The organism is Clostridium sp., assembly GCF_051654825.1.
Classification (GTDB): domain Bacteria; phylum Bacillota; class Clostridia; order Clostridiales; family Clostridiaceae; genus Clostridium.
Map to the genome: position 1 here is coordinate 1 of NZ_JBOFYU010000035.1, position 91,539 is coordinate 91,539.

Annotated in this window: 84 protein-coding genes, 8 tRNA genes, 1 rRNA gene, 1 pseudogene and 2 riboswitches; of the genes and pseudogenes, 19 read left to right on the plus strand and 75 right to left on the minus strand. The window is 29.2% G+C overall.

The features are described 5' to 3' along the window. Positions 1-125: 125 nt before the first annotated feature. Positions 126-1,193, plus strand: a complete 1,068-nt coding sequence (locus ACRDBA_RS01610) for an NAD(P)H-dependent flavin oxidoreductase (protein WP_438571196.1) — start codon at positions 126-128, stop codon at positions 1,191-1,193. Between the two features lie 129 nt (positions 1,194-1,322). Next, positions 1,323-1,691, plus strand: coding sequence for a C40 family peptidase (locus ACRDBA_RS01615; RefSeq protein ID WP_438571197.1), 369 nt, complete (start codon positions 1,323-1,325; stop codon positions 1,689-1,691). Positions 1,692-1,723: 32 nt separating this feature from the next. Here ACRDBA_RS01615 and ACRDBA_RS01620 read toward each other — a convergent pair. Continuing rightward, positions 1,724-1,798: transfer RNA gene (locus ACRDBA_RS01620), tRNA-Trp, on the minus strand. A 149-nt stretch (positions 1,799-1,947) separates the two neighbouring features. Here ACRDBA_RS01620 and tsaE point away from each other — a divergent pair. The 3 genes from tsaE to rimI are packed head-to-tail and all read left to right on the plus strand — an operon-like array spanning position 1,948 to position 3,549. Then, positions 1,948-2,409, plus strand: coding sequence for a tRNA (adenosine(37)-N6)-threonylcarbamoyltransferase complex ATPase subunit type 1 TsaE (gene tsaE / locus ACRDBA_RS01625; protein WP_438571198.1), 462 nt, complete (start codon positions 1,948-1,950; stop codon positions 2,407-2,409). Further along, positions 2,406-3,122, plus strand: a complete 717-nt coding sequence (tsaB, locus tag ACRDBA_RS01630) for a tRNA (adenosine(37)-N6)-threonylcarbamoyltransferase complex dimerization subunit type 1 TsaB (protein ID WP_438571199.1) — start codon at positions 2,406-2,408, stop codon at positions 3,120-3,122. The genes tsaE and tsaB overlap by 4 nt, the downstream gene beginning before the upstream one ends. Continuing rightward, the gene (gene rimI / locus ACRDBA_RS01635; RefSeq protein WP_438571200.1) at positions 3,106-3,549 is read left to right on the plus strand and encodes a ribosomal protein S18-alanine N-acetyltransferase; all 444 of its coding nucleotides are present in this window, start codon (positions 3,106-3,108) and stop codon (positions 3,547-3,549) included. The genes tsaB and rimI overlap by 17 nt, the downstream gene beginning before the upstream one ends. A 26-nt stretch (positions 3,550-3,575) precedes the next feature. Here rimI and ACRDBA_RS01640 read toward each other — a convergent pair whose 3' ends face one another. After that, on the minus strand, positions 3,576-4,166 hold the full coding sequence (locus ACRDBA_RS01640) for an ECF transporter S component (protein WP_438571201.1): 591 nt from the start codon (positions 4,164-4,166) through the stop codon (positions 3,576-3,578). Between the two features lie 139 nt (positions 4,167-4,305). Next, positions 4,306-4,422: riboswitch (FMN riboswitch) on the minus strand. 55 nt (positions 4,423-4,477) lie between these two features. Continuing rightward, positions 4,478-6,640 carry a Tex family protein gene (locus ACRDBA_RS01645; protein ID WP_438571202.1) on the minus strand — a complete coding sequence of 721 codons (2,163 nt, stop codon included), beginning with the start codon at positions 6,638-6,640 and terminating at the stop codon, positions 4,478-4,480. A gap of 220 nt (positions 6,641-6,860) precedes the next feature. On the opposite strand from ACRDBA_RS01645, the gene ACRDBA_RS01650 reads away from it, so the two are divergent. Then, positions 6,861-7,202, plus strand: a complete 342-nt coding sequence (locus tag ACRDBA_RS01650) for a hypothetical protein (RefSeq protein WP_438571203.1) — start codon at positions 6,861-6,863, stop codon at positions 7,200-7,202. A gap of 86 nt (positions 7,203-7,288) precedes the next feature. Beyond that, on the plus strand, positions 7,289-8,641 hold the full coding sequence (locus ACRDBA_RS01655) for a M28 family metallopeptidase (RefSeq protein ID WP_438571204.1): 1,353 nt from the start codon (positions 7,289-7,291) through the stop codon (positions 8,639-8,641). Positions 8,642-8,792: 151 nt separating this feature from the next. On the opposite strand, the gene prfB is transcribed toward ACRDBA_RS01655, so the two are convergent. The 6 genes from prfB to recD2 all read right to left on the minus strand — a co-directional run bounded on the left by prfB (position 8,793) and on the right by recD2 (position 17,489). Next, a protein-coding gene (gene prfB / locus ACRDBA_RS01660; RefSeq protein ID WP_438571205.1) for a peptide chain release factor 2 occupies positions 8,793-9,891 on the minus strand; the annotation gives its coding sequence in 2 pieces (ribosomal slippage) (positions 8,793-9,812 and positions 9,814-9,891; 1,098 coding nt in all). 72 nt (positions 9,892-9,963) lie between these two features. Continuing rightward, positions 9,964-12,480, minus strand: coding sequence for a preprotein translocase subunit SecA (gene secA / locus ACRDBA_RS01665; protein ID WP_438571206.1), 2,517 nt, complete (start codon positions 12,478-12,480; stop codon positions 9,964-9,966). Between the two features lie 182 nt (positions 12,481-12,662). Further along, positions 12,663-13,193, minus strand: coding sequence for a ribosome hibernation-promoting factor, HPF/YfiA family (gene hpf / locus ACRDBA_RS01670; protein WP_438571207.1), 531 nt, complete (start codon positions 13,191-13,193; stop codon positions 12,663-12,665). Positions 13,194-13,608: 415 nt separating this feature from the next. Then, positions 13,609-14,256, minus strand: coding sequence for a ComF family protein (locus ACRDBA_RS01675; protein ID WP_438571208.1), 648 nt, complete (start codon positions 14,254-14,256; stop codon positions 13,609-13,611). Then, positions 14,232-15,245: a hypothetical protein gene (locus tag ACRDBA_RS01680; RefSeq protein ID WP_438571209.1), complete on the minus strand. Its 1,014-nt coding sequence runs from the start codon at positions 15,243-15,245 to the stop codon at positions 14,232-14,234. Before ACRDBA_RS01680 ends, ACRDBA_RS01675 begins: the two co-directional genes overlap by 25 nt. Positions 15,246-15,260: 15 nt before the next feature. Further along, positions 15,261-17,489 (minus strand): SF1B family DNA helicase RecD2, encoded by a 2,229-nt coding sequence (gene recD2 / locus ACRDBA_RS01685; protein ID WP_438571210.1) that lies wholly within the window; start codon positions 17,487-17,489, stop codon positions 15,261-15,263. Positions 17,490-17,619: 130 nt separating this feature from the next. Here recD2 and nagA point away from each other — a divergent pair, with 130 nt between their 5' ends. Further along, positions 17,620-18,756 carry an N-acetylglucosamine-6-phosphate deacetylase gene (gene nagA / locus ACRDBA_RS01690; protein WP_438571211.1) on the plus strand — a complete coding sequence of 379 codons (1,137 nt, stop codon included), beginning with the start codon at positions 17,620-17,622 and terminating at the stop codon, positions 18,754-18,756. A gap of 49 nt (positions 18,757-18,805) precedes the next feature. Here the strand turns inward: nagA and metK are convergent, their stop codons facing one another. From metK to ACRDBA_RS01730, 8 genes are all read right to left on the minus strand, one after another. Further along, positions 18,806-19,981, minus strand: coding sequence for a methionine adenosyltransferase (metK, locus tag ACRDBA_RS01695; RefSeq protein WP_438571212.1), 1,176 nt, complete (start codon positions 19,979-19,981; stop codon positions 18,806-18,808). A 122-nt stretch (positions 19,982-20,103) separates the two neighbouring features. Further along, positions 20,104-20,205, minus strand: a riboswitch (SAM riboswitch). Between the two features lie 231 nt (positions 20,206-20,436). Continuing rightward, positions 20,437-20,521, minus strand: a tRNA-Tyr gene (locus tag ACRDBA_RS01700). A gap of 5 nt (positions 20,522-20,526) precedes the next feature. Further along, positions 20,527-20,601 (minus strand) — tRNA-Thr (locus ACRDBA_RS01705). A 26-nt stretch (positions 20,602-20,627) separates the two neighbouring features. Further along, a tRNA-Val gene (locus ACRDBA_RS01710) sits at positions 20,628-20,703 on the minus strand. A gap of 14 nt (positions 20,704-20,717) precedes the next feature. Further along, a tRNA-Tyr gene (locus ACRDBA_RS01715) sits at positions 20,718-20,802 on the minus strand. 9 nt (positions 20,803-20,811) lie between these two features. Then, positions 20,812-20,886: transfer RNA gene (locus ACRDBA_RS01720), tRNA-Thr, on the minus strand. A gap of 17 nt (positions 20,887-20,903) precedes the next feature. Then, a tRNA-Tyr gene (locus tag ACRDBA_RS01725) sits at positions 20,904-20,988 on the minus strand. A gap of 182 nt (positions 20,989-21,170) precedes the next feature. Then, positions 21,171-21,608 (minus strand): hypothetical protein, encoded by a 438-nt coding sequence (locus tag ACRDBA_RS01730; protein ID WP_438571213.1) that lies wholly within the window; start codon positions 21,606-21,608, stop codon positions 21,171-21,173. 119 nt (positions 21,609-21,727) lie between these two features. Between ACRDBA_RS01730 and yyaC the strand changes: the two genes are divergently transcribed. Further along, positions 21,728-22,261, plus strand: a complete 534-nt coding sequence (gene yyaC / locus ACRDBA_RS01735) for a spore protease YyaC (protein ID WP_438571214.1) — start codon at positions 21,728-21,730, stop codon at positions 22,259-22,261. A gap of 61 nt (positions 22,262-22,322) precedes the next feature. Here yyaC and ACRDBA_RS01740 read toward each other — a convergent pair whose 3' ends face one another. The 25 genes and pseudogenes from ACRDBA_RS01740 to ACRDBA_RS01860 form a co-directional block, all read right to left on the minus strand. Then, positions 22,323-23,357, minus strand: a complete 1,035-nt coding sequence (locus ACRDBA_RS01740) for a rod shape-determining protein (protein ID WP_438571215.1) — start codon at positions 23,355-23,357, stop codon at positions 22,323-22,325. Positions 23,358-23,470: 113 nt separating this feature from the next. Then, positions 23,471-23,722, minus strand: a complete 252-nt coding sequence (gene spoIIID, locus ACRDBA_RS01745; RefSeq protein ID WP_438571216.1) for a sporulation transcriptional regulator SpoIIID — start codon at positions 23,720-23,722, stop codon at positions 23,471-23,473. Between the two features lie 103 nt (positions 23,723-23,825). Beyond that, entirely contained in the window at positions 23,826-24,596 is a 771-nt protein-coding gene (locus tag ACRDBA_RS01750; RefSeq protein WP_438571217.1) for a peptidoglycan DD-metalloendopeptidase family protein, read from the minus strand. A 170-nt stretch (positions 24,597-24,766) separates the two neighbouring features. Beyond that, positions 24,767-25,840: a stage II sporulation protein D gene (gene spoIID / locus ACRDBA_RS01755; RefSeq protein ID WP_438571218.1), complete on the minus strand. Its 1,074-nt coding sequence runs from the start codon at positions 25,838-25,840 to the stop codon at positions 24,767-24,769. 153 nt (positions 25,841-25,993) lie between these two features. Then, positions 25,994-27,253 carry a UDP-N-acetylglucosamine 1-carboxyvinyltransferase gene (gene murA, locus ACRDBA_RS01760; RefSeq protein ID WP_438571219.1) on the minus strand — a complete coding sequence of 420 codons (1,260 nt, stop codon included), beginning with the start codon at positions 27,251-27,253 and terminating at the stop codon, positions 25,994-25,996. Positions 27,254-27,274: 21 nt separating this feature from the next. Further along, complete coding sequence (locus ACRDBA_RS01765; RefSeq protein WP_438571220.1) at positions 27,275-27,916, minus strand: hypothetical protein; 642 nt, start codon at positions 27,914-27,916, stop codon at positions 27,275-27,277. Positions 27,917-28,096: 180 nt separating this feature from the next. Then, a complete protein-coding gene (atpC, locus tag ACRDBA_RS01770) occupies positions 28,097-28,504 on the minus strand; it encodes an ATP synthase F1 subunit epsilon (protein WP_438571221.1) in 408 nt (135 codons plus the stop codon). A gap of 18 nt (positions 28,505-28,522) precedes the next feature. Next, entirely contained in the window at positions 28,523-29,911 is a 1,389-nt protein-coding gene (atpD, locus tag ACRDBA_RS01775) for a F0F1 ATP synthase subunit beta (RefSeq protein ID WP_438571222.1), read from the minus strand. A 15-nt stretch (positions 29,912-29,926) separates the two neighbouring features. Then, positions 29,927-30,778: an ATP synthase F1 subunit gamma gene (gene atpG / locus ACRDBA_RS01780; protein ID WP_438571223.1), complete on the minus strand. Its 852-nt coding sequence runs from the start codon at positions 30,776-30,778 to the stop codon at positions 29,927-29,929. A gap of 39 nt (positions 30,779-30,817) precedes the next feature. After that, positions 30,818-32,332, minus strand: a complete 1,515-nt coding sequence (atpA, locus tag ACRDBA_RS01785; protein ID WP_438571224.1) for a F0F1 ATP synthase subunit alpha — start codon at positions 32,330-32,332, stop codon at positions 30,818-30,820. Positions 32,333-32,342: 10 nt separating this feature from the next. Continuing rightward, positions 32,343-32,882 (minus strand): F0F1 ATP synthase subunit delta, encoded by a 540-nt coding sequence (locus tag ACRDBA_RS01790; protein WP_438571225.1) that lies wholly within the window; start codon positions 32,880-32,882, stop codon positions 32,343-32,345. A 2-nt stretch (positions 32,883-32,884) separates the two neighbouring features. Then, positions 32,885-33,364 (minus strand): F0F1 ATP synthase subunit B, encoded by a 480-nt coding sequence (locus tag ACRDBA_RS01795; RefSeq protein ID WP_438571226.1) that lies wholly within the window; start codon positions 33,362-33,364, stop codon positions 32,885-32,887. A gap of 39 nt (positions 33,365-33,403) precedes the next feature. Then, on the minus strand, positions 33,404-33,637 hold the full coding sequence (gene atpE / locus ACRDBA_RS01800) for an ATP synthase F0 subunit C (protein WP_438571227.1): 234 nt from the start codon (positions 33,635-33,637) through the stop codon (positions 33,404-33,406). Positions 33,638-33,656: 19 nt separating this feature from the next. Next, complete coding sequence (locus ACRDBA_RS01805; RefSeq protein WP_438571228.1) at positions 33,657-34,337, minus strand: F0F1 ATP synthase subunit A; 681 nt, start codon at positions 34,335-34,337, stop codon at positions 33,657-33,659. After that, positions 34,338-34,703: an ATP synthase subunit I gene (locus ACRDBA_RS01810; protein ID WP_438571229.1), complete on the minus strand. Its 366-nt coding sequence runs from the start codon at positions 34,701-34,703 to the stop codon at positions 34,338-34,340. A 648-nt stretch (positions 34,704-35,351) separates the two neighbouring features. Further along, complete coding sequence (locus ACRDBA_RS01815) at positions 35,352-36,530, minus strand: acetyl-CoA C-acetyltransferase (RefSeq protein WP_438571230.1); 1,179 nt, start codon at positions 36,528-36,530, stop codon at positions 35,352-35,354. 118 nt (positions 36,531-36,648) lie between these two features. After that, on the minus strand, positions 36,649-37,800 hold the full coding sequence (gene wecB / locus ACRDBA_RS01820) for a non-hydrolyzing UDP-N-acetylglucosamine 2-epimerase (protein ID WP_438571231.1): 1,152 nt from the start codon (positions 37,798-37,800) through the stop codon (positions 36,649-36,651). Positions 37,801-37,817: 17 nt separating this feature from the next. Beyond that, the gene (locus tag ACRDBA_RS01825) at positions 37,818-38,312 is read right to left on the minus strand and encodes a deoxycytidylate deaminase (protein ID WP_438571232.1); all 495 of its coding nucleotides are present in this window, start codon (positions 38,310-38,312) and stop codon (positions 37,818-37,820) included. A 90-nt stretch (positions 38,313-38,402) separates the two neighbouring features. Continuing rightward, positions 38,403-39,032, minus strand: coding sequence for a uracil phosphoribosyltransferase (gene upp, locus ACRDBA_RS01830; RefSeq protein ID WP_438571233.1), 630 nt, complete (start codon positions 39,030-39,032; stop codon positions 38,403-38,405). Positions 39,033-39,055: 23 nt separating this feature from the next. Then, positions 39,056-39,505, minus strand: coding sequence for a ribose 5-phosphate isomerase B (gene rpiB / locus ACRDBA_RS01835; protein WP_438571234.1), 450 nt, complete (start codon positions 39,503-39,505; stop codon positions 39,056-39,058). A gap of 71 nt (positions 39,506-39,576) precedes the next feature. Further along, on the minus strand, positions 39,577-40,626 hold the full coding sequence (locus tag ACRDBA_RS01840) for an L-threonylcarbamoyladenylate synthase (RefSeq protein WP_438571235.1): 1,050 nt from the start codon (positions 40,624-40,626) through the stop codon (positions 39,577-39,579). Between the two features lie 19 nt (positions 40,627-40,645). Beyond that, on the minus strand, positions 40,646-41,233 hold the full coding sequence (locus ACRDBA_RS01845; RefSeq protein WP_438571236.1) for a hypothetical protein: 588 nt from the start codon (positions 41,231-41,233) through the stop codon (positions 40,646-40,648). 63 nt (positions 41,234-41,296) lie between these two features. Beyond that, complete coding sequence (prfA, locus tag ACRDBA_RS01850; RefSeq protein ID WP_438571237.1) at positions 41,297-42,382, minus strand: peptide chain release factor 1; 1,086 nt, start codon at positions 42,380-42,382, stop codon at positions 41,297-41,299. A 63-nt stretch (positions 42,383-42,445) separates the two neighbouring features. Beyond that, a pseudogene (gene prmC, locus ACRDBA_RS01855) lies at positions 42,446-44,203 on the minus strand (peptide chain release factor N(5)-glutamine methyltransferase). 24 nt (positions 44,204-44,227) lie between these two features. After that, positions 44,228-44,818 (minus strand): thymidine kinase, encoded by a 591-nt coding sequence (locus tag ACRDBA_RS01860; RefSeq protein WP_438571238.1) that lies wholly within the window; start codon positions 44,816-44,818, stop codon positions 44,228-44,230. A 152-nt stretch (positions 44,819-44,970) separates the two neighbouring features. Here ACRDBA_RS01860 and rpmE point away from each other — a divergent pair, with 152 nt between their 5' ends. Both rpmE and ACRDBA_RS01870 read left to right on the plus strand, forming a co-directional pair. Further along, positions 44,971-45,177: a 50S ribosomal protein L31 gene (rpmE, locus tag ACRDBA_RS01865; RefSeq protein WP_438571239.1), complete on the plus strand. Its 207-nt coding sequence runs from the start codon at positions 44,971-44,973 to the stop codon at positions 45,175-45,177. Positions 45,178-45,292: 115 nt separating this feature from the next. Continuing rightward, entirely contained in the window at positions 45,293-46,384 is a 1,092-nt protein-coding gene (locus ACRDBA_RS01870) for an MGDG synthase family glycosyltransferase (RefSeq protein ID WP_438571240.1), read from the plus strand. Positions 46,385-46,406: 22 nt separating this feature from the next. Here ACRDBA_RS01870 and rho read toward each other — a convergent pair whose 3' ends face one another. The 12 genes from rho to ACRDBA_RS01930 form a co-directional block, all read right to left on the minus strand. After that, complete coding sequence (gene rho, locus ACRDBA_RS01875) at positions 46,407-47,852, minus strand: transcription termination factor Rho (protein WP_438571279.1); 1,446 nt, start codon at positions 47,850-47,852, stop codon at positions 46,407-46,409. 388 nt (positions 47,853-48,240) lie between these two features. Further along, entirely contained in the window at positions 48,241-49,845 is a 1,605-nt protein-coding gene (locus ACRDBA_RS01880) for a CTP synthase (protein ID WP_438571241.1), read from the minus strand. 306 nt (positions 49,846-50,151) lie between these two features. After that, positions 50,152-50,571 carry a DUF1934 domain-containing protein gene (locus ACRDBA_RS01885; RefSeq protein ID WP_438571242.1) on the minus strand — a complete coding sequence of 140 codons (420 nt, stop codon included), beginning with the start codon at positions 50,569-50,571 and terminating at the stop codon, positions 50,152-50,154. A gap of 10 nt (positions 50,572-50,581) precedes the next feature. Further along, on the minus strand, positions 50,582-51,571 hold the full coding sequence (locus ACRDBA_RS01890; RefSeq protein WP_438571243.1) for a tRNA 4-thiouridine(8) synthase ThiI: 990 nt from the start codon (positions 51,569-51,571) through the stop codon (positions 50,582-50,584). 82 nt (positions 51,572-51,653) lie between these two features. Beyond that, a complete protein-coding gene (gene spoIIR, locus ACRDBA_RS01895; RefSeq protein WP_438571244.1) occupies positions 51,654-52,298 on the minus strand; it encodes a stage II sporulation protein R in 645 nt (214 codons plus the stop codon). A 59-nt stretch (positions 52,299-52,357) separates the two neighbouring features. After that, positions 52,358-53,203, minus strand: coding sequence for a 4-(cytidine 5'-diphospho)-2-C-methyl-D-erythritol kinase (gene ispE / locus ACRDBA_RS01900; RefSeq protein ID WP_438571245.1), 846 nt, complete (start codon positions 53,201-53,203; stop codon positions 52,358-52,360). Between the two features lie 95 nt (positions 53,204-53,298). Continuing rightward, entirely contained in the window at positions 53,299-55,923 is a 2,625-nt protein-coding gene (gene cphA / locus ACRDBA_RS01905; protein ID WP_438571246.1) for a cyanophycin synthetase, read from the minus strand. Continuing rightward, the gene (locus ACRDBA_RS01910) at positions 55,904-56,740 is read right to left on the minus strand and encodes a cyanophycinase (RefSeq protein WP_438571247.1); all 837 of its coding nucleotides are present in this window, start codon (positions 56,738-56,740) and stop codon (positions 55,904-55,906) included. The genes cphA and ACRDBA_RS01910 overlap by 20 nt, the downstream gene beginning before the upstream one ends. 140 nt (positions 56,741-56,880) lie before the next feature. Then, positions 56,881-58,461: a DUF3794 and LysM peptidoglycan-binding domain-containing protein gene (locus ACRDBA_RS01915; RefSeq protein ID WP_438571248.1), complete on the minus strand. Its 1,581-nt coding sequence runs from the start codon at positions 58,459-58,461 to the stop codon at positions 56,881-56,883. Positions 58,462-58,880: 419 nt separating this feature from the next. Continuing rightward, positions 58,881-59,117, minus strand: a complete 237-nt coding sequence (locus ACRDBA_RS01920) for a Veg family protein (protein ID WP_438571249.1) — start codon at positions 59,115-59,117, stop codon at positions 58,881-58,883. A 240-nt stretch (positions 59,118-59,357) separates the two neighbouring features. Further along, positions 59,358-60,242, minus strand: a complete 885-nt coding sequence (gene yabG / locus ACRDBA_RS01925; RefSeq protein WP_438571250.1) for a sporulation peptidase YabG — start codon at positions 60,240-60,242, stop codon at positions 59,358-59,360. An 89-nt stretch (positions 60,243-60,331) separates the two neighbouring features. Then, complete coding sequence (locus ACRDBA_RS01930; RefSeq protein ID WP_438571251.1) at positions 60,332-61,330, minus strand: CotS family spore coat protein; 999 nt, start codon at positions 61,328-61,330, stop codon at positions 60,332-60,334. A gap of 105 nt (positions 61,331-61,435) precedes the next feature. Here ACRDBA_RS01930 and ACRDBA_RS01935 point away from each other — a divergent pair, with 105 nt between their 5' ends. Continuing rightward, positions 61,436-62,557, plus strand: a complete 1,122-nt coding sequence (locus ACRDBA_RS01935; protein ID WP_438571252.1) for a glycosyltransferase family 4 protein — start codon at positions 61,436-61,438, stop codon at positions 62,555-62,557. Positions 62,558-62,594: 37 nt separating this feature from the next. Here the strand turns inward: ACRDBA_RS01935 and ACRDBA_RS01940 are convergent, their stop codons facing one another. From ACRDBA_RS01940 to ACRDBA_RS01950, 3 genes are all read right to left on the minus strand, one after another. After that, the gene (locus ACRDBA_RS01940) at positions 62,595-63,644 is read right to left on the minus strand and encodes a CotS family spore coat protein (RefSeq protein WP_438571253.1); all 1,050 of its coding nucleotides are present in this window, start codon (positions 63,642-63,644) and stop codon (positions 62,595-62,597) included. A 13-nt stretch (positions 63,645-63,657) separates the two neighbouring features. Continuing rightward, a complete protein-coding gene (locus ACRDBA_RS01945) occupies positions 63,658-64,176 on the minus strand; it encodes a hypothetical protein (protein WP_438571254.1) in 519 nt (172 codons plus the stop codon). A gap of 247 nt (positions 64,177-64,423) precedes the next feature. Beyond that, positions 64,424-65,419: a CotS family spore coat protein gene (locus ACRDBA_RS01950; RefSeq protein WP_438571255.1), complete on the minus strand. Its 996-nt coding sequence runs from the start codon at positions 65,417-65,419 to the stop codon at positions 64,424-64,426. A gap of 153 nt (positions 65,420-65,572) precedes the next feature. Here ACRDBA_RS01950 and ACRDBA_RS01955 point away from each other — a divergent pair, with 153 nt between their 5' ends. Together ACRDBA_RS01955 and ACRDBA_RS01960 are read left to right on the plus strand one after the other, a co-directional pair. Then, positions 65,573-66,700: a glycosyltransferase family 4 protein gene (locus ACRDBA_RS01955; protein WP_438571256.1), complete on the plus strand. Its 1,128-nt coding sequence runs from the start codon at positions 65,573-65,575 to the stop codon at positions 66,698-66,700. A gap of 139 nt (positions 66,701-66,839) precedes the next feature. After that, positions 66,840-67,730, plus strand: coding sequence for a LysR family transcriptional regulator (locus ACRDBA_RS01960; RefSeq protein WP_438571257.1), 891 nt, complete (start codon positions 66,840-66,842; stop codon positions 67,728-67,730). Positions 67,731-67,739: 9 nt separating this feature from the next. Here ACRDBA_RS01960 and ACRDBA_RS01965 read toward each other — a convergent pair whose 3' ends face one another. The 4 genes from ACRDBA_RS01965 to ACRDBA_RS01980 all read right to left on the minus strand — a co-directional run bounded on the left by ACRDBA_RS01965 (position 67,740) and on the right by ACRDBA_RS01980 (position 71,625). Beyond that, positions 67,740-68,705 carry a polyprenyl synthetase family protein gene (locus ACRDBA_RS01965; protein WP_438571258.1) on the minus strand — a complete coding sequence of 322 codons (966 nt, stop codon included), beginning with the start codon at positions 68,703-68,705 and terminating at the stop codon, positions 67,740-67,742. Positions 68,706-68,724: 19 nt separating this feature from the next. Then, positions 68,725-69,237: a Gx transporter family protein gene (locus ACRDBA_RS01970; RefSeq protein ID WP_438571259.1), complete on the minus strand. Its 513-nt coding sequence runs from the start codon at positions 69,235-69,237 to the stop codon at positions 68,725-68,727. 11 nt (positions 69,238-69,248) lie between these two features. Further along, positions 69,249-69,629, minus strand: coding sequence for a NusG domain II-containing protein (locus ACRDBA_RS01975; RefSeq protein WP_438571260.1), 381 nt, complete (start codon positions 69,627-69,629; stop codon positions 69,249-69,251). Positions 69,630-69,750: 121 nt separating this feature from the next. Next, complete coding sequence (locus ACRDBA_RS01980; protein WP_438571261.1) at positions 69,751-71,625, minus strand: FAD-dependent oxidoreductase; 1,875 nt, start codon at positions 71,623-71,625, stop codon at positions 69,751-69,753. A gap of 332 nt (positions 71,626-71,957) precedes the next feature. Between ACRDBA_RS01980 and ACRDBA_RS01985 the strand changes: the two genes are divergently transcribed. Both ACRDBA_RS01985 and ACRDBA_RS01990 read left to right on the plus strand, forming a co-directional pair. Next, complete coding sequence (locus tag ACRDBA_RS01985) at positions 71,958-72,374, plus strand: FMN-binding protein (protein WP_438571262.1); 417 nt, start codon at positions 71,958-71,960, stop codon at positions 72,372-72,374. 105 nt (positions 72,375-72,479) lie between these two features. After that, positions 72,480-73,529, plus strand: a complete 1,050-nt coding sequence (locus ACRDBA_RS01990; protein WP_438571263.1) for an FAD:protein FMN transferase — start codon at positions 72,480-72,482, stop codon at positions 73,527-73,529. A gap of 132 nt (positions 73,530-73,661) precedes the next feature. On the opposite strand, the gene eutH is transcribed toward ACRDBA_RS01990, so the two are convergent. The 4 genes from eutH to tsaD all read right to left on the minus strand — a co-directional run bounded on the left by eutH (position 73,662) and on the right by tsaD (position 78,351). Then, positions 73,662-74,747 (minus strand): ethanolamine utilization protein EutH, encoded by a 1,086-nt coding sequence (gene eutH, locus ACRDBA_RS01995; protein ID WP_438571264.1) that lies wholly within the window; start codon positions 74,745-74,747, stop codon positions 73,662-73,664. A gap of 96 nt (positions 74,748-74,843) precedes the next feature. Continuing rightward, the gene (locus ACRDBA_RS02000; RefSeq protein WP_438571265.1) at positions 74,844-76,076 is read right to left on the minus strand and encodes a S1C family serine protease; all 1,233 of its coding nucleotides are present in this window, start codon (positions 76,074-76,076) and stop codon (positions 74,844-74,846) included. A 220-nt stretch (positions 76,077-76,296) separates the two neighbouring features. Further along, positions 76,297-77,313, minus strand: a complete 1,017-nt coding sequence (locus ACRDBA_RS02005; protein ID WP_438571266.1) for an alpha/beta fold hydrolase — start codon at positions 77,311-77,313, stop codon at positions 76,297-76,299. A gap of 27 nt (positions 77,314-77,340) precedes the next feature. Then, on the minus strand, positions 77,341-78,351 hold the full coding sequence (gene tsaD, locus ACRDBA_RS02010; RefSeq protein ID WP_438571267.1) for a tRNA (adenosine(37)-N6)-threonylcarbamoyltransferase complex transferase subunit TsaD: 1,011 nt from the start codon (positions 78,349-78,351) through the stop codon (positions 77,341-77,343). Between the two features lie 238 nt (positions 78,352-78,589). Here tsaD and ACRDBA_RS02015 point away from each other — a divergent pair, with 238 nt between their 5' ends. Beyond that, on the plus strand, positions 78,590-79,207 hold the full coding sequence (locus ACRDBA_RS02015; RefSeq protein ID WP_438571268.1) for a RusA family crossover junction endodeoxyribonuclease: 618 nt from the start codon (positions 78,590-78,592) through the stop codon (positions 79,205-79,207). A 14-nt stretch (positions 79,208-79,221) separates the two neighbouring features. Continuing rightward, entirely contained in the window at positions 79,222-79,791 is a 570-nt protein-coding gene (locus tag ACRDBA_RS02020; RefSeq protein ID WP_438571269.1) for a GDSL-type esterase/lipase family protein, read from the plus strand. A gap of 46 nt (positions 79,792-79,837) precedes the next feature. On the opposite strand, the gene ACRDBA_RS02025 is transcribed toward ACRDBA_RS02020, so the two are convergent. Together ACRDBA_RS02025 and ACRDBA_RS02030 are read right to left on the minus strand one after the other, a co-directional pair. Then, the gene (locus ACRDBA_RS02025; protein ID WP_438571270.1) at positions 79,838-80,731 is read right to left on the minus strand and encodes a hypothetical protein; all 894 of its coding nucleotides are present in this window, start codon (positions 80,729-80,731) and stop codon (positions 79,838-79,840) included. Positions 80,732-80,810: 79 nt separating this feature from the next. Beyond that, a complete protein-coding gene (locus tag ACRDBA_RS02030; RefSeq protein WP_438571271.1) occupies positions 80,811-81,761 on the minus strand; it encodes an NAD(P)/FAD-dependent oxidoreductase in 951 nt (316 codons plus the stop codon). Positions 81,762-81,967: 206 nt separating this feature from the next. On the opposite strand from ACRDBA_RS02030, the gene ACRDBA_RS02035 reads away from it, so the two are divergent. Next, positions 81,968-83,827, plus strand: coding sequence for an LTA synthase family protein (locus ACRDBA_RS02035; protein ID WP_438571272.1), 1,860 nt, complete (start codon positions 81,968-81,970; stop codon positions 83,825-83,827). Between the two features lie 23 nt (positions 83,828-83,850). On the opposite strand, the gene ACRDBA_RS02040 is transcribed toward ACRDBA_RS02035, so the two are convergent. The 8 genes from ACRDBA_RS02040 to ACRDBA_RS02075 form a co-directional block, all read right to left on the minus strand. Beyond that, complete coding sequence (locus ACRDBA_RS02040; protein ID WP_438571273.1) at positions 83,851-85,194, minus strand: TldD/PmbA family protein; 1,344 nt, start codon at positions 85,192-85,194, stop codon at positions 83,851-83,853. A gap of 10 nt (positions 85,195-85,204) precedes the next feature. Then, positions 85,205-86,584, minus strand: coding sequence for a TldD/PmbA family protein (locus ACRDBA_RS02045; protein WP_438571274.1), 1,380 nt, complete (start codon positions 86,582-86,584; stop codon positions 85,205-85,207). A 10-nt stretch (positions 86,585-86,594) separates the two neighbouring features. Beyond that, positions 86,595-88,082 (minus strand): hypothetical protein, encoded by a 1,488-nt coding sequence (locus ACRDBA_RS02050; protein ID WP_438571275.1) that lies wholly within the window; start codon positions 88,080-88,082, stop codon positions 86,595-86,597. A 1-nt stretch (position 88,083) separates the two neighbouring features. Continuing rightward, positions 88,084-89,490 carry an ATP-binding protein gene (locus ACRDBA_RS02055; RefSeq protein WP_438571276.1) on the minus strand — a complete coding sequence of 469 codons (1,407 nt, stop codon included), beginning with the start codon at positions 89,488-89,490 and terminating at the stop codon, positions 88,084-88,086. After that, complete coding sequence (locus tag ACRDBA_RS02060) at positions 89,478-90,161, minus strand: response regulator transcription factor (RefSeq protein ID WP_438571277.1); 684 nt, start codon at positions 90,159-90,161, stop codon at positions 89,478-89,480. The genes ACRDBA_RS02055 and ACRDBA_RS02060 overlap by 13 nt, the downstream gene beginning before the upstream one ends. Positions 90,162-90,253: 92 nt before the next feature. Further along, the gene (locus ACRDBA_RS02065) at positions 90,254-91,135 is read right to left on the minus strand and encodes a polysaccharide deacetylase family protein (RefSeq protein WP_438571278.1); all 882 of its coding nucleotides are present in this window, start codon (positions 91,133-91,135) and stop codon (positions 90,254-90,256) included. A 181-nt stretch (positions 91,136-91,316) separates the two neighbouring features. Further along, positions 91,317-91,391: transfer RNA gene (locus tag ACRDBA_RS02070), tRNA-Asn, on the minus strand. Positions 91,392-91,441: 50 nt separating this feature from the next. Further along, a 23S ribosomal RNA gene (locus ACRDBA_RS02075) occupies positions 91,442-91,539 on the minus strand; the annotation flags it as partial.

Sequence of the window (91,539 nt, forward strand, 5' to 3'; positions counted from 1 at the left end):
AACTTATTTAATATTTTTCTATTTAATATTGTTAAATATTCAAAATTTGCTATAATGATTATAAAATACTTTGATAATAAAAGTATTTTATAATCAAAATATTTCTTTGAAAGGATGTTATTTTTATGAATATAAAACCATTAGTTATCGGAGATTTAATAGCTAAGCTACCTATAATACAAGGGGGTATGGGAATCGGAGTATCTTTATCTAACTTAGCTGGAGCTGTTGCTAAAGCAGGTGGAATTGGTGTTATCTCTGGTGCACAAACCGGATTTAAAGAACCTGATTTCAATACAAATACACTAGAAGCTAACTTAAGAGCTATTAAAAAACATATAAAAATTGCAAAAGAAAAATCAAATAACGGTATAATAGGAATCAATCTTATGGTTGCTATGAATAAATACAAAGAGCATGTTGAGGCTGCTATCCAAGGTGGTGTAGATTTAATTATATCTGGTGCTGGTTTACCAACTAAGCTGCCTAAATACACAAAAGGAAGCAACGTAAAAATTGCTCCAATTGTATCTTCTGTTAAAGCAACTAAAGTAATCTTAGGAGTTTGGGATAGACATAATTCTGTTACTGCTGATGCAGTTATAATAGAGGGTCCTAAAGCTGGAGGTCATCTTGGATTTGCAAAGGAATCTCTTAATGAAGAAATTGAAAACTTTGATACCAATATAAAAGAAATAATAGAAGTAGTTAAAACTTTTGAAGAAAAATATAATAAGTCTATTCCTGTGATTGTAGCAGGTGGAGTTTTTAACGGATATGACATTGCCAAATATCTAAAACTTGGAGCTAGCGGTGTGCAAATGGGAACACGTTTTGTAGGTACACATGAATGTGATGCCGATGATAAGTTTAAAGAAGCATATGTAAATTGTAGTAATGATGATATTTCTATTGTAAAAAGTCCTGTTGGTATGCCTGGAAGAGCTATAGCAAATAAATTTGTTGATTCTACTAAAGAAGGTAATTTAAAAGTTTCAAAATGTTATGATTGCTTAATCCCTTGTAATCCAGCTTCAACACCTTATTGCATTAGTGAAGCATTAATGAATGCTGTTAAAGGAAATCTTGATAATGGATTAATTTTCTGTGGCTCCAATGCTTGTAAAGTAAACAAATTAGTTTCTGTTCAAGACCTTATGGATGAACTTAGTAATGAATTAAACTTAGCTTAATAAAAAATTAAAATAAGTGTAGAAGATTTATAATATCTTCTATGCTTATTTTTATATTATTCAATATTATTTCAACTTATGTCCTTTATCCTCATATAATATCTATATAACACAAAAGAGGTAAAGCTTATGAACTCATATTATAATAACGTCAACCTAAATAGAAAAAAAATCGTTGATGAAGCAAAAAAACTCTTAGGAACACCTTACAAATTTGGAGATAATGGTCCAAACTCCTTTGACCAGACTGGGTTTATTCAATACGTATATAAAAAAGCTGTAGGAGTAAAATTACCTATAGATATAAAAAGCCTTTTAAACGTAGGTATTCAAGTAAATAAAGATCAACTTCTTCCTGGTGATTTAATTTTCACTTTTAACGGAAAGCACGTTGCTATATATATAGGTAATGATATGATCATTCATCCTCCATATGTAAAACAAAAAGTCAAAATCACTCAAATTTATAATTTTTTTACAGCAAGAAAATTATTATAAAAAAAAGACTAGCATTTTATTGCTAGTCTTTTTGGCAGGGGCAGTAGGATTTGAACCCACAACCAATGGTTTTGGAGACCACTACTCTACCGTTGAGCCATACCCCTTTGAACAATATTTATTATATATTATGTTAAGGATAAAATCAACTACTTTTTTGCAAAATTAATAATGTTTTTTATCTTATTCTTTTCTTTTTAGTCAAATTTGGATAGAATATATACATATACGATTTATATAAGAAAGGAGATACTTTATGCATTTTACTGTTAATAGTGTTGAAAGTACAACATCTCTAGGTTTAAAACTAGGAAAACTATTAAATCCTGGAGATATTATTTGCTTAACAGGTGATTTAGGAACTGGGAAAACTCACATAACTAAAGGAATTGCTCAAGGTTTAGATATACATGAACATATAACAAGTCCAACATTTACAATTGTTAATGAATATGATTCTGGAAGACTTAAACTATATCATTTTGATGTTTATCGCGTTAGCGATCCTGATGAAATATATGCAATTGGATTTGATGACTACATATTTTCAAATGGTGTTTCAATTATAGAATGGGCTAATTATATAGAAGAAATACTTCCTTCTGAATATTTACACATACTTATAGAAAAAGATTTAGAAAAAGGTGAAAACTTTAGAAAAATCACTATTACTCCTTATGGAGATAAATATAGTTATATAAAGGAGTTAAGCATATGATAGTTTTAAGTATTGATTCATCGTCTCAAGTTGCTACTGCTGCAATTTTAAGAGATGATTGCCTACTTAGTGAATATACAATTAATAACAAGCGAGAACATTCTGTTTTAGTTATGGATATGGTTCAAAACTTATTAAAAGATAATAATTTAGATATTGATGATATTGATGGATTTGTAGTTTCTAAAGGACCTGGTTCATTTACAGGACTTAGAATAGGTATGGCTACAGTTAAAGGTCTTAGCTTTGGATCTAATAAGCCTTATGTAAGTGTTTCAAGCTTAGATGCTCTTGCATATTCATTAATTAACTTCCAAGGTATTATCTGCCCTATAATGGATGCCTTAAGAGATAGTGTTTATACTTGTCTTTATAAAAATATAGATGGTAAGCTAACTCCTATTAGTGATTATTCTGCTTTAGAATTATCTGAGTTAGTAGAATTATTAAAAGAAAAAGGTGAAAATGTTATCTTTACTGGGGATGGTTTGACTAAGTATAAGGATTACTTAAAGAAAAACTTACCTAATTCGTATTTTGCGCCTAACCATTTAAGTATAGTAAGAGCCTCTTCCCTTGGAGAACTAGGATTAACTTTACTTTCTGAAGGTATTTCTGATGATGCTAATTCTTCTCCTTTATACTTAAAGAAACCTCAAGCAGAAAGAGAACTTGAAAAAAGGTTGGCATTAAAAAATGAAAATAGCTTATAATTTGTTAACAACAAATGATATAGATGGAATATTTGATGTTAGTACCAAATGTTCATTTACATCTTGGCTGAGATCATCTTACGAATCAGAACTTAATAATCCTATAGCTAAGTATATAGTCGCGAGAGACTTATCAACTAACACCGTTGTAGGATTTATAGGAATATGGATAATAGTTGGTGAAGGTGATATTACAAACATTGCTGTACTTCCTGAATATAGACGAAATAAAATTGCATCTAATTTAGTAGAAAAACTACTAGAAGTTTGTAATGAAAATAATTGCTATGTTATAAATTTAGAAGTTAGAAGCTCAAATATAGCTGCACAAAATTTATATCAATCTTTTGGTTTTAAAAAAATAGGATTAAGAAAAGCTTATTATTCTGATAATAAAGAAGATGCTATTCTTATGCAAAAAAACTAGCCACACAATAGTATGGCTAGTTTTTTTTACGCTATTTTAATCTTATCTTTTTTATTTTCAAAGTTTGAGTCAACTTTAAAAATTGCCTTAGAAACTTTTTTATATAGTATATATGTTATTAAACATACTAGTACTGCCTTTACTCCATTAAAAGGAATTAATCCAACTGCTACATAATTTAAAAGTTCTGCCTTTTCCATTTGCATTCCGTAAGCTGGTAGTAATAAATAAACATTTGCTAATATTCCTATTACCTCTATGCTTAATATACCTAATCCCATTCCTAATAAAGCAGATTTTCTACTTTTATTTCTATGATATATCCATGATGCTGGTACTACTAATGATATTCCTACTATAAAGTTTGCTAATTCTCCAACAAATCCTGATTGTGTTCCCTTAACTAACAATATTAAAATATTTTTAATTAATTCTACTACTATTCCAGTCATAGGACCAAATGCAAAAGCTCCCATAAGTGCTGGAATATCACTTAAATCAATTTTTAACCATGGAAATGGCGTAATAGGAAAATCAAAATACATTAGTACTACTGATATAGCTCCTAAAAGCGATATCTTTACAAATTTGTTTAAATTTTTGTTACTTGTGTTCATACACTATCCCTCCTAAAATTTATCTTCTAGGGTAATAGTTAGGAAATAAAAAAACTCTGATGCAACACAATTACATCAGAGCTAAAATTCACTTAAACAGATTTATTCTATACCTATAGCATATAATAAACCATTAAACTACTACCTTCTTTCATCCAGACTATACTGTCGGCTTCGGAATTTAACCGAATCATACTATTTCTAGCTCGCGGGCTTTACCGCCGGTGGGGAATCTCGCCCCGCCCTGAAGATATATTAAATTATAGTCCCATTATATGTTATAAATATGATTTGTACAAGCTTTTTTAAAATTATTCTTGAATATCTTTCATAGATAATGATATTCTATTTCTTTTTGCATCCACTTCCATTATTTTAACTTTAACTATGTCTCCTACTTTGACAATATCTAGTGGATGCTTTACAAATCTGTTAGCCATTTGACTTTTATGAACTAGCCCATCTTGATGCACTCCAATATCAACAAAAGCACCAAAATCCGATACATTTCTAACTGTTCCCATTAATATCATCCCTGAACTTAAATCTTTTAAATCTATAACTCCAGTTTTTAAAATAGGCTTAGGCATTTCTTCTCTTGGATCTCTTCCTGGTTTTTGTAATTCCTTAATTATATCCTTAAGTGTATGTTCTCCAACTTCTAATTCTTTAACCAAATTATTTAAACCTTTTTCTTTTACTCTTTCTTCTATATCTTTAAGGTTCTTATTTTTTAAATCTGCTTTTGTATAATTTAATATTTCAATTAATTTTTTTGCTACATCATATGACTCTGGATGCACTGATGTATTATCTAACTCTTCTTTACTTTCTGGAACTCTTAAGAATCCAGCACATTGCTCATAGGCCTTTTGCCCTAGTCTCTTAACCTTAAGTAATTCCTTTCTTGTCTTAAATGTTCCAGCTTCTTCTCTATATGCTACAATATTATTTGCTATGCTTTGATTTATACCTGCAATATGATTTAGTAATGCTGGTGTCGCAGTATTTAAGTCTACTCCCACTTTATTTACTGAATCTTCGACTACTCCTACTAATGATTCTTCTAACCTTTTTTGAGTTACATCATGCTGATATTGACCTACACCTATTGCCTTAGGATCAATTTTAACTAGCTCTGCCATTGGATCTTGAAGTCTTCTTCCTATTGAAATAGCTCCTCTTACAGTAACATCTAAGTCTGGATATTCCTTTGTTCCAAGCTCTGATGCTGAATATACAGAAGCTCCTGCTTCAGAAACTATTACATATGCAACTTCTCTTCCTGTTTCAGCTTTTATTTCTGATATCATCTCTGATATTACTTCTTCTGATTCTCTTGATGCAGTCCCATTTCCTAATGATATTACATCTACCTTATGTTTATTTATTAACTCTTTTAATATCTTTTTTGTTCCAGCTATATCACGCTTAGGGACTGTTGGATATACTGTAACATTTTCTAAAAACTTTCCTGTATCATCTAGTATAGCTATTTTACATCCTGTTCTAAACCCTGGATCATAACCCATAACAACCTTTCCTTTTATAGGTGGTTGCATTAATAGAGCCTTAAGATTCTCTTTAAATACCTTTATCGCTCCTTCTTCCCCTATATCTGTTAATTCACTTCTAACTTCTCTTTCTATTGAAGGATATATAAGTCTTTTTAAAGAATCTTTTATTGCTAATCTTAAATATTCATCAGTAATACTATTATTTTTTAATAAATTATTTTCTAAATAACTTATTATCTTTTCTTCATTTGCTATTATTTTTACAGAAAGTACTTTTTCCTTTTCTCCTCTATTTATAGCAAGTATTCTATGCGGTGGTATCTTAGATACATCTTCACTATACTCATAGTACATTTCATATGGAGTATCCTCACCCTTTCCTTTAGATTCTATCTTTCCTTCTCTTAATACTAATGCTCTTATCCATTTTCTATATTTAGCCTCATCAGAAATCATTTCTGCTATAATATCTAATGCTCCTGAAATAGCATCTTTTTCATCAGCTACTCCTTTTTCATCATTTATAAATCCTTTAGCTTCTAATGTTATATCACCTTTAAAATTTCCACTACAAATAATATCTGCTAATGGCTTTAACCCTTTTTCTAAGGCTATTGTTGCCCTTGTTCTTTTCTTTTGCTTATAAGGTCTATATATATCTTCAACCTCTGTTAACGTAGTTGCCTTTTCTAAAGATAAATTTATTTCCTTAGTTAATTTTCCTTGTTCATCTATTAATCTTAAAACATCTAATTTTCTATCTTTTAAATTTCTAAGATAAGTTAATCTTTCTTGAAACTTTCTTAAAACCTCATCAGTTAATGCACCTGTTTGTTCTTTTCTATATCTAGATATAAAAGGAACTGTATTCCCTTCGTCAAGTAATGCAATAACATTGTTTACTTGACTAAGCTTTAAGCCTAATTCTTCTTCTAAACGTTGTTCAATATTAACCATTTATTCCTCCTAAAACTCTCGTCAAATTTTACATAATGATACTATAATTATAATATTATTTACAAGTAATACAATGAAATATATTCTACATAATTTTTATTTTCTCTAATGCTGTAAAATATATTAAAATTGAATCTATTTAACACTAATGAACATTATTGATATTATGTCTATAAAGAAGTATAATCTATTTGTAAATATTTTACAGATAGGTGATTGTATGGATAAATTTATTTTTGTTATCAATAAAATAACTAGCATTTTACTTATATTTTTTATAGTTTTATTAGCTTTAAGCCAATATTCTATTATTCAAATATCAGATACTCTTAAAAGTATTTGTTATTTCTTATCTTTAGTTTTAATTATATTATCTTCTACACGGGAGCTTTTTACTACTAATTCAGGATTTTCAAAATTTATTAGTATTTCTATCCTATTATCCTCATTAATAGGTGGAATTTTTGCCATAATTAATAGCGAATTAAATATATTTATTTATATATGTATTTTATTTTCATTAATCTTTGGGTTAATTGATTTAGTTTATAAAAAAGCTTAACTTAATTAAACATATTTTAGATTATTTCTCATAATTCTATATCTCAAGTAATAGTATTAATTAAAACTATTATTTGAGGTATTTTTATGAAGAAAAAATTTCTTTACTATTTTACATTAATTTCATGTATTTTATTATTATGCTTATCTAGCTATTTTAATATTACATATTCATCCTTTAACCCTGAAAAGGTAAAGGAAAGTATTACTGTTTTATCATCGCAAACTTATAATGGTCGTTTACCTGGTAGTAATGAAAACACTCTAGTTAGTGAAGCTATTAGAAAATCTTTTGAAGATTCTAAGCTTTCTCCATTAAACGAATCATATAAGGAAGACTTTACTACAACATGCCCTGTTAAAACTAACACCGCACCTTATATAAAATTTTATGAAAATGGTGATATTGCTAAAGAATTAACCTATGGCAAAGATTTTAAAGAAGATATGCTTAACTTTAAAATTAATTCTATTACTTTTTCTAAAGAAAATACTATTAATATTTATACTAGATCCATAGACGTAACTACACCTGAAGGAACATGCTTATTTTACGTATCTGACAAAGATGATTTTTCCTTTAGGAGTTCTTTTATGAGCAACTGCCCTTATGATATGGTTATAATGATTACTACTAATACTTATAATGCTATTTTAGATTCTATTAGAAACGGGTTGGAAGTTGCTATTCATATTCCATTTTCAACTGAAGAAAAAAGCATATCAAATGTTGTTGGTGTTATAGAAGGTAAATCAAAAGACCTTCCTCCACTTGTTTTAACAGCTCATTACGATCACCTTGGAAGTGATGGTCTAGGAAATATATATTGGGGTGCTTTAGATAATGCTTCTGGAACTTCTTTTCTTTTAGAATTACAAAGAAGCCTATCAACTTATGCTAAACCTAATAGAGATATTATTTTTGTTGCTTTAAATGCTGAAGAATTTGGTTTATTAGGCTCTAAGGCATTTGCAGAAGGTAACTTAGAAATTTTAAAAGGTGCTGAAGTAATTAACTTCGATATGATTGGTGCTAAGGACTTTCCAATAACATTTATGCAAGGCGCAAACTTTAAAGATAAAGATTCAGATTTATTAAAATCTATTCAAGAAATATGTACTAAAAATAATGTTCCATTTGAAGTAACGTATCAAGATTCTAGTGATCATGCAAGCTTTAATAATTTAGGAATTGATTCATTAAGCTTTTGTCATAGTGATATGAGTAGAATTCATACCCCTAATGATAAAGTTGATGTAATAGACTTAGATGCTATTGAAAGCGTATATAATGTAGTTGAGGAAAAAATATTCGATTCCTCTTATAGCAAGATGTCTAATTTCTTATATAGTAAATATTCTATGATTACTTTTTCTTCTTTATTAGTAATCTTACTACTTGTAGGATTTATTAGTAGAAATAAGAAAAATAATCTTTAATAAATAGACTAATATCTAATTTTATAATTTAAAGAAAAGCACCTAGAAATATTAATGTATCTACGCTTTAGATACATTAATATTCGTCTAGATGCTTCTATAATATACTAGTATTAATTTAACTCTATAGTTCACTTTAATTAATCATAACTTAACTTTGCTTTAAAAATGCACTTATAAAATTATCTATTTCCCCATTCATTACAGAATTTAAGTTTGCAGTTTCTTCACCAGTTCTATGATCTTTAACCATATTATATGGATGGAAAACATATGACCTTATCTGGCTACCCCACCCCATATCTTTTAACTCACCTGTTAAATCTTCTATTTTTTCCTTATGAGCTCTATCCTTCAGCTCTATAAGCTTAGATTTTAACATATTCATAGCTGAATCCTTGTTTGAAAATTGACTTCTTTCATTTTGACATTGAACTACTATTCCAGTTGGAATATGAGTAATTCTTATAGCTGATTCAGTTTTATTAACATGCTGACCACCAGCTCCACTTGCTCTATATGTGTCAATTCTTAAGTCATCAGCCTTTATTTCTATATCTTGATCCTTAGTTAATTCAGGTAAAACTTCTAATGAAGCAAAAGATGTTTGCCTTTTACCATTTGCATTAAATGGTGATATTCTAACTAGTCTATGTACTCCCTTTTCTGCCTTAAGATAACCATATGCAAATTCACCCTTTACCTTTAATGTGACACTTTTAATTCCAGCTTCATCACCTTGTATTAAATCTAGTACGTCAACCTTAAAGCCTTTTTTTTCACACCATCTTGTGTACATTCTTAAAAGCATATCAGTCCAATCATTTGCATCTGAACCACCTACACCTGCATGTAACGTTAAAATAACATCATTTCTATCATATTCTCCAGAAAGTAATATCTCTATCTTATATTCATCTACTTCTTTTTCAATAGATTTTATTTCATTTATTATTTCTTCTGCAGATTCATTATCATCTTCTTCCATGATTTCTGCTAAAACTTCCACATCATCTACTCTTCTAATAAGTGAATCATATCTTTCTATTTTATCTTTTATCCTTTTACTTTCCTTAGTTACTTCCTCAGCTCTTTTTATATCATCCCAAAAGCCTTTTTCTTGCATTTGCAAATCTAATTCAGCTACTTGCTTTTCTAGTGCTCCCTTGTCAAAGAGAAGCCCCCATTTCTTCTATGTTATTTTTAATTGCACTAAGCTTTGATAGCTCATTTTCTAATTGAATTAACATTTATTCACATCCTAACTATATTAATTAAAAATATTCTTTGTAGTGAAAAAAGTGCCCTAAGGCACTTTTTTATTATACTTCCCTACCGCAGCAGTTCTTATACTTTTTACCGCTTCCACAACTACATAAGTCGTTTCTTCCAGCAGTTTCTTCTTTTCTTACAGGTTGCTTTTTAGCATCTGTTCCTTCACCGCCACCATGGCTAGCTCCAGTTTCTTCTGCAACTCTTTCTCTTTCAACTGGTCTTTCAGCTTTAAGATGGAATAAGAATTTAACGGTTTCAATTTTTATCCCTTCAATCATTTCCTCAAACATTGTACTACCTTCCATTTGGTATGCTTGAGTAGGATCTATTTGCTTGTATGCTCTTAATCCAATTCCTTGCTTTAAATGATCCATGTTATCTATATGAGCCATCCATTTTTGGTCAACAACTCTTAATAAAATAACTCTTTCAACTTCTCTAAATTGTTCTTCACCAAACTCTAATTCTTTACCTCTATATACTTCTAATAATAAATTAGATATCTTTTCTATCATTTCCTCGTTAGATAAATCAATTAAATCTTCAACTGTAAATCTTCCATGAGGTAAACATAAGTCTTCAAGATATTGAATCATCTTCTTTATTTCTTCTTCATAATTATCTTCAATTCCATCTAAATGAGCTTTAACTGCATCTGAAACTACTTCTATTATCATAGATTCAATTTGTTCTTTAAGGTTTTTACCTTCTAGAACTTCTGCTCTTTGTCTATAAATAACTTCTCTTTGCATATTCATAACATCATCATATCCGATAAGGTTCTTTCTTATATCAAAGTTGTTACCTTCAACTTTCTTTTGAGCATTTTCTAAAGCTCTACTTACCATTTTATGATCAATAGCTTCATCATCTTCTAATCCTAGTTTTTCCATAAGCCCTTGAATCTTTTCTGATCCAAATATTCTCATTAAATCATCTTCTAATGATATGAAGAATGTTGATGCTCCTGGATCACCTTGACGTCCTGCTCTACCTCTTAACTGATTATCTATTCTTCTTGATTCATGTCTTTCAGTACCAATAATTTTAAGTCCGCCAGCTTCTCTAACACCTTCACCTAGCTTTATATCCGTACCTCTACCAGCCATATTTGTAGCTATAGTAACCATTCCAAATTCACCAGCATGAGTAATTATCTCTGCTTCTTGTTCATGGTATTTAGCATTAAGCACTTGATGCTTAACCCCTCTTTTCTTTAATAAGCTTGAAATATATTCTGACTTTTCAATACTTACAGTACCAACTAAAACTGGTTGACCCTTTTTATTAGCTTCTATTATTTCTTCAACAATAGCATTGTACTTACCTTTTGCATTTTTATAAATTAAATCAGTATTATCTATTCTTGCTACTGGTCTATGTGTAGGCACAACTATAACGTCTAAAGAATAAATTTCTCTAAATTCATTTTCTTCTGTTAATGCTGTTCCTGTCATTCCTGATAACTTTTCATACATTCTGAAATAATTTTGGAATGTTATTGTTGCTAAAGTTTTAGATTCTCTTTCAATCTTAACTCCTTCTTTAGCTTCAATTGCTTGGTGAAGACCATCTGAATATCTTCTACCTTCCATAAGTCTACCTGTAAATTCATCAACTATAATAACTTGATCATCTTTTACCATGTAGTCTTTATCTAATTTCATAGTGTAGTTTGCTTTTAAAGCTTGTGTTATATAATGTTGTAATTCTAAATGTTCAGCATCTGCATAGTTATCTATTCCAAATGCTCTTTCTGCTCTAGCTATCCCATCTTCTGTTAGCATAACTGCATTAGCTTTTTCATCTATAGTGAAATCTCTTTCTGCTAACAGCTGTTTTACAAAGTTATCTGCAACATTGTAGAACTTAGTTGATTTTTCTCCAGCTCCTGAAATTATAAGTGGAGTTCTAGCTTCATCTATAAGGATTGAGTCAACTTCATCAACTACAGCAAAGTTTAATTCTCTTTGTACTCTTTCCTCTTTATAAATAACCATGTTATCTCTTAAATAATCAAAACCAAATTCATTATTAGTTCCATAAGTAATGTCTGAGCCATAAGCTGCTCTTCTTTCATCAGGAGTTAATCCATGAACTATACAACCTGATGTTAATCCTAAGAAACTATATAATCTTCCCATTTCTTCTTGGTCTCTTTTTGCAAGGTAATCATTAACAGTAATTAAATGAACCCCTTTACCAGTAAGAGCATTTAAATATAAAGGAAGTGTTGCAACTAATGTTTTACCTTCCCCTGTTTTCATTTCAGCTATTCTTCCTTGATGTAATACCATTCCACCAATTAATTGAACTCTGTAATGTCTCATTCCAAGAACTCTTTTGGAAGCTTCTCTACATACAGCAAAAGCTTCTGGTAATATGTGATCTAATGATTCACCTTCTGATATTCTCTTTTTAAACTCTTCCGTTTTTCCTCTTAGTTCATCATCAGAAAGCTTTTGCATATCTGCTTCTAATGCTTCAACTTTATCTGCCGTTTTTTGTAATCTTTTTACTTCTTTCTCACTATACGTCCCAAATATTTTTTCTAAGAATCCCATATTTCTTATCCTTCCAATCGTATCTTATTTTGCGTAAATTTTATACCTTTAAGAAACCATTTCTTTCTTTGTATAAATTATACCATTTTCACCCTTATAAGTTCAAGAAAATAACATAAATAACATTCTTAATAAAAAATGAAGTGCATAAACACTTCATTTTTTATTTATACTTATAAACTTTATATATATTCAGGTTCTAACAAACCATAATCTCCATCTTTTCTTTTATACATAACACATAATTTATTTTCATCTGAATCTTGATATACAAAGAAATTATGTCCTAATAATTCCATTTGTAAAACTGCTTCATCTGATGACATTGGCTTTATGCCAAATCTTTTTACCTTAACAAGCTTTCCATCATTTTTATCTTGTTCAATAGCAACTTCATCTAAACCATGGAATCTTAATGATTCATTATTTCTTCTTGATAGTTTAGTTCTTTGCTTTCTTATTTGTCTTTCTAGCTTTTGTTCCACTAAGTCAATAGATTTATACATATCATCAGTATGTTCTTCAGCTCGTAATATAACTCCATTAAAAGGTATTGTTACCTCTACTTTTTGTCTGTTCTTTTGTACTGATAGTGTAGCCTTAGCTTCAATTTCAGGTGAGAAGTATCTGCTAATTTTTGAAATCTTTTTTTCTACCATTTCTTTTATCGCTGGTGTTAAATCAATATTTTTTGCTATTACTGTGACTTTCATAATAAGGTCATCCCCTCTCTTTAAGTTCTAAGCCTAGCTTAGAAGATTTCAAATATATATCTATTCCTTACTTATATTATACTATTAGAAAACGATTAAATCAATATTATTAATTTAATTTTCTGAATATTATTTGTAATTTCTTCTATCTTTTTTCTTAAAAAGCAAGAAGACTATTAACTTACGTTAATAGTCTTCTTATAAAGCTAGCTGACCTGGATTTTGACCCCACACTCGCCTACTGGAGCTTTTGCTACCCGGACTTAACCTCTCACTACTCACACTCTCAACCTAAGTTGGTAGGACTAACATCTATACCGCACCGTGATCATTAGAATCTTTGCCTAACTTACGTGGATCGTTTCGCCTGCGACTGGCATCGACTTTCATCCACAGACCTAGCTTTATATAAATATTATATCTCACTTTTTGCAACTGTCAATACATTTATTGTACAACCTTCAATCTTTTCTAACATACTTTTACACTCTTTAACTGTATATCCAGTTGTAACCACATCATCTATTAATATTATTGATTTTCCTATCAAATATTTTTCATCTTTAACAGAAAATACCCCTTTTACATTTTCCGATCGCTCTTCTTTTGATAATGTTTTTTGTTCCTTTGTATCTTTTATTTTAATTATCCCGTTATAACATTTCATATTATATCTTTCTGCTATTATTTTACCCATAAATTCACATTGATTAAATCCTCTCTTTTTAAAGGACTTTTTACTTAATGGTACGTACATTACTAAATCTGCTTTAATATTATTTTCATTTATTAGCTCACATAAATACTCTCCAAGTATGCGTCCTGCTAAAAAGTTTTTTTCATACTTAAAGGATAAAATCAAACTTCTGATAGTTTTTCCGTAAAATGCGTATGATTTTATTTCACCATTACATTTAACTCTTTGTATTTTTCCTTTGCATCTATTGCATATTCCTATATTATCTCCCTCTAAGCAAGATATACACTTATCATCAGGAGGATAAATAATGTCTAATAATTGATTAATAACTAATTTAATTATTTTAATAATCCCTTTTCCCATACTTTTTTGTTAAAATCTCTAGCCATACCTTTTACCTTATCCATATTTTCAGATATGTCTTTTGATACCATCAGTACTTCTCCAGAGACTTTATTTCCTTTTCCAACCTCCGCACACATAAAAATCATCTTTTTATAAGAATAAGAAATATCATCTGCAAATAATATTACTATACTCATATCAGTAATGTATTCAATATAGTTTTCCACATAGTTACTCACAATAAATAATGATTTATCCTTTATCTTTAATAATCCATCTATATCTTTAGTGCATGAATCCCTATTTAATCTTACTACCTTGGTTCCAGAAATATTTAATTTTTCTGAATAGTAACTATAAATACTTTTTGATTTTTCTTCTGTTGGTGCTAATATTAATACAGTCTTTTTATTATCTCTAAACCATTTTAAATAATCATAAAGACTATACGGAATATCCTCATCTAATTTAATTCTAGTTGATATTATTCTTGGCTCTACAAACGGTCTATTGGATTGTAATTCTGAAACTTCTATACGTTCCCCTAATGTTACAACTTTTTCTATTGAGTATAATATTATCCTTTTGCTATATAAATACATAGCTTCTATAAGCTCTAATAATTCTTCTTTTCCTACATAAGAAAAACTACTAATATCATCAATTATGCACAAGTCATAATATCCTCTTATATTTATTGCATTTTTAAAGCTAGTAAATATTATTTGTACATCTTCTACTCCCTTTTCTAAATAAGAATATGTGACATTCTTGTTTGTTAATTTTATGTTGTTTATCAAATTAATATTTGATTTATTTTTTCCCCATATATATAATACTTTTCCACCATTTCTTAATAGTTCATTTATTATGCTAGAATAAATAATTGAACTATTATATGGAGTGCTTATTATAGTTAACATTTTTGATTTTCTTAAATACCATTTATTTATCTTAGTAACACATGTTGCAAATTCTTTATGATTAATTACATTCTCATATCTCATTAGCCCACTCCTTGTTTATTCGCTAAAAATATTATTCGATGTAATCTCTAATATTCTATCCTTTAAAGAAGAATATCTATCCATACTTCTAGTATTAGATACCATATATTTTAATGCCTTCGGAATTCCTACAACTACCACTAACTCTTTTGCTCTAGTTATTCCTGTGTATAACAAATTTTTATTCATTAAAAATGGTGAACCCATAAATGCAGGCATAATTATTACTTTAAATTCACTTCCTTGGCTTTTATGAATAGTTATTGCATAGGCTAATTCTAATTCATCTAAATATATATAATCATAAACAACCTTTCTTTCATCATCAAAGATTACTGTAAAGTTTTTTTCTGATTCATTTATACTTTCTATAAAGCCCATATCTCCATTAAATACACCTACACCTTCATTTTCTCCATTTCCCTTAATCCTTAACCACTTTAGCGAATAATTATTTTTAGTTTGCATAACCTTATCGCCTTCTCTAAAAATCATTTCCTTTAACTTCTTTTCTTTTTTAGTAGGAGATTCAGGGTTTAATATTTCTTGTAACCTATTATTTAAATTTTGTACTCCTAGATCACCTTTTCTAGTTGGAGTTAAAATTTGAATATCCTTTAGTTTATCCCATTTGCTATTAAATTTAGGAAGCCTTCTATTAATTAAATCTACTACAGTGTATATTATAGAATCATATTCTTCCTTTACCTCAAAGAAAAAATCACCTTGCTTTTTATTTAATTCAGGCATTTCCCCATTATTTATCTTATGCGCATTTGTTACAATCATACTCTCTTTTCCTTGCCTAAAAATATCCTTAAGCCTAACCACTTTAATAAAATTACTTTCTATTAAATCCTTAAGAACATTACCTGCTCCAACCGATGGAAGCTGATCAACATCTCCAACAATTATAACCCTAGTTCCAAGCTTTATTGCTTTTAAAAGGTTTTGCATAAGCATTATATCTATCATAGATGCTTCATCAATTATAACTACATCTCCTTCTAATGGTGATGACTCTCCCTTACCAAAAAATGAGTTTTCTTCTTCACTTACACCCATTTCTAATAATCTATGTATAGTTTTAGCTTCTCTTCCTGTGGATTCAGTCATTCTTTTAGCTGCTCTTCCTGTAGGTGCTGCTAAAAGCACTTTCATTCCATTATTTTCATATATTTCTATTATGGCTTTTATTATAGTTGTCTTTCCTGTCCCTGGACCACCGGTGATTATCTCTATTCCACTTTCAAAAGCACCTAAAATAGCTTCTCTTTGAGATGGCGCAAAATTTATTTTGTTTTTTTGTTCAAAAGCACCTATTTCAAATTCAACATCAGAATTTATAGTTCTAAAGTTTTCTATACTTAATGTAACTATCTTATTTGTCACACCTAACTCGCAGTAATAGTATGGTAATAAAAATACACCTTCTATTTCTCCTATCTTTTCAATTTTAATTTTTCCTTCTAACGCAGAATTATATATATTTTCCTCAACTAATTTAGCGCTTACCATTAAAACATCCGAAACTTCCACTATTAATTTTTCCTTAGGCATAAAGGTATTTCCTGATGATGAAAACTGATTTAATACATATCTTATTCCACTTTGAACTCTAAATTGAGAAGTATTTTCTATTCCTAAACTCTTTGCTATCCTATCTGCTGTTATAAATCCAATTCCTGATATATCATCACACAAAACATAAGGATTATCTTCAACTACTTTTCTAGCTTGAGCTCCATATTTTTTATATATTTTTATACACTGATTGGTTGTCATACCATGACCTTGAAAATATATCATTATATCTTTCAAATCTTTTTGCTCTATATATGATTCATATATTATAGCAAACTTCTTTTCTCCGATGCCCTCTATCTCTTGAAGTTTTTCTATATTGTTATCTAATATGTCTAATGTATTTTCCCCAAACTTTTCAACTATCTTTTTAGCTGTAACAGGTCCTATTCCATGAATTATACCTGTACTTAAATACTTCTCTATTCCCTCTATAGAATTAGGAAGAACTTCTTCATATTCTTCTATATTGAATTGACGTCCAAACTGTTTATGAAGAACCCATTGGCCCTTTAGCTTTACATGTTGCCCTTCTTTCAAAAACGGCACTACTCCCACTGCATTTATAACTTCTTTATTAACTATAATTTTAGATACTACATATCCTGTGTCATCACTTTTAAATACAATAGATTCTACTATCCCATTTATAGTTTCCATATTATCTCTCCAAATCTTCTAATAATATTTTAATCTTACGAGTTTTATTATATAATTATAGCATAATATAAATTTTAAAAATTATCTTAAAATAAAACTAAATTAGAAAATAAAATGGAGGACTAAATTTATGTTAATTAAAAACTGTAATATTATATTCCTTGATAAAATTGAAAACGGTTCTGTTTTAGTAGAAAACGGTAAGATAAAAGAAATTAATCCTACTGAAACATCTTCAGATTGTATTATAGACGGTGAAGGTCTTTACCTTTCTCCAGGATTTATAGATGTTCATATACATGGTGCTGGTGGACATGACACAATGGATGGAACTGTTGAAGCTATTAATGAAATATCTAAAGCTATAGTTAAACATGGAACTACATCATTTACACCAACTACAATGACAGTTTCAAAGGAAGCTATTAGAAAATCCATGGAAGCCATCAAAACTTGTAAAGAAAATGGTACTGATGGTGCAAACGTTCTTGGTGCTCACTTAGAAGGACCTTTTATCAGTCCTAGTGCTATTGGAGCTCAAAACCCAAATTATTTAATTCCACCAACTGTAGAAAACTACAACGAAATGGTTGGAGATGCTGAAGATGCTGTTGTTTCTATAACAGTTGCTCCTGAAGTACCTGGTGCAAAAGAATTAATATCATACCTTTCTAATAAAGGAGTTGTATGTTCAATGGGACATACTAAAGCTACTTATGAAGAAGCTATGGATGGTATTAAATGTGGATGTTCACATTCAACTCACTTATTTAATGCAATGACTCCATTTGCTCATAGAGAAGCTGGTGTTGTAGGAGCAATTTTTGATAGTGAAATAACTACTGAAACTATTTCTGATGGTATACATATATCATACCCATCATTAAGAATAGCTTATAATCAAAAAACTACTGATAAAGTGTTATTAGTAACAGATGCTATGATGGCTTGTGGAATGCCTGATGGTATGTATTCATTAGGTGGGCAAGATGTTGTTGTATCTGAAGGTGCTGCTAGATTAACTACTGGTAGCTTAGCTGGTTCAGTATTAACTTTAGATAAGGCAATCAGAAACGTCTTCAAAAATGTAGGATACCCATTACATGAAGTTGTTAAAATGGCTACATTCAACGGAGCTAGACACTGTAAGGTTGAAGATAGAAAAGGCCTTATTAAAGAAGGATATGATGCTGATTTAGTATTATTCGATGAAGACATTAATGTTAAAAAAGTAATTGTTAACGGTAAATTAGTTCACAATGCTTAATATTTAAAAATTAAAAGAGGCTAGCCTAATGCTAACCTCTTTATTTTAATTAAAGATACTTCTTAATTTCTTCTACTTTATTTAATTGTTCCCAAGGTAGATTTAAGTCATTTCTTCCAAAGTGACCATATGCAGCTGTTTGCTTGTATATTGGTCTTCTTAATTCTAAATCTCTTATTATAGCTCCCGGTCTTAAGTCGAAAGCTTTTTCAACTACTGATACTATTTCTTCTTCTGTAATTTTACCAGTACCAAAAGTTTCTACTTCTATTGATACAGGCTTAGCAACACCTATAGCATAAGCTAGTTGTATTTCTAACTTATCTGCAACTCCTGCTGCTACTAAGTTTTTAGCTACCCATCTAGCTGCATATGCTGCTGATCTATCTACTTTTGTTGGATCTTTTCCTGAGAAAGCACCACCACCGTGTCTTCCATATCCACCATAAGTATCAACTATTATCTTTCTTCCTGTTAATCCTGAATCTCCTTGTGGTCCCCCCACAACAAATCTTCCTGTTGGATTTATATAATACTTTGTTTGCTCATCTAATAATTCTGCTGGAACTACAGCCTTTATTACATGTTCCATTAAGTCTTCTCTTATTTGTTCTTGAGTAACTTCTTCACCATGTTGAGTTGATATTACTATAGCATCTATTCTAATTGCTTTATTATCTTCATATTCAACTGTAACTTGTGTTTTTCCATCTGGTCTTAAATATGGTAAAGTTCCATTTTTTCTAACTTCTGATAATCTTCTTGATAATCTATGAGCCATAGCTATTGGTAATGGCATAAATTCTTCTGTTTCATTAGTTGCAAAACCAAACATCATCCCTTGGTCCCCTGCCCCTACAGCTTCAACATCATCTTTTTGACCTTCTCTTGATTCTAAAGCTTCATCAACACCCATAGCAATATCTGATGATTGTTCATCTATTGATGTTAATACTGAACATGTGTCACAGTCAAATCCAAACTTTGCTCTATCATATCCAATGTTCTTTATTGTTTCTCTTACAACCTTTGGAATATCTACGTAACAGTTTGTTGATATTTCCCCCATTACTAATACCATTCCTGTTGTAACTGCTGTTTCACAAGCTACTCTTGCATTTGAATCCTTTGCTAAAATACTGTCTAAAACTGCATCTGAAATTTGGTCACAAATTTTATCTGGATGCCCTTCTGTAACTGATTCTGATGTAAATAATCTTCTCATACTATATAATCTCCTTTCAATTTATTTGATATTAATTCTATATTAATTTTTTTATTTTTCTAACTATTATGTAAATAAAAAAGGTCTCTTCGATAAGAAGAGACCTACTATAAGTCATACTTTTCTTATCTTGCAAATATAATTTGCTGGAATTGGCACCTTTGTGATATTCACAGGTTGCCGGGTTTCATAGGGCCCTTTCCCTCCACCTCTCTGGATAAGAACTAATATCAAATTTTACGTTTTGAATTATATCATCTTTTAAATATATGGTCAAGTATATTTTTATACTTTATATTAATAAATAATCATTTTTAATTATAATCTTCACCTTTAATGATTTATATTTTTCATCTAAAATTGCTTCTAATATTATATAATTACAATTTTTTACAAATTATTAAACTCAAAAAATTTTATAAAACAAAAAAGCAAGATATTATCTTGCTTTTTAATGGTGGGGGAGGACGGATTCGAACCATCGAAACGAAACGTAACAGATTTACAGTCTGCCCCCTTTGGCCACTCGGGAACTCCCCCATTATTGGAGCTGGCAATAGGAATCGAACCTACAACCTGCTGATTACAAGTCAGCTGCTCTACCGTTGAGCCATGCCAGCATATTATTTGCTTTTAATTATTTAAGTGGTGGGCACAACAGGGATCGAACCTGTGACCCTCTGCTTGTAAGGCAGATGCTCTCCCAGCTGAGCTATGCGCCCTTAAATTTATAAAATGGTGGGGGAGGACGGATTCGAACCATCGAAACGAAACGTAACAGATTTACAGTCTGCCCCCTTTGGCCACTCGGGAACTCCCCCATTTTATATTGGAGCTGGCAATAGGAATCGAACCTACAACCTGCTGATTACAAGTCAGCTGCTCTACCGTTGAGCCATGCCAGCATATTCTTAAGTTTTAATGGTGGGGGAGGACGGATTCGAACCATCGAAACGAAACGTAACAGATTTACAGTCTGCCCCCTTTGGCCACTCGGGAACTCCCCCATTTAAACTTAATTAACTTTTAATTTACCAACCGAAACTTATGTATCTGTCCGGCTGACAATGATTAGTATATATTTATACCAACTTTTTTTCAACTTCCAAATTCACTCATTTAGATAAATTACTTTTTATATTCTTTTATTTTCTCTTTTTTTCTAACTATTATTAAGCAATATGTTTTTTTAAACTTCTTCATTTAACAATGAAAAATCTATATATCTATCTAGTATTTTCTCGAAATTCTCATAATCACTATCACTTAATCTAGTTTTTACAGTTCTAATAACGAATTCTGTATGTGTTAATACATCATTTTTTTCTAAACTCTCATCTATTTTCATTATATCTATTGCAGAAAGCTTTTTTATTATTGATTTTAACTCTTCTATTTCTTCTTTAGTCATGGATTTATTTATTTCCTCTGGATTAACTTTAAAGAAGTTTACACTACTAATTACATCAACACTACTATCATCCACATCTATACTATATTCTTCTGCATAATCTCCCACTTCTTCTAACACTTCTAAATCATCATTAGGCTCCCAAAAAAACATTGCATATATAGGTAAACTTGCTCCAAAAATAAATCCTAATATAGTAACTAATATTCTTTTCATTTTTATTCACTCCTTAGGTCTAAAATAATTCCCTAAAATTTTTTTTTTATACATAAATAATATTTTTATTATATTTATTTATTTTTAATCATATATATCTATACTAGGAGGTGAATTGCTTGGAGAAATTGAAAACTTATTATAAATCTTCACTTGCGTACTATGAAATAGCTAATTTTATGAAAGACTACTTAAATAGTAGTACTGTTATAGTTTGTATTGGAACAGATAAATGTATTGGAGATTGTTTAGGTCCATTAGTTGGAACATACTTAAAAGAAAAACATTTCCCACTTCCCGTTTATGGAACTATTCAAGAACCCATTCATGCTTTAAATATAGAAAAAAAACTTGAAGAAATTAAAAATTCACATCCTAGTGCATCTATTATAGGTATAGATGCATGCCTTGGAGATCAAAAAGCTATAGGTGAAATTCATTCTAGAAACTATCCTATACATCCTGGAAAAGGAGTTGGTAAAACCCTTCCTGATGTTGGACTTGCTTCTATTATAGGAATAATAGATTCTAGTAATAACTCTGAACTCTTCACATCTAGGAGTATACGACTTGATTTAGTTATGCAAATGGCAAAAGTAATCACTGATAGTTTAATTCATACTTATTATTTGTATAGTTTAAATAATACTTAAATTTAACAACAAAAAGGTATAGACTATAATAGCCTATACCTTTTATCTATTTAATATAATATTAATCAATTAATGTTATTTCTTGTCCAATTAATACAGAATCTAATTTATCTAAATAACTTAACACATATCCTGTTCCTTCTGCTACTGCTTCTACAGAATTGTGCGCTATAGTTACAGATACTCCAGTTTCTTTCTCTATAAGCTTATCTAATCCAAATAATAAAGCTCCTCCTCCAGTCATAAGGATTCCCTTCTCTATTATATCAGCTGCTAATTCTGGTGGTGTTTTTTCAAGTATAGTTTTTACACTGTCCACAATTAGACTTACAGATTCCTTAAGAGCTTCGCTAATTTCATCACTAGTTACAGAAATTTGATCTGGTAAACCAGTTACTAGATTTCTTCCCTTCATTGTTGATGAAGTTTCTCTAGCTCCTGCAAATGCAGAACCAACTTCTATCTTTAAATCTTCTGCTGTTTTTTCACCAATCATTATCTTATATTGATTTCTTATGTACCTAATTATTGCTTCATCAAATGTATCTCCAGCAACCTTTATTGAGGATCTAACAACGATTCCTCCTAATGATATAACTGCTATGTCAGTAGTTCCTCCACCAATATCAACAACCATAGTTCCATTAGGTTTTGTAATGTCTAATCCTGATCCTATTGCTGCTGCTAAAGGCTCTTCTATAAGATGAACTTCCTTTGCACCAGAATTTTTTGTTGCATCCATTACAGCTCTTTTTTCAACTTCAGTAGCTTGTGATGGAACACATACCATTACCTTTGGTGCTGTTATCTTTCCTCTACCATATGCCTTTTTTATAAATTCTTTTAACATTTTTTCTGTTACATCATAATCTGATATAACTCCATCTCTTAATGGACGAACAGCTACAATATTTCCAGGTGTTCTTCCTATCATTTTTCTTGCTTCTTCACCTACTGCAAGTACCTTATTTGTACTTTTATTTATAGCAACAACTGAAGGTTCTTTTAATATTATTCCCTTCCCCTTAGCATAAACTAAAACAGTGGCTGTTCCTAAATCTATACCTAGGTCAGTTCCTTTTCTCCAAAACCACATTCCCTTCACTCCTACTTAATTATTAATACACTTACGAAATTTTACAAATTTCTTTATATTATTTAATTATATATGGAATATGATAATGATTCAATATTTACCATAACAAACTTTTAATCAACAGCCTTATATTTTAACTTGGTAGCTTTTCCACCTCTGATATGCCTTTCAGCCTTATTCAATTCTAATATTGAATGTGTTTGTTCTGCTATAACAGGGTTAATTTTAGGCAATCTTTCAGTCATGTCCTTATGAATTGTACTTTTACTTACACCAAATACCTTTGCAGTTTTTCTTATTGTATCTTGAGAATCTATTATGTATTGAGCTACCTCTAATACTCTCTCTTCAATATAATCTTTCAAAATACTCCCTCCTTAAATTACATATTAATTAATATTCCTAGTTTTTTATAAAATATACTTTTTTATTCACCAGCTATACTTATGTATAGCTGGTGAAATTAAATTATTCTTTTACTTTATAAGTAAAATAAGTTGTTGGATCTAAATCTTTACCATTAGAATCTTGAACTTGTAAATTCATATGTTCACCGAATTCTTTGTTAGAGAATATTTTTGAACTATTTCCTACAGCTCCTATAACAGTTTCCTCTGTTACTTTATCTCCAACCTTTACTAATATCTCATCACTTAAGTTACAATACTTTGTATTTATTCCATTAGCATGAGCTATTACTACGTAATTACCTTCTTCAGATTTGTTGGAAACTTCTTTTACTTCTCCAACAGCTGCTGCCTTTACTTCTGTTCCGACTTTAGCTCCAATATCTATTCCTCTAATATTCCTTCTTGTTCCATCTTTCATTTCTTTTGGTTGAGGATATGAATACACTCTGCTTATTTCACCGTCTACAGGGTTAATAAACTTAACTTCAGTAGTTGTTCCTGCTGCAACATTAACATCTTCTTCTACAGCCACCTCATCTTCAGTTGCTGTTTCTGTTGCCACTTCCTCTTCTACTTCTGCTTGTGCAACTTCTTCTTCTACTTCACCTTGAACTCTATCTGCATTTTGTTTTTGAGCCTCTGAAGTATTTTTTTCATCCACATTTAAAGTGAATTCCTTTTCTGGATTATTAGCTTGCTCCTTTGTGTTATTATTTTTTGTTGTTACAACTGCAATAGTTGCTACTACACATAAGCAAATGAATAGAATTAAATAAAAGCCCTCCTTTCTGAAAAAGTCTTTTACCTTGTTTTTCTTATTTTGGTCCATAATCAACACCTCCTTTTTGTATTCTTGCCCGTTCTTCTAAATTAATACATTTATGAAATTATTTATTTACCCTAAATTTCTACATATATTGCAATAATAGAAAAAGTCTATAGGTTTCCCTATAGACTTTTAATTTAAAACTTATTATATTCTCTCTATGTCTTACTTATTTAGTTATTACTACTAAACTTTAAATCCTTTATTTTTACTCCTGTATAATAATGAGTTAATATCTCCTCATAACCTTTTCCTTCTTTAGCCATAACATTAGCGCCCCATTGACTCATTCCAACACCATGTCCATACCCCTTACATTTAAAAATAATATCCGAATCAGTTATCGTATATTCAAAATTAGTTGAATTTAACTTTATTAAGTATCTAAAATCAGTTCCTTTAATTGTCTCTTTTCCTAATCTTATTTTCTTAACTCCACCTGATTCACTTCTTTCTACGATTTCAATGTTTGATGATAAACTATCCTTTGATAAATTTGCATTAGGATAACTTGAATTTACGCTATTAATAAATTCATCTATAGGTATAGGTAGCTCACTAGTATATTTAGGTGCAACTTCTTCCCCCTTGCTTTCCTTTGATACCAAGTATGGAACTTCATTCGAAAAAACATCTACAGCATTTTCAGTTTTACCTGAACTAGTTGAGAAAAATTGAGGATACATAACTAATTCCTTTTGATAAGTTAATACCTTTCCCTTTGTAGTATTAACAGCCTCTTCAATTTTACTCCAATTGCTATTTGCATCCTTCTCTGTCCACTTAGCTAATCGCTCTTCTTTACCTATATAAACTTGACAATGAGTTGTATCACATATTTCTGCTCCTTTTTCATTTGCAACATTACAAGGCTTTATCTTCTTACTAGATAAATACGTTCTTGCAGATATAGATTGTGCCTTTAATGCCTCTAATTCAAAGCTAACTGGCATTTCCCCTGATACAACACTCATTATATATTCTTCCATAGGTACTTCAACAACCTTATCTTCAGCTGTAATTAATACTTTCACTGTTTCATTTGATTTTATTTCAATAAATGTTTCTTCAGCTTCTTCTGAATCTTCTGTTGTTACCTCAGGCTCTTTTGCTACGTCAATACTCTCATTATTCTCTGTAGAAGAATTAATAATCATCATAGGTATTGATACCATAAAAAATAATACCAACACACTAATACTTAAAAGTAAACATAATTCTTCAAGTACATTCCTTCTTGCTTTCATAGTGCTCCTCCTTTTAAGCTTGTACATTTTAATATATGTTTACTTATTCAAAATATACTTTATTTTAGATTTTTTATGTTAACATTAATTTCAATAAAAGGCTTAGATAAAATCTAAGCCTTTTATTGAAATTAATACACAATATTATAAATATTAATTTTCAATTCTATATATATCAGCACCTAATTTTCTAAATTTATCTTCTATATTAGTATAGCCTCTATCTATATGATATAACTCACCTATTTCTGTTTCTCCTTTAGCTACTAATCCTGCTAAAATCATTGCTGCTCCTGCTCTTAAATCTGTTGCTTTTACATCGCATCCTGTTAAGTTTTTTACTCCATCTATTATCGCTGTTCTTCCGTCTATTTTAATATTTGCTCCCATTCTAACAAGCTCTGCAACATGCATAAATCTATTTTCAAACACAGTTTCTGTTATAACACTAGATCCCTCTATTAAAGATAATAAACTCATCATTTGAGGTTGCATATCTGTTGGAAATCCTGGGTATGGTAAAGTTTTTATATCTACAGGTTTCTTTATTCCTCTACCATCTACAATCATCTTTTCTCCATCTACATTAAACTTAACGCCACATTCCTTTAATTTTTCTATTGTAGGCCTTAAATGTTCTTCATTTACACCATTTATAGTAATTATGCTATTTGTTATTGCTGCAGCAACCATAAATGTCCCTGCTTCAATTCTATCATATATAGGTTTGTACTCTATACCTTTTAATGATTCAACTCCTTGTATAGTAATTCTCCCCATTCCAGCACCGTCTATTTGTGCTCCCATACTATTTAAAAAATTAGCTAAATCCCATATTTCTGGTTCTTCTGCTGCATTTTCAATTACAGTTGTGCCTTTAGCCAATACTGATGCCATTAATAAGTTTTCTGTAGCACCAACAGAAGGAAAATCTAAATATATCCTATTTCCTACTAAACCTTTTGACTTAGCTTCTACAAAACCATGTCCTATTTCTATATCAGCACCTAATAATTTAAATCCCTTTAAATGAAGATCTATAGGTCTGCTTCCTATATTACATCCTCCAGGTAATGATATCTTGCACTTTCCATATCTAGAAAGCATTGGCCCCATTATTAAAAATGATGCTCTCATCTTTCTAATTAATTCACTGTTAGCATCCATCTGCTTTAAATTTTGAGTATTAATTTGTAAATCTCCGCTTTCTTTACAAAAGCTAACATCACAATTTAATTCTCCAAGTAAATTTACTAATACTGTAACATCCTCAAGCAAAGGTGCATTTTTTATTGTCAATTTATTAGGATTCAAAATACTTGCCACAATAATAGGCAAAACAGAATTTTTTGCTAAACTAATATCCACTTCACCCTTTAAGCTTCTTCCACCTTTAACTATAATTTTTTCCATATTATCCTCCATAATGAATTATTAGTATGTTATGAATATCATTGGAGTTCCAACAATAAGATATTCTCCTGTATCGTATTTCATATATCCAATGTTAATTTTTTTATCATCACTTAAATTTGCCTTCGCTATATAGCCATTATGGATATTTAGAGAGGTTAATGTATTGTTCTTTAAATTCTTTTGTATTACGTCTTGTACATCTTTTGAGTTTTTGTTTATTACTTTTCCTTTAATAAAACTATAGTATAATAAATCCTTTGATCTTTTATTTTGTAATTTAGCTAAATCTTTTTTTAACTCTTTTGAAGTAATACCTGATTCATTATTTAAATATATAACTTGCACCTTAGTCTTATCTTTTTCATACCAAATAGATACATTTAACTCCATATTTGAATCCTTATACATTATTTTATTTTTAGAAATATCTAAATTAGCTAATCTATCATCTAATAGATTAACCAACCTATCTTGTTCATCTTCAAAAGAATTCTCACAATAATACTCCATCTTAACTCCATTTTGAACAAATTCATAACTTTTAGTTACTTCATTCTCTATTTCGTTAAAACATTTATCTGTATCCCCTAATAAATTTGGAGTTGCTCCAATAAACACTAAAGAAAAAATTGCTAGTATGATGAATATAATCCTTCTCATAAAACTCCCACCTTTCCTTTAGATTATTGTCCCATTATTCTAATATTATTCAAAAAAAATTAGCTACATAGTATACTATATAAATTTAGTAGAAATTTGTGATTCATTGTCATATATTTATGAATTATATAAATAAAAAAAGAAGCAATTCTAAATTAGATAGAATTACTTCTTTATACTTTATTGATTTATGCTTATTGTTTCAATTCTAGCATTTGCTCTTGCCAATGCCATCTTTGCTCTTTCCACATCTATATCCTTTGATTCTGAAAGTCTCTTTTCAGCTCTTTTTAAAGCATCTTCCGCTCTTGTTTTATCAATATCTGAAGAATTTTCCATTGCATCACAACAGAATTTCACTTCATTATTTTTAACATAAACTACTCCCGCTGAAGTAAAAACTCTTTCTTTACTTCCATCTTCATTAGTAATTATAGTTGGTGCTGGAATAGTGCTTATAATAATGGCAGTATGATTTGATCTAATTTCTACTTCACCATTAGTAGTTTTTATTCTTATAGCTTCAATTGACTTTTCTATTGGGTCTTTTCCTGGTGTAATTATTTCTAATTTTAAACTTTTACTCATAATAGGTTACACCCTCCATTATAAAGTCTTTGCTTTTTCTACAGCTTCTTCAACACTTCCTACAAATAAAAATGCTGATTCTGGTAAATCATCATATTTACCATCTAATATATCTTTAAATCCTTTTACTGTTTCTTTAATTGGAACATATTTACCCTTTATTCCTATAAATTGCTCTGCTACAGTAAATGGTTGTGATAAGAATCTTTGAACTCTTCTTGCTCTTGCTACAACTTTTTTATCTTCATCTGATAATTCATCTACACCAAGAATAGCGATAATATCTTGTAATTCTTTATATCTTTCTAAGATATTTTTAACATCTGTTGCAACTTGATAATGTTCTTTACCAACGATTCTAGGATCTAGTATTCTAGATGTAGATTCTAAAGGATCTACAGCTGGATATATACCTAATTCTGCAATTCCTCTTGATAATACAGTGGTAGCATCAAGATGTGTAAATGTAGTTGCTGGAGCTGGGTCAGTAAGGTCATCTGCTGGAACATATACTGCTTGAACAGATGTTATTGAACCATTTTTAGTAGAAGTAATTCTTTCTTGAAGTGCTCCCATTTCCGTTGCAAGTGTTGGCTGATAACCAACAGCTGATGGTATTCTTCCTAATAAAGCTGATACTTCTGATCCTGCTTGAGTAAATCTAAATATATTATCAATGAATAAAAGAACATCTTGACCTTGATCTCTGAAATATTCAGCCATAGTTAAGCCTGTTAATGATACTCTCATTCTAGCTCCTGGTGATTCATTCATTTGACCAAATACTAAAGCTGTTTTATCTATTACTCCAGATTCTTTCATTTCATAGTATAAATCATTACCTTCTCTTGATCTTTCTCCAACCCCTGTAAATACAGATAATCCTCCATGTTGTTTTGCTATGTTGTTAATAAGCTCTTGTATAAGAACCGTCTTTCCAACACCAGCTCCACCAAATAGACCTATTTTTCCACCTCTCTGATATGGTGCTAATAAATCTATTACCTTTATACCAGTTTCAAACATTTCCGGTTCTAATGATTGCTCTTTAAAACTTGGTGCAGGTCTATGAATTGGGTAAACCTGTTTTATATCAACATCACCTTCGTTATCTATAGGATTTCCAAGAACATTGAAAACTCTTCCTAGTACTTCTCTACCAACTGGCACAGAAATACATCTTTCCATGTCTATAGCTTTCATTCCTCTTTTTAATCCATCAGTAGATTCCATAGCAATTGTTCTTACAATATCATCTCCTAGATGTTGTTCTGCTTCAACTACTAATGTGTGTTTACCCATATCTATTCTAATTTCATTATAGATATTAGGCAATGCATCAGAATCAAATTTTATATCAACTACAGGTCCTATAACTTGAACTACTTTTCCTACTCTTTCAGGCATTGCGCTACCTCCTTGTTATTTTTGAGCTTCTGCTCCTCCTACAATTTCTGATATCTCTTGAGTTATCATACTTTGTCTAATTCTATTAAACTTAATGTTTAGGTCTTTTAATATATCATTCGCGTTTCTAGTAGCTCCATCCATAGCTGTCATTCTAGCATTTTGCTCACTAACCTTGGAATGTAAAATAGCTCTTCTTAGCTTACTTTTAAAATACACATCTAAACTTGAATTCAAAACTTCACTTACATTTGGTTCAATTAACATATCTGACTTAGGCGTATTACTCTTATCTATTGGAAATAGCCTTTCAATTTTCACCTCTTGTTTTATAGGAGAAATAAATTCAGTAAACACAACATTAACCTCACAAACTTCTCCTTTTTTAAACCTATATAAAGCATCTTGATATATTGACTTTACTTCTTTAACAGTAGGTATATCAGGTATTTCTATATACTCTCCTACTGTTGTGAATCCATATTTTTTCATATATGAAATTCCTTTAGCACCCGCTACTACAACCTTTGCAGTGCCTTTATTTTCTATCATAGTATTTAAACTACTCGCTATATTACCATTAAATCCACCACAAAGACCTGTATCTGATGCAATTACAATATAAAGTTTATCCGAAGTCTTAACCTCGTTGTTAAAAAATTGACTCTCAAAGTCATCTGGTATAACTGCCATCAATTCATCTATTATTTGCTGGCATACATCGAAATATCTTTCATTAGCAACAAGCTCTTTTCTTGCTTTTCTAAGTTTAGAAGTGGCTACAAGATTCATAGCTTTCGTTATTTTTCTTGTACTTTCAACTGACTTTATTCTTCTTTTTATTTCAATAAGTCCTGCTGAACCCATACTTCCACCTCCTAAAGAATTGCATAGCTTTTAAGTAAGCTATGCATCTTGTAAAAATACTTTCTTAAATTCTAATATAGTTTTATCTAATTCAGCTTTAATCTCATCTGTAAGAACTTTTCCTTCTACTATTTGTTTTAAAACATCTCTATGATGAGTATCTACATATTCTAGAAGTTCACTCTCAAATCTTCTTACATCTGATATTTTTATATCTGATAAAAAGTCATTAACAGTTGCATATAATATAACTATTTGTTTTTCTACAGGCATTGGATTATATTGATCTTGTTTTAAAACCTCAACTAATCTCTTTCCTTTATCTAATCTCTTCTTAGAGTCCTTATCTAAATCTGATCCGAATTGTGAGAATGCAGCTAATTCTCTATATTGCGCAAGTTCAAGTCTTAAAGTTCCTGATACTTGTTTCATAGCCTTAATCTGTGCATTACCTCCAACTCTTGATACAGATATCCCTGCATTAACTGCTGGTCTTTGACCTGAATGGAATAAATCTGCCTCTAAGAATATTTGTCCATCTGTAATAGAAATTACATTCGTTGGTATATATGCTGTAACATCGCCTGCAAGAGTTTCAATTATAGGTAAAGCAGTAAGTGACCCTCCACCATTTTCCTTTGAAAGCTTAGCCGCTCTTTCTAATAACCTTGAATGTATATAGAATACATCTCCAGGATATGCCTCTCTTCCTGGTGGTCTTCTTAAAAGTAATGACATAGTTCTATAAGCAACAGCATGCTTAGATAAATCATCATATATAATTAATACATCTTTACCTTGATGCATAAAATATTCTGCCATACTACATCCAGCATATGGTGCTAAATATTGTAATGGAGCTGATTCAGAAGCTGTACCACTAACTATGATTGAATAATCTAAAGCTCCCATTTCTTCAAGAGTATTAACTATATTTACAACAGTAGATTGCTTTTGTCCAATAGCTACATAAACACAAATAACATCTTTTCCTTTTTGGTTTAATATAGTATCTATCGTTAAAGCTGTTTTCCCTGTTTGTCTATCTCCTATAATAAGTTCTCTCTGACCCTTTCCTATTGGAATCATTGAGTCTATAGCCTTTATACCTGTTTGTAATGGTTCATTTACTGAACTTCTATCAATAATACTAGGTGCTGCAACCTCTATTGGTCTATACCCACTATAATTGATAGGCCCTTTACCATCTATAGGTTCCCCTAAAGAGTTTACTACTCTTCCTAATAAGTCTTCACCTACAGGCACTTCTACAATTTTATTTGTTCTTTTAACTATGTCACCTTCTTTTATTCCTTCTTCAGGTCCTAAAAGAACACATCCAACATTATCTTGCTCTAAATTTAAAGCCATACCATATACATCATTAGGGAATTCTAATAATTCCCCTTGCATACAATCATCTAAACCATAAACTCTAGCAATACCATCACCAATTTGTATTATTGTTCCTGAATCAACTGTTTTAATTTCTTTTTCATATCTTTCGATTTCCTTCTTTATTATGGAAGTTATTTCTTCAGGCTTAATATTCATGATTTCACCTCTATTCTGCGCTTAACATTAAATCTTTTAACTCATCTAATTTAGATTTTACAGTACCATCAATAACATCATTTCCAACTCTTACATATATTCCACCTAAAATACTCTGATCTATAATCTGATCTAAAATAATCTTTTTGTTATACTTATTTTCTAATTTAGTTACTAATTGATTAAATTCATCATCTGTAAGTTTTATGGTAGTTTTAACTACTCCTCTTACAGTATTCTTATGCTCTAAATCAATTTTCTTCATTTCATTTAGCTTTTCTCTTAAGTATAATATTCTATCTTTTTCAATAAGAATCAATAAAAATGATAATAATTCTTCATCTATATGACCCTTAAAAATATTTATAAAAGTTTTTTTCTTCTTTTTAGTACTTATTTGCGGATGTCTAATTACCTCATGGAATTCCTTATTGTTATCAATTATGCTGCAAATCTCCTCAAGGTCTTGTATATATTGATCTACCTTACCTTTTTCTTGAGCAACTTCATATAATGCTAAAGCATATCTCCTATCTAAGTATTCATACATGCTTAATTACCTACCTTAGTAATAAAATCACCAATTAACTCTCTATTTTTTTCTTCATCTATATTTTTTTCTATAACCTTTTTAGAAAGTTCAAGCGCTAATTCTATAGCTTGTTGTTTTAATTGGAATTCTACTTTTTCTTTTTCTCTAGCAATATCTATCTTAGCTCTTTCTAAAATAATTTTTGCTTCCTTATGTGCTTCACTAACTATTTCTTCGTAAGTAACTTCTGCTTTTCTCTTATGTTCCTCTATTATTTTTCTACCGTCTTCTTTTGCACTTTTTAATGATCTCTCATTTTCTATAGCTATTATTCTAGCTTTTTCAAATTCTTCATCGGCATTATCTAATTTTTCATTTATAATTTCTTCTCTTTCACTAATTATAGCTTTAACTTTATTAAAGAAAAAATGCTTTAATATAGCTAATAATATTATAAAGTTAATTATGGTAGCTATAATTACACTTGGATTCATTTCCATTATATATTTATACCTCCCTTCTGGAGTTAATAATTTCTATTATTTTACTCCAACAAATATTAGAAGTATTGAAATTAATAATCCGTAAATTGCAGTTGCTTCAGCAAACCCTGCTCCAATTATTAATGTAGTAGTAATTTTCCCGCTTGTTTCTGGATTTCTTGAAATACCTTCTACAGCCTTTCCTGTTGCGCTTCCTATTCCTATTCCTGCTCCTAATCCTACTAATACTGCAATGCTTGCTGCAATTGCTCTAATTCCTATATCTGTCATTTTAAAATCCTCCTAAAAATTAATGTTCTGAAACTATTTTAATATTTATCATTGTTAACATTACAAAAATAACCATTTGTATTACTCCATCAAATATGTCAAAATACGCATGGAGTGGTACAGGCAATCCTACCTGAGCTATAAAAGCTAATTTATGCAAGTTTTCATAAACTAGTTCTATTATGAAGGTTGCTGCTAATACATTACCAAATAATCTTAGTGATAAAGATACTGGCAACATTATTCTTTCTAATAGATTAATAGGTAACATTACTGGTATCGGTTGAGCATATCCCTTTATATATCCTCCCATACCATGCTTTCTTATTGCATATCCATTAACTGCTACAAAACTTATTATAGCCATTCCTAAAGTTACACTAAAGTTCTTTGTTGGGGGAATGACTCCAACTAACCCCACTAAGTTCATTAAAAGAATATAAATTCCTAAACAACCTACAAAAGGTATAATATCACTATATTCTTCACCAACATTATTATCTACAACACTTTTTATTGATGTGTATATAGTTTCTACTGCGGCTTGCTTTTTACCAGGTTTTACTTTTAAATCCCTAGTTGCCCACCATGCTAAAATAGCAATTAAGATAATAATTACCCATTGAACCACCATGTCTGGAGTTATATCCAAACTTACTGGACCTATAGCAAAAGATATTATAGGTTTCAATGGCTCCATCTAACCACTTCCCTTCTGACTTTTTATCCAATACAATGTTAAAAAAACAAAATGACTTACATATCCTAGAATAAAAGCTATCACTGTTTTTAAACTAAAAATTATAGGAATTGCTAGTACAACTGTAATTAAAATTCTTATAAAATAAGTCATTGGATAAAAAATCCCTTTTTTTTTCTTCTTTAATACATATTCAGTTATTAGTGAATTTGATACAAAATTTAAAAAACTAATTGCTAATCCATATACAGTTATTAGCGAAAAATTTATATCTACTAGTATTGATAATATAAGTGAAAAAATGATAGTTCCTACTAATTCATATTTTAACACTGCTATAATAAATTTATTCATTTCCTTACTCATATTATCTTACCTCCAACTAACTCTTGTAATTATAGTCCCGAAGAATAATTAATAAAAACATTATATAAATCCAAATTTTACTATGAGATACTAAATAGGCTCATTATTTTAATTTATATTTACTTTGCTCATATAATTAACATTATAATTTATATTTCTAAATTTATAGGTAAAATAGGACAAGCCTATTCATTTGATTGAATTTTCTGAATATTTAATATTTCCAATAACCTCTTGATAACATTTTCATTGCATGTTTAGTTATTATTATTGCTTTTTTTTATATTACCAAAATTAGTAATGAATAATTTTATTTTATATTATTCATTATTTTTTTGATTTTATTCAAGTATTTTATTTTTTTATTATTAATGAACTCTATTTTTCTAAATAATTCATATATATATGTTTTACGATATTATATTAGGTAATATTCATAGTATTTAATGCAATATTTCTTACCTTTTTATGTGTATATATCAACATCTTAATAAAAAAGACCTCTATTTTAAAATAGAGGTCTTTTTTGCTGACACATACTCACATTATTTATATATATATCAATTCTATATATAGTATTATTTTAACATATATTACAACAACCCACTATACTATATGAAAATAAACTATATATATTTATGATTAATATTATCTTTCAACTATAAGAGCTGTTCCCATTCCGCCACCTATACATAAAGTAGCTAATCCTGTTTTAGCATCTCTTCTTTTCATTTCATGTAATAATGTTACTAATATTCTTCCTCCTGAAGCTCCAACCGGATGTCCAAGTGCTATAGCTCCACCATTTACATTTACTTTGCTCATATCAAAGTTTAAATCTTTAGCTACAGCTAAACTTTGAGCTGCAAAAGCTTCATTAGCTTCTATTAAATCTAAGTTATCAATAGTTATGTTTGCAACTTCTAATGCCTTTTTAGTAGCATGGAATGGACCATATCCCATTATTGATGGTTCTAATCCTTTTTGTCCATATGAAAGGATCTTTGCTAAAGGAGTTAATCCTAATTCTGCTGCTTTTTCAGCACTCATAACTACAAATGCAGCTGCTCCATCATTAATTCCTGATGCATTACCAGCAGTTACAGTTCCATCTTTTGCGAAAGCAGGTCTTAATTTAGCCATACCTTCCATTGTAGCACCAAATCTTGGATACTCATCAGTATCAAATACTTTTGGTTCCCCTTTTCTTTGCGGAATAACTACAGGAACTATTTCATCTTTGAATTTTCCTTCTTTTATAGCCGCTTCAGCTTTTACTTGTGATTGAACAGCAAATTCATCTTGCTCTTCTCTAGTTAAATTCCATTCTTTTGCTATATTTTCAGCAGTAACTCCCATGTGATAGTTATTGAATGCATCCCATAAAGCATCATTTATCATTGAATCTACCATTTTTCCATCGCCCATTCTTTGACCCCATCTTGAAGTCTTTAATAGATATGGTGCTTGTGACATGTTTTCCATTCCACCTGCAACTACTACATCAGCATCACCAGCTTTAATCATTTGAGCTGCTAAAGCTACTGTTCTTAATCCTGATCCACAAACTTTATTTATTGTCATTGCTGGAACTTCAACAGGTAATCCTGCTTTAACACAAGCTTGTCTAGCAACATTTTGACCAAGTCCTGCTTGGATAACATTTCCCATAACTACTTCATCAACTAGTTCACCCTTAACACCAGCTCTAGTTATAGCTTCTTTAATTACAAGAGCACCTAAATCAGCTGCTGATACATCCTTTAATGATCCTCCAAACGCACCAATTGGTGTTCTTACTGCACTTACAATTACTACTTCTCTCATTCTCAAATACCCTCCTAATCTCATCGTTAGAATCGTCAGATTTGTTAAACAATTAACATAATTCAATTATACCACTTTTATTCCCATAATCAATAAATAATTAAATTTATTTCCATTTTTATCTGTCAAATTCCATTATTTCTTCTTCTCTTATACCAAAATATTTTTCAATAGCATCTACTATTCTTTGAGATGCTAAACCATCTCCATAAGGGTTAACAGCCTTGCTCATTTCATTGTAAGCTTCTTCATTCTTTAAAAGTGTGTTTGCTTCAGAAATAATTTTATTAACATCTGTTCCAACTAACTTTACTGTTCCATAAGCTACCGCTTCTGGTCTTTCAGTAACATCTCTAAGAACTAATACTGGTTTTCCTAAATGTGGTGCTTCCTCTTGTAATCCACCTGAATCTGTCATAACCATAAATGACTTATTCATTAAATTATGTGTTTCTTTAGTATCTAATGGAGGTAATAAATGAACTCTTTCCTTTCCTCCTAGCTTCTCCTCAACTACATCTTTAACTACAGGATTTAAGTGAACTAAATAAACTAATTCAACATCTGAATTTTCTTCAACAATTTTATTTAAAGCAGCACAAATATTATCTATTCCTTCTCCCCAGTTTTCTCTTCTATGAGCAGTTATCATTATTACTTTTTTATTTTCAAAATCTATATTATTTAACTTTTCATTTTCAAATACGTAATTTTCTTTTACCGTATGGAGCATTGCATCTATTACAGTGTTTCCTGTTATATATACATCACTTTCATTTATTCCTTCTCTTAATAAATTATTTTTTGATCCCTTCGTAGGTGCAAAATGTAAATCCGCTAACGCTCCAGTTAACTTTCTATTCATTTCCTCTGGGAATGGGAAATATTTATCAAATGTTCTTAACCCTGCTTCAACATGACCAACTCTTATTTGTTGATAGAATGCTGCTAATGCTCCTGAAAAAGTTGTTGTTGTATCTCCATGAACTAATATCATGTCTGGTTTTTCATTTATAAATACTTCTTCTAAACCTTCTAAAACTCTATTTGTTACACCAGTTAAAGTTTGTTTTGTTTTCATTATATTTAAGTCAAATTCAGGTTTTATTTCGAAAAATTCAAGAACTTGGTCTAACATCTCTCTATGTTGCGCTGTAACACATACCTTTGATTCAATTCCCTCTCTTTTTTCAAGTTCCTTTACTAATGGAGCCATTTTTATAGCTTCCGGTCTAGTTCCAAATATTGTTATTACCTTTTTCTTTTTCATATTTATTCCCTCCATGTTTAATATCCTAATTCTAATTTCATAGCCAAGCTATCATCTTCATCTATCCAATTCTCAACTAATATAGATCTATTTATATCCTTACTATCTCTTATAACTACTTCTTTTATTCCAGCATTTATTATCATTCTTTTACACATAGAACAAGAATTAGCATTTAATACATATTCTTTTGTTTTAGAATCTTTACCAACTAAATATAATGTAGCTCCTATCATATCTCTTCTTGATGCACTTATTATTGCATTAGCTTCACTATGAACACTTCTACATAATTCATAGTGAGTTCCCCTTGGTACATTTAATTTTTCTCTTATACATGTTTTTATATCAATACAGTTTTTTCTTCCCCTTGGTGCTCCTGTATATCCAGTTGATATTATTTCATCATTTTTTACAATTATTGATCCATAATTTCTTCTTAAACAAGTTCCTCTTTCTAAAACTGTTTCTGCAATATCTAGATAATAATTATGCTTATCTCTTCTTTCCACTTTAACACCCCAACATTATTAAAATATATTTACATTTCTATTTATTAAAACTTTAAATAATAAAAAAAGTGGCAAATGCCACTTTATTTATTACTTTGTTCCAAATAGTCTGTCTCCAGCATCTCCTAAACCTGGCACAATATATCCGTGTTCATTTAATTTTTCATCTATTCCTGCTACATATATGTCAACATCAGGATGTGCTTTTTGCACTAATTCAATTCCTTCTGGTGATGAAATTAAACACATAAGTTTTAAATTTTTAGCTCCTCTTTTCTTAAGCATAGTTATAGCATCTGCAGCTGATCCTCCAGTTGCTAGCATTGGATCTACTACTATTATATCTCTCTCAGCTATGTCTTGAGGCATTTTACAGAAATATTCTACTGGTTGTAAAGTTTCTTCATCTCTATATAACCCTATATGACCTACCTTAGCTGCTGGTATTAACTTAAGCATACCATCAACCATTCCTAAACCTGCTCTTAATATAGGAACTATAGCCATTTTCTTTCCTGCTAACATCTTGCACTTTGTTTTGCATATAGGTGTTTCTATTTCAACTTCTTCTGTGCTTAAATCTCTAGTTACTTCATAAGCCATAAGCATTGATACTTCTTCAACTAATTCTCTAAAATCCTTTGACCCTGTATCCTTACTTCTTATAAATGCTAGTTTATGTAATATTAACGGGTGATTGATTTGTGTAACTTTACTCATTATTATATTCCTCCTAAAAGATATTATTTGCTATATTTATTTTCAATTGCTGTTATCTTATCTAATCTTGCTTGATGTCTATCACCTTCAAAATTAGAATTTAAAAATGTTTTAACTATATCTAATGCTAATCCAGCTCCAACAACTCTTTGACCTAAAGCTAAAATGTTTGCATTATTATGCTCTCTTGTTGCATGTGCACTAAATGTATCTGAGCATAAAGCTGCTCTTACACCTGGAACTTTATTTGCTGCAATACTTATTCCTATTCCAGTTCCACAAACTAGTATCCCAAATTCAAATTCCTTTGATGCTACTGATTCTGCTACAGGTAACGCATAATCTGGATAGTCACAAGAATCCTTACTATATGTACCAAAATCTTTTACTTCATATCCTTCATTTTCTAGGTATGATTTAATTTCATTTTTTAAATCAATTCCCCCATGATCTGAACCTAAAGCTATTTTCATAATCTTCTTTCCTCCTACCTAGTTAATTTTTATAAAAAAAGAGAAAGAGTTACCCCCTTCCTCCCATTATGCTAAACTTCTATTATATCAAATCCAGCTGCCTTATTAAGTCTATTCATTATAGCAATACCTACTCCATTTTGCTCAAAACCTTGACATAATATTATATCAACATTTAAATCATCACATTTTCTTAATGATTCGAAAAGGTTTTGTGCAACTTCGTTTAGATTATCTTTACTCCCTAAAGATATAATCTTATTGCATTTAAAATTATTGCTATTTTCATCTGTAGATAAAATAGCAACATCTTTGCCACATTCTATATAATTGTGTACCATTTCATTAATTTTTTCAATAGTTTTTTCATTATTTCCATTTATTATTTTTAAAGTTGCTTTTGGTGCATAATGCCTATATTTCATTCCAGGCGCTTTCGGCTTTAACTTTTCACTAGGTTTTTCCATTATAGCCTTATCTATACTTATGCCTTGATGAATCTCTCTAAGCATCTCTAATGTTATTCCGCCAGGTCTTAATACTAATGGAGGATTAACAGTACAATCAACTATTGTTGATTCTACTCCAATATCACTTTTTTCTCCACCTATAATATAATCAACTTTTCCTGATAAATCCTCAACACATCTTTCTAATTCAGTGGGACTTGGTCTTCCTGATATATTTGCTGATGGTGCCGCTATAGGACAACCCGAACTTTCGATAAGCCTTAATGCTATTTCGTTATTAGGCATTCTTATTCCTATTGTATCTAATCCAGCACTAGTTGTATCTGGAATTATATCCTTTTTCTTTAATATTACTGTTAATGGCCCTGGCCAAAATTTGTTCATTAATTCTTTTGCAACATCTGATACATCATATACAAAATCATCAATTTCCATTGATGATACATGTATAATTAAAGGATTATCTTGTGGTCTTCCCTTTGCCTTAAATATTTTAGATACAGCCTCATCATTTAAAGCATTAGCTCCTAGTCCATATACAGTTTCTGTTGGAAATGCTACTATTCCTCCACTTTTTATTATCTCACCTGCATTTTTTATATGTACAATATCTTTTTCTAAATCATTAATAACAGCTACCTTTGTTTCCAAAAGTCCTACCTTCCTTCTTCTAGATTTCCTCATATCCTCTAGCTAACTTTATACTTTCTATAGCACTTGAGGTATATGTTGCCTTAACACAGTTTTTATAAATTAGATCTAATAGCTCGTATTTTTTCAAATCTCCATATCCAATAATTCTAAAATAGTACTGTCCTTCAGGGTTTACCCTCTTTAGTCTATAATAGTCCTCTGAAAGTTCATTATATCTACTTAAAAATCCCTTAGTTACAGGTTTTAAATTTCTACTTTTCTTTTTGCTTTCAGTAATAACTACTATCTGCACTTTTTGTTTTTTTCCTTCTGTATGTACTAATGCTACTCTTTCACAAAGGACAAAAATATTTTTTGAAAACAATCCACTTTTAACTGATAACTTACTATCAATAATTTTATAATTAAGTTTATATTCATTCGCTTTCTTTATACAAGCCATTACTATTAATAATTCAATAAAACCTAAATAACTCCATAAAAATATTGATTTAACGTTTGCTAATAGAGTAATTAAAGGAAGAATTATAAATAGTCCTAACATAATAAAGAAAAATCTCCTTTTCTGACTTTTTTCCTTTTTTAATGCCTTATCTATTTTCACTTCCCTTTCCCCCAATTGCTTTCAAAGCCTTACATTAAATTAAAATGTAAGGCTTTAAGCATATTAAATAGCGTCTGTATTTCCCATTTTCTTCATTTTTTCTGCTTGATCTGCTGTAATTAATGCATTAATTACTTCATCAATATCACCATTTAAATAAGTTTCTAATTTATATAAAGTTAATCCAATTCTATGGTCAGTAACTCTTCCTTGTGGGTAGTTGTATGTTCTTATTCTTTCACTTCTATCCCCTGAACCAACTTGGCTTTTTCTGTCTTCTGCTATTCCAGCCATTCTTTCTGCTTCTGCTGCTTCATATAGTCTTGATCTTAATACTTTCATAGCTTTTTCTTTATTCTTAAGCTGTGATTTTTCATCTTGACATGCAACTACCACACCACTAGGTATGTGAGTAATTCTTACAGCTGAATCTGTTGTATTAACACACTGTCCACCGTTACCTGATGATCTATAAACATCTATTCTTAAATCTTTTTCATGTATGTCTATTTCAACGTCATCAACTTCTGGTAAAACTGCAACTGTTGCTGTTGATGTATGTATTCTTCCACTTGACTCTGTATCTGGAACTCTTTGTACTCTATGAACCCCACTTTCATATTTAAGCTTTGAGTAAGCACCATTTCCTTTAATCATAAATACTACTTCTTTAAAGCCACCAATATCAGTTTCGTTTGAACTCATTAATTCAACACTCCACCTTTGGTTTTCAGCATATCTTGTGTACATTCTGAAAAGATTAGCTGCAAATAATGCTGCTTCATCTCCACCAGCTCCACCTCTAATTTCAACAAATACGTTTTTATCATCATTAGGGTCTTTTGGTAATAATAATATTTGAATTTCTTTTTCTAATTCTTCTTCTCTAGTTGAAAGCATTGATATTTCCTCTGAAAGCATTTCTCTCATTTCTCTATCACTTTCTTCTACTAACATTTCTTTGTTAGCTTGTAAGTCTTCAACTACACTCTTAAACTCTTTGTATGCTGTTACTATAATTTCTAAGTCAGCATGTTCCTTACATAATTTTCTCCATTCAACTTGGTTTGCCATTATTGATGGATCTGATATTTTTACTGATAATTCATCATATTTATTTTCTATAAAAGCTAATTTATCTAATAACATAAGTATCACTCCGTACTATAATTTTTCATATTTTTTTATTATATCATAACTGGTAGAAATTTATCAACTTTTTAACTTTCCAATTACTACCCTATCTAATGATGCTAAATCTTGTATTATTTTAATATCTTCAAAACCTGAAGCTTCCATTAACACCTTTAATTCTTCTCCTTGGTCGTGACCTATTTCAAAAGCTAAAATTCCATCTTTAACTAAAACATCCTTACTTTGATGAACTATTTTTCTATAGAAATAAAGTCCATCACTTCCACCTGATAAAGCTGTATAAGGCTCATAGTCCTTAACATCACTCATTAATGTTTCTATTACTTCATCTTTAATATATGGTGGATTTGAAACTATTACATCATAAATCTTTTGTTCTTCCATAGATTTACTTAGTAAATCACTCCTTGTAAAAGTAACTCTGCTATTTAAATTATATCTATTTATATTTTTTTTAGTCACTTTTTCAGGAATATCATAATAATCAATTGATTCTACTGTTATATTCTTTCTGTAATAAGCAAGTGCTACACCTATAGCACCACTTCCAGAACATAAATCACATATCCTTAATGTTGAATCTTCTGGAACTTCCCTTAAAACTTCTTCAACAAGAATCTCAGTATCTCCTCTTGGAATTAAAACACCTTCTTCAACCCATAAATCTAATCCCATAAATTCAGTTTCTCCTAAGATATATTTTATGGGCATTCTTTCTTCTCTTTTGCTTATTAAGCTTTTATATTCTTCCACAATATTTTCTTCTACTTCTTTATCTCTATTAATAATTAAATATAATCTATCTTTATTTAATACCTTACCTAGTAATAATTGTGAATCTAAAATATATGTTTCGATATTTTGATTTTTTAATTTTTCTATTCCGAAATCTAATAATTCACCAATTGTATTTTTCATTTACTTTAACCCTTCCGCATTTTTTAACGCTTCAATTGCAACTTCAATTTGGTCATCATCAGGCTCTCTTGTTGTTAACTCCTGAAGTTTTAAACCTGGATAAGATATAATCTTACCTAAAGTACTATCTGTTTTTCCAAGCCATTTTATTATTTCATATGTTATTCCTGAAATTAATGGAATTAGGACTACTCTTAATCCTAATCTTTGCACAAAACTTCCCCAGCCTGTTAAACTAAAAACTATTATACTTACAAACATAATTAAAAATAGAAAATTAGTTCCGCATCTTGGATGAAATCTGCTAAACTTTTTAACATTTTCTACTGTTAATTCTTCACCAGCTTCATAACAAAATATAGACTTATGTTCTGCCCCATGGTATTGGAACACTCTAAATATTTCATCCATTTTACTTATTGCAAATATATATATAACAAGTATGGTTATTCTTATTAAAGCTTCTATTAAATTAAGCAATATAGGAGATAGTCCTAAATTTTTAAATAAAGATGCTATTGCTGTAGGTATAGCTAAAAATAAACCCATAGCCATAAATAATGAAAATATCATTGTGAATCCTACAATAATATCATTACTCTTTTCACCAAACTTATTTTTAAGCCATTTTTCAAATTTTGAATCTTCTTCCTCTTCAAAAAATGATGCAGAATAATTTAACGTATTTATCCCTGTTATTAATGAATCAATTAATACAAATATTCCTCTTATAAATGGTATATTTATAACCTTAAATCTTTTAGTAATAGGTATTATATTTTCATGCTTTGTTTCTATCTTGCCTTTTGGAGTTCTCACTGATGTAGCTTGACCTTTAGTCCCCCTCATCATTACTCCTTCAATTACGGCTTGCCCTCCAACCTCACACTTTTTCATATACATCCCACTCTCACATATTATTTATTTAGTATTTTCCTTATATTTAAAATAACAATGTCCGCATAATGATTCATATTCAACGTTATCTATATTATCAATTGCTATTTGTTGACCTTCAAAAACAAAGTTCCCATTTATTTTTCTCCCATTAAATACAGCTTTTCTTCCACATTTGCATATAGTCTTCATTTCTTCAATACTATGTGCAAGTAATAGTAATCTAGAGCTTCCTTCAAATCCTTCTAATTTAAAGTCTGTTCTTAGCCCATAGCAAATTACTGGTATATCTAGAACCACTGCTACCTTAAATAATTCATCAATTTGATTTTTTCTTAAAAATTGAACCTCATCTACTAAGATACAATCAATATTTCCATTTTCTCTTGAGTACTCTTGAACTCTTTCAAATATATCATCATTTTCATATATTACTAAGTCTACTTTTCTTTCTACACCTAATCTAGAAACTAGCTTTTCGCCACCTTTTTTATCTGTAGAAGGCTTTATTAGAACTACATTCATTCCTCTTTCTTCATAATTATGTGCCACTTGCATTAAATGGGTTGATTTCCCTGAATTCATAGCTCCATATCTAAAGTACAATTTGCTCATTATTTCGCGCTCCTTCTCATGTTATATATAACGATTATAGCATTATAGCTATTCATTAAAAAGTTTTTTTTATTATGTCGCTCACCTTGACTGCTTTTACTTCATATGCTATACTCAAGAAGTTATTTTAGTAATCGAAAGAGGTGAAAAATATGAGAGAAGGCATACATCCAAATTACAACCACGAAGCTGTAGTAAAGTGTGCATGTGGAAATACTTTTACAACTGGTTCAGTTAAAGATGAACTTAAAGTAGAAATATGCTCTAAATGCCACCCATTCTTCACTGGTAAGCAAAAAATTATCGATGTTGGTGGAAGAGTTGACAAGTTCAACAAGAGATTCAACCTTAACAAATAGAAATTCTGGGAAAGATTATATCTTTCCCATTTTTCTTGCCTAAAATTATTAAATATCTTTTTGAAAACTTAAAATAATATATTTAATACTATAAAAAAGAGAGTGTTATTTTAAAATGAAAAAAATTCTTATTTTGACCGCCTCAACAGGTGAAGGTCACAATCAAGCAGCATTAGCTATTGCTAATTCCTTTGAAAATAATAATTATGAAGTTTTAGTTCATGATTTTTTACAAAACAATAGTAATGTCTTAGGAAAGATTTTTACTTCTGGTTATTCTCTATCTGCTTCTGTATTTCCCAATCTTTATGGTTTTTTATATAACATTACCGATAATAATCTTACTAATAAATTTTTATATTTTCTTTTTTTATTAACTAAAAAAAGACTTTCTAAAATTATATATGAATTTAATCCTGATGTAATTTTAACTACTCATCCTATTTCAGTAAGTATTATAGCTAATCTATCTACAATCCCTAAAATAGTAATTGTAACAGATTTTAAAGCTCATTTTACATATATCAACGAAAATATAGATGTTTATATAACAGCTAGTGAATATACAAAAAATGATTTAGCTATTAAAGGTATTTCAAAATCAAAAATATTTCCTCTAGGAATACCAGTAAAAAATGAATTTAGTTCCTTTAACCCATTAGTGTATTCAACAAAGGATGGCGAATACTTTAACATTTTACTTATGGGTGGAAGTATGGGACTTAAAAACATTTCTTATGTTCTTAAAGAACTCCTTAACAATACCCATAAACTAAGAATAACAGTTGTTTGTGGCAATAATGAAAATTTAAAAGATGACTTACTAAAAAGATATGGTACATCTATAAAGGATAAAAAGCTACATATCCTAGGATTTTCTAAAGATGTTGATTCCCTTATGGACTATTCTGATTTAATAATAAGTAAACCTGGAGGTTTGACTGTTTCAGAATCCATAAATAAAAAGTTACCCTTACTTATTCCATTTGCAATTCCAGGACAAGAAACTCAAAATACTGATTTTCTAACCTCTCATGGATATGCACTTTATGTTGATAATTTATTAGAGTTAAATTTAGTAATTGATAATCTAATCACTTGCCCTAATGAATTAAATGAAATCCGTAATAAATATTCCAACTTATCAAGTACTTATTCTAAAGATGGTATAGTATCAATAGCAAATTTCCTTATAAAAAATAATTAGATGTGGGAAATCCCACATCTAATTATTTTTTATCTATATCATTTTTATTAAATATGCTTATAAACTCTTTATTATCCTTAGTTTTAGTTAACATATTAATTAGCTTTTCAGTAACATTTTCGACATTTCCATCTCTATACATAACTCTTCTTATTGAATATGCTACTTCTTTTTCTTCTTCAGTTAATATTAAATCTTCTTTTCTTGTTCCTGATTTATAGATATCTATTGCTGGGAATATTCTTCTTTCTTGAAGCCTTCTATCTAAATGAACTTCCATGTTTCCCGTTCCCTTAAACTCCTCAAATATCATATCATCCATTCTTGATCCTGTATCAACTAATGCTGTAGCTAATATAGTTAAGCTTCCACCTTCTTCGATATTTCTAGCAGCTCCAAAGAATTTCTTAGGCATAATTAAAGCTCCTGGATCTAATCCTCCTGAAAGTGTTCTTCCTGTTGGAGTTATAGTTAAGTTGTAAGCTCTAGATAATCTAGTTAAACTATCTAATAATATTACAACATCCTTTCCTTGCTCAACCATTCTCTTAGCTCTTTCAAGAACCATTTGTGATACTTTTGCATGATTTTGTGGCTCTTCATCAAATGTAGAATAAATTACATCTCCATTAATAGATCTCTTCATATCTGTAACCTCTTCTGGTCTTTCATCTATAAGAAGAACTATTAACTTAACCTCTGGATAATTTCTTGATATATTTTGAGCTACCTTTTTTAATAAAGTAGTTTTACCAGCTTTAGGAGGTGCTACTATTATACCTCTTTGTCCCTTACCTATCGGACATACTATATCCATTAATCTTGATGATAAATCTTTTCCATCATTAGTTTCTAAATGCAATCTTTCTTGAGGATATATTGGCGTTAAAACCTCAAATGATTTTCTTCCTACTGCTCTCTCCGGATTTTCACCATTTACTCTTTCTACAAAAAGTAATGCTTTAAACTTTTCTCCATCCTTAGCTTCTCTAACTTTTCCTTCTACTTCATCCCCTGTTCTAAGATTAAATCTTCTTATTTGAGATGGTGAAACATATATATCGTTTTCTCCTGTTTGATAGTTATTACATCTTAAAAAGCCAAAGTTGTTGTTTTCCATGACTTCTAATACACCTTTAGCAGTATTAGATTCATTTATCATAACTTTTAATCTTTCTCTTTTTTCTTCTTTATTTTCCATATTATCATTTCTGTTATATGAATTAACAGTGTTTTCATTTCTACTATAAGAATTAACAACTGTAGTAGGTTCAACTTCACTCTTAACCTTAGGAGCTATTTTTTCCTTAAGTATAACACCATCTTTTTCTATTGCTTTTGGAGCACTTTCTATAATTGAATCTATAAGTTCACCCTTTTTCATTTTACTTATATTCTTTATACCTAATTCTTTAGCTATATCTTTTAGCTCTGCTAAAGTTTTCTTTTCGTAAATCTCTTTAGTCAACATGGCACCTCCACCTTATATCAAAATAATAAAGATAAATTACATTTATCTTCAATCTATTTTCTATCTATATATAATAAAATTTCTTTTTAATTACTAACAATTTTAACAAATAACTTTTGGGATTCTTATTAAGACTTAATTAAAAAAAGATATGTATGTTACAGACATTCTTATATTCTATTATGTGCTACTAGGAATATTTTTTCAAGTCAAATTTAGCTTATTAATTATTTAAATTATCCCCAACAATCTACAAATTTACTCACATCTAATTTAAATAAATCTAAAAACTGTTTATAACTTTATATATAAAAAACTCTCTAATTAATAAAGGTACTGAAAAATTTAAAATTTTTCAGTACCTTTATAATAACGAAGTCTTTTCTTATTTTTTTTGTTCTATTGCCGCTTTTATAAAGCCAACAAATAGAGGATGTGGATTATTTGGTCTTGATTTTAACTCTGGATGGAATTGTGCTGAAACATACCACGGGTGATTTTCTATTTCAACTATTTCTACTAGTTTGCTATCTGGACTTGTTCCTACAATTTTCATCCCTGCTTCAGAAACTTGGTTTCTAAATTCATTATTAAATTCATATCTATGTCTATGTCTTTCATATATTAATGAATCTTTATAGTCATTATATGCTGTACTATTTTCCTCTAATTTACAAGGATATAGTCCTAATCTCATAGTTCCACCTAAATCTTCAATATCCTGTTGCTCTAACATAATATCTATTACTGGGAATTTTGTATTAGGATCTATTTCTGAACTATTAGCTCCATCTAAACCTAATACATTCCTTGCAAATTCTATTACTGAACATTGCATACCTAAGCATATTCCGAAGAAAGGTTTTTTATTTTCTCTTGCCCATCTTATAGCTTCTATCTTTCCCTCTATTCCTCTATCCCCAAATCCACCTGGCACTAATACACCGTTACAATCAGATAATATTGAATCAACATTTTCTGCTGTTACATCTACAGAATTTATCCACTTTATTTCCACATTAGAATCATTAGCTAATCCCCCATGATTTAAAGCTTCTACTACTGATATATATGCATCATGAAGTTCAACATATTTTCCTACTAAAGCTATCTTAACATTATCCTTTAAATTTTTAACCTTATTCACCATATTGATCCATTCAGTATTATCAATATCTCTGCATCCTAATTCTAATTTTTCACAAACTAATCTATCTAAACCTTCTTTATGTAACATTAATGGCACTTCATATAAATGTTCTGCATCTAAATTTTGAATTACACATCTTCCTTCTAAGTTACAGAATAATCCTATCTTAGATTTTAAATCATCTGATATTTCTTTTTCAGATCTACAAACAATTATATCTGGCTGAATACCTATACTTCTTAATTCCTTTACTGAATGTTGTGTTGGCTTAGTTTTTAACTCACCAGCTTTTCCTAAGTAAGGCACTAATGTAACATGTATAAAGCATACATTTTCTCTTCCTACTTCATACTTAATTTGTCTTATAGCTTCTAAAAATGGTTGAGACTCTATATCTCCTACTGTTCCACCAATTTCAGTAATAACTACATCTACATCTTTTTCTTTTGCAACCTTATAAACTCTTTCTTTTATTGCATTAGTTATATGAGGTATAACTTGAACAGTTCCACCTAAGTATTCTCCGCGTCTTTCCTTTGAAATAACTGACCAATAAATTCTTCCTGTTGTTACATTATTGTTTTGACTTAAATTTTCATCTATAAATCTCTCATAGTGACCTAAATCCAAATCTGTTTCAGCTCCATCATCTGTTACAAAAACTTCACCATGTTGATAAGGACTCATAGTTCCTGGATCTACATTTAAATATGGATCAAATTTTTGAATAGAAACCTTTAACCCTCTATTTTTTAATAATCTACCTAAAGACGCTGCAGTTATCCCTTTTCCTAATGATGATACTACTCCACCTGTTACAAATACATATTTAGTCTTCATATTTTCCTCCTATGAAAGTTATTTTTTAAAAAAGGGTTGACACACCCCTTATCTATTAGTATAATCATAATTACCCCATAAAATAAACTGGGTAATTTATATCCAAAATCATAAAACATATACTATCACATTCTAGATTTAAAATCTAGTGTTTTTTGTGATGTTTTTTATTTATTTTTCAGTAAACGTTTAATTAAATTTTTAAAAAATCTAAAATATAAAGCAGCTAAAAGATTTATTATCTTATTAGCTGCTCTTTTAAAATGTATTAATATATATTTTTATAAAATCTATTGAATATTATCTTTATATTTTTATATTTACTGATATTTTAGTCATTATTGGCGGTTGCCCTGATAATGACATAGAATATTTAGCAATTATATCTCCGCCATCTTCTTTCATATCAATTTCTAAGTAATCAGTATATATTTGTAAGTCCATCATTCCATACGGAGTATTATATAAAGAAATTGATGTTTCTCCCTTTTCAAACTCCATTTTTGTTGTTGTTGTTCCTTCTCTTTCTAATGAAAATTTATTATTTTCCTTATTAATAGTTAAAGTAGTCTTCGTTCCAGCCATTCCTGAAATCTCTGTTTCATCATAAATAGCTATAAATTCTTCATCATTAACTATAAACTTACCTGGAGTAACAACTTCAATAACATCATTTTTATCTATTTCAGTAAAGCTTTTAACTGAAATTATTGCACTTTTTTCCATAACTTCTCCTTTATTTTGAAACAATTAAATATTTTTGTAATTCTTCATCTGATATAGGATCTACATTTACAAAGTTATCAAATTTAGTTCCAAAATTCCCATACTTAACTTCTACATTCTCTTCATCTCTACCCTTGCTATATCTTACAGCTGTTCTTGCTGCAAAATTAATAGCCTCTTCACTAGCTTCTCCTTGTAAAACAATTAAAGAACCAGTGTGTTTTGATGTGTGGAATGCTATGTAACTACCATCTATGTACTCTTTTATCTTTTCAACTTCGTCGTTAGTTCTAGCAGCTATTACTATGCTTTTTTCATTTAATCTAAATCTTCTACCATATCTTAATAACGATATTTCATTTTCCGTTAAATCACCCTTATGGTTTAGCATTTCTCTTAATCTTATAGCATAATTAGGCTCTGTTAATTTACATCCTCCAGCTGGTGATGGATATTCTGTAATTCCCCACTTTTCTGCTAATTCCATTTGTGGCTTTCTTGATCTTCCTGAGATTTTTAATAGTTTACTTCTATCTACTAATCCACTACGCTCCATTTCTGTTTCTTCAAGATTTAATGCACATAAAGGTCTAAGTATTTTATCTGCAAATCCTGATTCTTTTTTTACTGTATTTAATGCTTGCTTGTTTTGAGACATTGGTCTTTGGTTTAAAACCTCGCCAGTAATTATAAAATCAGCATTAAATTTTTCTAACATTTCACCTGCATATTTCATCATCATTGCATGACAATCAATACATGGATTCATATTTTTTCCCCATCCATGCTTTGGATTTTTAACCATATTCATATGTTCATGTGAAAAATCAATTACTTCTAAAGGTATATCAATTTGCTTTGTCATCTTTATAGCACTTTCTTCACTAAAAAAATATGATCTAAAACATATACCTATAACTTCTATTCCTTGTTCTTTTATTAATTTTGCTGCTAATATGCTATCTAATCCACCTGATACCATCGCTAATGCTCTTGTCATTTTTGTTCCCCCTAGTTTTTTTATATTTATAGTTTAATTTTGTTATTAAAATTAATCAAGAAATAAATTTTTACTCAAACTATTATTTATTGACTTTTTTGTCTTTTGATTTTATTTTTTCCATAATCTTTGATTTAAATTGAATTTTTTTCTCCCCTTTATCATCTCCATTTAAAGCTTGCTCTAAATTTTCCTCAGTTTTATTACTATCTACAGCATCCTTTGTTTCATCTACAAAACATAATGGTGGAAACATAACACACCACCAATTTTGTCCACTTGCAGAACCAATTAAAACTCTAAAAGCTTCATACTCACCTTGTGGAAATATTAAATCTCCATACATCTTGTCTGGAAAATTTTCTCTAGATAAAGTGCTTTCTACTGGATAGTCATATCCATTTTCTTTCACTACATTTTTTGCAATTTCATTTATTTCTTCTTGATTTTCCAGTATTATTTCTCTTGCATCTTCTAAGCTACTTGATTTACTAATCTTTTCTGATGTATATTTTATGATTTCATCTCTCACCTTTAACTTTAAAGCTTGATCCTCTTCACTATCACTATTTGCAATAACATGAAATCTTATTATTTCATCCACTATATCTTCATAAATTAACTCATTTTTATTTTCTAAGCCTTGTCCACTCTCACTATTAACACAACCTACTGTTGAACCTATTGTAACTATTATTAATAAAATAACCATTAAATACTTTTTCATAATTTAAACCCCCTTATAGCTAAAGTATTGCCACAATAAGGAGGTTTAAACATATATTTTTAAATTGTTCTTGTTAAAAATACATCATCATATTTATCTTTCATTTTTTCAAAGCACCTTTGAGCTTTTAACATATCATCAAAGAATGCAAATACTGTAGGGCCACTACCACTCATCATTGCTCCTAAAGCTCCTAACGTCTTCATTTCTTCTTTAATACCTATGATAAGCTTATGCTTTCTTAATGTAACATTTTCAAGTAAATTTTTCATATTATTTGCTACAAAATTTAAATCATCATTTTTCATTGCTTGGATTAATTCTTCATTTTTCGGATGATTTATAGCCTTGCTTAAATCAAATTCTTGATAAACAGCCTTAGTAGATACTCCAAAAGGTGGTTTAACTAAAACAACTATTTTATCTTTAAATGGCTCTAAAGAAGTAACTACTTCTCCTACACCCTCACACAATGCAGTTCCACCCTTTATACAATAAGGTATATCTGCTCCTAATTTTAATCCTAATGTCATTAATTCATCATCTGACGCATTAACATTAAACATATCATTCATAGCTTTTAAAACAGCTGCTCCATCAGTACTTCCACCTGCTAATCCAGCTGCAACAGGTATATTCTTCTTTATATTTATGTACACCCCCTCTTCTATGTTATAAGTATCCTTAAATAACTTTGCAGCTTTATAAGCTAAATTTCTTTCATCTGTAGGAACATATGCCTTATTGCATTTTATATCTATTCCCTTTTTTTGTTTTTCTATGTTAATTTCATCATACAAATCTATGTTTTGCATTATCATTCTTAGTAAATGATATCCATCTTCTTTTCTCTTCCCAACTATATCTAAGGATATATTAATTTTAGCATATGCCTTTATCTTCATATATTCCAATCCTTTCCTACTCTTACTAGGTTTCACCTTATTAAAACAATTATATATATTTTTTTTAATATAGTAAACCTATGAAAGGATAACTTTTATACTGATAGTTTATTATCTCTATCAAAATCATCTTTTTTATCATTAATATTATTCATAACCCTTATTAGAGGTTCTATCTCTTCAAAAAATACTATTACAGTATCATCCTTATTTGCTTTTAGTAATATCTCCTCTAACGCTTCTACCTCATCTAATATTACAGTAGCTTTATTTTCACCTCTTGCTTTTTTAATTCCTTCCAAAATCAAATTAGCAACTACTCCTTCTTTTCTTCCTCTCTTGTATCTGTCTTCTTTAATAACTACATAATCTAACAACTCTGAAGATAACTTTCCTATTTGAATAGCCATATCATCGCTTCTATCTCCCGGAATACCAATAATTCCATATAACGTTCCTTTATTTATCCTATTAACAGATGATAGTGCAGCTTTATATCCCTCTATGTTATGACCATAATCTAACACTACATTAACACCATTTACATTATAAATATTGAACCTTCCAATATTTTGAGTTGAATTCAACTCATAACTTTCTAATCCATTCTTTATCATACAGTAATCCACTTCTAAAGCTACTAATGCACCACATGCCGCAAGTATATTTTCTATATTAAATTCTAAATTTCCATCTAATGTTATAGGGATTTTATTTATATCTATAACATTATAATATTTTCCTCTATTAAATATAGTAATCCAATTTTCATCTGTATAAATAGCAATTTCTCCATTTGCTATATTATTTTTTATAAAAGTATTTTCCTTATCCTTACTAAAGTAAATCTTTCTTTTTTCTATTCTATCGATAATTTTCATACTCCATTTATCATCTGCATTTAAAACAACATATCCACTTTCCTTTACAGCTTCACCTACTAATGATTTAACATGACACAAGTCTTCCATTGTATTAATTTCATCTATACCTAAGTGATCTTCTGTTATATTAGTGATAACAGCTATATCAGCTAAATCATAAGCTAGGCCTTTTCTTATTAATCCCCCCCTAGCCGTTTCTAATACAGCAACATCTACGTCTTTATTAAGTAATACAGCCTTAGCGCTCTCTACACCAGTATCATCACCCTTATCTATACATCTTCCATTTATATAAATTCCCTCTGTACTTGTCATTCCAATACTATAGCCCATTTTAGATAATATATGACTTATAATTCTTGTTGTAGTTGTCTTACCATTGGTTCCCGTTATGGATATTACAGGAATGTTATCCGGTTTTCCATCATATAACATATCAATTATTTCTTTTCCAACAGGTCTTCTTATATTGTCATTTGAATTTTCATGCATTCTTAATCCTGGAGCTGCATTTACTTCCATAACTATTCCATTATCTTTTATAGGCATTGATATATCACTTGTGCATATATCAATTCCACAAATATTTAATCCTATTGCTTTAGCTGCCCTTATACATATATCCTTATTTTCTTCAGAAATAATATCTGTTACATCTATTGAATCTCCACCTGTAGAAAGATTTGCATTTTGCCTTAAATATACTTTTTTATCTTTCTCTAATATAGTTTGTAAGCTTGCACCTTGATTAAATAAATATTTTTCTACTTCACTATCAATTTTTACTTTAGTTAATGGTTTTTCATGATCAAATCCTCTTAACGGATTTGAATTCAATTTATTTATTAAAGACCTTACTGTATCTATACCATTTCCTATTATAAAAGGCGGTCTTCTTAAAGATGCAGCTACTACCTTATAATCAACTACACAAACTCTATAATCATTTCCTTGGTGATATTCTTCAAGTATTAAATCGTTAAAATTATTTCTTAGCTTTTCATATGCTGCTACTAATTCCTTTTCGTCTCTTATATTTACAATTACTCCATTTCCCTTACTACCATATTGAGGCTTTAAAACCAAAGGATAACCTATTTTTTCTCCAGCTTTTAATAAATTTATAATATTATAAACTTTTTCTCCTCTAGCAACTGGAATACTTTGTATTTCTAAAAGATTTTTAGTAAGTAGTTTGTCACAAGAAATATCTACAGCAACGCAACTAGTTCCTTCTACTATAGAAGCCTCTATTATCTTTGCTTTCTTACCATATCCTAATTGATAGAAATTGCTATCTCCTAACTTCATTATAGGAATATTAAACTCTCCTGCTGCATTACAAATAGCTTTTGTACTAGGTCCTATTTCTTCTTCTCTTAATACATCTATTATAAGTTCAATTCTCTCATCATAATTTATAGGTCTTTTTTCTATTAAAGCATTTATTATATCTATAGCTAACCTTGAGCATTCTAGCCCTGTTTTAGCATATTCGTATTGAAAAACTATATAGTATAAGTCATCTTTTATTTCTCTAGCTTTTCCATACACTACTTCTATTCCTAATTTATTTTGTAGTGCTATTATTATATGTTCACATATATGAGCTAAATAAGTTCCCTCGTTTAATCTTTTTACAAATCCACCTTCTTCATCTATTCCACATCTATGAGTATTTAATTCTGGAATCATGCTTACTAAGTTAAAATTAAAATCTTCAATATCTTTACTTGGTATTTCACAATATCCTTCTAAATCAACATCGATTCTAATGCATTTTTTATGTGAGTATATATTTCGCCCTTCATATACCCTACTTTTTATTGTTTTCATTTTTATTAATTTCCTCCTCAAAAGGTTCCTTAGTCAAAAGATTAAACTTATTTCCTTCTTTAAGAACATGTAATTTAACATTAAACATACTCAATAATTCATCAGAATATTGTTCTGAAACATTTGTATGAGTTATTCCAGTACCATCTATAAAATATACAGCACCAGTTCCTACAACTTCAGCAATCCCTTTATCAGAAACTATAATTGCAGTATCTTCATCTATACCTACACCTAAAGCTTCAGGATTTTGTGCTATTCCTGTTAATAATCTTCCTATTCTTCCTCTTTGAGCAAAATGCTGATCTATTATCACATTTTCTACAAGACCTAATCCTGAAGACATTTTTAATGTACATTTTCTTGGAGATTCTTCATCTTTACCTTCAACAATCATAGTGTCACTCATAACAGATGCACCAGCTGATGTACCAACAATAATACATCCATTCCCAGATGCTTCTATAAGTGAATCATAGATTGGGGTCCCCCCTAATAAGCTAGTTATACGTAATTGATCTCCTCCAGTGAAAAATATTAAATCAGCATCTTTCACTAGTTTTATATTGTCCTCATTAAATGAGTCCATCCTATTTACTATATCCAGACCTCTTATATTTTTAGCCCCTAAGCCCTTAAATACTTTTCTATACTTTTCTAGAGCTTCCTTAGGATATTCTGTTGCAACAGTTGCAACCAAAATACTATCCTTCTCTTTATCGATTGAATTGCATACTCTTTTTAAAATTTCTTTATCTCCCTCTTTATCTTCTGCTCCACCAATTATTATTAAGTTTCCATTTATTTTTTCACTCATAAATTCACCTCTAATCATGCATTTCTTATTTTATCCATGATTATTTATTATTATTCAATAACATTTAATTTACTATAAATAAAAAGCTATTTAGCATTATAAATGCTAAATAGCTTTCTTAAAATTTAGTTATTAACTTATTAAAATATAGCTCTTCCAGGAATTATTATCTTATTCCCTGCTTCTAATTCAGTTTGGCTTTCCATATCATTTATCTTCATTAATTCTTCAATTGTTGTCCCATACTTCTTAGCTATATCCCAAAGCTTATCGCCTTCACCTATTGAGTAAATAATTACTGAAGCATTTTTCTCTTTTTTACCTTCTGCTCCTTCAGTTATATCTACTACCCATTTCTTATTAACCTTATAACATACTTTAGATGTAACACATATAGTAGCTCTTATAGCTATTGTATTAGCTTCTATAGTTGCCTCAATATTTTCTAAGGTTGCTTTAGCGATGACATCCATTCCCTCTTTTGCATTCTTAATATCTATAGTAGCTCCAAATGGAACTTCTCCATTAATCATTCCATAGCAATTCTCTTCATCTGATGTTTTATATAATACGTTAACCTTTATTACACCCTCAACTTTTACCTTATCTTGTTCTACAATCTTATCTATTACTATTGGAGAACCTGATGTGCAAATTATTTGCTCAATCTTTTGGTTTTCATCCTTTAAGTACATATTATCTTTAACCATAACTTCCATTGAATTAGTTCCATGGATTATTCCAATTTCATTATTTGATTTAACTAAATCAATAGCCATACTTGGTGAGTATGCATCATCTAGCAATTCAATTTTTTCTTTTGAATATACTTTCGCTTCTCCATTTATTAAGAACTCTACATTTACAACTCTATTTTCACCTAAATCATCTGCTGAAACGCTACATTCACTATTTTTTATTCCTAAATTCATAGTGCTTATCATTTCATTACTTGCACCAACTAATTCCTCTTCCTTAGATAAATATACATCTTCATGTAAACTTACCACTTCCTTTGTTTCTTTTCCTTTATACAATACTTCTATCTTACAGTAACAACCAATATATACTTTATCTTGTCCTAATTTAAATTCTTTTTTATGAAGATACATTGAGCATTTTAGAATTTCATCTATTTCAGGCTTATCCATAGTAACCTTTATCATAGTTTTTCCCATAAGCTCTAAATCTTTTTTACCTTTTATACCATTAACTATTTCCTCTTTTTTAAGAACTTGAATGTCTTCTTTTCCTTCAATATCTTTTACATACTCAATATCACCTTTTTTATATAATTCCCACTTTAGTGAAAGTAAACCGTCTATTCCAACTTTTCTTTCATTCATCCAGCTTACTTCAATATGTTCTACTTCACATTCTACTTCGCATAACATTTTATGTTCATCATTATCCAACTCAAGATAATTTGCAAACTTTTCAGTAAATACTACTGAATGTATCTTACTTGATGGAGAATCTGAAGATACTTCTTCTTTTGGTAAATAAAAAACTGTATAGTTTAATTGCCCCTCTACCATTACTTTATCTCCAACTATTTCTTTGTTGGTTATATTTGCTTTAGTATCGACACCTAAAACTTCTTTCATATCTGGATGAGAATCTCTTATTAAATACTCACCTTTTAATACATGATTAGAAGAACTTTCCCTAAGTAATTGTTCATATTGAATATTTTCTTTGATTACATCTATTTGTGACATACTATCCCTCCCACAGAATACCTAATATTATTTATATTTGCACTGCTATATATTTATTCATATTTAACCTGAATGTTTCCACATTCTCTTTATCAAAAAAGTAAAACGTTCTTTTTTTTTCTTCAATATTTGCTTTCGGATTAAGACTTTTTGTCGAATTAAATTCTTTTTAATTGTTTTTATAATATATTTTAAAACTTAATGTTGACATCAGTAGAAATATGTCGTATTATAAAGATGGTTATTGACCATATAACCTCTCATAAATTCTCAATACCCTTTTATACCATAGTTGAAAGATGGAAACCCACCATCTTTCTTTTTTTTATAAATATTTATATATGTTATATATATTAAAATAAAATACTATTTATGCTTAATTACATAAAAAAAAGAATCTCGCTAAGCGAGATTCTTTTTTATATAGCAAAATATAATTGCACAGTCTTTGTCAATACATCTGAGTAACTGTATGTAACAGTTCTATCATTGTCAGTTTCTAATCTTACTACAAAAATACTTGGATAAGTACTTTCAATTACTCCGTTGTTTACTAGGATCTTCTTTCTTCCACCATTTGCTTTAAGAGTTACTTTTTCGCCTAAGTGATCCTCTATGTCTCTCTTTATAGTGGCAATAGTTTTTAACTTTTCCATATAAACACCTTCTTTCTGTATTTATTATACACTTATTTCCTTTTTATGTCAATCAAAATTTACATTTTACCACTTTTATAAGCATTTTGTCAATGTAAACTTTTAACTTACTATAAATAACTTTCCTCTATTATTATTTCTAATATATTTTTTTTTATTCAGATTATTAATATTTATTTGCAATACAAAAATTGACTGCACACATACTAAACTTTTGTTAGCAGCCAATATGATTATTACTTATATATATTTTGACTTAGGGTATCCTTCCCTGTACTTCCCTCTAGTTTGAAGCCCTCCTATTCCCTTTATGCCCGTAATTGTATTATCAATCACATCTGTTATAGATACAACTTTATCTATTCTTGTATATGCAATTTTTTCACATACAAATACAGGATCTAAACAATGAATCAAAACTCTATTTGGTGAACTAGCAAAATTTGCTCCTGCATCTAACATACATTCATAACAACTTTGGCAAGCTCCTGCAAAAATAACCAATTCATCATAGCTTGAATTATAATTTCTTAATAGTCTCACTGCTTCCATATAGTACTTTGAATTTCTATAATTATCTAAGTTTAAATAATCATCTGTTGTTTTAAGTACACCATCATGCCCAGTTAAAACAACTATATCTGGTTTTACTTCCTTTACTAGTTCTAAAATTTTTTCGGGCTGCTCTCTTTCCGATATCGATACACCAACTGCTTCTAGAGATAATTGTTTATATACCTTTAAACAAGTTTCTAAATATTGACTATCACCATCAACATGAAGAATTTTTCCTGGTCTCCCAAACATTAAATTTTTATCTGTAGATGCCTTGTGATTTTTATTGCCTCTATTTTCTATACATTTCATAGCCTCAGTATCCCCCCTAAGAGATATAGCTTTTTTTATAGCAGAGCTCACCCTAGTATTTAATATTTTTTCCTTTTTTCCAATAAAATTATCATCTACTTTTTCTAAATCATCCTTTTTTGAATCTGCAATAATCCTAATACTTATTCCTTTTAAAATATACACTGGATTACCATCTTCATCCTCTCTTATATCGATAATTTTAAAAGTAATATCCTTATCATATGATTTTCTAACAACTAAGTCACCTATAACCACATTATACCTCTTATGATTATTAATTATCTTTTATTATATGCAACTTATTTGAACATGTTCACAAAAAAAGTGCCTATGGCACTTTTTTATTATAAAGAGTATCTAGTTTTAAATTGTTCTAAGAAGTTTAACCAATGCTCTTGCTCATTTATTATTCCTTCTATTTTATTACTAAATGTATTTTGCCCCCAGTTAACCTCATTATAATAATATCTATTAGCTAACCTCCAATATCTTTGTGGAAATTGAAGATATGCATATAATACCTTGTACTCTTCTTCTCTTAGAGGAGATATTTCATTATATGAGTCTATTATTCCACTGGCAAAATTAATGTCCCAATTTACTCTTTTTAATACTTTAATCATAAAATTTGAAATATCAAAGGATCTTATTTCTCTTTTACAATAATCAAAATCAATAATATGGGTGTTTTCATTTTCCCCTAGTATTATATTATGATAGGTATAATCATGATGACAAAAGCTCTTATCTGTTTCTGCCATTTCACAAAGCTCATAATAATTTGATTCAACCAAAGTATCTAATGCTTTCTTTCCCATTTCTTTATAAAATTCCATTGATTTAAGATATAATAAATCGAAGTTATTTTTACTATTCTTTTTTCTTACCATGTCTCTCATTTTATCTAGAGACTTTATTCTTTTTGTCATAAGGTGAGGCCATCTACCTAAGTCACTTTTTAATTTTGAGTTTTCTGGTGGATCGTATCCCTTTGAGGCTTCGTGCATTCTCGCTAATGTTTTTGCTGCAAGCTTAACCTCATCTATGTTATGAAAGTCACATTCTCTTCCATCTAACCACTCTGATAAAGTATATAAATCTTCATTTACTAGAGCATATGGCTCTCCTTCTATGTTTAAAAAATATTTATCTACACCTTCAAATCCATTATTTATTAAGTGTTCCTTAGCACCATAAACAAACAATAATTTTTGAGGACCATAATTTATTTTCTTTAAACATCGCTCTCCCTTATTTGTCTTCAGATAGTACACCCCTTTGTTAGCCTTTATAACTTCGATTTTAATATCAAATTGTCTTTCTATTTCAAATTCTCTCATCATAGTGCTCACCCCCTCTATATTTATATGTATATAATCATTCTTTTATTAACATTTTTTAACTATATATAATATAATAAATTAAAACCAATGTGAAAGGATTAAATCATGATAATAGGTATAGATGGAAGAGCGGCCAAATGGTATAGAGGTACTGGTATAGGAACATATACCTATCAACTAATATCAAATTTAAATAAAGTTGATTCAAAAAATAATTATTCAATATTTCTACCTGAGGGCTCCGCTCTTAACTTAGGTGATAATTTTTCAGTGGAATCTGTAAAAGCTATGTCCAATAATAATTTTTGGGAGGAGGTACAAGTTCCTAACATCTTTAATAGTGATACTACGGATCTTTATCATGTGCCCCAAAACGGAGTAGGACTTTCATCTAAGATAAAATGCCCTACTGTTATTACTTTGCATGATATAATCCCCCTAAAGATGCCTAAAACAGTTAGTGATAGATATCTTAAAATTTTTAATGAAAAACTTCCTGAAATTATAAGTAACTGTAATGGAATAATAACAGTTTCAGAGTTTTCAAAAAAAGATATTGCCAAAGAATTTGGATTTCCAGAATCTAAAATATTTGTTACACATCTTGCAGCAGAAGAAATATATAAACCCCTAGATAAAGTGAGCTGCAAGAAAATAATTGAAACTGAATATGGTATAAAAGATAAGTTTATTCTTTATGTTGGAGGATTTAGCCCCCGAAAAAATATAATTGGTCTTATAGAATCATTTTCACTTTTGAACAATGAAATTAAAAATAACTTAAAGTTAATTATTACAGGCAAAAAAGGATTGTCCTATGATATATATAAAAAACGGGCAGAGGATTTAAAAATTTCTGATTCTGTAATTTTTACCGATTTTATTCCCCTTGAAAAACTTCCTATTTTCTATAATGCATCTGAATTACTAGTTTATCCTTCTTTTTATGAAGGATTTGGACTACCACCACTTGAAGCTATGGCTTGTGGTACTCCTGTAATATCTTCAAATATTACATCATTACCTGAAGTTTGTAACAATTCTGCACTTCTAGTTAACCCATATGATGTTGTAGAACTATCAATTTCTATAGAAAAAGTTATTAATGATAATATACTTAGAGAAAATATGATTAATAGTGGATTTATTACAAGTTCTTATTTTTCATGGGAAAAAACAGCTTTAAAAACTATTCACTCTTATAAAAAAATTATAAATACTCTCTGATTTAACAAAGGGCATCTAATAAGATGCCCTTTACTTTCTAATAAAAATATTTTTCAAATCTAAATATGAAATTCTCTAAAAATTCTTTTCTATATACTTCATTTGATAGCTTATTATTAAATCTACTTAAAAATACCTCTTGCTCCCATGTTTTTTGTTTATAATAGTAATCTCTAACTATAGTTACAAAGTCTTTTGGAAATGTCATTAACGCATATAAAACCTTTACTTCATCACTACTTATTTCAGATATGCTATTATATGCATTAAATATAATTTCTACTTTTTCACTATCGTAAGCTAAATTCTTTATTACTTTTATAATATAGTTGGTTATATCTACTATTCTCATATCAATATTACAATAATCAAAATCTATTATCTCAACATTCTCTCCATCAATAATAAAATTATGATGTGCCAAATCATTATGACATAATACTCTTTTTTCTTTATCATTTAATAACACATTATAATTTGATACTGACAAAAGCTCAATTGATCTTTTTATATACTCTATACTACTATCTACATTTTCTAAAAACAACTTATCAAATTTATTTTTATATTTAAATTTTTCTACAAATGCCTTTAAATCTAACATATCTTTTAATGATTTCTTAAATTCTTCTGGAACATAAGCTCCAACATTTCCCTTTATTATATTGCTATCTAACTCATCAAATATATATTTAGAAGCTTCATGCATATTAGCCATTGCTTTAGCACACATTTCAATTTCTATTGGATTGTTAAATCCTGCTTCTCTTCCATCTATCATATCTAACAGAACATAAGTTTCACCATTCCATTTTATATATATTTCTCCATGTTTATTTTTATAATATTTTAACACATGCGAATATTTATTCGATACATACTCTAATGCCGTATCTATAAATTTAAGCTTAGCTTCGGATGAGTTAACTAATTTTAAAATTTTTCTTCCTTCAGATGTTGTTAAAATAAATATTTTTCTTAATGGAATTACATCAGTTACCTCAATACCTAACTCACTAAAAAACTCTTCACTTAAGTCATATTTACACAATATATTTTTTTCAATATATCTTGTTTTATTAACCAACAAAATCCCTCCACTAAATTATTATACTTTTCCCATCTATAATCTTAGCCTTGCTAAAAAGATCAATATATTCATCTTCCGTTAGTAAGTCTCTTCCCCTTAAATACTTATCCCATACTTTTAAAGTTTCAAAAGGATATGACGCTAATCCTTTTAAATATTCAATACTATCATTATTTAATAATGATTTTTGAACATAACTAACTATTAAAGATTCTAAGTCAATATCACTATTTCTTCTTCTTATCCTCTTTATATAGCTATACAAATCATTTTCAATTAAATTGTAAGTTAAATATTTTATTGATCCTATATTTAATCCACTATCAGTCTTTTTCAAGTTTCCTTGGTCAACTCTTACTAGGCATACTTCATAATTCCTCATGCTTCTTTTTATTAAATCCATATAATTGCTTTTTAAAACATGATTTATTGATAGTTCACCCCTATTTATAAATTCCTTCCCATTTTTTATTATATATTCATCTACTATACTAGAACTTGCTATACTTTTTTTATAATTTAAATCCATATATAATTTTTTTAGTTGAACCTTATAGGATTCTATATCCTTTCCAATAGATGACCCAACTCTAGGAAGTAAATTTTCAACATAAGGGTTAACTAAATTATGAAACTCAACAATTAAGTCTAATTGTTTTGATATAGCTTCAGTAGTTGTTTTATCATCACCCTTAAAACTACTATCTAATATTTCTATATTTTTATTATAAAAATATGAATATATGTCTTCTCGCTTTATTTCAATCCCCTCCTAATCACCTAAAAAAAGTATCTACAAATTCTTCCCTCTTTTCTCTATCCTTTAGATACTTATTTATTTTATTTACCATAAATTCCTCTCCCCAAGGTTGTTGCTCCCAATAATATTGTAGACCTATTTGCCAAAATCCTTGTGGAAACCTTATAAACCCTTTAATTAACTTTAATTCCTCTTCATAAAGTGTATGTGTATTGCTATAACTATCTAATATAATATTTGCAATTTTATTATCCCAATTTCCACCCTTCATAGCTCTTATAAGTAATGATGATACGTCATGTAAATGTGAATCCAATATACAATAATCAAAATCTATTATATTTATGCAACTGTTCTCATCTATTAATATATTATGATGAGCAAAATCATGGTGGCAAAACCCTCTTTTAACTACTTCCTTATCCATTATTTCCTTATACTTATTTTCCTTTAATTCTAAAATTGAATGAGCTCCCCTCCGTAATTCATCCTCCATTGCTTTTAGGTATATATTATCGAATTCAGATTTATATGCCTTTTGACTAATTCTTCTTTTAAAATCTAATATTTCTTCACACCTTGTTTCAAATACCTTTATCCAAGAATACCATCCAATTCTAGGTTTCATTCCCTCATCTAATATAAATCCTTCACTGCATTTATGAAGTTCACCCAACTTCTCTGATACTCTTTTTAATTCATCTAAATCTTCATATCTACTACTTCTCGATGAAATCCACTTTGTTAAATATGCATAATTTCCACCTAATTGGATATATCCTCGATTATCCCGAGTATTAATTATTTCAGGTATTTTTTCAAATCCTTTATCTTGAAGATGTTTTATAGCTGAAAAAATAAAAGAAAAATGAGAGTACTGATACTTAACTATTTTTATACAGTAATCTCCCTCCTTAGTTTCTATCTTATATGTGTTTTTAACTTTTTCTATATTTACGATTTCTAATAAGTAGCTCTTTTCTAAGGTTTTTTTCAAATATAAAAGATCCATAAATATCTCCCCACTATTTCTAATTATTTATTATATGTTTCTTTTTATTTTAGTGTGTTTATTATCACATAATTAAAATTTCAATAATATCTTGTTATATATATTTAATTTATTAATATCTATAATATATATGAAATAAAAGGAGGATACTTTATGAAAATTTCTATAGACGCTAGAGGAATTAATCTATACAGAGGAACTGGAATTGGAACATACACTGAAAATGTAGTTCGAGAATTACTTAATATAGATAAAAAAAATAATTATACACTCTTTTGGACTGGTGAAAATTATTCAAATTACAAAACACAAAATAGTAAAATAGTCTTTTCCTCTAGAAAGCATGGGAGCTTTTATGAAAATTTCTATTTTCCTAACTATACCCTTAATAATAATATTGATTTACATCATATACCTCAAAATGGTATAGGCTTAAACTCTAATTACTCAACTAATTGCATAGTTACTCTTCACGATTTGATTCCATATGTATTACCACAAACAACTGGTAAGGGCTATCTTGCAAACTTTCTTAAAAATATGCCTACAATTATTGAATCTGCAAAAGGAATAATTACTGTATCTGAGTATTCAAAGCAAGATATATTAAAGTTTTTCAACGGATTTCCTGCTGATAAAATTTTTGTTACTCCTTTAGCTGCAAATAGTTCTTTTAAGCCATTAGACAAAGTATTTTGTAAAAATTTTGTAAAGGATACCTTTAAAATAGATAAGCCATATATATTGTACATAGGAGGATTTAGTTCAAGAAAAAATGTTCGTGAACTTATACTTGCCTTTAAAAAAATAAATAAAGATTTAACTATTCCTCATGTTCTTCTTTTAGGTGGTGCTGTAAAAGATGAAGGTCAAAAACTTGTTCAATTAGTAAGAGAGTTAAATATGGAGGATTTAGTATTTTTTACTGGTTATCTAAATGATGATATTTTACCTATTTTATATAACGGAGCTGAAGCTTTTGTCTATCCTTCATTATATGAGGGCTTTGGACTTCCACCACTTGAAGCTATGAGCTGTAAAACACCTGTAATAACATCAAACCTAACCTCCATTCCAGAGGTTACAGGTGATAACGCTATTTTAATTGATCCTTTTAATAATGATGAATTATGTGAATCTATTGTTTCACTACTTAACAATCAAGAATATAAAGACAAGTTATCTAATCGAGGCTATGAAAAAAGTTTAGAGTTTTCATGGAATAAAACAGCTGAAAAAACACTTAATGCATACAAAAATGTAATAAACAGCATAATTTAGCAAAATATGTTGCTAAATTGTAAAAATCTAAATGATTAATATAATCATTTAGATTTTTTTTGTTATTAAAGAATTTTTTTTGATTTTTATTAAAAAACTATCTATAATATACTATTATACAATAATAGAGGAGAATGTTATGAATAATATAGATAGTTTGGTATATTTGCATGAAGTTGCTAAATCTAAAAGCATATCAAGTGTTGCTAAAAACTTTCATATATCCCAATCCGCGTTAAGTCAACAGCTATCAAAACTTGAAACAAAATTAAATGTAAAGCTTCTTAACCGAAGTAATAAAGGAGTTACTTTAACACCTGAAGGTGAAATAGTATTTAAACATTCTGAAACAATGATTAACACCTATAATAAAATGATTGAGGAACTTCAAAATTCGTCTCAACAAAAACATTATATATCAATTGAGTCAATAGAATCCTTAAGTTCATCAATTATTCCTATAGCAATATCAAAAATCAAAAAGAACTTTAGTAATTTTACTATTAATTTAAATTCAATAAATTGTTGCTCTAGTTTAAATCTAATTAACAACATAAGCGATTTACATATATGTTATAACAAACCTAATGTTCAAGATGATATTATTAGTATAGAAATCGCTAAAGATGATTTAATATTTGTGGGGAACATTGATTTTCCTAAAAGTTCTATATCAAAAGCTGAGTTATTAACTACACCATTAATTATGGCTTCTAACAAAAAATGTATTGAAGAAGTATTATTATCAACTAGTTGCTCTGAACTTTCTAATATAGATAAATTAAACATAGTTTATACTACTAACTCTTATATATCAGCTATTATCGGTGTTAAATCTACTAACGCCTTAACTTTGATACCTAGAAGTATTTATAATAGTTCTCGTAATTCAACCCTTTTAAAAGAAATATCAGTTGAAGATTTAAATATAAGCTTACCTATATATTTGAGCTATCTTAATTCATTCTATAAATCTAATTCGTCTTTTATAAAAGATTTTAAACAAATATTAAAAGGCTTCTTTAAATAAAGAAACCTTTTAATATGTTCTTAATAACAGACCTTCTGCTATATCCTTCAATATGTACTTATATTCATTTTCTGGTAAAGAGTCTATTTGCTTAAAGCATTTTTTCATATATTTTTCTGCTAACCCTCTCGCTTCTACTATACCATTGTTTTCTTTAACTAAAGAAATTACTTCTTTAATATCTTGATTTGAATATAATTCTTTTCCTATATACTCTTTAAATACCTTTGGATTATTTTTATGTGCATAAATCAATGGTAATGTATAAATTCCTTGCTTTAAGTCATTTGCTGCTGACTTCTTTATGGATTCATCATTTCCTTCATAATCTAATATATCGTCAATTATTTGAAAAGCCATTCCTAAATTATGACCTATATTGCTAAGTGTATTAGCTATCTTTTTATCGGCTTCACATTCTGTTGCACCTAAATATAATGATATAGCAAATAACTCAGCAGTTTTACCTGATATTCTACTTAAATAATCTTTAACTGATAATTTCATTGAAAATCTTGAATTAAGTTGGTTTACTTCGCCCATACATATCTTAGACATAGCTCTAGAATCAACCTTGATTGTATTTAATGATGTGCTTGTAGCAAGTATTTTAAAACAAACACAAAATAAGTAATCTCCAATATATACAGCATAATCTTTACCGTACTTAGATTGCATAGTTTCTTTTCCTCTTCTAGTTTTAGAATCATCAATTACATCATCATGAACTAAAGTAGCCATATGTAATAATTCAATTACTGCTGCTGTTGGAACTGACTTACTTTTATCGTTATCTCCAAATTTTGATCCAATTAAAACAAAAGCAGGTCTTAATAATTTTCCACCTGATTCAATTAATTCTATTATAGAGTTTTCAATCTTTTTATCCTTACACTTTACGTTATTTTTCATTACCTTAATAACATCTAAAAGTTCTTTTTTTAATTGTGGATAGTTATCCCAAATCTTGTCCATTATTACTCACCTTCTTTTTTTATCTAAACATAGGCAGTTTAGATAAATGGTTTACTATATAATTAGCTGAAATTCCAATAAATATCCCTGTCACTATACCAACTGTTGATAATACGGGTAAATACAACATTATTCCTATATTATTTACTAATATTGATGCTACGATAAGTTGACCAACATTATGGAATATTGCTCCTGCAGCACTTACTCCAATTATACTTACCTTATCTTTAAAAGTTTCCTTTACTAATACCATAAAGCAGAAACTTAGTATTCCACCTACTGTACTATACATAAATGATGATAAATTACCACCAAACATAGTTCCTAAGGTTAACCTTAAAAATAATACTAAAAAAGCATCTTTTTTATTTTCTAGTGTATATAAAGCTATAACTGTAATTAAATTTGCTAGTCCTAATTTAGCTCCCGGTGTAACAAAAGGAACTGGAATCATTCTTTCAAAAATATGTAACACTAATGCTTGTGCCACTAATAATCCTATATATACAATTTTATTAGTCTTCTTCATATCTTAGCTCCTTAGTGAGATATAATTATATCTTCTTCAGTATTTCCCTTGATTTGAATCATAAGTCTATTTGGCAAACATACTAAGCTTTCACCAGGCTTGTGTATAAATCCCGGTTTCATACAAACCTTATCTGGACAATCTGCCTCTACTATAGATATTTTATCATCACTAACTTTAATAATATTAACACCTGTCTTACTCTTAACTTCTATTATCTCTTCACCTTTATGTTCTGATAAAGGTATATTCTTGTATAATTCTCCTGCAATTGTTACTTCTGCATAAGTATTATCATAACCTTTTCCCAAAATCATTACTAAGATTACTTCTGGCAAAAATGAAATGATCATAAGGACTACAATTATTATAATATCCCATTTTTTAAACATCTTAGTACCTCATTTCTATTATTTAAATTATACTATATTTAGTTTATCCGTGAAAAACCAAATAAATGCATTAAAGTTTTATAAGGTAGAGCAATGCTCTACCTCATATATACTATTATAATTATTTAGTTTTGTATATTGGTTGTTTTTTACCATGCCAGAAATTATCGGCTAACTTAGTTATCCAAGGCATTAAGTAATAATCTAAACCAAATGTTCTACCAGCACCACCCATTAAAGCGATTGATCCAAAGAAGAACCATAATATTTCCCAACCAGCCATAGCACATAATATGAAGTTAACTACCATACCAGCTGAAACACCACTACAAATGAATGTGAATAAACCAACTATTAAGCATAATCCCATTCCAATTTCCATTAAAACAACTATTCTTTGGAACCAAACAGCTACTTCTGGATTTGGCATCATTATTTGCATAATTGAAGCATACCAACCTGGAACTTCTTTAATAATAGGAGTAGCAAATTCTGCTGCTGCTTCTCCCGCTGCTGAAGCACCTGTTGTAGCATCATGTAACCATTCAAATGGCATATTTATATTTCCATCTTTAACCCAGCTATCAGCACCAATCTTAATTCTATCGAAGAATTGACTAACACTATTAGCATCCCACATTGATTTCCATGTAGATTCACCAAGTAATTTTTTTATACCTTCAACTAGCCATAAACATCCTATATAAACTCTTAAAGGAACTAACCATAATCTATTAGCTTTTGATGATAAATGACCTCTCATTATTGATCTTCTATCTTCCATATCAAAGAATTCATGTCTTAAGTAGCTATATATAGCATGTACATCATTTACTTCATATAAGTAATGAATGTTAACTAAATGCTTCATAACCATTGCTAAGAATCCTGATAATTTTAATCCCATTAAGTTAGCAACACAGTATCTTCCACCTATTGAAACCATAAATCCATGATAAGCTCCCTTGAACTTTTTCATTTCTTTATTTTCTATTGAAGCAACAATGTTCTTAACAACAGTATCTGCAGTTTGAACAGCAGCTTCAACTATTTGTGGAGTTCCTTTTCCTTCTTCTTCTTCGAAATAAGCCATATCTCCAACTACGAATACATCTTTCTTTCCTACAGCTTGCATATATTCATTTGCTTGTAATCTTCCTGCTCTAGCTGTTTCTAATCCATATTCTTTAGCTTCTTGATTCCCTTGTATTCCACAAGTCCAAATTAAAGTTTTTGTATTTATTTCTTCTCCACCCTTAAGAACTATCTTATTTGGAGTAACTTCTGTTATTGGAGAATTCTTTAATATTTCCATACCCTTTTTAAGCATGTACTTTTCAGCCTTATCAGCTTGTTTTCTATCTAACATATTTAAGATAGTTCCCATAGCTTCAACAACTTTTAAGCTTACTTCGCTTTCATCAACATTATATTCTCTAGCTAATCTTGACTTCCACTCTAAAAGCTCTCCAGCCATTTCTATTCCAGTAAATCCTGAACCTGCTACTACAAAAGTAAGCATTTCTTTTCTTTTAGCTGCATTTCTTTCTAAAGAAGCTTTAGCAAACATATCTTGTATATGCTTTCTTATTCTCATAGCATCTTCAAATGACCATAAAGTAAATCCATTTTCCTTAACGCCTGGCACACCGAAGAATGCTGGCTCACTACCTGTACCTACTACTAGATAGTCATATGAGTATTCACCTAATGTAGTCTTAACTTTTTTATTGTCAGTATCTACATTTTCTATTAAATCTGTAACTACATTTACTTTTGATTTTCCAAATATTTTACATAATTCTACTTGAACTGATTCTGGGTGAACTCTTCCCCCAGCAACTTCATGTAATTCTGTCATTAATGTATGATATGGATGCTTATCAATTAAAGTAATTTCCACATCACTGTTTTTCTTGTATTTCTTAGCTAGCTTTTTAGCAGTACGTACGCCACCATAACCAGCACCAAGAATAAGTATCTTATTAGTTGACATTCTAAACCTCATCCTTTCATTTCTTAAAATAATTCTAAAATAGCATAATTAATTGTATATATTTATTACATTAATGTCCATACACCAAAACTTGTTTTTTGTAGAATTTTTAACAAATTTTTAATGAAATTTTACTATTTTAAAAACATAATATGATTGCTTAATCGTTGGTATAACTATTCTAGCGTTTATTGTCATTTTTTTAACATTATTAGTATTACTTATACTGCATAAGTAATTTATATATCTGTTGTTAAAAAGATTGTGTATAATTATATTGCTGATATATTTATTCGGCAATATTTTTTAGTTAATTTAAGGGGGATTTTATTATGAAATCAAGAAGAATTTTAAGTTTAGTTGCAGTTGCAGTATTAGCTACTACAGTATTTGTAGGTTGTGGAAATAAAGAAGCAGGATTAAAAGATGGTTCTTACAGCAAAGAAGGCGCTGTAGATGAAAAAGGAAACAAAGCTAGCATAGAAATCGAAGTTAAAGATGGAAAAATAGCTACAGTTAAATATGACGAAGTTAACGCTGAAACTGGTGTTTCTAAGTTAGACAACGAAAGCTACAACACAAAAATGAAAGAAGTTTCAGGAAGTAACCCAATCGAAGCTTTCCCAGCTTTAGAAGCTTCATTAGTTGAAACTCAAGACGTTGAAGCTGTTGATACAGTAACTGGTGCTACTAGCACAACTGAAAGCTTTAAAGCTTTAGCTACTGAAGCATTAGCAGGCGCTCAATAATTATATTAAACAATAAGGCTTTAGGATTTATTTCCTAAAGTCTTTTTATTATTTATATTAATATTAGTTATACTAATACTAATAATTATTTTAGGAGGAAGTGCTATGTTTAAAAATTCACATAAACGTATAACAACTTTAGGATTGTTAATATTTTTTCTTTCTTTTATTACAGGTTGTTCAAAAAATAACGAACCTACATCCCCTATAAGTAAAAGCGAAGTTTTAATGGGAACTGTAGTTAAGGTCACCTTATATGATACAGATGATACATCTATATTAGATGCAGCTTTTGAAAGAGTAAAGGAACTTGAAAACATCTTGAGTATAAACACTACAGGAACTTTAATAGACAAGGTTAATGAGTCTGCTGGTATATCCCCAGTTAAAGTAGATGAAGATACTTTTTCTATTATAAAAAAAGGACTTGAATACTCAAATATATCAAATGGACTTTTTGATATAACTATAGGTCCATTAGTTAAGCTTTGGAGTATTGGTTTGCCTGAAGCTAAGGTTCCAACTATTGATGAGATATCTAATACATTGCCTCTGATAAATTACAAGGATGTTGTTTTAGATGAACAAGATAAAACAGTTTTCTTAAAAAATCCAGGTATGATGATTGATTTAGGCGGTATTGCTAAAGGCTATACAGCAGATGAGCTCTCTAAGCTTTTATATGATAAAGGTGTTGAAAGTGCAATAATTGACCTAGGTGGAAATATATTTACTCACGGAAAGAAAATTAGTGGTGATGAATGGAGAGTAGGAATTCAAAACCCATTTTCTGATAGAGGTGACATAATCGGAAGTATTTTATTAAGCAACAAATCTGTTGTAACTTCTGGAGTATATGAAAGATACCTAGAACAAGATGGGGTAAAATATCACCACATTCTTAGTCCAGTAACAGGATATCCTTATGAAAATGACCTAGCAGGAATAACTATAGTAAGTGATACTTCTATTGATGGGGATGCATTGTCTACATCTGTTTTTGCTATGGGACTTACTGAAGGATTTAAGTTTATTGAAAGCATGGATGGGATAGAAGCAATTTTTATAACAAAAGAAAATCAAATATATATAACTCCTGGTTTAGAAAGTATATTTAAACTTACTAACGAAGATTTTAAATTATCTAACTTTTAATAACTAATACATTCTATTTGATTAAATATTTAAATTACATATTTATAATTTAAGCCAGAAGAAAATTAAATTCTTCTGGCTTATTTATATCATAATTTTATACATTAACATTTAAAATTACTTATATAATTATTATGATAATTTTATATCCTTATTATCTCTTGTAACTATAAGTGATAATATTATTGCTAATATTCCACAAAATAATTTTACAAAAATGTATATAAGAACGACCTCTCTTGCTTCAGTTGCAACATATCCTAGTTGTCCTCCTAACACATATGCTCCAGCTACTGAAAAAGCTGAACAAACTACCTTCCCCCTATCATCTAATTCTTCAAACGTTGAAAAAACTACTATAGCAGATGCTAAACTGCCAATTAAAGCTGCAATAGATGTAGAATTTATTCCTATTTTATCCTTGATTTTATCTAAGTAATTTGCTAATACCTTTTTAACTATCTCTAACATTACATATGCTCCACCTAAAAATATAGAAATCTTTCCAACTATGCTTAAGGCCTCTTCTAAGGGCATTAATCTATTACTAATAACTATTCCAGTTATTGATGTAAATCCTTGTATTCCTAATCCAATTAAACTTATAATAACAATTACATTTCCTATGTATGTAAATCCTTTAACTACTTTATCTGGACACAATGTCAATCCTATTGCTATAAATATAGCTAGTATTATTATTGGCAGTAAATTCATAAAAACTAATTTTGCTGATAATCCTAATAATAATCCCCCAACAAATAGTCCTACTGGAATAGTTACTATTCCGCATAAAATTCCCTTACATAATAGCTTATGATATTTTTTATCTACTACTCCTAATGCTAATGGTAGTGTAAAGCTTATTGTACAACCTAATATTGATGCTATTAATACTCCTGAAAAATAAACTAATCCAGAACTACTAGCTGTTCCCTCTGCTATTTTATATGCTCCCATATCAATTGCTATAAAGCTAGATGATATAATAGATGAATCAATACCTATTTTATTAGTTATTGGAACTATATATTTTACTATTAAATCTGATAAAATTGGAGTTATTGACAATATACCTACCATAGATAAGGCTAATGATCCTATATTTTTAATTCCATCTTCAAAATATGTGCCTAATTTTAATTTATTTCCCAGGATATAATCGAATATTCCAATAACAAAGAATGCCCCAACAATATATAACACTATTTTCTCCATAATTCCCCCAATTAATATTTTATTTCCCTTAAAATTCTAACAAATTTTTATATAATAAAAAAGCCTTTATTTCTAAAGACTTTTCTATTACATATTTTATTGTTCTGCTTCTAATATAAGATCCACATTTATCTTCTCTTTATTTCTTTCAATTTCAAGCTTTATTAAATCGCCCTCTTGCTTTTGATTTTTTATTTCTTTTAACTCATCAAAGGTCTTTATTCTCTTTCCATCAGCTTTAGTAATTATGTCTCCACCCTTTACTCCTGATTTTTCTGCTGGTGAAAATGGTGATACTTCTACTACATATAAGCCTTCTGACATATCATATTGCTTTGCTAACTCTTCATCTACTTCTCTAATAGACACACCTAAGTTTAATATAGGTTTAGATAAAGATTCTATTCTTCCTTTTACTTCATTAATAGGAATTGCAAATCCTATTCCCTCCGCTTCTCCTGACATCTTTAATGTATTTATTCCAATTACTTCACCCTTTGTATTAACTAATGGTCCTCCACTATTTCCTGGGTTTATAGCCGTATCTGTTTGAATTAAGTTTAACGTTACTCCATTGCTAGTTTCTACATTTCTATTTATTCCACTAACTAATCCACCTGTAAGTGTTTGAGAAAAATCTTTTGAAAGTGGTGTTCCTATAGCTATAACTTGCTCTCCTGGCCTTAAAGCATCAGAATCACCTAACTCTACTACTGCTGGAACCTTTACTGTCTCATCTGTTATTTTTAACATAGCTATATCTTGTGCTTGATCATAGTTTATTATCTTAGCTTTTACTTCTTCCTTACTACTTAATGTTACTGTAACCTCTTGTGCTCCTTCTACTACATGGTAGTTAGTTAATATATATCCCTCTTCATTAATTATAAATCCTGAACCAATTCCTTCAACTTCCTTTGGTATAAATCCTCCGTAATTTACAGTTCCCTTTGCTGATACTATAACAACAGCTGGAGCTACCTTTTCAAAAGCTTGTGTTGGAGTTAATGCCGCATTTTCATCTCCTGCAAAGGTTGCTGGATTTGGTGTTATATTGTTTTGCGTACTACTATTTTTCATTGCAAAATATGTAGCTCCACCACCTACTGCACCTCCTAAAATTCCAACAATAAGAGCTAATGCTATAGTCTTTGACATTCCATTTCTATTACCTTTATTCTTTTTTTCAACAGCTAACTCTTCATCCCCATTAGCTTTGTCTTCAATAATATTTTCTTTTACGATAACATCTTTTTTTACTTCAATCACTTTATTTTCATTTACTTCTTCAAAGTTTTCAACATCTTGTATATTTTTATCATCATTCATAATATCTCAATCCTCCGCGAACTTTATTTGTTAAATATAATATACCCTGTTTTTGTGACAATTATATGACACAACATTTAACGATAAGTTCAAAATATTCTACTTAAATTTTTCCACAAGAAAAAGCTACCTAAATTAGGTAGCTCTTATAAACTATTGTAAAAAAATATAATCATGTATCAGTTAGTTGTTACTAATTCACTGTATTTTTACCTCTATCTTAATTTCCTTTTCTCTTTTCAATATCATTAGCTTGCTTTACAACAGTTCTTATTCCTGTTATTATTGCATCTTTTTCAGTTAGTGAAATAAAATCTCCTTGCTTGCTAGTCTTATAGATCTTTGTTAATTCTTGATCTCCTAGCCCTTCTAAGGATTCTTGTCCATCTTTCTCTATTAAATAATATGGAATTCCTGATAACATACCATTTACCTGATCATTTATACTTCCATCTCTTAATACTTTTAGTTCATTATACACTGCACTTGTATAATTACTCTTAGTTCTATGTACTTTAAATTCCTCTGTAGCATTTTCATTTAAGTTATCTTCAAAATCTCCTATTTCAGCATCTAAATCCAACTTGTCCAACAATGTTGTTAATCCAATAGATGCCCCAATTTTCTCTATTTTTCTTCTTAATAACTCTATTCTATTTTCACTTTTATATTCTTCAGTTTTAATGTTGCTCGCAATAATTGGATCAATTAAAACAACTCCTGATACTATATCTTTAAATTGTTCAGCAAAGCTTGTTAAAACTAAACTTCCATATTCTTCTCCAACTAATATGTATGGTCCTGATATCCCTGCTTTTCTAAGTAATATCTTTAAATCCTTGGCTTGCTGATCAGGAGTTCTAACAGATCCTCCATCACTAAATCCATAACCTCTTCTATTATATACGAATGTAGTTATATCATCATATTCATTAATTAATTCATCACAAATTTCACTCCATTGATTTAGGTTTCCACCTATATTTCCATCAAATATAACTGTATATTTTCCTTCACCCTTAACTATATAATCTAGCCTTTTGTCATCAACTCTTGTATAATCAACTCTTGCCTTAAGAGTTTCTTTTGCAATAAAATTACTTACTCTTTGATAAAGAAATCCTATAAGTAGCAATATGCCTAAAAATATCAATATTCTTTTAGCTATGTCCTTATTACTTAACTTCTTTCTCATATTTACTTTATATACGCCATTAGAATGTGGTAAAAGCTTCATCTTATTCCCATTCCCCCTATTTACTAACTATAACTTTAAATTAGGCTTTGCATTTAAGTCTAAAGAACTTGTTTTTCCGTTTATTAAATTGAAATAAGCTGCACTTCCTATCATTGCTGCATTATCTGTACATAATATAGGTGATGGGAATAGTACTTCTATTCCTTTCTTCTTAGCTTCATTAATTAATACATTTCTTAACGCTGAATTTGATGCAACCCCGCCTGCTATTGCAATTTTATTAATGTTTTTCTTTGCACAAGTTTTTAGTACATTTTCCTTTAACACATCAATTACAGCCTTTTGGAATGAGGCTGCTACATCTGCATTATTTATTTCAACATTTTGCATTTTACATTTATTTAAATAATTTAATACAGCTGACTTTACCCCACTAAATGAAAAATCTAAAGTATCATCATGGAAGTTTGCCTTAGGGAATTTAATTGCATTTTCATTTCCTTCTTTAGATAACTTATCTATCTTAGGCCCACCTGGGTACCCAAGTCCTAATGCTCTCGCAACCTTATCATAGGCTTCTCCTGCTGCATCATCTCTTGTTTGACCTATTACTTCATATTCTCCATAACCCTTTACATGTACTATAAAGGTATGACCTCCTGATACTACTAATGATACAAAAGGTGGCTTTAAATCTTTGTGTTCTATGTAATTTGCACAAATATGTCCTTCTATATGATTTACTCCTACTAAAGGTTTCTTTGTAGAAAAAGCTAATCCTTTAGCATATTGTAATCCAACTAATACAGCTCCAACTAATCCTGGACCATATGTAACTCCTATTGCATCGATGTCATCTAATGTTACTTGAGCTTTTTCTAAAGCCTTCATTACTACACCATTTATTACTTCAATATGCATTCTTGATGCTACTTCTGGAACAACTCCCCCATACTTTTCATGAGTATCTATTTGTGATGCAATAATATTTGAAAGAACGTGTCTTCCATCTTTTATAACTGCTGCTGATGTTTCATCGCAGCTTGATTCTATAGATAAAATTAATTTTTTTTCCATACATTTATACCTCTACTTCTTAATTAACCTTTATTAACACAAGTATTATACTCTATTCAAATATTATTATCAATTTTTATACCTTGTTAAACATAAATTAGTCCTGTATATTAAAAATAAAGATAATTTTTATATTATCTTTGATTATTATATACCTAAAATTAATTTTATTCATTAATTTTTACTTGAATTAATGGATTATTAAGGTATATTAATAATTTCTTAAGGAGGACACTAAATGAAATCATATGCAAAAGTAATTGTGCTTGGATCACCTATATCAAAATCTAATTTTAAATTACATAATAAAGATGGAAGAGCTATACTTCCTTACAATACAGGAAAATCTCATGATAGATATGCTTTATACGAAGAAGAAATTGCTTATCATGCAAGTGTTCAAAATCCTGGTGTGGTTTTAGAAGAATCTCTTATTGCTATATTAAAGGTTTTTTATAAAAGTGAAAAAAGACATCCAGATACAGCTAATATAACTAAAAGTATTTTTGATGGAATTGAAAAAAGCGGACTAATAGTCAATGATGCTCAAATAAGAAGAATAATCACAGAAGAATTTTATGATAAAGAAAATCCTAGATTTGAATTAGAGTTTTTTGGTGAAAGCGAATTTGAAATTTCTTATGCAGTTGTTCCTAAAAAAGAAAAAAATGAAAAAATACTCTATTCTTCTCTTACTAGGGCTAGAAAAACTTCTACTTCAAAGCCAAAACCTTCTCAAAATAAATCTTCTATATTATGTGAAGTTTGCAATAAATCCCTAAAAGAAAATAATTATATAAAAGCCAATGGAGGAAAAACTCTTATTTGTAGACCTTGTTTTAATAAATTATTTTAGAAAGGATGATTTTAATGAAAAAAACTACTGTATTTATTGGAGATAGCTTGGTTTATGGTTATGGAGTTCATAAAAGTGACAACTGGGTATCTAAGCTTAATTTAAACTCTAATCTTAATATTGTTAATAAAGGTATAAATGGAAATACAACAACCGATATGTTATTTAGATTTAATGATGATGTTTTATCACAAAATCCAAATATGGCTTTCATAATGGGCGGTACTAATGACTTATTATCTAATCGAAGTGTCTCTAGCATAGTAGATAATATTGAGATAATGATTAAAGATTTATTGCGTATAAATTGCACTATATTTTTAGGACTTCCACCAGCTATAATCTCTGAAGATGCTTATAAGCTTTTTTATCCAACAGATACTTATTTATATTGTGAAAAAAACTTACCTATTCTAAGAGAGCAGATTATTAAATTATCAAATAATTATAATTTAAAATATATAGATTTTTATAGCTTAACTTTAGCTAACATAAAAAATAACATATTTTTAGATGGAATTCATTTAAATCCAGAGGGACAGAACTTACTTTATAAAGAAGCCTTTGATATTATATTAAAATAATAAAAGTCTTATGATTATAAATTTTAATCATAAGACTTTCTTATTTTTAATTATTATTAACAAATTCATATTTAGCATTAATAAAATTATTTACTCTATTAGCATAAATTTTCCCTGTATATTCATTATCATCAAGCATTTCTGATAATACTTTAAATCCATTAGCTCCAAACTGCCTATATAAGCCCTCTTCGTTTATAGCTATGCTTTCCATAACTCCTCCAACAGTTCCTCTTTGAGTAACTAAATTATGAAAAACGGTTGTATTTCCATTAGCCTTTGGATACCACTTCTTTTTACTACCGATATAATTATAATAAGATATTAAAATTGCATAATCTTCAAATCCTTGATTGCCCTTTAAAAACCTTAAATCAATTCCACCAACCTCTTTAAGTATTCTTGAATTATGAACTATAGGATGAAAAAATCCCCTTACTATATCATCAACTTTTATTTTACTTAAAAAGTCTATAGCTTCTTCTAGTGTTTTTCCATCTATCTTCATATTATCATTACCACCCATTGTATATCCACCAAAGCCATTTATTATAGCTGGTGCCATACATGGTTCATCTTCATGAGTATCTAAATAGTCAGTAATAGGAAGATACCACTTATTATGTAGTATCATATCCAAATGTAACTCTACTTGATAGGGAATATCAGGGTAGTTTTTCCATACATATTCAAAAACCTCTTGTCTAGCCTTTGGAATACCTACATTTTTCCCCTCTCCAATAATTTCATATCTTATATTAAAATTTTGAATTAATCCATCTAAATCATCATTACTTAGACACCCTTGATTATAGAAAATAAATATTACATCATCATCACCTTCAGCACTATAAAGAACATTACTTATCATCTTAAGATCTAATTTTTTATATTCTTCCTCACTTCTTATAAATGCTGGTATAGAATATGCTATCTTCATACTAACCCCTTACAAAATATTAAACATTATATTATTATTCATAAAAATAGCATTTAATTCATATTTTTTATAAATGATGCTAGTTTTCTATTTTTAAATAATTAGCTGCCATTATCCCAGCCTCTTCTCCATACTTTCCACTTGTCTCTAATCCACTTTCTCCATTAACAACTGTTCCACACGCAAAAATTCCTTCTATTGATGTTTTATAATCTTCTACTTGTAGTTCATCTGCTTGGCTTATCTTAATCTTACTTCCCTTTATAAATTGTGTTTGTGGATGATATCCAACTGTTAAAATAAGAGAATCACAGCTTATTTCTTCAAAACTTTCATCATCATATTTTTGAATACCTACACTTTCTATTCTATCTTTACCTGAAAGCTCTATAATATTAGAGTTTTCAATAATTCTAATATTAAATCCTTCTATTAATTGCTTATCTTCTTTTGCAATAAATCCATTTGTAGAATTATCTATTACTGCCTTAATATTAGCACCTTCGATTACTAATCTCCTTGCTAATAATAATGACCATCTATTCTTCCCAACAATTATTGCTTCCTTTCCTGGTAGATATCCTTGAAAATTTACTAGCTTATGTGCTGAAGCTACTGTAAAAATACCCGTATATTTATGAATAGGTACTATTATATTTCCTGTGTACTTTTCCCTACATCCTGATGCAATAATTATAGCCTTTCCACATATTGATTGTATTCCATCTTGTGGATTAACAAAGGTAATAACTTTTTCATCATTAAGATCTAGAACTTGAGATTCCTTTTTATATTCGCCACCTAAAAGTATATAATCATTTATTAACTTACTTGCAAGCTCTGGTCCTGTAACAGATTCATTTAAATAATATTCTCCAAATCCTCTATGAATAAAAAGATTTAAGTTTCCTCCTAAATCATCATTTCTATCTAATATTAATATTTTTTTTATTCCATTTTTTAAAGCTGTAACACCAGCTGATAATCCAGATGCCCCTCCACCAATAATAATTAAATCATATTGAAGCATAGCTTACCTCCTTAATATATCTAACTAAACATACTTTATTATATCATATAAAATTTTACTTTTATTATACTAAGTAAAAAGTACTATTTATTACAATGTATTCTTTACTTCTCATAAAAATTTACATAATGTTATTTGATTTATAAATTTGCCTATAATATAATTTAAATACTGAAAACTAAAGAATTCCTTATGGAGGTAAATTTATGGACAAACTCTTATCCAAGTTAAGATCTTTCTTAACAACTAAAATAGGATTCGACGGAGTAATTCGATTCTTATTATTTTTGATTCCAGTAATAGGAATTGTTTCAAAGGGTATATTATTTCAAGGATTTGTAAGTAATCAAAATCCTTATGAATTAAATATTAATAATGGATATCTAATATCTAAAAACTATATTGAATATTACTACTCCTTTGTGCTGGCTTTTCTTAGCTTTGCTTTATTATTTAAAGGAAAAGGAAGAGTTATTTACTTATTTGTAATTGATTTGATTTTAACTATTTTAATAGTAGGAGACTTATGTTACTTTAGAGGCTTCTTAACAATGCCTTCTGCCTTATTATTAATGCAAACATCTAATATTGATAACATGGGCTCCACTATATTGTCTATGTTTAGTAAATATGATTTCTTATTTATTTTAGACTTTATAATACTGGGGTTATTTGTATTCTTTACCAAAAGATCTTATTCAAGAACTAAAAGAAGAGCTCCAATTTCATTTATTGTTATATTAGTAAGTTCTTTAATTTACATATTATATGTTCCTTTTAATTTATTTATTTTAGAAGATAACTCAGTTAAAAATGCTCATATTTTTGATAATTATGATCCAACTAACACTGCTAGATATCTATCACCAATAGGATATCACGTATTTGACTTATATAATGTTTATAAGGATTCAAAACCTTATAATCTTACAGATGAGGAGCAACTACAAATAAATAACTTTTTTGAAAAGAAAAATGAAAACTTGCCTAACAACGAATACTTTGGAATGATGGAAGGTAAAAATTTACTTGTTATCCAAGTTGAATCATTAGAAAGCTTTGTTTTAGGAAAAGATGTAAATAATCAACCTATAACTCCTGTTATAGACGAATTAGTAAAGACAGGCTTCTATTTCCCCAATATACACGAACAAGTAAATGAAGGAACTAGTTCTGATGCTGACTTAATGATAAATACATCAATGTTTCCTTTAAGAAGGGGTAGTACCTTCTTTAGATATCCTAATACAACTTATAATTCGCTTCCTTTACTTTTAGAAGAAAAGGGATATGAAACTGCAGCTATTCATCCTGATAAAGGATCATTTTGGAATTATGTTGGTGGATTAACAGGAATAGGTTTCCAAAGTTTTCTTGACTACTATTCCTTTAATATCGATGAACAAATAGGTATGGGATTATCAGATAAAAGCTACTTTATGCAACTAATTCCAATGCTAGAAGACATGAAAAATCCTTTTTATGCTTTTACAGTTACATTAACAAATCATGGTCCTTTTGATTTACCTGATGAGTATAGAACTCTTGGTTTAGATGAAGAGCTTGCAAATAATGAGTTAGGTGGATACTTTGAAAGTGTAAGATATACAGATCAGCAAATAGGTATGTTTTTAGATTTATTAAATAAATCAGGTTTACTTGATAATACAACTATAGTAATTGAGGGAGATCATGCTGGTGTTCATAAGTACTATAATCATAATATTGATGAACTAAGTACAAAAGAAGATTGGTATTTAGATAATGGAGACCATACTGTTCCATTTATCATTTGGTCAAAAGATATAAATTCACCTAAAACCTTTGATACTATTGGTGGACAAATAGATATAATGCCTACTTTATTATATTTAATGGGAGTTCCAAATGAAAAATATAATAATACTACTTTAGGTAGAAATTTATTAAACACTAATAAATCCTTTGCCGTATTAAGCAACCTATCTGTAGTAGGAGATGGATTAACTGAAGAAGAAATAAATATGTATAAAAATATAGTAGAGCTATCAGATAAAATGATTAGATCTAATTATCTTAAAAAATAAAAAGGCGCTTAAAACGCCTTTTTTTATTTTCCTGCTATTGAAAGCTCTTTTATTATTACTGATGGACTTCCTACACTGCTCATAGGGAATTTTAAATCATCACATACTTCTTCTACATCCTTTAATAAATCAAAGAAGTTTCCTGCTACAGTTATTTGTTCAACTGGATATGATTTTTCTCCATTTTCTATTAAGAAACCTTTAGTTGCAAGTGAAAAATCACCTGTTACTGAACTTGCTCCTGAATGTAATCCTGCAAATTCAGTAATTAATAAACCATTACCTATTTCTTTCATTGCCTCATCAATAGTTTTTGTTCCCTTTTCAATATAAAAGTTAGTTGGTGAAACTCCAACTGGTGACGCATAAGAAGCCTTAAATCCATTTCCTGTTGATTTAGTATTTTGCTTGTTAGCAGTTTTTAAATTATGAAGTAACGTTTCTAAAACACCATCTTTAATTAAGTTTGTTTTAAAGGTTGCTACACCTTCATCATCAAAAGATACTGAAGCTAATCCATCTTCTAAGTGAGGGTTATCAACTAATGTCACCTTAGCACTTGCTATTACTTCTCCTTCTTTCCCATTTAAAAGACTTAAGCCCTTTTGAGCTGCATCTCCACTAAATATAGATGCAAAAGTAGATAATAATGAAACCATTGCTTCATTGTTTACTATGCACTTATATTTTCCAGATAGGATTGATTTTCCACCAATTCTTGAAGTAGCTTCCTTTACACCATCTTCAGCTATTTTGGCTGAATTTACATCATTTATTGATTTTGCTACTACATATCCCATCCCATCATACATATTTTCTCCATCCTTTATTATTGGCGCAACATATGCACTTAATAAATTAGATTTATTTTTTAAGTCTAAACCTTTTGAATTTATAATTCCATAAGTAGAATTGCTATATGAAATTCCGCATCCACTAAAGCTATGAACTCTACTATCTAATAAAGTAGATTCCTTTTCCATAGATAATGCTAACTCTATAAGCTTATCAGCTTGTAAATTTTCTAAATCCTTATAATAAGTATTTATATCTTTATACTCACTATCACCTTCATATATAAATATCTCATCATTATTTTCTATAGCTAAAGCACTTTCCTTTGCTTTACTTACTAACATATCTATTGCATCTTTATCTAAAATTTCAGTATATGAATATCCTACTTTATTATTTATTTTTCCTCTAAATGATAATCCATAAGAATTAGTTAAATTATATTTTTCAACTTCTTGCTTAAATACACTTATACTTAGACTTTCTCTATCTAAATAATAAACTTCATATTCACTAAACCCAGCTTTTTTAGCTTCTTTAAAAAGATCATCTACAAAAATATTTAAATTCATATTCCCCCTCCTATCTTCCACCTACTGTAATTTCTTTTACTCTAATCATCGGTTGCCCAACATTTGTAGGAATACTTCCTGATGAAGATCCACACATACCTTGACCATGATCTAGATTATCACCAACCATATCTATATCCATTAATACTTGACTTCCCTTACCAATTAAACTTGCTCCTCTAACTGGTTCTTGAATAACTCCATCTTTTACTATATACCCCTCTGAAACGGCAAAGTTAAATTCTCCCGTAACAGGATTAACTGATCCTCCACCCATTTTCTTTGCATATAATCCATATGAAATAGATTTTATAATATCCTCATTTTTATCTGTTCCTGCAGCTATATAGGTATTTGTCATTCTTGAAGTTGGAGCATATTTATAGCTTTGACGTCTCGAATTACCTGTTGGCTCCATCCCCATTCTTCTTCCATTTAACTTATCTATCATATAAGACTTTAATATTCCATCTTCTATTAATATATTTTTTTTAGTTTTATTTCCTTCATCATCTATATTTAATGAACCCCACGCATTTTTTATAGTTCCATCATCTATAGCAGTTACCTTAGTAGATGCTATTTGCTTTCCTATCATTCCTGTAAATACAGAATTTCCTTTTGCAACTGCTGTAGCCTCTAATGAATGCCCACAAGCTTCGTGGAATATTACTCCTCCAAAGCCATTATCAATTGCAACAGGCATTTTTCCTGCTGGACAATTTTTAGCATGTAACATAGTATGTGCTACTCTTGAAGCTTCCTTTCCATAAAACTCTGGATCTATTTCATTAAACATTTCAAATCCCATATGTCTTCCTGGACCTTCAAATCCAGTTTGATTTTCTCCATTTAATGATGCTACTGAGTTTACCGCTAATCTAGTTCTAACTCTCTTATCCTCTGTATATAATCCTTCAGTATTTGCTATTAATATATTTTGCTCTTTATCAGAATATCCAACTGACACTTGAGTTATTTCATTGTTATATTCCTTTGCTGACTTATATGCAATTTTCATTACTCCAATCTTTTTTTCTATTCCAACATTTGATGGTAAATATATTATTGGATGTATATTAGAATTTAATCTTTCATTTAAAATTATATTGCCTTCACTCTTTAAGTCTCCTAAGGCTAAAGCTGCCTTATGAGCAGTATTTAGTAATGAATCTAATGTATTATTATTTGTGTATGCATAAACGCTTTTAAATCCCTTAAAAATTCTTATTCCTACACCATAGCTTCTACCTGCAACAGAGTTTTCTACCTTTCCATTTAAGATACTTATAGATGTATCTATTGTATCTTCCTCAAATATCTCTGCAAAATCTCCACCTGTAATTAAGCATCTAGCTAATACAGCAGATGCAATTTGTTTTGATAACATAATGCCCCTCCTAATCCATTATTTCTATTCCATCTTTCCAAAAGTACTTTTTCCATATATCTACATAACTTCCACTACACCATTCAGCCATTATAACTTCCTCATTATCATTTAGCTCAATATTAGCTAATGGTGATTCAGCTAATTGTTTATTTTGAATTTCATATATTACTAATGAATCATTAAGAATAGCCAATGCAATTCTTCCTGTTGGTGAAGTATATATATCTTCTATAAATGGAATTCTGCCCTTTGCAACCTTCCATGGTATCATTAATGTATCATAGTTTAATAAAACTTCATTTGGCTTTAATCCTATAGTAAAATCATGCCCACTCTCTTTATTATCAATCGAAGATATTTTTCCTACTAAACTCCATCTACCTTCATTTCTTTCTAATGAAAAATTACTATAATCTATAGATGTACTTAAGCCTATTTTATCCTTATCTGATAAGTTATTCAACGTATTGTTATAATCTAGTCTGTACTTTTCCATATATTCATTTCCATAGATGTTCTCAAATGAAATTCCACTTTCTGAGTTTACATTATCTATAGGTAATAATTGATATATTGGAAATTTATTTTTAAAATCAGTTCCCTTATACTTTTCTATTGCAATATAATTATTAGAAACAAATCTTATATTTTTATATTCATTTTCATGTAATTCACCATATGCTTTTAATTCTGGCTCAGTATCAACTGAAGATAACACTAATTCCTCATGAATAAATCCATTAGATTCAATATTTTCTTTACTTATCTTCCATATTCCATTCATTCTTGGAAAAATTATATCCTTTTTTTCTATTATAGGCTCTAATGCTCCATCCTTAAATGAAATCCATAATGTCCTATATTCCTCATTTGTATATGATCCATCTTCTAATTCTACCCTTGGGGTTTTTAATGCAAGCATTACACCTACATCACTATTATATTCACTTTCTGAATACTCTATAATATCCTTTGGATTATTAAATTCATAATTTTGTATATCTGGAATATCACTTGTTCGTTTAACTGGAATAATTATATTATTGTATATTATATAACCACTATTTTCGTTATTAACTATAAATTCTGCTACTAAATTATTATTATCTATAATCGAAATAATATCTATATTAGTTTTATCTTTAATTACATCATTAACCTTTATTCCTAACTCATAAGATAAAACATAATCTTGGTTTACAACCTTAAGCTTATACTTGGGGTTTATATAAATATTTTCTTTTCCAATAATTATTCCCTCACTAGATATTTCTATTTTTTCTCCAATATAATCTTGTCTAATTTCTTTATCACTAGATTCTATACTACTTTTTATTTCAATAGCGTCACTTATTTCCCAACTACCTTTAATCATAAGTGAATTATTCTCTGGAATTCCAAAAGATGATCCTGATTTATTAATATTAGTGTCTGTACAACCATTAAAAAGGCTTGTTAAAAATATTATTAAAATTAAATGTATCCATCTTTTCATACTAGTTATCACCTTCAACAGGAATACTAATTTCAACCTTTGTTCCTTCCCATAGCGTACTTTCTATATTAAATGACCCTTTATGTAATTTTATTATTTCATCACAAATAGAGAGTCCTATACCATTTTTTGAATTAGAAGTCTTTCCTTTAAAGAATTTCTCTTTAACCTTAGGTAAATCTGAACTTGAAATACCACAACCTGTATCATCTATAATAAACTTTAATATATCATCTAATCTATAAACTATTAATGATACTTTTCCTCCTGATTCTGTAAACTTAAATGAATTATCTAGTATGTTAATTAATACTTGCTTTAATCTATCCTTATCAATATACGCTATTCCTGTATTTTCTATCATAATAACGCTAAATGATAAGTTTTCTCTTTTTGCCCTAGGTTTCATATAATTTTCAATATGCTTAATAAATAATTCTACATTTACTTCTTCTTTTCTTAATGTAAGCTTATCATTTATTAATCTTGAAAAATCTAAAAGTTCTTCTACCATATTAGTTAGCCTATCTGTTTCATTTTCTATTATATCAAAACCTATTTTTAATGTATCCTTATCAGTTTCCTCATTATTTAAAGTTATAGCCCATCCTTTTATAGCTGTGAGTGGTGTTCTTAATTCATGAGATACAGATGAAATAAATTCATTTTTAAGCTGCTCTCTTTTTTCTAGTTCATCTGCCATAAAGTTTAACGTATTTGCAAGCTTATCTACCTCATCATTACTTTCTGTTTTACTTCTTATAGTTAAATTTCCAGCTGCCATCTTTTCTGCTACTTTAGTCAATGAGTTGATGGGCTCTACAATATTATTAGACATTATTATAATTAAAGCTATCGCTATAACAAGCACTATAATTGATATAGTTAAGAAAAATACCATTAAACTACTAATTATGCTATCTACATTCTCAAGTGATACTATAAGCCTTAATACACCTATTGTTGTATCATTAGATATTATTGGTGATGATACAATCATAACTTTTTCAGAGTAGTAATCAACATTACCTACCCATCTACTGGTTTGCCCTTTTAAAGCCTTTTCAATATCTGGAGTATTTAGTATTTTACTATCCTTCACTCCTAATGAATCCATCAAAAGCTTACCTTTGTCATCTAAGATCTCAACTTGAGCGTTATTTCCACTCCAAAAGGCATCTATATTATCATATACAATATTTATTAAAGACTCTTCTGAAAAATATCTATTATAAAAATTTGTAGATACTTGTATTTGGTTTTTAAGCACTTGTTCCGCATTATCATAATAATACTTTTTAACAAATCCAAATAAAAGAATATTTAAGAAAATTAAAATTATCATTATTAATATAAAGAAATTTCTTATTAGCTTTCCCTTTATGCTGTTAAACTTTAATCTCTCCATTTGTATCCTACACCCCAAATAGTTTCAATATATCTTGGCTCAGATGCATTTTCTTCAATTTTAGCTCTTAGCCTTCTTATATTAACATCTATTATTTTAGGGTCTCCAAAATAATTTTTTCCCCACACTAAATCTAATAAGTTATCTCTACTGAATGCTCTATTTGGATTTTCTAAGAATAACTTCATTAATAAATATTCTTTAGGTGTTAAATCTAGTTCTACATTATTTTTAAGTAATGTTTGAGAGTATAAATCTATTACAAATTCTCCTCTTACAATCCTATTACTTTCTCCATCAATTAAATTACAAACTCGTCTTAATAATGCTTTTATTCTAAGTACTACTTCCATTGGATTAAATGGTTTTACTATATAATCATCTGCACCATACTCAAGTCCCATTATCTTATCAAGATCTTGACCTTTTGCCGTTAGCATTATTATTCCAATTGACTTATTTTGCTCTCTTAACTTCCTACAAACTTCAAACCCATCTATTCCAGGTAACATTACATCTAATATAACTACATCTGGCTTTTCTATAATAGCCTTATTTATTCCTTCTTCACCTGTTTCTGCTTCAATAACATCAAAATTATTTCTTTGCAAATTTATCTTTAAAAATCCTCTAATGCTAGCTTCATCTTCAACTAATAATATCTTAGACATCTTCTACCCCTCTTTATTTCTTGTATATTTTAATTATTTACTATTTTCTCTTTATATAACCATATATAAAATAAGAGACGGTTAACCGCCTCTTATTTTAAAGTTCTAAATTCAAACCCTTCTGATTTTAAATAATCAATTGCACCCTGTAAATACTCTACTGTAGTTTGCTTTGCATCTGTATCATGCATTAAAACTATAGCGACATCTTGATCTCCAACAGTTTCCTTTAATCTAGATAATAAATAGTCTACTGGTAAATCCTGACCTTCTGCATCTCCATTTAAAGAGTTCCAATCAGTTTGATATATTCCTGCCTCTAATAAAGCAGAATCTAAAGCAGTTATTCCATCCCAACTTCCGTGACCACCTGGCATTCTTATTACTCTAGTAGTAAAATCCTCACCTAATATACTTTTTAATAATGTCTCATTTTTTTTAATATCATTCATAAAAGCTTCAACATCAATCCATCCATTTGGATATAAAATTTTGTAATTATGTGAATATCCATGACTTGCTATTGAATGTCCCTCTTTTGCCATTCTTTTTAACAACTCTGGAGCTTTAGGATTATTTTCTATAACATTACCTAGAGTGAAGAATGTTGCCTTTACATCATTTAATTTAAGAACATCTAATATTTCTTCTGTTATATATTCTGAAGGCCCATCATCAAAAGTAAGATATGCAACCCTTTTTCCATCTTCCCTATAAAAATCATACTCATACATAGTTTCAGGTAAAACTACAGATGCATCATCTGCATTTGGATCCTCATTTAAAGTTAAATATCCCGAGTTATCTAATTTTTTCTCATTTTCCTCAATAATTGTTTCATCACTAACCGAATCTATAGTTCCTGCATTAACGTTAATATCATTCTTTTTAAATTTACTTGTGCCTATTACTATGGTTATACTACTAACTATTAAAAGTGCCAAAAATGTGACGAATCTTTTTTTATTTTTCATTTTATTACCCTCTCTAAATTTATCTAATGCTTGTCCTTGTTTTAATTATACATTTTTAATTTAACAAAATCATTACATTTTATTAACCAAGCATTACAAAACAGTTACATTTTTGAAATAAAATAAAAAAAGTTTTATAAAAATAGATTATCTCTATTCTTATAAAACTTTTTTTAAAAAATGGCTCCGTGGAGAGGATTCGAACCTCCAACCTATCGGTTAACAGCCGAGTGCTCCACCATTGAGCTACCACGGAATATTTTTCAGAATGTTCTCTGAAAATTGCACATGAATTCTTGTATATTATTGGTCAAGCCCTCGACCTATTAGTATCAGTCAGCTAAATATGTTGCCACACTTACACCTCTGACCTATCAACCTTGTGTTCTTCAAGGGGTCTTACT

Coding starts and splice junctions, on each gene's coding strand:
- ACRDBA_RS01610 (WP_438571196.1), top strand. CDS start 126: ATGAATATAAAACCATTAGTTATCGGAGATTTAATAGCTAAGCTACCT.
- ACRDBA_RS01615 (WP_438571197.1), top strand. CDS start 1,323: ATGAACTCATATTATAATAACGTCAACCTAAATAGAAAAAAAATCGTT.
- tsaE (WP_438571198.1), top strand. CDS start 1,948: ATGCATTTTACTGTTAATAGTGTTGAAAGTACAACATCTCTAGGTTTA.
- tsaB (WP_438571199.1), top strand. CDS start 2,406: ATGATAGTTTTAAGTATTGATTCATCGTCTCAAGTTGCTACTGCTGCA.
- rimI (WP_438571200.1), top strand. CDS start 3,106: ATGAAAATAGCTTATAATTTGTTAACAACAAATGATATAGATGGAATA.
- ACRDBA_RS01640 (WP_438571201.1), bottom strand. CDS start 4,166: ATGAACACAAGTAACAAAAATTTAAACAAATTTGTAAAGATATCGCTT.
- ACRDBA_RS01645 (WP_438571202.1), bottom strand. CDS start 6,640: ATGGTTAATATTGAACAACGTTTAGAAGAAGAATTAGGCTTAAAGCTT.
- ACRDBA_RS01650 (WP_438571203.1), top strand. CDS start 6,861: ATGGATAAATTTATTTTTGTTATCAATAAAATAACTAGCATTTTACTT.
- ACRDBA_RS01655 (WP_438571204.1), top strand. CDS start 7,289: ATGAAGAAAAAATTTCTTTACTATTTTACATTAATTTCATGTATTTTA.
- secA (WP_438571206.1), bottom strand. CDS start 12,480: ATGGGATTCTTAGAAAAAATATTTGGGACGTATAGTGAGAAAGAAGTA.
- hpf (WP_438571207.1), bottom strand. CDS start 13,193: ATGAAAGTCACAGTAATAGCAAAAAATATTGATTTAACACCAGCGATA.
- ACRDBA_RS01675 (WP_438571208.1), bottom strand. CDS start 14,256: ATGGGAAAAGGGATTATTAAAATAATTAAATTAGTTATTAATCAATTA.
- ACRDBA_RS01680 (WP_438571209.1), bottom strand. CDS start 15,245: ATGAGATATGAGAATGTAATTAATCATAAAGAATTTGCAACATGTGTT.
- recD2 (WP_438571210.1), bottom strand. CDS start 17,489: ATGGAAACTATAAATGGGATAGTAGAATCTATTGTATTTAAAAGTGAT.
- nagA (WP_438571211.1), top strand. CDS start 17,620: ATGTTAATTAAAAACTGTAATATTATATTCCTTGATAAAATTGAAAAC.
- metK (WP_438571212.1), bottom strand. CDS start 19,981: ATGAGAAGATTATTTACATCAGAATCAGTTACAGAAGGGCATCCAGAT.
- ACRDBA_RS01730 (WP_438571213.1), bottom strand. CDS start 21,608: ATGAAAAGAATATTAGTTACTATATTAGGATTTATTTTTGGAGCAAGT.
- ACRDBA_RS01740 (WP_438571215.1), bottom strand. CDS start 23,357: ATGTGGTTTTGGAGAAAAGGAACTGACCTAGGTATAGATTTAGGAACA.
- ACRDBA_RS01750 (WP_438571217.1), bottom strand. CDS start 24,596: ATGGACCAAAATAAGAAAAACAAGGTAAAAGACTTTTTCAGAAAGGAG.
- spoIID (WP_438571218.1), bottom strand. CDS start 25,840: ATGAAAGCAAGAAGGAATGTACTTGAAGAATTATGTTTACTTTTAAGT.
- murA (WP_438571219.1), bottom strand. CDS start 27,253: ATGGAAAAAATTATAGTTAAAGGTGGAAGAAGCTTAAAGGGTGAAGTG.
- ACRDBA_RS01765 (WP_438571220.1), bottom strand. CDS start 27,916: ATGAGAAGGATTATATTCATCATACTAGCAATTTTTTCTTTAGTGTTT.
- atpC (WP_438571221.1), bottom strand. CDS start 28,504: ATGAGTAAAAGTTTAAAATTAGAAATAATTACACCAGGAAAAGACCCA.
- atpD (WP_438571222.1), bottom strand. CDS start 29,911: ATGCCTGAAAGAGTAGGAAAAGTAGTTCAAGTTATAGGACCTGTAGTT.
- atpG (WP_438571223.1), bottom strand. CDS start 30,778: ATGGGTTCAGCAGGACTTATTGAAATAAAAAGAAGAATAAAGTCAGTT.
- atpA (WP_438571224.1), bottom strand. CDS start 32,332: ATGAATATTAAGCCTGAAGAAATAACTTCCATAATAAAGAAGGAAATC.
- ACRDBA_RS01790 (WP_438571225.1), bottom strand. CDS start 32,882: ATGTATGAATACTTAGATAGGAGATATGCTTTAGCATTATATGAAGTT.
- ACRDBA_RS01795 (WP_438571226.1), bottom strand. CDS start 33,364: ATGGAAATGAATCCAAGTGTAATTATAGCTACCATAATTAACTTTATA.
- atpE (WP_438571227.1), bottom strand. CDS start 33,637: ATGACAGATATAGGAATTAGAGCAATTGCAGCAAGCATTGCAGTATTA.
- ACRDBA_RS01805 (WP_438571228.1), bottom strand. CDS start 34,337: ATGGAGCCATTGAAACCTATAATATCTTTTGCTATAGGTCCAGTAAGT.
- ACRDBA_RS01810 (WP_438571229.1), bottom strand. CDS start 34,703: ATGAGTAAGGAAATGAATAAATTTATTATAGCAGTGTTAAAATATGAA.
- ACRDBA_RS01815 (WP_438571230.1), bottom strand. CDS start 36,530: ATGAGAGAAGTAGTAATTGTAAGTGCAGTAAGAACACCAATTGGTGCG.
- wecB (WP_438571231.1), bottom strand. CDS start 37,800: ATGAAAAAGAAAAAGGTAATAACAATATTTGGAACTAGACCGGAAGCT.
- upp (WP_438571233.1), bottom strand. CDS start 39,032: ATGAGTAAAGTTACACAAATCAATCACCCGTTAATATTACATAAACTA.
- rpiB (WP_438571234.1), bottom strand. CDS start 39,505: ATGAAAATAGCTTTAGGTTCAGATCATGGGGGAATTGATTTAAAAAAT.
- prfA (WP_438571237.1), bottom strand. CDS start 42,382: ATGTTATTAGATAAATTAGCTTTTATAGAAAATAAATATGATGAATTA.
- ACRDBA_RS01860 (WP_438571238.1), bottom strand. CDS start 44,818: ATGAGCAAATTGTACTTTAGATATGGAGCTATGAATTCAGGGAAATCA.
- rpmE (WP_438571239.1), top strand. CDS start 44,971: ATGAGAGAAGGCATACATCCAAATTACAACCACGAAGCTGTAGTAAAG.
- ACRDBA_RS01870 (WP_438571240.1), top strand. CDS start 45,293: ATGAAAAAAATTCTTATTTTGACCGCCTCAACAGGTGAAGGTCACAAT.
- ACRDBA_RS01880 (WP_438571241.1), bottom strand. CDS start 49,845: ATGAAGACTAAATATGTATTTGTAACAGGTGGAGTAGTATCATCATTA.
- ACRDBA_RS01885 (WP_438571242.1), bottom strand. CDS start 50,571: ATGGAAAAAAGTGCAATAATTTCAGTTAAAAGCTTTACTGAAATAGAT.
- ACRDBA_RS01890 (WP_438571243.1), bottom strand. CDS start 51,571: ATGACAAGAGCATTAGCGATGGTATCAGGTGGATTAGATAGCATATTA.
- spoIIR (WP_438571244.1), bottom strand. CDS start 52,298: ATGAAAAAGTATTTAATGGTTATTTTATTAATAATAGTTACAATAGGT.
- ispE (WP_438571245.1), bottom strand. CDS start 53,203: ATGAAGATAAAGGCATATGCTAAAATTAATATATCCTTAGATATAGTT.
- cphA (WP_438571246.1), bottom strand. CDS start 55,923: ATGAAAACAATAAAAAGTAGGGTATATGAAGGGCGAAATATATACTCA.
- ACRDBA_RS01910 (WP_438571247.1), bottom strand. CDS start 56,740: ATGAGTGAAAAAATAAATGGAAACTTAATAATAATTGGTGGAGCAGAA.
- ACRDBA_RS01915 (WP_438571248.1), bottom strand. CDS start 58,461: ATGTCACAAATAGATGTAATCAAAGAAAATATTCAATATGAACAATTA.
- ACRDBA_RS01920 (WP_438571249.1), bottom strand. CDS start 59,117: ATGGAAAAGTTAAAAACTATTGCCACTATAAAGAGAGACATAGAGGAT.
- ACRDBA_RS01930 (WP_438571251.1), bottom strand. CDS start 61,330: ATGATGAGAGAATTTGAAATAGAAAGACAATTTGATATTAAAATCGAA.
- ACRDBA_RS01935 (WP_438571252.1), top strand. CDS start 61,436: ATGATAATAGGTATAGATGGAAGAGCGGCCAAATGGTATAGAGGTACT.
- ACRDBA_RS01945 (WP_438571254.1), bottom strand. CDS start 64,176: ATGGATTTAAATTATAAAAAAAGTATAGCAAGTTCTAGTATAGTAGAT.
- ACRDBA_RS01950 (WP_438571255.1), bottom strand. CDS start 65,419: ATGGATCTTTTATATTTGAAAAAAACCTTAGAAAAGAGCTACTTATTA.
- ACRDBA_RS01955 (WP_438571256.1), top strand. CDS start 65,573: ATGAAAATTTCTATAGACGCTAGAGGAATTAATCTATACAGAGGAACT.
- ACRDBA_RS01960 (WP_438571257.1), top strand. CDS start 66,840: ATGAATAATATAGATAGTTTGGTATATTTGCATGAAGTTGCTAAATCT.
- ACRDBA_RS01965 (WP_438571258.1), bottom strand. CDS start 68,705: ATGGACAAGATTTGGGATAACTATCCACAATTAAAAAAAGAACTTTTA.
- ACRDBA_RS01970 (WP_438571259.1), bottom strand. CDS start 69,237: ATGAAGAAGACTAATAAAATTGTATATATAGGATTATTAGTGGCACAA.
- ACRDBA_RS01975 (WP_438571260.1), bottom strand. CDS start 69,629: ATGTTTAAAAAATGGGATATTATAATAATTGTAGTCCTTATGATCATT.
- ACRDBA_RS01980 (WP_438571261.1), bottom strand. CDS start 71,625: ATGTCAACTAATAAGATACTTATTCTTGGTGCTGGTTATGGTGGCGTA.
- ACRDBA_RS01985 (WP_438571262.1), top strand. CDS start 71,958: ATGAAATCAAGAAGAATTTTAAGTTTAGTTGCAGTTGCAGTATTAGCT.
- ACRDBA_RS01990 (WP_438571263.1), top strand. CDS start 72,480: ATGTTTAAAAATTCACATAAACGTATAACAACTTTAGGATTGTTAATA.
- eutH (WP_438571264.1), bottom strand. CDS start 74,747: ATGGAGAAAATAGTGTTATATATTGTTGGGGCATTCTTTGTTATTGGA.
- ACRDBA_RS02000 (WP_438571265.1), bottom strand. CDS start 76,076: ATGAATGATGATAAAAATATACAAGATGTTGAAAACTTTGAAGAAGTA.
- ACRDBA_RS02005 (WP_438571266.1), bottom strand. CDS start 77,313: ATGAAGCTTTTACCACATTCTAATGGCGTATATAAAGTAAATATGAGA.
- tsaD (WP_438571267.1), bottom strand. CDS start 78,351: ATGGAAAAAAAATTAATTTTATCTATAGAATCAAGCTGCGATGAAACA.
- ACRDBA_RS02015 (WP_438571268.1), top strand. CDS start 78,590: ATGAAATCATATGCAAAAGTAATTGTGCTTGGATCACCTATATCAAAA.
- ACRDBA_RS02020 (WP_438571269.1), top strand. CDS start 79,222: ATGAAAAAAACTACTGTATTTATTGGAGATAGCTTGGTTTATGGTTAT.
- ACRDBA_RS02025 (WP_438571270.1), bottom strand. CDS start 80,731: ATGAAGATAGCATATTCTATACCAGCATTTATAAGAAGTGAGGAAGAA.
- ACRDBA_RS02030 (WP_438571271.1), bottom strand. CDS start 81,761: ATGCTTCAATATGATTTAATTATTATTGGTGGAGGGGCATCTGGATTA.
- ACRDBA_RS02035 (WP_438571272.1), top strand. CDS start 81,968: ATGGACAAACTCTTATCCAAGTTAAGATCTTTCTTAACAACTAAAATA.
- ACRDBA_RS02040 (WP_438571273.1), bottom strand. CDS start 85,194: ATGAATTTAAATATTTTTGTAGATGATCTTTTTAAAGAAGCTAAAAAA.
- ACRDBA_RS02045 (WP_438571274.1), bottom strand. CDS start 86,584: ATGTTATCAAAACAAATTGCATCTGCTGTATTAGCTAGATGCTTAATT.
- ACRDBA_RS02050 (WP_438571275.1), bottom strand. CDS start 88,082: ATGAAAAGATGGATACATTTAATTTTAATAATATTTTTAACAAGCCTT.
- ACRDBA_RS02055 (WP_438571276.1), bottom strand. CDS start 89,490: ATGGAGAGATTAAAGTTTAACAGCATAAAGGGAAAGCTAATAAGAAAT.
- ACRDBA_RS02060 (WP_438571277.1), bottom strand. CDS start 90,161: ATGTCTAAGATATTATTAGTTGAAGATGAAGCTAGCATTAGAGGATTT.
- ACRDBA_RS02065 (WP_438571278.1), bottom strand. CDS start 91,135: ATGAAAAATAAAAAAAGATTCGTCACATTTTTGGCACTTTTAATAGTT.